The sequence below is a fragment of the Thalassobacterium maritimum genome, from assembly GCF_031127805.1.
Lineage (GTDB): Bacteria > Verrucomicrobiota > Verrucomicrobiia > Opitutales > Coraliomargaritaceae > Thalassobacterium > Thalassobacterium maritimum.
The window spans coordinates 1-103895 of the sequence record NZ_JARXHW010000013.1; the positions used below are offsets into that span (position 1 = coordinate 1).

A 103895-nucleotide genomic window follows, 5' to 3' on the forward strand; every position below is an offset into this window, starting at 1 on the left:
ACAGATACCAGCACAACGCTCATTTATCCAGCAACCACCCTCATCAGTGCTCTCTGTGTAATCTGTGGTTAAAAAAACTGAACCAAAGCAACCCATGCCCGAATCCCAAAACACCGAATACAAGCAAACTTGGCGCGACGAGTATCTGAAATGGGTCTGTGGCTTCGCCAATGCTGAAGGCGGCGTGTTGGTGATTGGGCGCGACGATGCGGGCAAAGTGGTCGGAGTGACGGGTGCCAAGAAACTGCTGGAAGACATCCCCAACAAAGTGCGGGACTTGCTGGGCATTTTGGTGGCGGTCAACCTACGCACTGAGGGCGCGTTGGAATTTCTTGAAATCGTGGTCGAGCCCTACCCCAACCCGATCAGCCACAAGGGGAAATACTACCTGCGCAGTGGCAGCACCTTGCAGGAACTCAAAGGCGCGGCCCTGGATCGTTTCATTCTGCGCGCGCAGGGCAAGACCTGGGACGGTGTGCCCGTGCCGTATGTCGGGGTGGCCGATCTCTCCAGCGCGGCCATCGCGAATTTTCGCAAACTGGCGACTGCCAGCGGACGTCTGGAGCGTAAGCTTTTGGACGAGCCAGACCCGATCTTGATTGAAAAGCTCAAACTCACGGAGGGTGACTATCTGAAACGTGCGGCGGTGTTACTGTTCCATGAAGACCCCGAACGCTTTGTCACTGGGGCCTATGTCAAAGTCGGCTTTTTCCGTTCGGAGTCGGATCTCGTCTACCATGACGAAATCCACGGTGATCTGTTCACGCAGACGGCTCAGACCGTTGACCTGATACGCACCAAATATTTGAAAGCAGCGATTCACTACGAAGGCCTGCAGCGCATCGAGACCTACCCGATTCCCTACGACGCACTGCGCGAGGCCGTGCTCAATGCGCTGATTCACCGTGATTATGCCATCACCGCCCCGATCCAGATCAAAGTCTTTGCGGATCGTCTAAAGCTGTGGAACCCCGTTGTGCTACCCGATGGATGGAACCTCAGCAAACTCCTCGGAGACCACGCCTCCCACCCCTTCAATCCAGACATCGCCAACGCCTTTTTTAGAGCTGGGGAAATCGAGTCCTGGGGGCGCGGCATCCAACGAATCTTCGAAGCCTGCCGCGCAGGCGGCACCCCTGAGCCAGAGCTCAGCCTCTCCGGGCACGACCTGTGGACAGAGTTCCCCTACTCGCCCGAATACTTGGCAGCGATCGGAGAAGGTTCGGAGAACAAGGGGGGTGAAAAGGGGGGTAAAAAGGGGGGTGAAAAACTAAGCCCGAATCGCAGCAAAATCGTCGAAGCGATGAGGCTAGAACCGAGCATCAGTCAAGTTGCGCTCTCCAAAATCGTGGGCATTGGCACGAACAAAATCGAAAACAACATCAAGTATCTAAAAGAAGCTGGCTGGATTCAGAGAATTGGCCCCGCTAAAGGCGGACATTGGGAGGTATTGAAATGAGCAACATCGGTAAACCAGAACGCGCTACACAAAACCGAGTCATCGCCCTCTTTCGGGATACACTCGACTACGACTACCTCGGCGACTGGGAGGAGCGTGAGGGCAACTCAAACATCGAAGAGGCCCTACTCTCGCAATGGCTCACCAAGCAAGGCTACACCGCTGCGCAGATCAGCCAGGCGATCAATTTGCTCCACCGGCGTGCCGACAAGGGCGGGCGCGATCTCTACTATAGCAACAAGGACGTCTACCACTATTTGCGCTACGGCGTGCCGGTCAAAGTCGAGGCTGGTGCAGTGACTGAAACTGTTAAGCTGATCGATTGGAAAACACCTAAGAACAATGACTTCGCGATTGCCGAAGAGGTGACTCTCAAAGGCGCGCATGAGCGCCGCCCCGATCTCGTGCTCTACGTGAACGGCATCGCGATCGGAGTGATCGAGCTGAAGAGCAGTCGCGTGACCATCGGCGATGGCATCCGTCAACTCATCTCCAACCAGCAGCCAGAGTTTAACGAATGGTTCTTCAGCACCGTGCAGCTGGTCTTTGCAGGCAGCGACAGCGAAGGCCTGCAATATGGAACGACGGGCACAGCTGAAAAGTATTTCCTAAAGTGGAAGGAAGACCCGGACGACAATGAAGGCTACAAGCTGGATAAGTATTTGGCCAAGATGTGCCGCAAGGAACGCATCCTCGAATTAATGCATGACTTCATTCTGTTCGATGGCGGCGTAAAGAAGGTGCCTCGCGTGCATCAGTATTTTGGAATTAAGGAATCTCAAGCACATGTGAAGCGTCATGAAGGCGGCATCATCTGGCACACTCAGGGCAGCGGTAAGAGCATCGTCATGGTGCTGCTGGCTAAATGGATTTTAGAGAATAACTCCAAGGCCCGCATCGTCATCGTGACCGACCGAGATGAATTGGATAAGCAAATCGAGGGCGTGCTTAAGCAATCTGATATCGTATCCGAAACGGACAAAGTGCGCGCGACTAGCGGTAAGGACTTGTTAAGAAAACTGAGTAAGCCAAACCCGCGCCTCGTCTGCACACTCGTGCATAAGTTTTGTCCACGCGGCCCCAAGGGTGAGCTCAAGTTTGACGATTTTATCAAAGAGCTGGAATCCAGCCCCAGCAAAACGGTGGGCGATGTATTTGTCTTTGTTGATGAGTGCCACCGCACACAGAGCGGCAACCTCAATAAGGCAATGAAAGCGGTCATGCCGAATGCTGTCTTCATTGGCTTCACCGGCACTCCCCTGCTTAAGAAGGACAAGCAGACCACGATGGAAGTCTTTGGCCGCTACATCCATCGCTACAAGTTCAGTGAAGCGGTGGAAGATGAGGTGGTGCTCGATTTGATTTACGAAGCACGCGACATCAATCAGAAGCTCGGATCCGAGGATAAGATTGACGCTTGGTTTGAGGCGAAAACCAAAGGCCTGAATGACTGGCAGAAGGACGAGCTTAAGAAGAAATGGGGCACCATGCAAAAAGTGCTCAGCTCGAAGTCGCGCATGTCTCAAGTCGTGACCGACATCGCCTTCGACTTCACCACCAAGCCGCGCCTCAGTAATCAACGTGGCAACGCGATCCTGGTGGCCAAGAGTATTTACGAAGCCTGCCGCTACTACACACTCTTTAACTCAAAGGAAGCAGGCTTCAAGGGAAAGTGCGCAGTCATCACCTCTTACAATCCGAATCAGAGTGACGTCTCTAAAGAGGAGACAGGCGCGGACACAGAAACCGCCAAGCAAGTCATCTTCGACACTTACACGGAATTACTCAAAGACGTCAGTCCCGCGCCGGGGCAATCAGCCACCAAGACCTACGAAGACGCGGCCAAACAGCAGTTCATCAAAGAACCGGCCAAAATGAAACTGCTGGTAGTGGTCGATAAACTGCTGACTGGCTTTGACGCGCCCCCGTGCACCTTTCTCTACATCGATAAGAAGATGCAAGACCACGGACTCTTTCAAGCGATCTGCCGTACCAATCGGCTGGACGGTGAAGACAAAGACTTCGGCTACATCGTCGATTACATGGATCTATTCACCTCCGTCGAAAATGCGATTGCCGTTTACTCAGCAGAACTCGATCACGGGGATGATACGAATGGCGACCGCTCTGATGTGCTACTCAAAGATCGCCTCAAGAAAGGCCGTGAACGCCTCGATACCGCCATCGAACAACTGGCACTGCTCTGCGATCCTGTTGAACCGCCCCAAGCGGAGATCGACTACATCCATTACTTCTGTGGCAACACCGAGATCGCAGGCGACTTAGAAGCAACTGAGCCACAACGTGCAGGGCTCTACAAGGGCACCGCAAGTCTCGTGAGAGCCTACGCTAACATCGCCGACGAAATGACTGCTGCGGGCTATTCAGATGCCGACTGCACACGCATCGAAGGACAGTTGCAGCACTACGTAAAGCTGCGCGACACCATTCGCAATGCCAGCGGTGAAGTGCTCGACGTAAAAGCCTACGAGGCCGACATGCGGCACTTGATCGACAATTACATTCATGCCGAAGGCCCGAAGAAGATTTCAAACTTCGAAGACGTGCCACTTGTCGATCTGATTGTGAAGACAGGGATTGCAGATGCGATTGCCGAAAAGCTAGGCAACATAAAGAGCAAAGAATCCGTAGCCGAGACGATTGAGAACAACGTCCGCAGTAAGATCATCAAAGAGAGCCTCACCAATCCAGCCTACTACGAAAAGATGTCTGAACTGCTCGACGAGATCATCGCCGACCGAAAACGCAAAGCCATCGAATACGAAGAATACTTAAAGCGCATTGAAGCCCTCGCCAAGAAAGTCCAGAGCGGCCACTCCGAAGATACGCCCGAAGTCTTAAAGCGAAGCAAAGCCCTGGCTGCCATCTACGAAAACTTGCAACCCTTCTCATCGCAACAGGTAGCCGAAGGCCAAGCCCCCTTCTCCAAGGATCAACTGCTAGAACTGGCGCAGCAGATCGACGCCAAGGTGCGTGAGGTCAAACAAGATGGATTTCGTGGACACGAGGGTAAGGAACGCATCATTATGGCCGCACTCTTGCCACTGCTGAATCACAATGCTGCTGAAGTGATACGCCTCTTCGACATTATCAAGCAGCAAGCCGAATACTAATGCGACTTCCGATACATTCATTTCAACGGATCATTCTCGTAGCGTGCAGCAAAACCTTTCTTTCTTAACGAACAGAATGCTTGATCAAATCAAACTCGGTGAACTCACCTGCGATGTGCTGCGCAAGGACATTAAGAATGTTCACCTCAGCGTGCATCCTCCTACAGGTCGCGTGACCGTCGCGGCACCAGAGCACATGAAGCTCGATACCATACGCGTCTATGTCATCTCAAAGCTCGGCTGGATCCAGGCACAGCAGCGCAAAATGGCTGAGCAAGACCGCGAGACGCCCCGCGAATACCTCGAAAGGGAAAGTCATTATCTTTGGGGCAAGCGCTACCTACTCTCGATCATCGAAGCAGAGCGTCCGCCCGAAATCACCCTCTCCCATCAGAAGCTCTTACTCCGCATTCGACCTGGGAGCTCGCAAGCCAAACGAGAGGCGATTCTCGAAGAGTGGTATCGCGAACAACTTAAGGCAGAGCTTCCTAAGCTCATAAAAAAGTGGGAGTCGCGTCTAGAAGTCGAAGTTAAGAAATTCTACGTGCGCCGAATGAAGACCAAATGGGGCAGCTGCACTCACCATCGAGGCACCATTCGACTTAACACCGAACTAACTAAGAAACCAAAGAGCTGTCTCGAATACTTGGTTGTGCATGAGATGGTACATCTACTAGAGCCCACCCACAACGAACGCTTTGTAGGGCTGATGGATCGACACCTCCCAAACTGGAGGCACACCCGCAATGTTCTCAACGATTTACCAGTCAGACACGAAGCTTGGCGGTATTAAGACACTTACTTAAATCGGAATTTAAACACGGTGGCGATGTATGAATGCTCGAAAGAATACGAGTAAGCCCAAGGCCAAGGCGAAGCTAGCAGGCTCGGGCACCATGTAGGCCTCAATCTCGCTTTTATACTCCGATAGATCGATGGCGATTGTGATTTGCCCGATGATGGCGCTGTCCGTGTTGTTCGGCTGATTATTGTAGGTGCCGACGGCTGCGATGCTGCCAGCTAATTTCCACTCGCCCCCCTCTTCTACAAAGAATCCACCACCGGAATCGTTTCTGACTGCTTGCGCCTCATAAGTGGTGCCACTGGACGAAAAGTTAGTCACTAAGGTATCGGCTCCTGCGTAGCTGCCAAAGCTTGAGATCTCATTGGTGCCCCAACGCACGGTGCGCGTGCTGGTAGTCTTGTAACCATCTAGCGTGCCTTCGGCACCTGCGAAAAAACTCTCACTCCAGGTCCAAGTCGCACCAGTTTCAACATACCAAGTGGTGGCGGAAGCTTCGGGAGAGCGACCTCCTGAAATCATCGTGACATCACTATTGAGCGCTGGCGTTGCATCTACGATGGATAGACTCGGCAAAAGTGGTAATGTGGCCAATTTAAAGAGTCTCAAGTCGGTGCCCCCGATTTGATAAGAGTCCACTCCATTATAACTGTATGTGCTTCCACCAACGGTGAAGGCCCCCGCATTAACGTGATTGGCCGTGAGCACCCAACCATCGCCAAGGTAAACTCCTGAGCCAGTGCTGGAGCTGCCAGCCACTTGCCCGACATTGCTAAAGCCGGGGTCGACTGGCTGCCCGTCTAAACCCGTGGGCGCGGTGTCGGCACCTGTGGGTAAGGTGAGATTAACCATGCCATAGCTGGCACTTAAACCGAGTATGAAAAAAAGCAGACTGAATCTAAATAAATACGTCATATGACAGGCTCAGGTTGTATAAGCTTATATTGTTAAGCTATTAAGCATACTTATTGGGGCAAAATAATCGAGCTAATTTCACCATTTGCTACGACACGAATCGGTTCCAAGTACAAAAGCTCGCTTGCCAATGAATCGGCGACGCGCTCAATTAGCAGCATGCCTAGCCCACACAAGACTTTACTCGCGCCCTCCATTCTCGCTGGCGACCATGCCAACCTTCGTAGCAGCCTAAAGGTGATCGAAGATGCGGGTCTGCAATGGGTGCACCTTGACATTATGGACGGCCACTTTGTGCCGAATCTGAGCTTTGGACCGCAGACCATCAAAGCGATGCGCCCAGACTCAAAGCTGTTCTTTGATGTGCACCTAATGTTGGACAATCCACACCTCTACATCGATGCCTTTCTGGACGCTGGCGCAGAGCAAATTACTATTCACGTGGAGCCAGACTACCCCGTAGCGGACACTTTGGCCTACATCAAGTCCAAGGGCTGCAAGTGTGGCGTGGTCTTGAATCCGGACACACCGGCGGAAGACGCCAAAGAGTTTTTGCCTGTCTGCGACATCGTACTGCTCATGACGGTGCAACCTGGCTTCGGTGGACAAAGCTTTCGCCATGATGTGCTGCCCAAGATCGAGCAATTTGACACTTGGCGCACGGAGCTGGGCCTGAACTATCGTCTGGAAATTGATGGCGGTGTGGACTTAGAGACCGCTCCACTCTGCACGCAACGCGGCGCGGACGCATTGGTCGCTGGCACCGCCTTTTTTAAAGCGGCCGATCAAGCGGCTTTCATCGATTCAGTCACCGCGTAGTACGCCGGCGAAGCGGCTGCGCGACAAAAATTTAGGGCCTCCGCGAAATCGGGGCCCTCTAACGCTGGTATTCGGACCTAATCCTCTGGCTGGCTCGCCTTCTTCTGGCGTGCTTTTGCCTTGGCGATGACTTCGACGTAGACGGTTTCACCGCCCTCGGTGAGTGCTTGACCGATGGCTTGCGAGAGTGCGCTCAGATGCACGACCTCAGCTGACTCGGCACTGATGCCCACCTTGCAATCAAAGTCCCAGAAATCTTTTCCCTCGGGCAGCTTTTTCTTACGCTCGCGTTTGAGGTATTTATTCACCTCCGCGCGGGTCGACTCGACTAAGCGTTCGGGTTTGATTCTGGGATGCGTGAGCGGAAAGGTTTTCTTCATAAGTGCGCAGAGCGTTTAGGGAATTGCCCTAAACGCAATCGCTATTTAATGAGAGAAATCAGCTACACTTTATTCGAAATCCAGACTGAGCTATACGGCTCCAGCACAATTTCACCTTCGAGGTCTGCGTAGCTCTCGCCGCTAATCAAGTCGCACCATGTTTCGGTGGCGATCAGGTTGAGCTCGACTAATGGGATGGTTTGCCGCTCCGCAGATACGTTGTTTAGAGCGAAGAGTGATTGATCGCGGTTCAGGCTCTCACGCCAGAAGGCGAACACTTGATCCGAGAAGTGCAAGGTGTATTGCGTGGCATTTGGGTGAAAGGCCGGCTGCTTGCGGCGGATCTCGATCAAACGCTTCATCTCTGCGAAAACTGCCTTATGGTGGCGTTCGTCGTCTTGCAGCGCGGCGTTGAGCTCATCTGCGGGCCACTGAAAGCGATTGATCGTGCGGGCACGACCGGTTCGTGCCATACCCTCGCGATTATTTTCAGTGCCCAGCAGGCTGTGAATATAGATCGCAGGCAGACCTTCCAGGGCGAGCATGATGGTATGAGCGCAGATGAAGCGTGCCATTTGCAGGCCATCCTCGCTGCCGCCAATTGTCTTCGCCATCGCACTGTAGAGCGAGATGTTGGCCTCGTAAGGCGTCAGGTCCCCCTCTGGTGTGCGACGCATGGAAATCTCGCCACCGCTATCGCGTAAATTCTCAACCAAGCCGTCCAATTCTTCACTGGACAACAAACCTTCAGCGGGACGCAGACCGATGCCATCGTGAGAGGCGATAAAGTTCAGATAAGCGCGGCCACGACGTGCTGGCGGCATCGACATCATCCATGTCTTCAAGTGCTGACAGTTGCCACTTAAAATCGAATTAAGCAGCAGTGGTGGCAGTGAGAAGTTATAGATTAGGTGCGCCTCGTTATCGTTGCCAAAGTAGCTCAAATTCTCGCGATTGGGCACATTGGTTTCGGTAATCAACACCGCCGATGGCTCCAAGTTCTCGATCACGATGCGCAGCAACTTGATCAGCTCATGCGTTTGCGGTAGATGCACGCAGGTCGTGCCTGACTGCTTCCACAGGAAGGCGATCGCATCCAAGCGAAAGTAGCGAATTCCTTGCTCTACGTAGTGGCGTATGATGCGCACGATTTCGTAGAGCACCTCTGGGTTCCTATAGTTTAGATCGATTTGATCTTCGCTAAAGGTGCACCATACGTGCTTTTCGCCGTCGACGGTTTGCACTTCTGTCAAGAGCGGCGTGCTGCGCGGCCGAACCACTGCAGATAGATCTTCGTAGTCAGTCCCTTCGATAAAGTAATCACGGCCAGGATCGCGGCCTTTGAGGAAATTCTTAAACCAGCGCGATTCGCTTGAGCAGTGATTGATCACTAAGTCCGCCATGATGTCGAAGTCCTCGCCGATGGACTGCAAGTCTTCCCAAGTGCCGAGCTTTGTATCGATTGCCTTGTAATCGATCACCGAGAAACCGTCGTCGGAACTGTAGGGATTGAAAGGCAAAACGTGCACCGCACTCAGCGTGTCTCGTAAATCACGCACTAAGAAGTTTTTAAGCTCCCGCAAGGGCTTGCGGGTCTCGCTAATGATGGAATCGCCATAGGTGATCATCATCACATCGGATTGATCCCACTTACTAGTGCCAAGCGCCACCGGGGCCACTTGCTCCGACATGTTGGCTGCTTCCAGCAAATGATCGGTAATGGCTTCTGCCTGGTCTGCGCCATAGATCTCGTTGACGTGCAGGGCCACACGTTGACGCACGCGCTGTGTCTTCGGGTGTAAGGCTGGGTTAACTACAATCTCGGAGCCGAACTCCTGACGATCGTCTTCAACGGCCTCTTTGAGCTGGTGCAAGATGTCCGGCACCGCCGCGATAACACGTTTCCAGCTGGGCATGAAGGGCACATCCATCGACTTGCTCGGGTCTAGGAATTCTTCGCCGGCATTTAAAATGTTCTCCGCAAAGACTTCGACCGCCGCGCCCTCGGTGTGGCGGTCAAATTTGAGACCATTGATCATGGCATCGTTGTGGTAGCTATCCACCATGTCCAAAGCGATGCGGAAGTATGCCGCTTTGATCGTGCGCACATGCTCGTGTGAAAACACCTGCCCCTGCGTCGCCATCTTGCGATAGAGGGATTTTGTGATGTCACAACTCATTTTTGAGAGTCCGCGACTGCGATCTTCCAGAGAGAGATCCTGATGCTTGTGATCGTAGGTATCGGCCACATCGACCTGACAAATTTGATTGGTCGAATAATTGCGCTGCATTTCAGAGAGCACGCCCATTTCCAAGCCCCAGTCCGACGGGATGCGAATGTCCTCGATCACATCGCGTTGCATTGAAAATTCGCCAGCCAAGGGATAGTGAAAACTGTCGAGGTAATCCAAATACTCATTGCCACCGCAGACTTTTTTCAAGGCACGGATCAAGGGCGTCACCAAGAGTCGGCAGACGCGCCCATTCATGGAATTGTTGGCCACACGCGCATAATAGCCCTTACAAAACTTATAGCTAAAGGACGGGTTAGCGACGGGATAGATCAAGCGTGCGAGCATGTCGCGCTTGTAAGTAGTGATATCGCAATCGTGCAGTGCGACCGCCTCGGCCTTGCCGGCCGCCAGCACATAGCCGAACATATACCAGACATTGCGCCCCTTGCCCATCTCCTTAGGAGCGAGCCCCTTTTCCTGTAGCAAGGCATCAATTTTGCGCAAACGAGGCCCATCGTTCCAAAGCACTTCAGGCTGTTGCGGCAAGCGGCTAAAAAACTCCAACGCGTGACGGTATTCCGCTTCGTTGGCGCGGTCCAGCCCGACCACAATTTGATCCAGATAAGGCACATCTGCCAGCTCATCGACAATGGATGAGAGTGCGGGCATCTGCAGCTCCGAATAGAGTGAAGGCAATACCAAGGCCATCGGTCGGCGCTTGCGAAATTGCATGAGCTCCGCTTCCAGCTTTTCCAGCGGGCGGTTATTAAGCTGATGCAGCGTAGTGATCAGTCCGTGTTGATGAAAATCTCCCATAGGTAATGTAGGTATTTAGCAGTATTCGTCTAGGATGGATAAGACCGCTGCGTTCCAACCCTTAGACGTTGGGAACGGAGCGTGCACCACGCGTGGCGCATAGGGTGTAATGTGTGGGCCGTCTGCATGCGGAATCACCACGGCGATATCCGCCGCTTCCAGCATGGCAGTGTCGTTGGCACTGTCGCCAAGGGCAACCAGCACCCACTCCACATCCGGCTCTCGGTCTTGATAAAATTTCAAAGCAGCTGCGGTGCCGTCCGCCTTGTCGGCGCTCCCCATCAAATGCCAGAAGCGGCCGCCGCGCAACATACGAATCCCGCGGGCCGAGAGCGCTTCGGCAAATGCCAAGCGGTGTACCTCGGTATCGTTCCAAGTGATCGGCTCCGTTGCCAGCCGCGAGCGCGAGCGCTGCGCCTGTGGGATCGAGAGTCCCGTGCGTTCAGAAAGCTCTTGATCCGACCAGTCATCAAAACCGGCAAACTTATAGCCTAAGCGACAACGCAACTCATGCGCGGCTTGTAAAATCTCACTGCGCGCGATGCCGTTAATCTGAACGGCATAGTCGCCCGGTCGTTCTTTGCGAATCGCCAACAGGCCGCCATTTTCCGCAACGATCGGCGAGTCTAGATCCAGCGACTTGGCCAAATCCTCCATCTCGGCCAGCGTCTTGCTTGAGTTTAACACCAGCGGTAGCCCCAGATTCCGCAAGCGCAGAATCGCTGGCGCTGCTTGCGCCCATGAATAACTGTGATCCAGGAAAGTGGCATCCAAGTCAGTGACGAAAAGAAGTTTTTGTGACTGCCCCATCCGACTCAGAACGCGCTGTCAATATTCCGCAGAACTTGCACCCGCGCAAAGGCCGGTCGCAATTCTTGTGCCTCCCGACGCATGCGCATGCGGGAGAGCCGTTGAACTAATATTCGCAGATAATGAGAAAACATAAATAGCGCTGAGCAATTCACATGCCAACTTGAAATTTAGCAATGGCGCGCCCGTGAATTTACTCTAACACTATAATGCGTTACTTAGGCTTCAACCAACCAGCTCACGCGTTGCCTGCAGGTAGATCGATTCACGATAAATACTGGAAACGGAATTTTCAGTGCTAACGCTACTAGAGCAATGCGGCATAAAGCGCAACAGATCCTGATAAACCTGTGTAGCACGCGCTAGATCGGGGCAATTCAACTGATCACCGCTAAAGCTGATAAAAGTGCCGCTGGCAGCCTTGCCGTAGCCCTTCGGGAATTCTTCCGAAAACGCATGCGACAGGGTCTTGGGGCTGCAGTTTAAATATTCGGAGCGCGACAGTATGTTGAGCATTTCGCTACGAGTATCACTGTTGTCACAATACTCACAGGCCTGCAACAGCACTTGTATCATCTTAATATACTCCTCGCCTCGATAGCTATAAAAACGCTCGGTCGTCGCGAGCACTTTCTCCGGATAACCACTCGAAATCTCAGAACTCGTGGCCACGCACCATCCGAGCTCCTCTTCAATCGCCAATGAGCTCCATGGCTCGCCCACGCAGAAGCCGTCAATATTATTAGCCGCCAGATTACGCACCATCTGATCGGGCGGTAGAACCGAAATAATGACGTCTTCTTGCGGCTTGATACCTTGGGCCTCGAGCCAGCGACACAGGGTAAAGTGATGCGACGATGCATGAGAAACAACCCCCAATACCAGTTTGCGAGGATGAAATCCACTTTTGATATAACGCCGTAAGCTTAGACCGTCATCCACGCCTTCCTCGTGGAGCTGCTTCGAAAGTGTAATTGCATTGCCATTACAATTGAGCACCATTCCGGTGATAACTTCGGTTTTGCTCACGTTGACGCCCATCTGCATCATAAACGGCATGGGACTCAGCGCTTGCGCGACATCCAGCTCGCCGAAGGCGAGTTTGTCACGTATTGTCGCCCAGCCGACCTCTCGCGATAGCTCTATATCGAGCCCAGCCTCGCGAAACATGCCAAGACTGTCCGCAATCACCAACGGCGCTGCATCGAGTAATCGAACATATCCTAATTGAATTGAAGCATTGCGGCGTGAGCGAATGGCAAAGTCTGAAGTAACGGTAAACATTTGCCCTCAGATAAGCATTGACCATACCTATTTAAAAAATAAATAAAAAGAATACATTCATACATTAAATGAATTTCTCTCATGCTTGAAACGATCGACAGCCGCCAACTTCTAGCCTTTTGTACTTTGGTTCAAACGGGAAGCTTTACAGAAACTGCGCGCATACTGAGCCTTACGCAGTCGGCCATCAGTCACTCGGTCAAAAATTTAGAGACAGACCTACGCTGCCAACTAGTCACTCGCACCGGGCGCAAGATCAACATCACTGATGATGGCGAAGAACTGTATAAAGATGCGCAAAATATTCTGAATCAAATGCAAGGGGCGCGCATGCGCATTCAGGACCGAGTCAACTGGGGGCGTGGAAGGCTACGTATCGGTGCCAGCACGACAGCTTGCCAACATATATTGCCTAATGTATTACGAGAGTTTAATGAGTGTTTCCCAGACTGCATACTGACCATCACACCTGCCGACACCCCGCAACTACTAGAAATGACGCGTCGCCATGAGATTGACTTGGCGATCATCGTGACTCCGTCAGACCTCAAAGAGATTGAAGCGAAGCCGTTATTTTCAGATGAATTAATATTGGTGACCTCCCCAATCCACGAATTTGCACAAAGTGGCCGCGCCCGAATGGCTAAAATTGCGCAGGAACGCATGGTCTTGTATAATAAAGGCAGCCATACCTTCGATTTGGTAGAACAAGCATTTCGCCAAAACAAACTGCTGATGCAAAACTACATCGAACTGGGCAGTATGGAAGCGATTAAGGAACTGGTAAAAATTAACTACGGAGTCAGCTTTCTCGCCTCATGGACAGTCGAGAACGAGATCAATGCGGGTAGTTTAATGCAAATATCCACCGGTCAACGAAAACTCATCCGCAATTGGGGCATCAGCTATGCGAAGGACAAGAAACTTTCAATTACTGAAGAAACTTTCCTAGGCATTAGCCAAGCAGTATGCAGCAAAATGCATTCAAGCAAACAAACTGGCTCCAGCAAGAGCACAAGCAAGAAGCCCCATTAATCACACCAAGGTGCCCCCTCTTACTTCAACGAGGCCCGCCCCCACCTAAGGAGTAAATTACAATTCAATACTATTTTAATAGCTCAGCAAGTTCGGTCGCTTGAAGCCAAGCACTACTTCACGCCACTGGCTAGCACAGTTTGAAAGTTGGGCTCTTCGCTTTCACGCGCCACGACGTTGACCTCGATCTTACGAAAGCCTGCGCTCTTTAGATACTGATACAGGGTGTTTTCGGAGAAGCCCATCCAGACATCAGCATAGAGCTCACGTGCTTTTTCAAATTGGTGTTCTAATAGGTCAATTATAATTAACTGGCCGCCGGGTTTTAAAATACGAAACGCCTCCTGCACTGCGGCTTCTGGGTGTTGCGCATGGTGGAGCGCTTGGCTGAGCAACGCGAGGTCCACACTTGTATCCTTCAGTGGCACCTGCTCGATGTCCCCCAGTTGATAGGTGAGGTTGGTGAAGCCGTTCTTCTTTGCTAAATCACGGCCAAACTCGACCATTTTTGGAGAATTATCAATACAGGTCACTTGCTCCGCACGTCGCGCCAAGAGTTGCGATAAAAGGCCTTCGCCTGCGCCTAGGTCTGCAATTTTGATTTTCGGGGTCAGGTGCAGTAAAAAATGTCCGATCGCCTCCCAGCTACGCCCAGGGCAATAGTTTTTACCTAAGCGCCCCGCCACGGAGTTAAAATACTGCTCCGACTGTTGTTTGCGCTTTTCTAGGATGCGCTTTAAGTTCGCACAGTCAGCAACGATTTGTTCAGTATCTTCCACTGCAAGCCGTGCAGCCTCCAGCAAGGCGAGGCCTTGTGTGTCGAAGCCTCGATTGATCGCATAAAAGGTCTTCTTCCCCTCGCGTCGATCGTGCACTAGCTCTCCTTGGCGGAGTAGCCCGAGGTGTGATGAGATGCGCGACTGCCCCATATCAAGCACTTCTTGTAACTCTGCCACCGACAGTTCCTCCCGCATCAAGAGCGAAAGGATCCGCACGCGCGTTGAATCCGCCAATAGTTTAAGAGTTTCCCAAGAATCTGCCATCCAAAGAGTTTCTGAGAAGAAGCGCCACCGAGGCAAGCAATCTTAGTTGAAGTTCTCGCTAGAAGAAAAAGCGCAAGATCAGGTGCAAGCTGACACATGCGGCCATTCCTGCGGCTAAGTCGTCGACGGCACAGCCCAATCCGCCTGGCAAATCCTGTAGCTTCGAGATTCCAAATGGCTTTAAAATATCGAAGACTCGGAACAGGGCAAAACCACCCAAAAGCACGGGCCAGCTGCCATGCTGCGCAATCAAGCCACTGTGGCCACCCATGCCAATGAAAACCAAGGGCACAGCCACCACTTCATCCAATACAATCATGCCCGGGTCGCGCATCTGCAGCCGTTTTTCCGCCGCATCACAAATGGCCACCGATATATATGCACTCAAAGCCGCTAGAAAAATAAAGCCGAGCGGGGAGGCATTATGAAAAAAGACTGCGTAAAAGGCCAAGCCGACCACACTGCCCCATGTGCCAGGCGCTTTCTTCATACGCCCCACAGGGCCGATAGTCGCGAGATTGACGACTAAGGGAGTGGACAAGGTACGTGTCCAAAATACGTAACGATCAATGGCACTCACGACTTTTCCTCGTTTTCACCCGTAAAGATGGACCAATATTTAATCATATATTGTGTGCCGGAAGAAACCGTCAGTAGCGTCGCAATCACAAAGAAAGCCAGCCCGCCCCAGTGCAGCACATCGCCCACAATTGCAGGGATCCATTCGGAAAAATCGACCCGCACGCTCACTGCTAAAAGCAATAAAATAGCCGCTACGATTTGCGAGACAGTCTTGTGCTTACCCGATTTTTCCGCCGCCAACACGATGCCAGAACTCGCCGCCACCAGGCGCAGGCCTGTGATCAAAAATTCGCGACTAAGGATTAAGAGTAACAAAGGTAAAGCCCAGGCGGGCAAGGTGCCATGCGCCAGTAGAGCAATAAAGAGGCCGACCATGAAGACCTTATCCGTCAAGGCGTCCATTAACTTCCCGAAGTTAGACACAATCCCCTGTTTACGAGCGACATAGCCATCGGCCCAATCGGTCAGAGCCCCAATTACAAACAGTACAAAGGCGATCGTGCTCGCCCCCGTGAACGGGGCATAGAGAAAGCCCACAATGCCGAAGAGGATTGGGATTCGAGAAAGCGTCAGTAAATTTGGAAGATTCACAGTGTTAAGATGCCGCAGATGCAAGCAGGCGGCTAGCCCAAAATTCGAGATTTTACGTGAGAAAAACTTGAATGCGAAAGTTGCAACCAAATGGAGACGAGACGTCCTGCCCAACTGGTACCACAAGAAGACCCGCACCCATCTCGCCGAACCGAAGCGATCAAACGCATATAAATGAACACGAATCATAAGCGTAAAATGAGCGGCTATAAGCGGTCCCCAGCTACGCTGGAAAAGCAGAGCATTAGTGCAGTTGAGCGATCTGGGCATCTGACGCATTCGAGTCCTGATCCAGAAAACACAGACAACCCATAACTGAGGAGACCGCCCTCTGTGCTCCTATGACGTAGTCCGGTTCAGCAAGCTGCCCGGTCTTGTCGGCGGACCTCCTGACTTGCACATCAGCTCGCCGGTTGGATCCACACTGCTTCCGCGCGGAATCTCGTGATTACGCACTTGTGCTTCTCTAGTAATTGATTTGTTGTTCAGGTCTTTCACGATGGACTTTAACCATATTAGTTTATCAACATGCCGAGCATACCAAGGCGACTGTGGGCGACTCCGTTCGTTCCTCACTCAGCGCCACATATCGACGATATGGGAGAAAAAATGAAAGTATCTTTCAGGCATAATGGTAAACTTTCCTATGAGCGATTCAGGCCGTTCTTCGAAGCTACAGTCAAAGTAAACGATGCTCTGACACTACATATTCGGGGGGATTTAGAGAAACAGTTTACAATATCCTGCGCTAAGACAAAACTCGTATTGGTCGAAGAAATCCACCCAGACACGCGTGAATGGGCGATTGAGTCGACACCTCATTCCGAAGAAATACTCAAAGTTAAGGCAGGAAGTTTACCCTACTCGGTTACAATGAGTCGTTTTGGAGCATTTCGTTGGGGCGAAGAGAAAAAGAAAATGGAATTATCATATATTCGAGGACTACGAAGTGCAGACTTTGGCGATTTCCAGATTGAGCATCGCGATTATCAAACTGGATTAACTTTAATATATTCTACCGCCCCCTCTCTTCTCGCCGCCATATGGTTTGGTTTTTGGTATTGTGGCAGATTCAATTTCCAACAGGACTAACAGTCAGAGCACTCAATGTCGACAACGCGCCATAAATGAGGAACCCGAGGAAGCCTGCATAGCCTCAACTAGTGACTATATCGAAAAAAACTGGAGGCCGAATTCTCTCGTCATTTCTCGACAGGCACTCACTTAGATTCCGATTCCGCCTCAGCTGCCTCGCGGGCGGCCTTGGTCATGCGCACGACATTGCGCACCGGATTCTTCGTCACGATATTACCGCCTGCGGATCGTCCGCGCACGGCGAGGTCCTTAAAGAAGAGTTCCTCCTCGGTCTTGCGCAAACGCGGCGCGGGCTTGAGGTTAATTTTCACGGCATCGGCTTCGCCCCCCTCGGTGGGATAGCAGGAAATATACAAGACGCGGGAACCGGGCGTGCCTTTGGTCAGATCGTATTCGCGATCTCGAGTCACTCCGCCAGTGGTGAAATGCTTGGCTAGCGTCGGGCCGGAACGACCGTCGCGATAGACCATGCAATAGGTGATCGAGTTGGGCTCAGCTCGGTTAAAGATGTCGATATGCAAAATATTCTTACCAAAGAAGGCCTTCTCGCTAACTTTGCTCACGATCAGCTTGCCCTCTTGATTGATGGCGATCACGTCGTCGAGGTTCGAGCACTTGCACACGGCCTCATCCTTCTTCATGCCGAAACCTGCGAAGCCTTCCTTCTTGTCGACGTAAAGCGTTTCGTTCGCAATCACCACTTCTTGCGCCACCACCTTCTTAAATGATGCAAGCTCGGTTTTGCGGCCGCGCCCCATTCCGTATTTCTTCTTCAGGTCCGAGAACCACTTGATGGTATACTTAGTCAAGTGATTGAGGTGCTTCTGGGTGGTCTCAATATCTTCTTCGAGCCCCTTAATCAGTTCATTTGCACGGAAAGAGTCGAATTTAGAGATGCGCTTAATCTTAATTTCCAACAGGCGCAGAATGTCGTCCTGAGTGATCGCACGCTTGAAGAGCTGCTTGTAGGGATCGAGCCCTACGTCCACGGTATGGATGACGGCTTCCCAAGTTTCTTCTTCTTCGATCCGGCGATAGATGCGCTTCTCAATAAAGATCTTCTCCAGCGAGCTGAAGTGCCACTTCTCTTCGAGCTCGCCGAGTTGTATCTCGAGCTCGAGTTTAAGTAGGCTTCGAGTCTTTTCAGTCGCCAGATAGAGTAGATCGGCCGCGGAAAAGAAGTGCGGCTTCTCGTTTTCGATCACGCAAATATTGGTGGAAACAGACAGCTCACAATCAGTAAATGCGTAGAGTGCTTGCTCCACCACAAAAGGGTCGGAACCGCTGGGCAGGTAGACCAAGATTTCCACCACATCGGCGGTGTTGTCTTCCACTCGCTGAATCTTAATCTTGCCCTTCTCGTTGGCTGAGATGATCGAATCAATCAAGCTGGTGGTGGTTTTGCCGAAAGGAAGCTCGGTAATGGCGAGCAGGTTCTTTTTGCGCGCTTCGATGCGCGCGCGCACTTTGACGCGCCCCCCACGCTTGCCGTTGTTGTATTCCGACACGTCGGCGATCCCGCCCGTCGGGAAGTCAGGCACCAGCTCGGGAGTCTCTTTGCGCAAGAGCGCGATACAACCATCCAAGAGTTCGTTGAAGTTGTGTGGCAAAATCTTACAAGACAGGCCAACTGCAATGCCCTCGGCCCCTTGCGCCAGCAATAGTGGGAATTTGACCGGTAGTGTCTCTGGCTCTTTGTTTCGACCATCATACGATGCCAGCCAATTTGTCGTCTTCGGATTGAAAACGACATCTAGTGCAAACTTAGACAGGCGGGCCTCAATGTAACGCGGCGCGGCGGCAGAATCGCCAGTCAGGGTGTTGCCCCAGTTGCCCTGCATGTCGATCAAGAGTTCCTTTTGCCCCAATTGCACCATGGCATCCCCGATCGAAGCGTCACCGTGTGGGTGATACTTCATGGTGTTGCCGATCACGTTGGCCACCTTGTTGTAGCGACCATCTTCTAGCTCACGCATCGAGTGTAATATGCGACGCTGCACCGGCTTCAGGCCATCATTCGCATGTGGAACCGCACGCTCTAAAATCACATAGCTGGCGTAGTCGAGAAACCAATCGCTAAACATCTGATCGACGTGCCCGGTATCCGTTTTGAGCGCGAAGATATCTTCCGTCGTCAACGGTTCGGCCTCGATGGACTCGGAAGGCTGATCGAATTCGAGGTCAAAATTTTCTGTCTTAGGCGTCTTTTTACGAGGCATATGTTTAGAGTCAGAAGTTTTCACAAGCGGGGTTCAAGTAGATTTCGCTTACGCGTGCAGAATCACCGCCCTGCGTCACTCAATTATTAGCCTGTATGCACAATTAGTCGATTTGCTCACAGCCAGTTTTGAAATGAATAAAATTCTGCCAATTGTGTTTTTTCCTTACCATTGGCTCGTTCAGTGCTAGGTTGAGATCATGTCTAATCCAACACCCTCCTTCACCTCACATAAAGCACTACTCAAATGGGTCGAAAAGATGGTCACACTCTGCGAACCGGAATCGGTTCATTGGTGTGATGGCTCGCAAGAAGAAGCCGATACGCTCTTCTCAATGATGGTCGAAAAGAACCTATGCATCAAACTCAACGAAGAGAAGCGCCCCAATAGTTATTTATTTCGCTCGGACCCACGCGATGTCGCGCGCGTCGAGTCGAAGACATTTATTTGCTCCCAAAATAAAGACGGCGCCGGCCCAACCAACAACTGGGAAGAGCCGCGCGAGATGCGCCGCAAGTTAAAAGGCCTCTTCAACGGATGCATGCACGGGCGCACGATGTATGTGATCCCTTTTAGCATGGGCCCTGTCGGCGGGCCGATCTCCAAGATCGGCGTGGAAATCACCGACTCCCCTTACGTGGTGGTCAATATGCGCATCATGACTCGCATCGGCACACCAGTGCTCGACGTATTAGGCGCGGATGGATTTTTTGTCCCTTGCCTACACTCGGTCGGATGCCCACTGGAAGAAGGCGATGTCGATGTCGCTTGGCCTTGCAATCCTGAAGACACCCATATCGTGCACTTCCCCGAGGAGCGCACCATCGTCTCCTATGGTTCAGGCTACGGCGGCAACGCCTTGCTGGGCAAAAAGTGCCTCGCGCTTCGCATTGCCTCCACACTAGCGCGCGACGAAGGCTGGATGGCCGAACACATGCTGATTCTAGGCGTTGAAGAGCCAGACGGCACTAAGACCTATGTGACGGCCGCATTCCCCAGCGCTTGCGGCAAAACGAATTTCGCCATGGTCATCCCTCCCAAAGAAATGGAAGGCTATAAGGTCACCTGCGTGGGCGACGACATCGCTTGGATTAAGCCAGGACCTGATGGTCGTCTTTATGCAATCAATCCCGAAGCCGGCTTCTTCGGCGTAGCACCGGGCACTTCGTTCGACACCAACCCGAGCGCAATGACCTCTTGCGCCAAGGATACAATTTTTACCAATGTGGCCCTCACCGACGACGGCGACGTTTGGTGGGAAGGCATGAGCAAAGAGCCGCCTGCGCACCTGATCGACTGGAAGGGCCAGGATTGGACCCCAGAAAGTGATACGCCAGCCGCTCATCCAAACAGCCGCTTCACCGCGCCAGCCGCCAACTGCCCTGTCATCGACCCTGACTGGGAAAAGCCCGAAGGCGTCCGCGTGCATGCCATGGTCTTTGGTGGTCGCCGCATGAGCGATGTACCACTTGTATCACAAGCCTTCAACTGGGGCCACGGCGTTTATCTGGGCGCCACCACAGGGTCGGAGATGACCGCCGCCGCAGAAGGCACCTTGGGCAAAGTCCGCCGCGATCCCATGGCCATGCTGCCCTTCTGCGGTTACCACATGGGCGACTATTTCCGCCACTGGATCAAAATGCAGCGCAATCTAGCCGAGACCCCACGCATCTTTAATGTCAACTGGTTCCGCAAAGACGAAGACGGCAAGTTCCTCTGGCCGGGCTTCAGCGATAACATGCGCCCACTACGCTGGATCGTAGAGCGTGCTACCGGACGCGCGGGTGCCAAGGAAACCCCCATCGGCTGGATGCCTCGCTATGATGACATCGATTGGCGCGGACTCGAAATGAGCGAAGAAGACTTTGATAAACTAATGGAGATTGATCGCGAGCGCTTGCGCATGCAGACGCTCACACACGAAGAGCTCTTCCTAAAGTTGCACGAGCACCTACCCAAAGAGATGATTTTCCAGCGCGAAATGCTAGTCTCGCGCTTATAGAGAGAATCGCTCTGACACACGATAGGCTTTAAGTGCCAATCAGCTAGAGCCTCAGCAACATTTTAGCTTGCTGAGGGCGATGCGGGTGCAAAATTGCCATAAATTAAAGTTGGAAAAGCTGCGCACGATGGTTGAGCATGCACTCAATTATGCCACGCATCTATCTATCTCCTCCCGACATTAGCCCGCGCGACCACGCGAGTGTGGATGCCGTGTTGACATCGAACTGGGTCGCCCCTGTCGGGCCGGCACTGGATGCATTTGAGGCGGCAGTCGCAGAGCGCGCCCAGCGCTCGCACGCCGTCGCGCTGAGCTCCGGCACCGCAGCGCTACACCTCGCACTTCAAATTCTAGGCGTCGGCCCGGGCGATGCCGTGCTGTGTCCCAGTCTGACTTTTGCCGCCAGTGCCAACCCGATCTGCTATCAGGGCGCCGAGCCCATCTTTATCGATAGCGAGCCGCGTACTTGGAACATGGACCCCGACCTGCTGCAGCAAGCGCTCCGCACGCATCCCAACATCAAAGCAGTGATCGTGGTTCATCTCTATGGTCAATGCGCTGAAATGGATCGAATTCTCGAAATCTGTGAGGCACATAAGTTGCCACTCATCGAAGATGCCGCTGAAGCACTCGGCGCGAGCTACCACGGCCGTGCCGCGGGCTCGATGGGCGCTTTTTCCTTCTTTTCCTTTAACGGCAACAAGATAATTACCACCTCCGGCGGAGGCATGCTACTCGCCGACGATGCAAAGCTGATTGAGCGCGCACGCTACTTAGCCACCCAAGCTCGCGAACCCGTCGCCCACTACGAACATCAAGCCATCGGCTACAACTACCGCATGAGCAATGTGCTCGCGGGCCTAGGCAATAGTCAATTGGCCGACCTAGATCGTCGCATTCAAACACGGCGCGCACACTTCGACGCCTATCACGCCGCCCTCGCCCACTTGCCTGGCATCGAATTCATGCCGATCGCTGAGCCAGATGCTGCCAACTATTGGCTAACTTGTCTTACCATCGATCCAGCTGTCAGCGGCAGCTCACGCGACCAGGCCCTGGCCGCATTAGCCGCCGCTGACATTGAAGCGCGCCCACTATGGAAGCCACTTCACCTGCAGCCAGTCTTCAAAAACAGCGCGTACCTAGGCGGAACTTTCGCCGCCCAGTTATTTGAGCGAGGCCTATGCCTCCCCAGCGGCTCCAACATGACCATAGCTGAGCGCCAACAAGTCATCGATACGCTTCTAGCTGCACTCACGGGAGCGCCCGCAAACTCATGAAAACGAATGCTATAGTTCGCTATTTTAATTTAAGGACCCTCGCGCTGGCCTTATTCTACGCACTCACCTCTATAGCGAGTTACTGGGCTGCCTACGAGCTGCGCTTCGACTTCAACGTGCCAGAGAACCACAGCCTGGATCGTGTTCATACCATCCATTGGGTGGTCGGCCTGCAGTTGATGCTCCTGATGGCTGCCGGACAATTTGATTCAATTCTCTCTTACTTTCGCTTGCCCGATGCGCTGCGCCTCTTTGGTGGCCTCTTTGCCAACGCACTCATTCTGCTTTCGATGTGGTATGTGTATAAAGGTCACAACGTCCCCCCACGCGCAGTCATCCTGACCTACTTCTTAATCAGCTTCCTCGCGATTGCATCCTTTCGCGTGATTATGCGCATACAATCCAGCCGCGGCCTAGAGGACTGGTTTGCGATGGAGAGCGCCGAAAATGTTCTGATCATCGGTGCGGGCGAGATTGGCGCTGGCCTCTGTTCGGACTTAATGAATAAGTCGCGCCTCGGCATGCGTCCTGTCGCCTTCCTGGATGACGACACCAATAAAGTCGGTCGCTATGTGCACGGTGTGTTAGTCGCCAATATAGTGGACGAAGTCGCTGCAGTTGCGAAGCGCTACAATGCCAGCAAAGTGGTGATCGCCTTTCCTTCGGCCTCAGTCAAACGCATGCGTCAAGTCGCCGAGCTTGCGCGCGATGCTGGGCTCGCCGTAGATACCGTGCCCGCGCTGACTGACCTCGTGAGCGGCCGCGCAGAACTCTCGCAACTACGCCCCATTGAGCTCGAAGATTTACTGGGCCGTGACACCGTAGACCTCAACTCCGACGACATCCGCAGCATGCTGGCAGGCAAACGCGTGCTCGTCACCGGCGCTGGCGGCAGTATCGGGAGCGAACTGGTGGCACAAATCCTCAGTTACGCGCCCTCCGAATTGCTCTGTGTCGATCAAGCTGAAATCGCGATTTTTAACCTGCGGCAAAATGTACTCAAAGCAACCGCCAGCGCACACACTCGAATCACCACCCGCGTGCTGGACATTCTCAACCAGCCACAACTCGACAAGCTCTTCGAAGAGCACCGCCCCGAAGTCATCTTTCACGCCGCCGCACACAAGCATGTCAATTTGATGGAAGACCAGCCCACCGAGGCGCTGCAAAATAATTTCCTAGCCAGCAAGCAACTGGCCCGCATCGCTAGCGCACACGCCGCCGAGCGACTGATTTTAATTTCCAGCGACAAGGCGATCAATCCCACCAGTGTCATGGGTGCCAGCAAGCGCCTGGCCGAGCTGGCACTGGGAGCCCAACAAAATGCCCCAGGAAACAACACGAAGTTCATGGCCGTTCGCTTCGGCAATGTACTCGGTTCCTCCGGCAGTGTCATTCCAATCTTCCGCAAGCAAATTGCCACCGGTGGCCCCATCACCGTGACAGATCCCGAAGTCACACGCTTCTTCATGACGGTCGAGGAAGCCGTCGGCCTAGTTCTACAATCCGCCACCCAAGGCTCCGGCGGAGAGATTTTCGTGCTCGACATGGGGGAGTCCGTCAAGATCGTCGACGTGGCACGCCAGATGATTGCTCTGAGTGGCCTGCGCGAGAATACCGACATCGACATCGAATTCATAGGCCTACAACCAGGCGAAAAGCTCTACGAAGAAGTCCAGCACCTAAGTGAAGAGTTGCAAGCCACCCGCCATGCACGAGTCATGCGCTTCGTCGCGCCTAAGGATGCGAATTTCGATATCGAGAAACTGAATGCCGACCTGCAAGCAGCGATCGCCGGCGGCCATGTGCGCGAAATCAAGCAGGCCATACAAAAGCACGTGCCCGAATACACGCCTTCGCTCTAAAGAGTCTCCGCGATGTAGCGACTACGCCCAGCGCGGCAAGCAGGATACTGCTTGTAGATACGCTCTAACTGTTGGTCCAAACAAGCCGGGTCAAATGCCTGCTCGCTAAAGGCCACGATCCGATTTTCGTATCCATCAATTCGATACTGAATCGTCTCCGAAAAGCGCGCGCGCAAAGCAGGCGACTTAAAGATCGGCAAGTGCCGTACCTTATCAGGCTCGATCATGTTAAAGATCAACATGCCCCCCGGACGCAATAGGCCTGCCAGCGCCTCACACCACTCCACGTCCATCGGCACACAGCGCACCGGCACGCCCTCTTGCTCTGCATATAGATCGTCAATAATTACATCGTAGCAGGCCTCGCCTTCCGCCTCATGCACCCACTCAACCGCGTCACCGGCAATTAACTCACAGCCCTCAGTGCAGTCAAAAAAGCCATCCGCGATCGAGAGGTGAATCGGGTCCAACTCCACCCCCACGATCCGTTCAGGCGCGACCAATTCACGAATCTGCCGCCCAACCGCGCCTGCGCCAAAGCCCAGCACCAGCACATCCTGCAAACTACCCGCCGTGCGATACAAGGTCGGCAAGGTAATTAAGTCCCAAATAGAGCCCGCTAGCGGCCGCTTGGGGTTCCACTGCGAGTGATTCACTCCATTCCGATACAAGCGCACTGAAGCCCCCGCAGAGCGAACCTCGTAGTGGTTGTCATCGATCACCTGTTGCCAAAGAATAGCCATATCAATCCAGCTAGCGCTTCAGTTTACGTTCCACCATGCCGTAGGCCTCTTCCGGCACCCAGTCACGCCAAGTCGCATCGTTCGACTCAATCTTCTTCAAAATCGTACGACCCGTATTGGCCAGCAGGCCTGGGTCCCCCACACCAATCGGCACGATGCGCTCATTCTGCATCAGGTGACGATAAAAATACTGCCAATTCTTAGGCGCTTTAAAGTTCTCAGCAGTCACCAACTCCATGCTGCGCGAATTATGCCATGGATACACAAATAACTGCACCCGGTTCTTAAAAAGGCGCCCAAACGACTCCAATACACCGCCGGCAAGGTTGGCAGCCCACTTTTCCTTAAACAACTCATTTAACAAACCGATGCTCAAGATGATCGCGATCGGCTCCGCCGTATAACGGCTCAGATAGGTCGCGATACGGTGAAATTCCGCACTGCGACTAATCAACACCGTCTTTCCCAATGCCTGCAAAGCATCCGCACGGTCCAAAAAGTCCTCATGATCCACCGCACCGCCATCGCGCAGCAAATTATTCATACTGATCTCGCAAATTTCCAAAGCCCGCGACTTCTCCTCTTCGTTCATCACCTTCGAAAAAGTCAGGCGCGACTGCTGGATCATATCCAAGTGCAATTTAAGCACCGGACTAAAACTACCACGCAACAACAAGATCGGCCGTTTATACAGCGTATCCGCCGCCGGCACAATCTCCCCCTTCTCATTAAACATCGCCGCATCGGTTAGACCACTTTGCACCAACTGCAAGGCACACAAGCGATTGTCCACATAGCGGAAGCCCTCGCCCGAGAAGCGTAACATGTCCACCTCCACACTATCTTTAGCCACACCATCTGCCAAAGACTCCACAAATTCACTCAAACTATCGCGGTGGTAAAAGGCCGCATGTATCAAATTCACCCCTACTTTGCCCAGCGCATCCATTTGGTCTGGATTCGTTTCGTCCAATAAGCGCACATGAATCACAATTTCACAAGGCTCAGTCCCCGGCTTCAACTGAAAGCGAACGCCCAGCCAACCATGACATTCCCCTTTATCCTTATAACCGCGCGCCCGCACCGTGTTACAAAAAGAGAAAAAAGTAGTGTCCTTACCACGATCCGCGCCCAGACGCTTCTCCAACAAATCATACTCATAAGTCAGCATCGAATGCAGACGCGACTGCGAGACATAACGCGAGGCCTTACCATAGAGCGCATCACTCATCGTCATATCATAGGCAGAGATCGTCTTAGCCACAGTGCCCGCGCTACCAGAAACGCGAAAAAACCAATTCGCCGTTTCCTGCCCCGCGCCAATTTCTGCAAAGACCCCATATTGTAAGGGATCCAGATTGATCGCCAATGCTTTCTCGTAAGTGCTCAACTGCTTTCTTTCCGCCATATAGAAGCATTCAGTAAAAGCCCGCATAAGTGATGGCAAACCGTATCTGAACACATTCCAAAAAAAACTTTCAAAAAAGGAAAGAAAAGCCTTTACACAGTCCGAGCTTCGACATTTAGTCCCGCCTTTCCTTCGTGATTCAACTGCTCCGAAACACGAAATTAACAATTTATTGCAGGGTGGAGCAGCCCGGTAGCTCGTCAGGCTCATAACCTGAAGGTCCTAGGTTCAAATCCTAGCCCTGCACCCATTTAAGGCCTCTAAGTCACTGACTTAGAGGCCTTTTTTCGAGCCAACATAGCAGATTAACGATAATCCATTGATGTAAACTTCACAGGAGATGGGACACTTGTCCCGATTCACGTTCGTTCAGCTTAGGCTCGGCTATGGACACAAGTGTCCATACTCCTTCTTTTCTCAATCAGTCATCACCCAGCCATCTTCAGCATGTCGAAGATCAGCTTCGCGAAGGTTTTGGCTTTCTTGGGGTCGCTTAGGAGTTGGAACATTTGGTTTTGATGGGCGTCGCTGCTGTCTAGAATGGCGTCGTCGATGGCTTTCGGGAAGTCGCCTAGCATGGCTTGCTCATCACTGTTGTTGGCGATTTGTCTCATGACGCCCTGATTCTCACGCACTTTGTCGCGAACGGTATAGGCGTAGTTGATCAAATCTTTCTCGGTCAGTTGGTCGGTCACGAAAAGTTCGTTGAGACGCTCGATGATACGTGAGAGTGCCTCTTCTTTTTTGTCCTTGGGCTTGGCGGTGCCTGCGGCTTCGCCGCCCTTGAGGCCGTAGGCTCCCTGCTCGCCTTCCATCACTAGATCTTGCTGGCGTTGCTTGGAGAGGCGGTAATGGCTCATCTCGACATTGCTGAGGTCGATGGGGTCATCGTCCTCAAAGCTCTCGCGTAGCATGGGCCGCAAATTGCGGGCGTAGAGGCTGAGCTTTTCGAGATCCTTGTCGTCGTAGTCCACGATCTGCGACATGAACTCATAAAAGCGCACAAAGGTGCCGAGATCTTTCTTAAAGATGTCGAGACTGTCCTTGGCTTGCTTGGCCTCCTTGAAGTTTTTCTCGGCGTTGGCAATCAACACGGCATCGCCGGTCTTCTTGGTGCGCTCAAAGACATCGCGCCCCAGCTTGTAGGCTTTCAAGGCTTCGCTGTAACGCACCTGCCAGCGTTCGACAGCGGGCTTGCAGATGTTGGCCAGCGCCGCCGGGCTCTTGCTCTTTTGAAAGAACGCATCCGCAAACTGCTCGACTTCCTTCCAAGTAAAAATACCCACCGTCCGCAGTTTCTCGAAGAGATCAAAGATCAGGTCGGGATCGGACACGTCTTCGAGTGACGCTGTTTTGTAATACGGCAAAAAGGCTGCGAGAATCTCTTCGGGCTCGTTGAAGAAGTCCAAGACAAAGGTGCCGGTTTCGGCTTTACCAGGAAAGGTGCGATTGAGGCGCGACAGGGTTTGCACACACTCAACGCCGCCGAGCTTTTTATCGACATACATGGCGCAGAGCTTGGGCTGATCGAAGCCGGTCTGAAACTTGTTGGCCACGATCATCACTTGGTAATCTTCCGAGTCGAAGGCCTTGCGCATATCCCGGCCTTTCAAGTTCGGGTTCATACTAGTCTCTGTAAATTTCTGCCCGAGCAGGCCTTCGGCATTCGGATCTTTGGCGTTGAACTCCACTTCTCCGGAAAAAGCGACCATACCGTAGAGCTTTTGATAGCCTTGCTCGACAATGTATTTGTCGATTCCGAGCTTATAGCGCACCGCTTCTTTGCGGGAACTGGTGACGACCATTGCCTTAGCGTGTCCACCGAGTAGCCCCATCACGTTATCACGAAAGTGTTCGACGATGACCTGCACCTTTTGCGCGATGTTGTAATCATGCAGGCGCACCCACTGGTTAAGCTTCACCTTGGCCTTCTTGCTCTCCACCTCAGTGTCGGCGGCCTGCACCTTGAGCGCTAAATTGTAGGCTACCTTGTAGTTGGTGTAGTTCTTCAGCACATCGAGGATAAAGCCCTCCTCAATCGCCTGACGCATACTGTAAACGTGAAAGGCTTCAGGCAGATTCTTCTTTGATGGCGCTTCGTTCGGATTCGGCAAGCGGCCAAACAGTTCCAGCGTCTTCGGCTTAGGCGTCGCGGTAAATGCGAAGTAGCTCAAATTCTTTGACTCACGACGTGAGGCCACCATGGCATCCAGAATTTCGTCAGGTGTCAGCTCTTCATCTTCATCGCGTGCTTCCACCATCAACACTTCCTTGAGTTGGCGAGCGGTGGCACCCGTTTGCGAAGAGTGGGCTTCGTCAGCGATGACGGCGTAATTGCGCTCCTTCAGGCTGACACTGTTCTCGATCGCTTTCAGCACAAAGGGAAAGGTCTGAATGGTGACGATGATGATCGGCGTGGATTCTTCCAGTGCCTTGGCCAGCTTCTCCGACTTCGAGCCTTCGCCCTCATCGCGTTTGATTTTGGCCACAATGCCATCGGTGTGCTCAAACTGGTAGATCGTATCTTGTAGCTGATCGTCCAAGACCGTGCGATCCGTCACCACGATCACGGAGTGAAACTGCTTTTCGCCCGCATCGTCATAGAGCGATGAAAGCTGGTGCGCAGTCCATGCGATGGAGTTCGATTTGCCCGAACCCGCGCTATGTTGCACCAGATACTTTGAGCCGGGGCCTTCTTCGCGTGCGGCATCTAGGAGTCGATTGACCACGTCCCACTGATGGTAACGCGGGAAGATCATCGTCTCCTTCTTGTATTTGCGCCCCTCCCAGTTCTCCTTTTCTTCGATTTGCAGGTGCACGAAGTTGCCTAGGATCTTGAGTAGGTTCTTGGGCAACAAGACCTCATTCCACAAATAGTCAGTCGCGTATTGATTTGCGTCCTTGGGCACATCATTGCCCGCGCCGCCCTCTTTCGTGCCTTTATTGAATGGCAGGAAGTAGGTATTGAGCCCTTCGAGTCGAGTGCTCATGTAGACTTCATATTGACTGACCGCAAAGTGAACCAATGCCCCGCGCTTAAAAGTGAGTAGAGGCTCTGGCTTCTTGCTGACGGGATCGACTGGCGGACGCGTCAGCTTATACTGTTTGACCGCACTTTGAGCCGTTTGCTTGAACTCCGACTTTAGCTCAAGAGTCGCCACGGGCAAGCCGTTGACAAACAGCACCAAGTCGATGCGCCAATTCTTCGCCTTCGCCCCCGTCGCAGAGAGTTCGGCCGCGGTCGCCCACGGGCTATACACCAACTCCGGCACCACCCGCAGACGGTTGTTTTGATACATGCGCAGCGTGTCAGGATTCAGATCATGCTCCGGCTCAAATTGGCACAGACTAAAGCGCGTGCCACGGTGTTTGATCGGATGACGCAACACCCCCAGCGTGCCAAAGGTGCGTAAGGTGCCATCGGCAGCGTTCGGATCAGCCTTGTTGAGCTGTGTCGCCAGTCGTTCTAAAAACTTCGCATCGGTGTTGCTCGGATAAAGCTGAGTAAACCTCTCCCACTGCTTCGGCTGCGTGTCTTTAATAAAGCCCAGCACGTCCTCCTCATACAGTGCCAATTCACGGTTGTAACCCTCAGGCGATCCGAGCAACCAGCCATTTGCCAGTAACTGGTCGATCATATCATTTTGAAAAGTGAGTTCGTTGGCTTTGTCGGACATGCGGGGAAGTTAGAAATGAGAAGGAGGAAGTTTGAAAATTGGAGTGCCTGCAAAATGATTAAAAATGCGGTCGTCTCCAACAAAATCGTTATTTTTGTATTAAAAATCATTAGAATTCGGCCCTTTCATGGCAAATTGATTAGAATTCGTAGCGCGGTGCTTTAGCCCGCGTGCTGAACCCAAGCAGCCGAGCCCACCGCACGGAACTGCGGCTAAAGCACCCAAAGGGCATGACACACGCAGCTACTCAAAAACAGCTCACAAGCACTCAACCAAATGCGGCACATTCAAATAATACCGAGTGCCTTTCAGCTGGCCCACCTTGACCATCAAGCCACGCGAAGCCAGCTCATTCAAATCACGCAATGCGGTGCGATCCCCGATCCCCGTCATCTTTTGATATTTGGCATTGTTCATACCGCCCTCAAACCCACCTCTCAGCTCATAATCGATCAAGCGGTTCAAAACCTTGAGCTGACGTTCATTCAGCTCCTCAGCGTGATCACTGACCTTTGTTCGATATGCCGTCAGTGCAAGGATGTGCCCTGTTGTGTTGACGGCATTGATGAACAAAGGGCTCATCCGCTGGATGATCGCGGTTAGATCCAAACACGCTTCAAATTGACGGTAGTAAGTTTCCAAGTCGGTATTGAATGAACGCGACAAAGCGAGCGGCGTGCTGCGCCCTAGATCACGACAAAGCCCCATCAAAATCAAATTACGGCCAATGCGCCCGTTACCATCGCAGAATGGATGCAAGGTCTCAAAGTGAACGTGCCCCTGAATGGCATTCAATAACGGCGTCTTCGGTGAACACTGGTTATACCACTCAATAAATTCCGTCATCTTTTCATGCACCAGCGCCTGACTCACCCCTTCGTGGATCACCTTATATTCTCGATCCATACGCGTGCCGCTGACGATCTTCATATTGCCGACATACGCACCAATCGATTCCGCAGGAAAACTGGTAGAGCCTTTGAGGATCTCTCGATGCATTTCAAAGAGTAACTCATGGCTGAGCGGCTCATTGGCATGCGCTAAGGCCAGGCGCGTGAGCGCGACCGCCCCCTGCTCCTTTTCACGAGCAGGCGCGATGTTCTGCACGAATGAGCTATGCACCGACTCACGGTCGAGTAAGACCCCTTCGATCTCAGAGTTCGCCACGATCTCTTCGGTTAAGACATCCTCAAAGCCCGCCGCTTGCTGCTTCATGATCACGTCCAGCTCCTGAACCGCCGCCTGAAAGGCCAGCTCCAACGGAGCCACAACCGCTGGATTGTGGTAAAAATGCGGAAAGTCCGCCCGTTGCCAGAGGTAAGTTTTTGCCATGTCGGATATTTAGGCCACTTATCAGCCATGTCGGATAAAATTAAATTTATCCGACATTTGTCGAGAACTGTCAAGAGTCGTCGTGGCGCAGCGTGAAGCGAACGTTCAGCGCATGAGGAGTTCGTTTGCTGCACGCTACGGCCGGTCACAGTGTTGAGATAGAAGGCGTCAATTGTATATCAACCTCCTTTAACCAACGAATAAAACTGCCATCCGCACCTAGTGGAGTTGTTTTTCGCTGAATCGTCATTTCCTCAACATTGCCTATAGAGTTCTCAAATCCAGTTTTTCCGATCTCTCCAAACAGAGCGACACAGGTATCCGCAGAACGATTGCCTAGATAAAGCAAGCCAGCTGCCGCAACAGGATGTGTCATTAACTCACGAGCCCATTGCTGAGAGATTCGATAGCCTTGAGCAGTTCCTTGCGTAAAGCATTCAACACGAGCCCCAATTTTGTCACATCCCGGCCCCGTCAAATCGATGACACGTGCCTTTCCCTTCTTCAATTTGAAGCTATGCAATTCAAGCTGTTCGAGCTCAGATTCGTAAATGCAAAGATTGTCGTTTGCATCATAGTGCAGTTTTGAATCTCTAATCGTTTCAGCAAATGCCGCCTCCTTGGTTCGTGCTAGATAAGTGACTCCGTATTTTGCAGATGGACTGCTAAATCGGGTGCTCTTACCTGATCCATAAAAAACCGGAGCATCGCTATATTCTTTTCGCGCGACCATATACCACACACCATCCAGTGTTGCGAGCGCCGGTTGCTTGGAGTGGATGTTCTTGGGAGGTTTAGGGGGAGACGGCATGTTGATCGTCCGATGATTATCTGTTTGAATACTAAACGCGGAAAGAAGACAATCCCTCTGCTGCCATCACCGCGTCCTCAACTCGACCCGCCAATAGACAATCTTTAATTGAAAGCCCCTCAAGAAAAGGCCTGCGATCATTTAGTCGAGCCGCCACTTCCAGTGAATTTCCCTCCGTAGAAAATAAATGTTTTAAAACAGCTGCCAGTCCCGAGATCACCTGCCCGTAGCGATCAAATTGCCACTTTGGATAAACAAAGCGATTGGCCACTCTCAATCCAAGGATGACTTGCGTAGAACGTTTTTTTTGCACCGCCTGACGAGTGATATGCAACAAGTGCGCGACTTCAATAGCCGAATAGGACGCTTCGATTTCTGCCCTCACAATCTCTTCACGCGACGGGCATTCCGCTACAGCTTTGCTTGCGTCGAGGCTTGAGATCTCAACATTTTTCAGCCGACTAAAGAGACTCTTAGCACCTGATCCTTTGGCACGGACAGTGTATTGCCCCCGTGGCAACTTCAGCGAGCGGACGATATTTTGTAGATTCCGAGAGACCGACTCCAAATCCGCTAGATTCACTCGATTCATTTTACTCTGAATCGAAGCCATATCAAGTTCCGCCTGAGGAATGCCACCGCGTTTGCGAGTCACATACACTCGAATACTACCGTTGTTGTATTCTGCACTCTCTTCCCCGACCAGTGGACTCACCGTAATTCCCTGTGAGAGGGGAAAAGAGCCTTGAGCGTAATTGCTCGAAATTCGTTTTTTGCTTTTCGATAAGGTTGCCATAGTTGACAAGGTTGTCAAAGTTGCACCATTTGTCAAGGGCAGTAAAAATGCATTCGATGAATGCCTTCCCAGGAAATTTAACCTTTCAAGCTTCAAAAGCAGTCCATTGCCCCAGGTTCCTGTCCATGAGCGCAGTGGATCGCAGTAGCAGCGGTATCCTGCTGCTGCTACGTGTAGCTGCTGGGTGTTTTAGCCGCAGTTTTGCTGAGGCTCCGTGCTGAGGCTCGGCACGCGGGCTAAAGCACCGCGCTACGTCTGACAGTAGCTGCGTGTGTCATGCCCTTTGGGTGCTTTAGCCGCAGTTTTGCTGAAGATCGGCACCCGGTGCTTCAGCACCAAGCAACGGAATATTACTTTGGCCAGCAACACACTCTTCTGCTCAGCGATTGATCGACAACCGCGGTTTGCGCCGCGGTTGTATCAAATTTCATCATCGGTCATCATGATATTGTAATAATTTGCCAATACCTAGCAGACTGAAAGCTACGAAGCTTCATAAGCGCGCTCCAACAGCGGCAAAGCTCGTTTCAAGTCCTCCTGACTTCGTAGCACGACTTCCAGATCGCCCGTGCCCCAGCGGCCGATGTTCCGCACGTAGCGGGTGAAGCCTTCCTCTAATGTGACCGTGTCTCTAATGTGACCGTGTCGGGGTTGACCTTGACGTATAGAAACAGCTTTCCGGCGTTTGCTGCTTATTTCATCCTCCCATCACTTCCAGCAAAATTTAGTACGGAATTTCGCCGCTGGCTCGGGGTATGTTAAATACCCTTCACGCAGCAAGCGGCCGCTGACGATGCCGGGGTGAATGCCTACGCTCTCAGCGAAGCGACAGACTACCTCAGGAGTGAAGCACGGCGTTTTAGCGACGAAGCGTTCAAACTCCGCCGACGGAATCAGTAACTCAGCCGCGAAGCGATTCGCCTCCTGCTCGCGTGCGGCATCCGCATGATCTGCCTGCTCGCCTTCGAGGAAGATGCTCTTCTTGCGCTGCTGTAATACGTGCTTGGCCTCATGAAAGAAGGTAAACCAAAAGTGATCGTTCGTTTTAAAGAGCAGTGACTGCTGGATCATCGGGCGCTTTTGGAACCAGCGCATGACACCTGAGACTCCTAAGCCCGGCAATTCGGGGACGAGTTGATAAATGACGCCTGCATTCGCACATAACTCCTGCATCTTGGGGTAGAAATCTGTCACCGATTCGGTGGTGAACGTGCGCATCTCGACCAGCGCCGCTTGAAAGCGCTTGGCATCGAACTCGGCGGTCTCCGCTTGATTGGCCAGCAACTCCCCCTGACGCAACCAACTGGAAATACCAGCCAACTTCTCAGTCACATGTGGCGACTTGCGGTACGACAGCTCCAAGTGCATCTCAGCATAGCAGCTCTGCCACTGCTGCGGCGTCGCCACGCCAAAGTAGCGCAGCAAATGCATGGCTTTTTCTTCGGCCTTAGTGGCTGCTGCGATGAAGTTATTTTTGACCATCGCTGGATACGGGAAGGTGCGCGCCCAGTTGGCATATTCAGCCAATCGCTTGGCCTCTTCTTGACGTGCCAAGTGCTCACGATAATTCGCCTCCAGATTCAACCAAAAGTGCGCAGGCACCCGCAGCACCTTCTCTAGAGCGAGTGCCGTCTTATGAGTGATCGGCTCAGTGCCCTTGATAATCAGATTGATCGTCTTTTTATCCAGGCCAGTTCGAGTCGCGAGATCCACCTGCGACATACCCAAGGCTTCGATGCTATCCAACAGCGTCTCACCCGGAGCGGTCGCGAAGTCTTCGATCTGTGTGTTAGTTGCCATGATAATCGGTGGTTTCGATGATTTCTACAATAGTGATGGCACTCCAGTTCCAGCCGCCATCGGCCTTGCGTGGTTCGGGATCATTCTTAGGAATGAAGATCAACCGATGATTGCCACTCAGATTGGCAGCAAACTGCCCTTTTCGATTGCCTGTGAGTTCATGAATGCCGGATTGAGGAAGATAACGAAGGTCTTCGAGGCAAGTAGCCGCTAAGAGTTCGGAGATACGCTTTTCAAAATTCTTTGCTCGAACACTGCCCAGCTCCTTCTGACGCGTCGCAGCTTTGCTCGCGATCTTCTGAAGCTTCTTCGTTCGATATGTGATTTTCATTTAAACTTATTTTCGTTTACCAAAAATGTAAACATTTTTCTCAATATTTATCTTGTAAGACCATTTACGTAAGATTGTGTTTGCCGTGGCGTGCTCGCTCGCGAGCGCCCAAAACTTTTGTAGAGCCGAGCAAACACTGAAAGCTACGAAGCTTCATAGGCACGTTCCAATAGCGGCAACGCACGCTTCAAGTCGTCCTGATTCCGTAGCACGATTTCCAAGTCACCGGTGCCCCAGTGCCCGATGTTCCGAACGTCGCGCGTGAAGTCTTGCTCTAATGTGACAGTGTCGGGATTGACCTTAACGTATAGAAAAAGCTTTCCAGCGCTCGCCCGAACTTCCACAGTAACAAAATTCTTCAAACGTTTGAACGCTGCATAAAGCTTTAGCATCTTGAATTGCACATCGTCACCGAAACCGAGACAGGTTGCCTTCACCGCCTCAAAGAGATCGAGTAGAGCTTCGTCCGCCAGTGCGAGTTGTTCCTCGACAGTTTTATCGACCTGCTTCGGCTTTCCCGTCGTCGCTGAACCTGTCTTTTCGTCCTCCCATCCGGAACTAGCCTGAACCGCATTCACAAGTTCTAAGAGGAGAAACTCGTCGTCAAAACGCAGATAGCGGAGCAACTCGATATTACGATTGATCTGCTTCACCGCGTGGCCGTCGTATTTGGTAAAGTCTCCCGCAAGACAAAGCAGACGCGGGCTCGACCACTCGATGGAATCCGCAGCGGCTTGTCCCAAGGTTTTCAAGACCAACAGCTCAAACTCCCCACAGTGATCGAGCAACCAATCCAAGTAAAACAAGCCTTGGTTGATCACGTTTTCATTACTCGCCCGCTTATACTCAATAATACAAGGACAGCCATTCTCATCGATGCCCAGCGTGTCGATCCGCCCACCGTGCGTCTTACCCGTAGAATACTCACTTGCGAGAAAACGGATACCTAGAAAGGTGTCCAAGTTCTGCTCGATGAGCGATTGCAGTGACTTCTCCAAGGCCACCGATTTGCCTTCCAGGAGGCTCACATCATTCCCATTGGTGCGAAATAGTTTAATGTCACTCATGGTTATTCAATATTGTAAATAGTTCTACAGCCAACGGCTTCAACACATTCTCGGCTTCGGCACTCGACTCATAGCTTGCGCTGGTCGTCCAGCATTGCCAACGCCCATTCGCTTCTGCCCAGTAGTCCATGCCTCGACTGTCTTCAAAGAGCTTACGTGCGACTTCCAGTTGCCTGCCAACAGGCGACTCAATGTAGACCGTCAATCTCAGACGATTGTCATTTTGAGGATCACGCGCCCACGCAATGTTGCTCGCCCCCCACTTAGAATGATGTAAACGAATGCACCAGCTATCGACTTTAGCGTATGCTCCTTTCATCGGGCACGCAGCATCAATGACAGCAGGCAAGTGATCAAGCAAATGCACCCTATAACGCTCTTGCAACTTGGCGGCTTCGACCAGCGCTTGATGGTTCTTTTCGACAAATTTGATTTCGTCTTTAGTCATGGCTTTGGAATATAGTTCTTGGTCGAGGTGAACGACAAAGTCTTGGGCGAAGTGCCACCATTTAGATGTCTTTGTATTACCATCACATGTATCGAGTCGGACTTTTAGAGCATCAATCAACTGACGGTAGCTCAGCCCCTGCCAACCTTCTTGGCTACTGTCTCCGCCGGGACTTAGGATAACATAATGCTCCTGATCGTCGGGCTTCATACGCTGCTTCGCCAACGCTTCGTAGTCCTCGAACGGGTTGATTTGATCGTGCCAAATCTTATTCTCGATCAGTAGAATCCAGCCCGGCGCTTTCAGTAGAAGGTCGATACGATTGCCGTTTTCCGTGTGCACTTCCCTCTGCACGGTCAGCGCCTTCAACGATTCTGCTGGCACGGTGATGCCAGTGACTTCAAGCAGCGCATCAACAAACAGCGAGCCGAGGCCATGAGCGTTGCTCGGAGCCAGAAAGAACTGCAACAGATCGGATGCTGGATTCTCGTAGTAGCCACGCCCACCAATGCTGAGCAACGTCGCCTCCGGCTTGGATTGCTCAAGCTGCTTTAGCTCCTCAAATAACGTTGTGAGACAGTCTGTATTCATAATCATGTTCAACTATTTGAGCTTTCCTTACCCATGTCATACACAGCAAGCAACTTGACCACATCAGCCAACGCCTTCTCTAGCAAAGGTTCTGTCGATGTTGCTAATGCAATTTGGTTACGTTCCATCGACTCGCCAATTTCACTAAAGACCAAGCCTGATAAGTCCAAAAACCACTGAGCGGACCTCGCTAATGCATCTAACTCAACATCCGAGATGTCGAGACTCACGCCGACCTTCGGATGCGTGATTCGGTTACGAACTTTCACTGCTCGTTGTAATTGATCCCACTCCTTACGAATACTCCCATAATTAGGAGAACACGTCATTTTGAAAACTCGATCCACCATCTGAAAAGTAAACTTAAAGTTAGTCTTAAAATCGAGAAATACAGGCTTTGAGCGTATCTCCCCATTGGAAGCTACCGCGACCTGCTTATCTAATAAAAGCTGCGCCTCACTCAGAGGAACCACATCCTGAAAAAAAGGCACATCTAACTGAATGGCATATAAGTCCAACATGTTTTTAAATGTATGTAAGACGGATTGATTAAATTGATAGGTCGATAGCTTGAGGTAGCTAATCACACCTTCAATCAAGGTTAGGTTCGTGCGACAATACACTCGGCGTAGGCATTGGTTCTCGAAGTCACCTTTTATCAACTCAGCGCAATAGCTTTGGTCAGAAAGCAATGCATCTACGTGCTCCCGACTCGGCAGCTCGAAATTTAGCTTCTCTAACAAAGCTGGATTGATCACACAAATACCTCACTTCCTTTGCCAGCTTCAACTGGCTCCCAGTCGCGCACGTCGATCTTGCCTGTCACGGCGGCAGAGATCAGGGCGGTGCGGCGTTCTTGCAGGAGGCTGATTGCCGCTTCGGCCTTCAAACCCAACTCATCGAGTTTTTCGGTTTCATCATCAAGAAATTCAGCTATTTGGGTCTGTTCCTCAAAGGAAGGAAAAGCCGCTCGATAAGGAGCGATTTGCTGTGTAGAAAGTTGGCCGATTGCGGAACTCTCAACTCTAAAATCTATCACTTCGTTAATGATATATGAAAAGAACTTCCCGTTACTTCCCCCTGTTGGATTTAACACTAGTAGTCGAATTATCGCATCATATGCATGGTCTCTGTAAACAGCAAAGCCCACCTCGCCTCGACCACTTACAGTTATCGTATTCGCAGGATAGTTGCACCGGCTGGTATAACCGTAAATAGACTTAGCGTCGTTTGCATTTGTGTATATTGGATAAGGATGCTTTGCGTCCTGCTCTTCGGAAAAGCACCTAGCGTTAACATCACCGCCAGCTTTGATGTTAAACAGTTTTGACAAGCTGGCGACCTTCCAATGTTCCGGCACCTGCCCGAGCCACTCGACGCCGGAGTCCTTCATTTTGGCATTGGGGTTGAGGCCTTTGGTCACGGCATGGCTAATCACGGCCTGCCGCTTTTCTTTGAGCAGGGCAATCAATGCCTGCTGCTTCGCAATCAACAAGTCGATCTTCGCCGTTTCGTGGTCGAGGAAATGTGCGATTTGCTCAATTTCAGCTTCTCCTGGAAATGGCATTGAGATTCTCCCCAACTCTTCAAAATACAATCGAAGTCGCATTTCCATAATACCACGCGACCATCTCTTAAACTCTTGTTGAGCGATGGCATTACGAAATAGGTAATGGTAGAACTTTGGATTAAATGCCTTCGTTTTACGTAAAATATCGTATGCTGGACTAGTAACTCCGTCGTATGAGGAGTAACCCACTGCCCCCATCCATGCGAGCAGCTTGTTAACAACAATATCGCCCTTTTTCACCAACCAATACCCGTCAGTTGTCGAAGCTTTATTTCCCTTTTGCTCTAACTCTTTACGAGGCTTAACGCCTATTTCCGTATAGACAGAAAGTAATTCATGCTGATTATTTGGCTCCGCTGCCTCAGTAACGAGTCGGAAAAGTCTTTTTGCAGGCAACACGTCCCAATGCGTCGGGACATTCCCCAACCATTTCTGCCCCGAGTCCTTATACTCCGGATACGCTTTATATCGACCACTCATGATAGAAGTTTGGAGGGTGAAACCGTAGCGTGCAGCTTTAGCAAACGTGCATCGTGCTGGCTGCGGTGCGTAGGTTCTGAACGTTTGCTAAAGCACCCTAAAGGGCATACACTGCACGCTACGGCATGAGTTTGAATTTGACCGCTCATGAGTGCACCTCCTGTAAGAGTTTCATGATTTCAGAACTCACCGCATCCAAATCCTTATCGATCTCTTCCAGATCCCGCGGCGGCTGGTATTGATAGAAGTGGCGGTTGAATGGGATCTCGTAGCCGACGATGCCGATCTCTTTGTCGAGTGCGTCCACTTTGCTGGCGTCGATCCAGGCGTCGGGGACATGCGGTAAAACTTCCTTTTTAAAGTAGGCTTCCGCCTGCGCCGAGGCTACGGCGGACAGGTCGTTTTCGCGATAGTTCAACGGAACGTTTTCGTTGTCGCGCAGGTCGCCGTCGGGCTTGTATTCGATGATTTTTCCGTCCACGGCGAAGCGTCCATAGAAGGGATCGGCTTTGCCGCTTTTGTGAATCTTCTTGATGACCTTCGCGGCTTCAGGATTTTTCCATGAGACGGCGGCGGTGATCTGCTTCTTTTCTTTCGCTTCGAGTTTAATACCCGCTGCTTTGAGCGCGGCTTCGTAGCCGTTCATGTCGTCGTGCTGCTCGCTGCCAAGTTTGGCTTGCAACTTGCGGGCGGTGAGCAGGATCTGCTTTTGTGCCTGCCAGGTCTTGGGATCGAGCAAGTCTTTGATCTGCTTTTCCTTAAGTTCGGCAAAGTCGGCTTTGAGCGCGGCGCGGATCTCGGCCTCGTGTTCTGCGAGCACGCCGTAGCGTTCGCAGTCTGCGGCGTCGGTCCAGTCGGCTCCGTAGTTCTCATAGATCCACTGCATGGCGGCGGTGAGCGGCTTGGCCGCAAAGCGCAGGGTGTTGATGCGGTCGTCGCTGAATTGATAGGATTCGCGCAAGGGGCGCTCGATGGTGATGCGGCGGTAGCCGAACTCGTGGGTCTTGAAAATCTTGGCCGCGAAAGTCTTGGGCGGCTCGTTCTTCTTGCTCGCGGACTGACGTCCACGGTTGCTCTTGGCCTCTTCGGGCTTGTCGAGCGGACGGGCGTCGATCACCTCGAACTCGCCAAAGGCTTTGGTGATGGTTTTGATGTCGTCGGCGCTCATTTCGTTGCGCTTCGAGCCGAGGGATTTGCGCATCTTACCGCAGAGGTGCACGGCATTGATCAGTTGCACCTTCCCCTTACGTTCGCTGGCCTTTTTGTTGGACAGCAGCCAGACGTAGGTGGCGATGCCGGTGTTGTAAAACATATCGGTGGGCAGCGCGACGATGGCTTCGAGCAAGTCGGCCTCCAATATGTAGCGGCGGATCTCGGACTCGCCCGAACCTGCGCCGCCGGTGAAGAGCGGCGAGCCATTGAGAATGATGCCGATCCTCGCCCCACCCTCGGCTGTATCGCGGAGTTTGCTGATTAGGTGCAGCAGGAAGAGCAGCGAGCCGTCGGAGACGCGGGGTAAACCGGGGCCAAAGCGTCCCTCGAAGCCTTTTTCTCGATTCTCTGTCTTAATGTCCTCTTCGATCCTTCTCCAGTCCACGCCGAAGGGCGGATTGCTCAGCATGTAGTCGAACTTGTCGGCATATAGTTGATCGTTGGAAAGTGTGTTGCCCAGCTTGATGTTGGAGACCTCTTGGCCCTTGACCAACATGTCGGCCTTACAGATGGCGTAGCTCTCGGGGTTGAGCTCTTGGCCAAAGGCACGCATGACGGCCTGCGGGTTGAGCTCATGCACATATTCCATGCCCGATGAGAGAAATCCGCCCGTGCCCGCAGTGGGATCGTAGATGGTGCGGATAATGCCCGGCTTGGTCAGGGCGTCGTCGTCCTCCATAAAGACCAGGGAGGTAGTCAGGCGCACGATGTCACGCGGGGTGAAGTGCTCCCCTGCGGTTTCGTTGGAGCTTTCCGCGAACTTGCGAATCAACTCCTCAAAGACGAGGCCCATGTCGTGATTCGAGACCGCAGCTGGACTCAGGTCAGCCGTGCGCACCTTCTGCACGATCTTGTAGAGCAGGTTGGCGTCCGCCAGTTGGCCAATGAACTCGGAAAACTTGAAATGCTCGAAGATTTCGCGGGCGTCCTTGGAGAAAGCTTGCACATAGGATTCAAGATTGGCCGCGATGCCCGACTCGCCCAGCTTACCGAGATCCATTTTCGAGGTGTTGAAGAAAGAGAGCCCCGCCGCGCGCAGCAGCAGCTTTTCTTCCGCCTCTTCGGGCAGGCCCATGGTTGCGACCTTGTCGGCCTCTGCCAAAACATCGGCCTTAGTCGCTTCCAGCACGCACTCGAGACGGCGCAGTAGCGTGAAGGGCAGGATGACGCGCCCGTATTGGCTTTGTTTAAAGTCACCCCGCAGCAGATCCGCGAGCGACCAGATGTAGGTGGCGAGGTTATTAGGAGTTTCTGACATAATGCTGCAAATTGTGAGCCACAGCAGAATGCAAAACTAACAAAAACAGAAGCAACTAAATAGACTGCAGAATCTGAATTTAATGTAAACGAACAGTCTTAATTCACAATAGTAATAGGCCCTACCCTGCAGCACTCGATGACTTAATGCACGGCATTCAAAGGCCCAGTCCTTTAAGGAACAAGGCTTTACACGTATAGTTGGTAGTTGTGCCCGCGAAGAGCGGATTTTCTTCTGAACGATGGGAGTCATGGTGCAAAGCGCTAATCGCACACGGGCAACACGGTGAAATGTTTCGCTCCATTCCTTCGGAATATGGTGTAAAACACAAAATCGAGGGATCATTGCTCTGTGCAAATGGACGTTCCCCACTCGTTCCAAGCTTCTGGCAAATTGATAATGATGGACTTGCACCTGGCCTAATCAGTAGCTCCCGATGCATTTCAAAGAGAAACTCATGGCCTTCGCGCATAGGCATGCGCGAAGGCCAGGCGCGTGGGCGCGACCACCCCCTGCTCCTTTACACGTCGTTGTCAGAGCTAAGTCTTCGCCATGTCGGATAAAACCGAATTTATCCGACATGTGTGAAGGGCTGGCATGGGATCGTGACAAAATGCCAATGTCCCTCGACCTGCCAGTGCACCTGCTGTTAGAGTTTCAGAACTAGCTGCCTCCAAACGCTTGTCGATTTCTTTCAACCCCCACTGCAGTTGGTATTGATAAAATTGGCGCTTGAAGCGAATCTCGTTACCAACGATGTCGAGCTCACCATCAATCGCACCCTGCTAGAGTCGAGGGCTCAAAATAATGGATTTGCAGATTAAGCGCGGCGACGACGCAGCATCGCAAATGTCAGACCGGACAGGCCAGCGAGCAGCGCGTAGGTGCCTGGCTCAGGGACTGTCGTGACAGTCAAATTATCTAGAACTACGCTCGCCCCAATATTAGCGTTTGGCGTAATGTTAGGGTTTCTGTTAGCGAAAACCAAACCACTCGCCAATCGAGACACTAGGTGTAGCACCACCAATTGCAATAGCGCCGTTATCAGTAAAATACGATTCCGAATTAAAATCAGTAGAATAGACCACGGACTGCGCTTGAGCGGCAAAAGCTGAGGCACTCATTGCACCAAGAGATAATAGTATTTTTTTCATATACATAACGGATTAACTTAGGGTTTAGGTAACTTTGCCCATTCAGGACAATCGAACAATCAGCAGCGTTCCAGCTGATTGATATTATTAACACAAACCGCTCTCTAATCATAAAGTTAATACTATCATATTATTTATTTTGCGTTTACGACTCCTGACCAGCTAGTCGAAAAGCCCTAAACGAAAGGCTTTTGTGACGGCAGCAGGCGCATTCTTGACGTCCAATTTTTCATAAATATGGCGAACGTGGGTATCCACTGTGGCATAGCCGATGCCAAGTCGGTCACAAATCTCTTTCTTCATCAGCCCTTCGCTAATCAGCACTAGCACTTCTTGTTCACGTCCGCTAAGCGCCGCATTCAATTCTTCAGTCGGCAATTTTGCCTGCAGAGTTTTGAGCACAAACTTCGCCACAGAGGGATCAAGGCTTGCTCCACCGTTCACCACCAAACGTATGCCGTCTTTAATCTCAGTAATGGTGGATGATTTTAACAAATATCCAGACGCACCCAAGGAAATCGCTTTAAGCACATCCTCCTCACTGTCCGATTGCGTCAAAATGATTACTTTGGCTCTGGGCATCGCCTGTGTAAAATACGGCAAGACCTCTAAGCCGCTCATTCCCGGCAGACGCAAATCTAACAACACCACATCAGGCAGTTTCGGCGCATTCCCCTGCACGCTGCGCAATGCGATTTCCGCAGTGACAAATTCAGACACTAGTTCCAGGTCTTCTTCACGAGACATCGCCAGATCAATCACGTCACGATACTCACGATTGTCTTCGACCAACATAATTTTAATCGGTTCTTTCATTATAGGACTCCAAATCTGCGTTTTTTGACGACTAAGTAGACACGGGTACCGCTGCCATCTTCGGGGGTATCAATGTTTAAATCAGCACGAAGCAGGCGTGCCCGACGAGCAAGTGCTTTCGGCACAGCATCCAAGATGCCATGACCATTGTCGATCACCATCAGTCGTATGACTTTTGCATCGGCAATCAGTGTAGTGCTCACCTCAGTTGCCCCAGAGTGACGAATAATATTTGTCAGTGCTTCTTTATAAAATAAATACAAATCTAAACGTGTGCGTCGCTGGATCTGCTGGAGAAAGTTCTCTCCTTCTACAACGAACTGATGCTCTAAATCAGCCAATAGATGATCCATGTCCTGCTTCATCTCAAACAGCAAGTCATCGCAGAAGCCTTGTGCCTCCAACAGATTGGCACAATTCCTCGCAGCCTTGCCAGTGCGCACAGTCAAGGCACGCATGCGGTCAAGCGTATCCACCAATTCCTCTTTACGATCGACCGCATCTTTTGCCAAGTCCCCAAAAAGTCCAATTGCATGTAAATTTGCTCCAAGCTCATCATGCAAATTGGCGGCAATTCGCTCTCGTATCGAAGCCTCTCTACGCTGCCGCGCCATACGCGCGTAGAAAGTCGCCAATACAACCAATACGAGAAGAAACGCAATCAACCAGGCCAATAGACGAAATCTCTTCTTCTGCACGGCATAGTATTCGGAAATTTGAGCTAAGACCAATGGTCGCTCCGCCTCCAAAGCGCTGCGCTTAGCCAATTGCTCCATCCACTCTCGAATCGGCAAAATCTGACCGCTCAAATTATGACCATCCGTTAACGCACCACGTGTCACCAAATCCGAACTCAGTCGAAAGTCGGGCGTCACCATTTTGTCTAACGCCACATTCGCTCCCTCAGCCAGCAACTCTAATTCGGCAAAACCAATTCGCGTCCCAGATACCCGCTCAGAGCGATACATATAAGGTTTAGTCGCGACCAAGCGCACATATTGGCAGTCGTGTTCGGGAAAAGCCCACTCCATGATGGGCCCCATTTCGAAAATATCATTGAAGCGGACTTCAAGCAAACGAACTGCATCCGAAAAATCCGGCTGATTGGCACCTTCTAAAATAAATGCCTGAGGAATCCCAAAATCTCCCTGAAAGGCGCGCGGCATAGTATCACCTTGATCCACCGCGTGTAACCGCAGGCGGGAAAGCGGATAGTTCGCTTCCAAATCAATCGAAATAGTTGCCGTCTCTCCCACATTAACGCGACTGATCATAGGCAAACTTTTTTCGCCATAGGCCGCATTCATCGCGTAAGGCAAGATACCGTCCACCAGGCAAGCAGCTCCCCACGCGTTGGAAGGGTAAATCTTCCGGGAGATCGCAACCGGCTGATGTAAGGCTTGATTATATGGCCCTTCGAAAGCCATGATTTCGGCCAACTGAAAAATGTATTTATGATCTCGCGCTCGCTTTGACAAGCGCGTTGCTTCCAGACGAATCCAATCCGCCTCCACGGATTCAATGGGAATGACCAAAGGGGCGACACTCTCCAGTGGCACATCGCCGAAGTCATAGTCAGCGACGACACGCCCATAAGAATCGTCATTGCGGCCCACTCGCAAGTGGAATGCCACAGGAAACCCATCCGCCACAAAACCCTTTGCCATATCTCGCCAGACCGTAGGCACTAATACTATTTGGTCGATTCGACGAGTCTGCTCCAAATTGATCTGCACCCATTCGAAGTGATCGGGGGCATCATAAGCCATCGAGCGATATCCAATCGGCCCCACTCCCGAGTTTAGGCTGAAATATGCTAAAGACTCCAAGCCTTGCTCTATTTCCACCAAGCGCTCCTCTAAATGAGCCAACGACAATTGTCGTATGGATGTCACATCCACGCCAAACAGCACAGCTCCCGTGCAGGTCAGCACGGTAATCAAGGACAACAATTTCTTAGCAGAACACATAAAAAGGCAAAGCCTACACCTGACAGTGGACATCCGACAAGTCGAACTAAACTAGGCACATTTTGATCTTCCTGTGAATGAGCCGACGCGCGCAGAGCACTCGAATTACTTGAGTAGCTATGCGCTAACACCGTAGTAATGCGGACCATCGACCAAATTCGCCCACTAAGCCTCGATATCCTGCCTGGCTTGCAAAGTGAGCGCCACAAAGGCCTCGACTGCCGGTTGAGGCGCCTCTGCCCGGTAGTGTAGTTCAGTCGCGATGGACAAGTTTTGCGGACGCAGCGGGATAAAAACACAGCCTGCGGTAAACAGGCGTCGCACACAGCTTGGCACGATCGAGACACCAAGCCCGGCAGCCACCTCAGTCACCAGCATCTGCATGCTCTCTGGCTCACTGACAATGCGCGGAGCAAGCCCCTCGCGCTCACAGGCACTGATGATTTGATCAAACAGCCCCATCGCCTGACTGCGCTGAAATAAAACAAAAGGCTCCTCAATCAGACGGCCCAACGCCAGCTCAGTTTCTCCCGCCAGTCGATGTTCTGCGGGCAATACTGCCATGAGTGTATCCACATATACTTGCTCCACGGCAAACCCTTGCCGGGCCGCTTGCGGCAAAGGTCGTGAAAAGCCGATATCTATCAAATCAGCATTAAACGCATCCAGCTGCTGCTGCACTGTCATCTCGACCAAACTCACCTGCACTTCTGGAAAAGCTTTGGTATAGGCTCTCACCAGTTGAGGTATAAAATGCGCACAGGCGGAGCCCATGTAAGCAATTCGCAAACGCCCCACTTCGCCCCTGGCTGCGCGCTGTACCAATGCTTTGGCTCGCTGCTCATGCGCCAGTAACGCGACGGCTTCGCCCCAAAGCATCTCTCCGGCCGCCGTGACCTTAACCTCCCGGGTGCTGCGCCAAAATAGACTGACACCGAGCTCATCTTCTAAATCCGCAATCTGACGACTCACCGCGGGCTGCACGGTATTGAGCACACGCGCGGCTGCAGAAAAGTTTTTCAACTCTGCCACTGCCACAAAGGTTCGAAGTAATCGTAGTTCCATAATCCTTATTTATAACAAATATGCATTAATGCGATCACTTATCAACATTTCCCTTATAGCAAACTAAATGCTACATTCATGGCATTCACGAACTCTAATCGCAAAAAAACGTCATGCCACTTTCTGAAAAATCTCAAGCAATCCATGCACCACTCGGCTTACAAGCGATCTGCGTACTGTCCTTGTTATCTGCGGTCGCGCCGATCGCCACCGACATGTATCTGCCCGGATTCCCTCAAATATCCGAAACACTGGGTGCAGGGGCCTCCGCAACACAACTCACCCTCACGAGTTTCTTAATTGGGCTGGCACTGGGGCAACTGGTGATTGGTCCCCTGTCAGACAACTATGGCCGCTGCAAGCCCTTGCTATACGGAACCGCACTCACGATACTCTCAGGGCTGCTGTGCGTCATTGTCCCTAATATCGAAAGCTTAATCGTGCTACGCGGCTTGCAGGGCTTTGGTGGTGCCGCCGGCGTAGTGCTGGCCCGCGCGATCATCGCCGACCGCGCACCCGATTCGGCGACAGTTGCTCGGCAGACCCAAATCATGACTATGATAGGCGGCGTAGCGCCCATTCTGGCGCCCATCACCGGGACTTTAATCGTCACCACCGCGGGCTGGCGAGCTGTGTTTCTGGTCACCGCCCTACTCTCGGTGATCGCCTTTATCGGGGTGCTTCGTTATATCACAGAAAGCTTGCCTGTGGCGCAACGCGTCCATGCATCACGACAAGCGCTCCGGCACAATATCCTCCGCTTAGTCACCCACCGCGCATACCTGGGCTACACGCTGGTCACGAGTTTCGCCTTCATGGCACTCTTTGGCTATATCGCCGCCTCTCCATTTGTCTTTCAAAATGTGCTCGGCCTGAGCGCGACGCAGTATTCCATCGCCTTTGGCGTCAACGCGCTGGGCATCATTCTATTCGGTGCCATCTCTGCCCGACTTGTGATGCGAGTGGCCCCCCGCACACTCGTCAGTATCAGCCTTGCAGTGCAACTGATAGCGGCTGCGGCAGTGCTCATTTTCACCAGCATCGGAGCCGGTGCCATCTTTATAATGCCTGCCATCTTCTTCACAGTCGCCAGTGTGGGCCCTATTATTGGCAATGCCAGCGCTCTGGCTATCCGCCAAGTGCCGGAAGCGGCCGGAACGGCCTCCGCAGTATTAGGTGCCACGCAGTTTGGCTTAGGCGCCATCGCGTCGCCTTTAGTGGGCTTGATGGGCGAAAATAATCCACTCCCAATGGCATGCTTAATCGCCTGCGCGAGTCTAAGTGCAGTCATCTGTTTTATCACTCTGACGCAGCAAAAATCCAAGGCCGAAGTGAGCGATATCTCGATCGCGGAAGCGTCATAGTTCTCGAGTTCAACGCTCAACGCCTCTCGCAATGCCTCCCGCTCCGCCCACAAAGCCAGCCACGCAAGCTACCATTGGACGCGGCTTGCTGTGGCTCATGGCCACTGCAGCCTCCGCCTCTACAGCCACGATTTTTTACAATCAACCACTGCTGCCGAATATCAATGCGAGCTTTGGCCTCGCGGAAGGTCGCATCGGCTTCATTCCCGCGGCATCTCAGTTAGGCTATTCCGCAGCGATTCTGCTGATCTCCCCGCTCGGCGATGTAATGGATCGACGCGCACTGATTCGCAATCTGTCCGGGCTACTGACACTGGCGCTGATAGTCGCCTGTCTGGCCCCGAACTTCATCACCCTAGTGTTCGCCTGCTTTGTCATGGGGCTGGGGTCGAACATAACCCAGCAATTGATTCCCTTTGCTGCCTCGCTATCAACGCAGGAATCACGGGGAAAGGTAGTCGCCACTCTCATGACTGGCGTCACCGTTGGCATTCTGCTCTCGCGAACCATCAGTGGTAGTATGGCCGAATACTTCGGCTGGCGCAGTGTATTTCTCTCGGCAGCCATCATCGCAGCCGTGATGGGCATCTTGCTCAAAGTTTACCTACCAGCCAGCACGCCCACTGCCCAAATGAGGTATCCGCAACTGATCGGATCCATGTTTAGCTTATTTAAGCAGCATCGCTCCTTGCGGGATTCTGCCATCACAGGCGCGCTTTGGTTTGCCGCATTCAATGCCATGTGGGCGACGCTGGCGATTCACGTCATGGACGCACCGATGTCTTACACCGTGCAACAAGCAGGCTTGTTTGGCCTAGTTGGCCTAGCTGGTATCTTCGGCGCAAAATTGTCGGGTCGCTTCGTACACACACTAGGCTCGCGCAAGTTAATCACCAGCGGCCTAGTCCTCGTCCTATTCGCCTTCGCCGTGCTAGTGCTCTGGGGAAATACCTTAACCGGGCTCATCGTCGGCATCGTATTCGTCGACCTAGGCGTGTTTGGGGCCCAGATCGCCAACCAAGTGCGCGTGCTCTCCATCGATCCCGCCGCTCAAAGCCGCATGAATGCCGTCTATATGCTGTGCTACTTCCTAGGTGCCGCCCTAGGGTCCGCGTTGGGGGTGCAAGTGATGAGTCTCGCAGGCTGGCAAGGCATGGCACTCTTTGGCAGCGCCCTAATCGTCGCGGCTTTAGTGCAACATTTGCTCAGCCGTAAACACCATGGCCGCTCGTAACAGCTAAGTGCTACGTGCAGCAGAGGTTTCTCCTGCATAACCGCTACGCGAATCATACCCATTCGAAAAAATTTAGTCCTAATAGATATGTCTTTTGTAACCTCGGTTCTCGGAACCGGCGCGATGCCGAGCGCACCGACGGTGCTACGGACGTTGAAAACATTGGCTCATCCGAAATCGCAGTCAAAAAGCTGACACGATCTTCTCACGCAGTCGCCGGTAACTCAGCAGCCCAGGTTTCGGAATCTGGTAATCATTCGCAGTGATGGCAGCAATGCCGCAGCTATTTTTTCCGCCTTTGCTTTTTCGGCTTCTGGCTGGCGCAATCCTTAGCATCAAGCGAAAGTTCGGGATCATACAGCACTCCATAACGTTCATAATCGTTATATGGAACCGCATCTGATTGCCACATGGCCACTCGATCCGCGTATGCCTTCTGCATCTTCTTAAACACTTGCGCATACTCAGGGTTTTTAGCCAAATTCACTTTTTCGGACGGGTCTTTTTCGAGATCAAAAAACTCCTCAAATGGTTCCATGCCATCGCCCCCCTGCCACCAGTAATTGTATTTGTAGCGAGGCGTGACCACACTCAGGCTAGCCGACCCCCATGTGTTCACTAATGTGATTTGTTCATGCCCGCCTTGGTCAGGATTCTCCAGAATCGGCAACAAGCTGTGTCCGTCCATATTATCTGGAATCGGCAATCCTGCTAGTGATAAAATCGTTGGAGCAAAATCTATATTGCAGGTCAACTGACGCGTGCGTCGCTGTCGGGGCAAGGCGGTACTGCGTGGGTCGTAGATCATAAGAGGAACGCGAGAGGATTCCTCCAGTGGTAATACCTTTGAACCATAGCCATGAGAGCCACAAAGAAATCCGTTATCACTGGTATAGATAATAACCGTATTGTCGGCCACTCCTTGCCTTTCCAACTCTTCACGAATCATGCCTAAGGCCACATCAATGGCATACACCTGCTGGTGGTAGATTTGCATGACACCGTCATAGTCACTATCATAATCCCATTCTGAAAAACGCGCCCATTGACGATCTAGTTTACTCTGAGGCGCAAGATGATCCGAAAATTCGCGTCCAAAATTATCAGGCTTAGTAAAAGACTTTCCAGCATAGATGGCATCAAAGCGTGGATCTGGAGTCGCTGGCTTATGCGGTGCTTTAAAGCTGATCGACAAGCAGAATGGTTTCCCCAACTTCACCGACTCTTTGATGACATCCTGTCCAAACGCACCGTAAGAAAGCGTGGAATGTGGGTAATCGGCTGCATACTTTGCCATCGTTTCGTTCAGTGCTGTCTCATAATGAGTCTGACCTGGCGACCCACCCCAAAAATCAAAATCCTCTGCGCAGAGCCCTTTGCCCTCGACTTCGAACCCGAATTTACCCGCAAATGCAGTGAGGTAGCCAGCCCCACGTAACAGGACTGGATAAGACTTTTCCCAGACTTCAGCTTGCATGTTACCGTGGTAAAAGTTGGTGCCCGTTTTGTATTCATACATTCCGGTAAAAATGGTGGCACGACTCGCCATACAAATGGCAGTGCTAACGTAATGCTTATCGAAGATTAGGCCCTCGGCTCCGAGTCGATCCATTTGCGGCGTCTGCACATCGCTATTCCCATAGCATCCGACCGAATAGGTACTCTGATCATCCGAGAGTAAGAAGACGATATTGGGCTGTTTAGATTGAGCACTCAGCAACAAAGAAGTCCCCAGTAGCAAAGCATTTACAGTCAGTGTCTTAAAAATTATATTCATCTCTACCTTGTCATTCAAAATGGCTATAATCAGGCAAACTAATGAAACTGATCAATGCACTCAGACAAGTATACAGAACTGCGTATCAAATAAACATTACGCATTCACATAATTCTTACGACCCAGCAACTGAAGCCTAACTGGCGACTCGAATTATCGTAGTCGCAATTACCGCGGCACTACATCCGGCAATCACAACTACAGCCATTCATCTGACGGAAATATCCCCATCTGATAGGCTGTCCGGACCGCTGCGGGAGCGTTCCGAACATTCAGTTTCTCGTAGATATGGCGCACATGTGCGTCCACGGTCGAATAGCTGATAAAGAGCTTATCGCTAATCTCTTTTTTCATATCACCATCAGCTAACAGCTCCAATACTTGCAGCTCGCGTTTTGACAGCAGCTTTTTAACGGCCGATTTCGATGACTTCTCCCTCAGGTTTTTCAGTAGATACTTAGCGAGTGAGGGATCGATGCTGGCATCACCATTCACGACATTACGAATAGCTTCCTTAATCTGTTGAGAAGTGGAAGACTTTAAAAGGTACCCCGAAACGCCTAAAGTAATGGCACGCATGACGTCTGCTTGGGCATCCGACTGGCTGAGCACAATGATCTTCACTCCGTCGGCCTCATCCTGAATCAAGGGAATCGCATCGAGTCCACTCATACCAGGCAGGCACAAATCGAGTAAAACAATGTCTGGACGGGCTGAGGCACTCCCTTCCGCAAGGCTCGCGATCGCCTTTTCAGCGGTGCCGAATTGACTCAGCATCTCCATATCCGTCTCTCGACCAATCGCGAGGTTCATCACGTCACGGTATTCCGCATTATCTTCGACTAATAATATTTGGATAGGCTTTTTCATGGGATATATTCTTACACTTTGAGTTTTAAATAAATGACTGTTCCTCCGGCATCAGGATGTTCGACGGAAGCCCTCGCTCGCATCAAGCGTGCACGCCTCCGTAAAGAACGAGGCAAATCACCAGTAAAACCACAGCCATTATCGGCAACCATTAAAGTAACCTCCTTCTTATTTCCACTAAAACGAATTTGAACTGATGTCGCCTTCGCATGCCGGACGACATTAACCAAGGACTCTTTAAAAAACAAGTAGAGATCAATGCGCTTCCTTCGTTTTAAGTCATTCAATATCTGCTCATTCTCAATCGTTAGCTCATATGGAATGTCTACCAAGAGACGACGCGCCTCTCGCTTGATATCATCAACCAGATCATCACAAATCCCCTTCGCCCCAAGCATATTGGAGCAATAACGCGCGGCCGCTCCGGTGCGCTCGGTCAAACCACGGATTTTCTGAAGTATGTCGTCCAATGGCTCTGGAGTCGCAATCGACTCCCGGGCAAGGTCACTGAGTATTCCAATAGAATGCAAATTGGCTCCTAATTCGTCATGCAGGTTCGCAGCGATACGCTCACGTATAATGGCTTCTTTTCGAATGGCTTGCAAACGACTATAAAGGATGACAAAGCCCGATCCGACCAGTGCCAACACCACGATCCATCGCATCCAACTCAAAATGACTTTTTGACGCATGTATTTTAGGTTCAGCGCTGCCTCCAAGTGCTTAAGCTCAAGCTCCAAATCATTTCGCAAGGCCAACTCTTCCATCCATCTTCGTGTCGGAAGTATCGATCCGTATGCGTTTAAACCATCCGTGAGCTGCTCAGGTGAGCGATAGGCTTCAAGCGAAGAGTCCACCCAGGTCTTTTTACCCAGGGCGGCATTCTGTCCCGATGAGATTAGCTCGATTTCAGAAAAACCAATTCTCGACAAGCGTTCGGACACCCCGAACGAGACATTTTTTTCAACAGTTACTAAGCGAACAAAACGACAATTCGTCTCAGGCAAATTCCACATCATGATCGGCCCCGTATCGGAGATCCTCTTCACGCGGTAATCCAATAATACCATCGCATCCGAAAAATCAGCTTGATTGGCTCCTTCAATTCGCATGTGCCGCGGAATACCTAGATCACCAAAATACGCTTGAGGTACATGATTACTCTGATGCACCGCATGTAGTCGGATTTCCGAAATCGGGTAAGACGCCCCCAAATCAATGTAAATATCGGGGCTTTCACCAAATCCGCTCAAATACCCTAAACTCTGATGCCCGGACGCTGTATCCATTAAATAGGGAACGCTTCCATCGACCAAGAAGCGACTCGCCCAAGCGCCCGAAGGATCCCGAGGCCTCTGAAACGAAAATTTAACCGGGCGACGCAAAGCAACATTTTGTAATCCGCTAAAAACCATGATTTCCGCAAGTTGAAATACATATCGTTCGTCATGCACTCGCTTCGACATACGGGTGACTTCAAGCCTGACCCACGAAGCCTTGGTAGCTTCTATCGGAAGTACTAATGGATAGATCGACTTCAGGGTATCCTCCGCTTCATATTCGGCCACGACCACACCTTCTTGGTCTTCAAGCGTCCCAGCCCGTACGCGAAACGCAACGGGGAACGCATTCGCCCGAAAGCCTGCCTCCATATCGCGCCAAAGCACAGGGACTAACGCGATCTCGTCAATCAATCGCCCTTGGCCCAAATCGATCTCTATCCAAAGAGGTTCGTCATCCTGCAGAAACGGGCGCGAATGAAAGCCGATCGCCCCCACGCCTCCGCGCAAGCTCGGATACGCGAGTCCGCTAAGCTCTAAATTGATCGCCTCTTTCCGAGCCTCCAAGTCCGAAATAGATCGCTCGTCCGCTTGAGCAGGCGCACTCAGACAGCAGTAAACAAAGGTTATGCAGAATAGAACGCGAATCATGAAATATAAAACTAAACAGCAATTTCGAATAGAGCAAACAAGTATCCCTAGTCCGACGAAAAGAACCTAGTGATCATCCACGCTCCAAGAGAAAATCCGGCTTTTTTATGCGTACACGTAATAGACTGAGTTGGCGCAAATTGTTATAGTATAAATGGATCAGTTTAGCGCGATTATAGCGAAACAACAGCTGCTCAATTCTTGTTAACCAACCCAATAGAAAATACGATTATGAAAAAATATACAACGCCCCTAGTGACTTCACTGCTTATGGTGGGTGCTGCACAAGCAGACACCACCTTGAGCTTTACAAACCTATCAACAGCATTTGACTCAACGAACAGCCTTACAGTCGGCGGCTTCACAACTGCCGATGCTGAATTGTCTGTCACCGGGGTTGCCGACGGTAACAATTTCAAATATACCGTCACTTATACTGGATCTAGTTTCGACGGTGATCTGATTAACGACACGCTAAGCTTTGATGTCTTGGTTCAGGGGTGGACCGGCAGTTCCGCCAGCACAAGCTTTACCGATACAGATGAAGATGTGAATGCGAATAGTGGCGTTGTCACTACCATCGGCAACACGGATGCGGCAGTCGACATTACGGATGAGCGTTGGACGGCGGTTGATGGCTTGTTTGATGCGGGCGAAACGTTGGAGTTCACTCTACAAAATTTCACTTTAACCACGAATCTGGCTTACGACGGTTCCCCCTCAGGTAGCTTTACAGGCACAAGTTATCAAGAAACTGGTAGAGGTTATGGCCACTTAGTTGTGATTGGCGATGTGGGCAGCGACTTATTTGAAACGAGATTCAATGCAACGGATTACAGTATTGCTGCTGGCAGTTTAGATGAAGGAGAGCAAATGTATCTCACTGCCGCGGATCCGGTTCTGGACGGTTTGACTTATTCAAACGTTCAGCGTTTTGGAGTTAACGGCGTCGACTTCACAATTACCATCCCCGAACCCAGCAGCTACGTACTGCTCGCTGGCCTCCTCGGCTTGAGCTATGCAATGGTTCGCCGTCGTAAGTAATTATCCATTACACTAGTTAAGGCCACCTGCACTAATTGTAGGTGGCCTTTTTTTTGACCCTCCTTGGAGTCGAAGCGAAACGGGCACCCAATAAAACCATGCGTACACGTAATAGACAGAATTGGATAATATCGTTAGAATAACGCTACTTAATAAATAGTAGGTGGTTTTGTCCTACAATCATTTCAAATTCACCTCACAAACCAGAACCCAACACAATACACACTTCAAATTAATACTAATAAAATGAAGACAACACTGACCACCCTCACCGCATCCCTGCTACTGGCAACCGCCGGACATGCAGCCACAATCATTTACTCCGACACCTTCGACAACGACGGCCTCGCCACGAACTCAGGCACCGGTGGTGGACTGGTAAACAATTCAATCGGTGGCACTAAATCCTGGGCCGATGATGGGGGCCTGCAATACGTCACTGGCGTCGGCACGAATTACAAGGAGAGAGCATTAATCTATTCTTCGAATAGTTTCCAGTCAACGGAAGGTTTTGAGCTGACCGTTAATTATAGCCAGTCAAGTTATGGAGGAGCCAGTGAGATGGCGTTTGGACTCTTGAGTGATGATACTAATTTCTCTAGCTATAATAAATACAATCCCTTCCTAGATGATAACGGTGGCAGTGCGCAAACTCCCAACGATAGCAACACATATGGCTTTGGCGTGACTAACTCGACTGGAAACCTCACACTCACAGACGGCACAAACCAATCGAACTTGTCGACTGGAAGCGCATTGACCTTGGGCACACACACAGTCGTCATAAGCCTTGAAAATGATGGCTCCGGCGGAGCCGATTGGTCATGGACCTTCGATGGATCGATCCGAGACTCCGGTAATATAGCCACATTTGACTTCAGCAAAGATTTCTATTTTGTAGCATACGGGCAAGATGACCAAGGTACTAAAGCTATCAATTCGGTGTCGCTCTCTGCCGTTCCAGAGCCCAGCAGTTACGCAATGCTAGCCGGCCTCCTCGGCTTGAGCTATGCAATGGTTCGCCGCCGCAAGTAATTTTTTCAACAGGGTTATATAGGGTAAGGTCGCCTGCACTGGTTGCAGGCGACCTTTTTTGGGGAGAGAGTCATCATTTTATTGGGAAGCGATACTTGAACCGCTTAACGATCAAAAACAGCAAAGTGTACTGGGAGCATCCTGCTCCCGTGCATAGTGCCCTTGGAGCTAGAAGCTCCGGCTACCTGCTGCACCCAATAGACTCCTCAACAGCATAGAGACTTTAGTCGTTTTATATCAGATACGATCCAATCCTTATTTCTTCAGCTTCGCTGTGGCTTTGGCTCGCGCACTGGATAAGGCCTTGCTGGACGGTCCAGTCGGCAAGCTAGCCTTCCAGTTATCTAGTTTCTCGCTCAAAGCTTGGACGACCTCTGGAAACGTAGCCGATACGTCCTGCGTTTCTGCCCAGTCTGCTTCCAAATTATAGAGCTCACGTCTCCCCTGCTCCTGATTGACAAGCAGCTTCCATTTACCATCACGCACGGCCAGTGAAGGCCATGTATAGGCCTGATTATCTCCGCCTCTCCATTCCCAGAAAATTGGTTTCGTTCTGCTAAAGCCTTCGCCCTTAAATGCAGACAGCACATTTTCCCCGTCTGGCTGATAGTCTTCCGGCAGCGGCACACCTGCGGCAGCCAAGAAAGTCGGGAGCAGATCCACCGCGGTAAGCACCGAAGTCTCGTCGACGACTCCTGCGGGAGTCACACTAGGCCAGCGTACGATAAAAGGCACACGAATACCACCGGAAAACAACGAACGTTTCTTGCCTTTTAAACCACCCGTTTCACCGACTGAATAGTATTTACCCAAACCATCTGATTCTTTGTGATTTTTATCATCGGTTGTTATTTCTGGGCCATTATCGGTCGAAAAAACTAGCAGTGTGTTGTCATCGATATCCAATTCTCGAAGCAGTTTCATAATCCGGCCAACCGCTTCATCCCCTTCAGCGATCACCGAGGCATAAACCTGCTGGCGTTCGTTCAATGCATTGAATTGCTCTAAGTAATGCGGCTGCGGGTAATGCGCCGTATGCACTTCATGCAGCCACAGATTCACAAAGAACGGCTGCTGATGAAACTCACGAATAAAGCTTTCCGCGTGATCCACGGACGCGAGGCCCCCCTTCTTAATCTCATTCACCTTCGAACCATTGAAAGTTGCAAAACGATCATAGCCATAAAGGTCTTCCGTCGGAGAGTCGCCCGAGCTACCGAGGTGCCATTTGCCGAAGTGCCCCGTCATGTAGCCAGCCTCTTGCAACATACGCGGCAAGCTGGGCGCCTCGACATCCAGCCAATCCGGCATGCCTCGTTTAATATGCGCTTTAACTCCCTGGAAATGCTGATGAATCGAATGTCGAGCGGGAAACTGCCCCGTCATCACAGCGACCCGACTCGGGGAGCACACGGGGCTGTTCACGGTAAAATTGGCAAAATCCATTCCCTCCTTTGCCATACGATCCAAATTCGGCGTTTCACAATAGCTGCTGCCGTGAATACCCACATCGCCGTAACCCCAATCATCGGCAAAGATGAAAATTATGTTGGGACGACTCTCAATGGCTTCAGCTTGGCATTGAATGCCTAAGAGGAAGCAAGCCACCAGGGCCAATGCAAATTTGGGTGAGTTCAGTAATGTCATAGCAAGCTATAATAACATTAAAAGAGGCCGAGAGCCGACAATATGGCTAGAAGTGCTTGCTTCATCGTATTTTCAAACAGACTACAAACTGAGTTCGAGTTCCATGGCTTGCTGATCACGAATCACTGTAAGTTGAATCGTGCCTTCTGCCTCAGCAGTCGCACGTTTGAATTGTCGCATATTCGCGGTCTTACGACCATTCACTGCTTGGATTAGGTCACCGTCTTGCAAACCGACTTTCGCGGCTTGCGTCCGCTGACCCACTTTTGAAAGCGCAAGACCTCCATCGTCTTGACTGACGCCATAGGCGGAGAATTCCACGCCAGAAAGCTCCGTCAAGCTTGCACCTAACCATTCCCGACTACGAGCTGCGGACTTCTTGCCTGACTCTTGATACACCTTCAACTCAGGCATTTCTGGTGTGCGGGCAATCGCTTTGAGCGAAGGCTTCTTCACTCCGAACTGATCCATGGGAAAGTTCTTAAAACCGGCCTTTAACGCAGCCGAGTCTGACTTCACTCGAAAGTCTCCCTTAGCTGGATCCATGAACATCGGTTCCCCATACACGGAGTTCTGATCCCAACCGAGTTTTTGCGAGACCTTCATAACGGTCGCTGCAGCAACGGCATAGAAATTACCATCTACACGCACATCGTCACCGGTCACAATCGCACCCGCTGGCTTGTGAGGTGCCATGAAGATATTCGAATAAACCTGATCTTGACTGCCCTTATACCACACATGGGGATGCAGTCCATTGTTCACGGTAATGTTATTCCAGACATGGCGACGGAAACCTTCGCGCAGTTTCAAGCCATTGTTCAGCATCAAGTTATTATAGATGTCGTAGTTGGTTGAACCGTCATCGAGATCAATATCCCAACCATGATCACAGCGCCAGCGGCTGTCGCGAATGGTGGTCGTCTTCATCGCATCTAAGAATGGGAGTTTCGGGTCTTTATCGATCTCCCTTTGCGATTCCTTACGGTTACTGTGCCAGAAGCGATCGCGCCCCCAAGAATTGAAGGAACCGTGGTCGTGCGTTTCCAAAACCGTATCGAATACATCACAGCGCTCGATCAAGTGACCGCCCCAAGTGCCTTCGCTGATATTGATGCCCGCACGCGCGCAATCGTAGATCGAGAGATCGCGCGCGGTAATGCCCATGGCCATCGAAATTTGCACCCCGGCGGGCTGACGCTCGACGCGACCGATGCCGTGAATCAAGCAGTCTTCGACAGTCGAGTCTGCAGGATAATTATTGGTCTTAGGCCCTGGCGTGCGGTCGATTTTTGACAAGTCATTCGTCTCCTGATATTCAAACAAAGGATCGCGCACGGCATTCGGATCCCCGACGAAGCACACACCACTCGCACCAGCATCATGTATGTGGCAGCCTTTAACAAGGACATGACGATTGTAGTTATTGACAAAGACCGCATTACCGCCGACCTGATCAAACTCAGTATCCAAAATTTTAATATGTTCAGTGCCGGTTAGAAAATATGCACCGCCACGATAAATCGCCCAATCTGAGCGCAGCAATGGCTCCTTGGAGTCCATAAAAGTGCGAGCCGCGTGGCGCACGACGAAACCTTGTAAAGTAATGTATTTCACCGGCGCGGCTTCGCTGCCGTCAAACTCAACCAGATGGCGCAAGCGCACCACTTCGACCTTGGCGGAATGGATGTCCATTCCAGCAACAGGCTTATAGTAGAGCGTGTTGGTCTTAGCATTGTGATACCACTCCCCCTCGTCATCGAGCTCTTCGAAAATGTTCTCCACCATGCGATAGGCTTTATGCATGCCCAATTGACGATTATTCTGCCAACCACCTTTATAGCTCACCTCGCCCTCGGCATCTTTACCGGTAATCAGGTAATGATAACCACCCCATCGCTTGCTATGCATCGCATGGATGTAAGCACCCGTAGGATCGGACCAACCTGCGGCCCGCTCCTTCGAGAAGGCATCGGCGGCATAGCCCTGATACGGTTCCGCTTTCTTTGCGGGATCGTAGTTGGGATAGCGCGCCATGCGCTGATTGCGTCCATCGATAAAGACCTGATCGATCATTAAACCATTAGGAGTTTGTGCTTTGTAAATACCATCACGATACGGCGCCCACTCTAAGGCCAGTTCGGCACCACCACTGAGCACGGCACCACCCTCGTTGGTGGAGCGATATACCACAGGATATTTCTCAGATCCAGAGTCCTCCGGTGTAAAGACCACGGTCTCTGGAAGATAGTAGGTGCCATCTGCGAAATGCACAGTGACGGCTTCACTCCCGGCATAGGCGCGCGCTTTCTGCTGGGCTGAAGCAAATGTCGCCACTGGTTCCCCGGGGAGGCCACTATTCATATCCGATCCCTGTGGACTCACGTAAAGATCCACCGCGTGCGCGGAGCTGAGTATCGCGCTGAATAAAAGGTAATAGATTTTTGAGCTATGTTTCTTCATGGTTGTAATGGGTCTATAAAAATTAATTTCGTTTGAACGACACGGTGGTAGAGCCTACTGGCAAAAGCGGCACACTATGCAGCTCCATGGGTGCTGGCTTGCGTTTGCAACGCCACAACTTCGCGATCCACCATTTCCTGAGTAATAAATACACTGGCTCGTTCAGAATTTTAGAAATTTGGAATCGGCACCGAATACAATTTCACCATTCGAGGTGGCGGCATCGGCGATACGAAAGTGAGCACTCTTACATCAGGGTGATACTGACATTTCTGCTGAACAAGAGGACGATGTTTGTTAGGATTGTCTTTAAAAGTAGCGAGCTTAAGCAGATAAGAGCCCCTTTCTTTGATCGGCTTTGTAACCATCTCCAACGAATGCGGCTGACTAATCAGCTCCTTTTCCCCCACCATCCCAAAAACTGTCATTTCAGAAAAATTCACAAAGTAGACTCCTCCGGGAGCGAAAACATCATCATTCGCATTAATCGCTTTAAGACGAATGGGCATCGTCGGATTATTTTGATCTTGAAAGGCAAGTATCAAAACTTTGCTCCAATCCTCAGGCACATACACCGAAGGAGCCGACTCAGGCATAGGGGCATCCTCAGCTAATAAACTAGGTAAAAAATACAAACGGATAGATCCTTCAGCCAAATCAAATGATTCAGAAAAATTGTGCCGATCCAAGCTTACCTTCTGAGGCTCTTGATTGACTTGATTGACGAATGCGTATTCTGGCCGCCCAGCAGGGGCCCCGTAATACAATACGCGCGCAACCCGATCCCCGTATGCAGCGACAGCAAAACAGGTAATCAGTATTGAGAGAATAGACTTCTTCATAAATCAGTATACAGCAAAAGATTAAACTTCATCGGGAGATAACCAACGGAAGGATACGATCATATAACGACGCCCAAAGCGCTTATTAATTTCGGAACTTAGTGTAGAGTCGCTGGGCAGAATTTCTGAACTGTCTGCGACAGAATCCACATAATCTGCACGGCGCTGCACGACCGCCTCACACCATGCTTCAGATCGATTTTCACCTGTCACAGGATCTTTGCTCCCTCCATAGGCGCGAATAAGGAAGGTATCGTCACGAACCGATAGCACTGGGGCCAGTGGCCTCAAGATATCCGCTTGTCGCACCCAACCAGGAAAGCCATAGGCTCGATGACCTTCCGCAGCGGCAGGAAACGCATTCGACACTCCAGATGGAATGGACACAAGGCCTGGCCCACCATTATCATTTCTGAAAGTAGCCTGTATATCCGAGAAAGGATTTTCCGATGCGCTTCGAGTCGACAACTCAATTAAAGCAGCCTCCACCGCACCTGCCAATGCGAGGTCTTCTTTTGAACTGGCAGCCGTCAACATTCGATTCATAAACTCTGAAAGAGACAGAAAGGGCCCACGAGCCTTTACCTGATTCACAATTTCTACGGCAAGCGCTTCGATTTGCGAGTCCGTCAGTCGCGCATGTTCACCAATCGCACTACTATACTCAGTTGGACCTGCATCAGGATCCCCCGATACTGTTGTCCGGCTCACAGGGTGCCCAGAATCAGGAGTCGATCGAAGGCTCCATCCAGTTGAGCCTGGATCATTAGAGACATAGGGCGCGCCGCCATCTTTAAGGTGCTTGAGTTGCGCAGTCCAGGCCTCCACTGAAGTGGAATTTACATTAAACATTCCTTCCACCTCAATTTTCGAAGCCACATCATACCACGCTGTGTCATCAGCAATTAATGAATTCGCAGCAGCAGCGGCTGCACTGAGATCTAAACTATCCGCTGGCAAATAGGCAGCATTCGGCAACGACTCCGCCGTAGAAAGAAAATCTCGGTATACTTCTTGGGTACTGCGAATCTCACTGCTCGAATAACCGCTGGTCTCAGGCGCAATGGATGAAACAAACCAATCATCAAAAAACAAGTGGTTCCCGACATAACTATGGTCATAAGAAACACGTTTGGATTCACTCATACCATCACCAGTGATAAAAACTGCACCTGGCTCGATCATATGGCTCGCATTACTATTACCAATAGGATTGGCGATAAAAGGTGCGACGGGATTATTCGCGTTCAAATCGAAATACTGAAGCTCCCCCAGAGATCTCAACGGTCTCGTTGGTATTTCAGCGACTATCAGACTCTTCAAACCATCATCGATTCTAAAACTGGTCCCAATAAAACTGTAAGGATCGCTATCAGTCGCACCGCTAACAGGAAGGCCATCTGAAACCCCAGAATTGCCGTTCGGATAGAACAAGGTGACATCAAATGGAAAAGCATCCAAACTCTTGCTCAAATTCGCCCCAGAACTGATGTTACTAATAAGATTCAGAATAGGCTTCCGATGAGAATAACCTCTCGATTGAACGGAAGACTCAGCAATATTCTGCAGTTGGAATAATTCGATCATGAATGGCGAAGGATCCCCTTCGGATAAGGTCTCCATCGTTTGGCTTGTATTCTTAACTTCAGGAGTTCCCCAATAAAGTTCCGCGTCAGCGTAGTTTAATTCATACTTAATCTTCAAAGCTTGCTCCGTCCCTCGGCTTCCTCTCCATTCATACGCATCAAATACAAGCGAGGTTACATCAATGGCAGAAAGCGTCACCGTAAACGATTCATCAGCATCCCCGCTAATTCCAAGCTTTCGACTGAATCCATTTGAGCCTTCATACCCTCTTTTCATTAAATATCGATTCGCGCCCTCTTTATTCGCAACGCTGTACACTCTAGCTTCACCAGGCTGCCAGTCCTCCGAGTCACTTGGAATCGCAAGTGTAAAGTTTTTACTACCAGTAAAATCTGAAAGTTCAGCGCTAGCAGTTTGCTCATCACCGACGAAAAATTGCAGCTTATAGGGCAGCGTAGTTTCAACTTGTAACCAAAAATCCGACGCGCCCGAGATTGAAACATTATAAGGGTTCCAATAGGTGACCACAGGATCGATATTCAGGTAGGCGTCATATAACCCAGCATTTTGAATCGAACTAAAGGACAGCACCCAATGAATTCTAGCAAGGACCGGAAGTCGGTTCAATTCTTCGCGGGCATTCTCGAGCAGTGATTGGTCAAATGTAATATTGCCCGACGAATCTCCAGAAATAATCTCCTCATACTGCGTTGCAAAGTCAACTAAGGCTCCCCACCCGACAGACGCGCCTCCCTCTCTCGAGAAGACAGACTCTTCAGCCCATGGATAAATCAAGCCCCCGACCGCTCCTGAATTCTTTAGAGCTTGCGTTTCCACACCCGGGCTCAAGGTGTAGAATGGAAATCCAGTAGTACTCGAATGGGGACTCTTCAGAGTGGCCCACTGCTCAGTCATCAGCGATAGATCACGCCGCCACCCGCCATTCGCGGTATTGGTCAGCAGGCCACGCGCATACGCAGTCAAATCGTGGAAATAAGCCTGCGAAACCGAGTGACTCGCGGCAAGAGAGTTCGGCAGTAAGTTGAAACTCTCGCGACTCGAAACGTGGCTCAAATCAGCCGTATCCATGATGTCAAAGCTTTCCTCATCGGGCCCTGCAGAGCTCGACAAGCGCTCGCTCCAATCCTGTGCCGTTACAGCTGCCTCTTTCTGTTTAAGTAATGCCTTTGTGTTTTCTCCGGATATCCACCAGGCAATTTCAAACTCCCCCTCATCAATCAAAGTCGGTTGCACATGAACTTCATTTTCTAGCGCATACGCCGCATTCGTCCCAACACCCACACTTCCCTTGCCAACAAGTGGTGCGGTAGTTCCAACAAGCTCGGCAAGTGTCGGTGGACTAGTTGCATCTACCGAGGTGGTAATGCTGGGATCGAAGGCAGAAGACACCAACCACCCCAAGAAACGGCCCGCTCCATAAGGCGCAGCCTCGATATCGAGATCTCCAGCGTCCAGCTTCGAGTCGTAATTAGGAGCAATCGGTAGCCCATTACTCTCATGATCACTCCCCTCCCACGAACGCCAGACACCTGTGACCGGCTGAACTTCATTAACTGTGGCGAGCGCCTCAGCCGGAGCCGTCACTCGTTGATCTAATCCTGCCGTCTCCTGCAGCTTACCAATCGCCATATTCAAGGAAAGCAAGGCAGCCTGCTCAGCCTCTAATTTCGCCACTACATTATCTGTGTTGGCGACTTCAATCTGAATCAACGAGGTGATCGACAAAAGTAACAGCAGCACAAAAGCCATCAGGCCTAAAGCAATCACCAATGCAAAGCCTCTGGAGCTGCCACGATACGGGCACCCAGATCTCACGAGGGATTTCGTAGACTGACATTTTTTCTTATATGGGGGGCAAATCAATTTCTAATCCTTTTAAAATTCAAGCGATGCATGAACCTCTAGATTGCTCTATTATTTCGCAATAAAGGGGGCAAATTACCAGAACTCTAGTAAGGATGAATATAGCATTAAAAATTAGTCGTGGCTATTACGCATACACCTATATTCAGCATTAGTGCGTTTAAACCATCGCCCATACGACACTGAATCTGAGCGTCACTGCCAGACCAACTCTGCTCGCTGATTTTCAATATCTAACCAGACCCGCAAATGCTCGAATTGACGGATGTAGATATAGCCTCGATTTTGTGCTGGTCCCAAAGGTCTTCCCAGACGCCGAGAATATTCAGGGATGTCCTGCATCCATAGCTTACTACCGCCCGGATTTACACTGTAACCATCGCTTGCCATGAAATAGCTATACTCTTCAGCACAAATCAAAAAAATCGCCAACGCGTATGTAAAACGGTCTTGAATCGAAGCGATGTCATCAATCGCCGCACGGGTCTCATCAATTCCCATTTCACTCTCTTGCTCCTCGCCCATTCCCATAGTGAAAGCTATGATTTTACCGGAGCGGGCGGCAGTCTGCATCGCGGCAATTCCTTTCGCCACATAATCTTCACGGCTAATTTTCCCCACCGGGTGCTCAAAACCTTCAAGATAGGACCCATCGAAATATTCCAATTCGGTCAAACCGGAGTTCTCCAAACGAGCACGAATGATATTGGATAATATTAAACTGTCCCGACCGATCAAATCGGGCAAAGCTCGCATCATTCTATGATAAGCCGACTGCACAGCTGCCTTTTTCTCTGCTCCGATTTCACGGCGTAAGTACCCATCGGCAATCACCTTGATATTTCCATCAATAAAAAGACCATCAATCACAGGTGAGGCGCAGGCTTGCTTGGCGTGATTCATCCACCAAGATTCAACTTCAGGGTTCGATAAATCATAGGCGCGCACTTTCCCACGCACCAAGTCCTCGCCTCCATCATCGTTGGCTAAAAAGGCATTCGGAATCGCCTCCAACTGCTCATTAGCGACATAGCCCCCATAGTGGACAATGATATTGCGGTAATACAATATCTTGGAGCGTGGGTTGATTGCTTTAACTGCCGTCGCTGCCTTCACCGAGCCGACTTCCGTGCCACCGAAATCTTTATGTCCCGTGCTTTTCTCAAATGTGATCAGTGGAAAGGTCGCCAAATATTTAATTTCCTCATCTGTGAATGCGGTCGCCTTACGCACGTGCATATAGCGCGGCACGGTATCCCACGAAAACTCGGGCATGCGGTCAGCAAAAATCACCTGCAGAGTGAAGCAGCAGAGCCCCCCACTCCAAATGAGCTTTTGTATATAAAAAAACATAAGGTATTTAATATTAAGCGTGCTGACCAGAAAACCGCATACTCCCAGCTCTCCCAGAGGTATCCTCAGCACGAATTTCCCAAATTCCAATTGTAATGACGCCAAAAACGACGCCAATAGAGAATATCACTTCAAATAGGTTCACTAAATTAGGCGGCGCAGTTCTCGCCGAAACCCAGTTCAGAGAAAACGCGCAGCTCAAAGCGAACACGGAAGCGATCAGAATGTTTGTAGACATATGCAGGGGAAGGAGCATTCGAGACTAGCCAATTGCTTGCCTAAAAAGGAAAGCAGTCAGAATAGCAAATATTAGCCGCAAGCGATATCCCTTATATAAGGGATTCTAAGAGATGACAGCCTACATTCGGCAAGGTGGATTTCTAGCCCCTAAGCCACATCGCCGCCCGCATAGACGCTGCTCCCGCGCTCGGGATACTTCTCCAAGATATGTTGAAACAAGGCGCCCGCCTTTTGCTCAAAGAGGTCGACGGTGTAGGCTTCCGGAAGCCCGGAATCTAACATCTTCTCGATCTCGACTCGCACGGCCGCACGGCTGGTTCGTTTCTTTCTCCAATTCAGCACGAGTAACTCGGTCTTCAGTTTTGCCAACATATCGCGGCAGACCTTTTTGATCGCATCAATCTCCTTCTGATTCAGCTCAGGGCCAGGACGCGTGAGAATATCAAAGGCGGCGAGCTCTTCTTCGCTAAGTTGTTCACGTAGATGACGTGCCTCTTCTTCATTCAGCTCTTTCGAGAACTTCACCAGATGCTCAAAAAACTCCTCAATCGCGACGGAGCCTTTGTTATATTCCTCCACCATCTTTTCGAAACGCTCCAAATAGTCATAGCGACTCGCATTAAAACGAATCAGGTTCTTCAACTTTTGTTCGATCAGCGCGCGGAGTTTGACTGCCTCGCTATTTTTGGTGTCTGACTTCGAGAACTTCTTCTCCAATGCGTCAAAGTCGACCTTGCTCAAATCGATCGTCGTCGCGCGCTCACCTGGTGCTAAGCTCGCTTCAGCTGCGATCGAATCGTCCAACTTCGCTTCGATCGCATCGAGCACCGCCGTCACATCCACGGGCTCCTTCAATGCCCGCAACGCCTTCGCCAACTCCTGCACCACCTGACAACGGGGTGCGAGCTCTGGAATAATTGGATCTGGCATGATCGCCTTATACAGACGGCCAATGTCATTCGCCTGCCCGAGATAGTTGTCCTTGATGACATCGGTCTTCGCCAAGCGATTCACTGCGAGATAAAAATGCTTCACGGGGTCCGCCTGCACATCGGCCAGCGAGACGTCATTCTTACCACAGAAGGTCTCCAGTTGACTGAGTGCAATTCGCAGCGCTTCGATCAGCTCCGCTTTATCCTTCACTGGCATGCCACCGCCCTTCCCTCCAGCATAGATCGCCAAGGCCTTTTCCAGCTCCAAAAACACATTGGCGTAGTCCACGATCAGACCGCTGACCTTATCGCCATGCACACGATTCGCACGCGCAATGGTCTGCATCAGTGTGTGCCCTCGCATCGGCTTATCGAGATAGATCGTCGAACAGCTCGGCGCATCAAAGCCCGTCAACCACATGGCACAGACAAATACCAACCCCAGCGGTTCACCGGGGGCCTTGAATTGCGTCTCCAAGTCCTCTTTCACCATACGCTCACGGTGCGGCCGAATATCGAGCCCCTTCTTCGCCATCTGCGAAATTTCATTCTGCCCAGAGGAGACAATGACCGCCTTATCTGTGTCGATCAGAATCCGAAGTTTACGATCCGCCTCTGCATATTCTGGCGAACTGGGATTCAGTTGATCTAACAGCCCGCGAAGCCGCAAACGCTCGGCCTGCCACTCTACTTCGACTTTATCATACATCTTGATCGCCGTGGCCTTATCGATCGAGACGACCATCGCCTTGCCCTGATGGCCACGGTTGATGAAGTGATGCACGATGTCTTTCGCTACTGTCTCCAAGCGATCATCACGAGTGATCAGGTGATAGCGCTGTCCGAGCAGTCGCTCGATCTTCTCTTCACCATCTTCATCTAGATCCGCCTCATCGATGATATCATAAATCTCGTCGTTCAAATTCGGATTCGTGACATCCAGCTCTGGCGTGCGATTCTCGTAGAACAGTGGCACAGTCGCGCCATCTTCGATCGATTGTCGAAAGTTGTAAATGCTCACGTAGTCGCCAAAGACTTCGCGAGTGCGTTCCTCTCCAGTGATCAGCGGCGTGCCAGTAAACGCCACAAACTTCGCATTCGGCAGTGCCGTGCGCATATTCATCGCTAGCGTATCATACTGACTGCGGTGCGCTTCATCCGTCAGCACGATGATGTCATCACGCTCAGAAAGCACCTCGTGCAAAGTTCCAGGGTCCGTCCTGAACTTATGAATCAGCGTGAACACATAGCGGTGATCCCCCTTGAGGAGTTCCCGTAAATGCTCCGCACTCTCGGCCTGACAATGCCCTTCAGTGGCAGCGTCACAGCTCGCGAAGGTGCGATAAATCTGTTTATCCAGCTCCTTGCGATCAGTGATCACCACAAAGGTCCAATTGCCCGCGACCTTGCGAAAGACCTTCTCCGCAAAGAACACCATGGAGTAACTCTTGCCCGAGCCCTGCGTGTGCCAAAACACACCGATACGGCCGTCCTCCGATTGCTGCAGCGCTGCGACAGCTTGGTTCACGCCCAGATACTGATGATTGCGGGCCACGATTTTACCCAAGCCACCGCTATCCTCTGAAAAGCGTGTGAAGTTCTCCGTCAAATCCAGCAAACGTCCCTTCTCGCAGCAGCCCTTCAATAAAGTCTCCAGCGACAGTTCCGACACTTCTTCCTCCGAGGCCACTTTGCGCCAATCACAGAAGTGCCCCCATTTCGCCGAAACACTGCCCAGCTTACTCTGTGTGCCATTCGACACCAGAATCAGCGAGTTGAAGTGAAAGAGCTGTGGGATCGTCTCCTTGTAATCACAAATGTTCTTATCGAAGCCTTCACGCACATTCACGCCGGGCTTCTTAAATTCAATCAACACCAACGGTAGACCATTCACAAAACCTATCACATCCGGCCGCCGCGTATAGAGTTCACCGCTGATCCACAGTTGTGAACTGACAAAGAAGTCATTCGCCTCTGGCGCCTCCCAATCAATGACTTTCACCGCCTTCGTCTCTTGTCCGCCCTCACGCGGGTTTTGCACCTGCACCTTCACGCCATTGCGGAGCAGCTGATAAATCTCACGATTCGCCGCGACCAAACTCAAGGCCGAGCGATCCCGCGACAATTCCTCGATCGCCGCGTCAATCGCCTCATGCGGTAAGGACGGATTCAATCGCTCCAACGCAGGCCGCAACCGCTCAACCAAGACCACATCACGCTTGGCCTCACGCCCGAGCGAACTCGCCCCCGCAGACCACTCGTCATAACAATTCAGATACTCCCACTGCAAGGCATCGCGCAGCAGCTCAATCGCAGGCTGCTCGACTAGGTGATCTTCTGTGTAAGCGGAGGACATTTAATTTTCAGTGATAGCTTAATACCGACATCAACAAAACGACCCTTCGGCAAGGTAGATTTCAGAATATGAACAATTTCAATAATTGCTGAAATAGGCAAAATACTGAAACGGGACACAAGCGTGCCTACAGAATCCTGAATGTTCACGCTCATCCACCATGTTGTGGCATGAGTTACCAAGTCGCCAGATCATAGCGGCTTTGGATTTTTAAGTTAAATGAGCATTGATCAAAATTCACTCTGATGCATTTATATCTTCAACACGGCCTCCGCCTCTTCCTTTGTGAACGCGGGGGTTCTTTTTTGCCCGGATGTTTAGCTTCACAAATGTGACTATCCCGACGGCGGCGCATGCTTGAAAAGTTGTTTATACTCCTGCTTCCACCTAGCATACGGCGTATCCCCATCATACTGCCACTGAGCCACGATTTGCTTGATCTTATCGAGGTCAATATGCCCCTCGTCCAACATCAACTTCATCAGCTCCAGGGTAGACACCTGGTGCACGCCATATTCTTCGGCGAGTTCGATCATATCTTGATCATCAGTCACCACCCGAATTTCTAACACCGCTGCGGTCGCAACAATGATCGTATCCGTCATCGACGGGCCTTTACCGCGTTTCTGATGAAATTCATCTTTAACATAAGCCCAGAGGTATTCGATGGTGTCCTCGATCTCTGCCTTCTGAGCCTTGCTCAGCGAAAGGGAACGCTTTCGATTCTCTCGAAACTCGGGATCTGCTGCCCAACTAAAACTGGCTTGTAAACGCGGGCTATCGCGAAACTCAGCATTGAGTTCGGCATGCATGTAGAGCGTGTAATCCTTAGAACCAAATGCCTGACAAAGGAGCGGATGGATATTCTGAGCCAGCCGAAAATAGCTGTTCGTATCCACGATGATCTTTGTTTGCGCCATTCAATTCTAATTTACTGCGATAACGCATCATGGTAAGCACGCGCATCCATGGGATTCACACAAAGAATACTCGCGATGTTACTCGAGCTCGGTTGCTTGTCTCTCAAATACTCACTGAATGCTTTGAAAAACTCAGTTCCAAATTTCTCTTGGGCCACTCGGATGAATTGGTTCGCGCTCGGCTGCTCACCATCAAAGAACTGCTCTGCCAGAGAGTTAAACTGCTGATTAAACTGAGTGGCCGTCTGATATACGCGTGGTCCATCAATCTCGTGAAAGCTCAAACCGTGTGCTTTGGCATAGTGCTCCATCTCTTTGTAAACAGATACGGGGGAAATCGTATGCGCCTCCGCCCACTCGCAAAGTAAGTCCAAGCGACGACTATCCGATCGCAAACGACGATATGCCTGAAACGCTTCTTTAGCTGCAGGCTCTGGAAAGACGAAGGCACCAGCAAACGCATCCGAGAAATCTTCCGCTTCCTCGATCCGGCCAGCTTCCAATAGGTCGATCGTCAAAACGTGCCCCAATTCGTGCACCATCCAAAACTTAAAATCGTGCACTTCCACATCGAGGTTTAAATAGATCCATGTAGTTTGAGAATCTGGCAGGTGTATGTGCAACGCATTTTCATGCTTCGACTTTTTGCCCCAAAGCGTAGGGACAATCACTGCCTGATAGTTCTCAAAGATTTCGATCAGTTTTGAAAATTCGACTGGGGCATCTTCACCCACATCAATCTCCCGCCGCAATTTAGCCACCAGCTCCTGTAGGTAACGGTAGTCAGTCGATGGATTCTTTAATGAGGGTGGCCCCACGAAAGCATCAAAATCCAGATAAGGAACAATCGGGCGCAATAAGTGCCCCATGTCTTGCGCACGACGAATATGCCGATCCGTTGTTTTACAGCCCTGACGCTTGCGGAAGGCAACCAAAGGTTCTTCCACCAAGCCAGTCTCTTGAACGAGATCACTGTGACGTAAGCCCAACAAACGGCCGAGCTTGAGCAATTCAGCTGGCCGAGGAAAGGACTTGCCGCTGAACCACTTGGAAACCGCAGTGCGAGACAAGTCCAACTGTTTTGCAATTGCAGCTTGGTTCAGACCTTTTTCCTCACAGCGAGTATTGAGTGCCTGATGATTAAGTTGTTTTTCCATAAGCGAAGCTGGGGACAAGAACCGACTGTCAACTTTTGTCAACTAAAATGAATCGAATGTCCGAGCAGGTCAAGGCTGAGATGTGGGCCCAGCTGCTCACACAACGCATATTTTCTCACACGGAGGCACGGAGACACGGAGGCTCATGCACCGTAGAAACTAGGCTCCGCGTGGCACCCTTCATCCTGAAGTCCCTTACCAGGCATGAAATCAAGTATCTGAGAGAATTGACATCCATTAAACGAATCAGCAGCTTCGGATCTATCTCATCCACCATGTTGTGAAATGAGTTACGAAGTCGCTGGAATCACGGCGGCTTCAGCTTTTTGAGCTAAAAGAACATTGATCAAAAAACTCCTCCGCCAGACAGCGTGGCATTTTTTCACATATCCACTTGCGTTTATTTCGACTGTTTTGTTTATTTCGATTACTATGAGTAAGGGAACAATGGAAGAAACCGTGCAAATCTCGGAACAGGACCGGCAATTACTGGAAAAGCTGAATGAGGTGATCAATGGCAATGAGCGCCCCGTTCTATTAGGGCGTGAAGGTGCCCACATACATTTCCCGGAACCTGTCTTTCATCATTTGACGCATATCGTGCGAGCCATGCTTCAAGGGCAGTCGGTCTCAGTGTTGGCTGAAAATGAAGAGTTTACAACGCAAGCAGCTGCCAATTTCCTCGGGGTATCTCGACCGCACTTGGTTAAGGTGCTGGAGGCTGGGACGATTCCGTTTCATCGCGTCGGGAGTCACCGCAGGGTGAGCCTGAGTGATCTACGGCAGTATCAGAAACTGCGTGATGGCGAGCGTCGTCAGTCACTGGATGCCTTGACAAAACGGGTTGAGACTGCCGGATACTACGACTCCGACTATACAGGTGATTAAACAATGTCCTTAAGAGCCGATTTCCGCGTCTGCATAGATGCAAATGTCTTAGCCAATCAAGCGGTATGTGATTTGTTGCTGAGGCTGGCGGAGCATCCTCGGCTTTATTCACCTGTGTTCTCTGCAACGATTCTAGATGAAGTCTATCGTGTGCATACCGAGCGCTTAAAACGTCTATGGCCGACTGATCTGGCGAATTACTGGCAATCGGAAATACGAAAGAACTTTCCCGAGGCAATGGTGGATCAATTTGAGGCGCTGATTCCTGCTTTAGCTCTGCCAGATGTCGATGATCGGCATGTGTTGGCCGCTGCGATCAAGGGGCAGGCACAGCATATTTGCACCTTCAACTTAAAGGATTTTCCCCGTTCGGTTCTAGCGGATTGGGACATCGAGGCCGTGCATCCGCAGGCCTACCTGCTGACGCTTTACGAACTCGGCCCAGAATTGGTGACTTCACGGATTCATGAGATTGCGGAAGTGCGTGATAAGTCGCCTCAATTCGTTCTCGCTGGGCTGGCTCGAACACTTCCACGATTTGCAGAAGTGGTCGCCGAAAAGTTAGGCTGGGAACTCGATAGCTAGTTACAGCAATGGATGACTCAAGACGTTTTCTTTTCTGACGGACGTATTTTGTGAAAAATACACGATATGCCTTCCACGCAGCGAAACCAGTTACAGCAATTTTTAAAATCAGTCCGAGGAGTCCTGATGAGATTATTTCCCTTTGCCTGTTTCCGCGATGCACACCCTCTGTTGGATGACAGAGCCAGAGCACTGATCGCAATCAGGATCGAATCCAGACTTTAAGCTCCGTGTCTTCGTGGCTCCGTGTGACACCACTCAGCATGATGGCACTTCTCTCCACGCAACTCACACGACGTATTTTTCTCACACGGAGTCACGGAGACACGGAGGCTCACACACCGCAGAAACTAAGCTCCGTGCCTTCGTGACTCCGTGTGACACCTTTTAGCCTGATAGGTTATCCTTGCCTGAGCTGCTGCCTTGCGAATTCGATATGTGGCCGCATCGCGTGTTCTAGCTTCGTCATATGCTCTGCGAGCCATTCGATCATTTCGGGCCAGTTCTCTCGACTGAAGCTGTCGGGCACTTTGCCAGCCACTCCTGCAAATGCTCGCGCTTCTTAAAGCCCAAGTCGGCAAAGCGCTTGGTGCGCAGTTCAATTAGTTCGTTGGTGGTCGGATTGATTTGATACATGGCTTTATCATTTAAATTTTCCGCGATGCATTCGCGTTCTTCCAAACGAACGGCCGCTGGATGTCCGGCAAGCCGATCTGGCCCATCTCGATATTGTCCATCAAATTGGACAGGGAGTAGCCGACTTCTTTGAGTAAGGTAGTGCTCATGATCAGAATGGGATTGAGACCTTCTCTCCGCTCGGCAGCATAGCAAAAAGCTCCGGTAAGTTTCGACTGATTTTCTCAGGATAAACCTCTGCCGCAACGGGATCAAGTGAGCGGACGTAAGCCTTTGGACCAATAAGTTTCTCAGTTGAAACAGACGTCTCCCCCGTTTCGAGGAAATATTGGTCTGCGGCTGAGGCGAGTTGTCGCAGGTTGTTCATAATCGACTTTCTTTGAGAAGTTTCTCGAACCTTATTGAAGGCAGAGATCGCCGGAACAGCGAAAACAACAAAAAACATCAGCCCCGGAATCACGAGCAAATTGACCCACGGCTCAAAGAGGTTGGGTATAAGCATATTGATCGCTCCAAAGAACGCCCCAGTTCCAGCCATAGCAATAATGCCTGGCCAGGCACCTTTTTTCTTTTTGAAAACAAGGAACAGGAAGGGAATGATTCCGAAAAACCAAACGCCCCCTCCAGCTAGAAACTTAGCTAGTGATGTTGGTTGTGATGAGTCCTGCAGATTAATTGGAGGTGCAGGTGCAGCAGCCTCTTCCGCCACTAGTAAACGTCTCAGCTGGTCGACTGTGCTCACATAACTAAGCTGTAATTCTTCCGAGAGTGACGCACCCGCTTCAATTTCCTGAAGCTGGTGAAGTATTAACGTAGCTTTCTCTAGGCGCGCCAAGCGCCAGGTGCCAGTATAGGCCTCAAAAACAAAGAGGCCACCGATGAAAAGCATAATGAATAACATTCCAGCTAAAGCCTTTTTCCAAGTAAGGCCGCTTTCGGCAATTTTGAGAATCTGTTCAAGCAGTCCTAACATAAGCAATAGCCCAATTAAATCCCGTAGCGATGCTCGCGCTGCTTGAATGCATCATGACCACCTTCAAGGGCGAGTAAACGCTGGCGATGCTGAAGGTTCTCAATGGTTGTGCTATCGGCCGCAGTAGTTCCGTCACCCGAGTCTCTAAGTATGTGAACCAGTTCAGCATCTCCATTAATGACAAAATTCGCATTATGCGTGGCGAAAATGATCTGGCGCTCTTGTTTCTTCTGCTTAACCAAATCGACCAAATATCTTGCGATAAGAGAGCTATCCAAATGAGCCTCAGGTTCGTCAATAATGATGGGGGTATTTCCCACGAGAAGAAGCACAACTATTGCTGCGGTGCATCGTTGGCCAAAGGACGTAGATTCAATCGGCTTGCCGTCGTAATAGACATAGATGCGCTGGTAATCTTCCACTCTCAGGTGCTCGATTCGGATCATCTGAAGCATGTCATAGAAATTTTTCTCGTTTGAAAGATAATCGTATACTGCTTTGCTGGTCTTGTTATCTGGTTGGATCGCTTGCAGGAACTTCTCGTGAGATTCGATTTCGATAAGGTTGATGTGCTCTAGAATATTCCTCAGATAATCGACTCGTATGGTTGTCCCAGCCTCGTCGCTGATTATTTTCGCGATATAGGCTATTGCAGCTTCGTCCGCGCTTTTTGAGTCGAAAGTATACTCTAACTTTATGGGTTTTACCTGAGATCCTAGCTCAGCCAAGACTGCATTGATAGGGTTGAGATGTTTCAGGACAGATGCCTTGTAGTCCTCGGTAGGCTTCAGGGTGAACTCAAATTGTCCGATCTGCTCTTTTGTTTGAGTGATCGTTTTGCGCATGGTTTCGATCAATTCTTCAAGCTCTGCTATTTGTTTAGTTGCTTTCCCTACATCTTGTAGGTTCTCCTGCGATAAGCCTCGGTCATCCAAGAAACGGTCAATCCTAGCTCTCAGCTCACCCTCGGCCTCTTCAAGTGCTTCGATTTTTTTATCTCCCTCTAGCTTTTTAGGGGAGGTTCTCATTGCCTCGTTTGCTTCCTTAATGCAGTCAACTGCACGCTGTGTAGCTTCGTCATAGATAGTATCCTTTTCCTTCAGTTCGTCTTCCGTCTTTTCCAATATTGCCTGTATACCAATATAGAAGCGAGACATTCGACTTTTGCCTGATTTCAATACTTGGATCTGTTTTACCATGTCGCCCAACTCTTTTTGAATCGCCTTAAACTCTTCGTTCTCGAACGATTCGATCAGCTTCCTATTGGTGACGAGTTCCTTTTCAGCCTCCACCAGGTCTGACAGTAAATCATAATATTCATTGAGCAGCCTTTGCTGTATTCCATTGCTTTGTATCGCTGATATGACCTTCTCGCGGTCAGCCTTTAACTCATCCTCTGTGTCCAACTTTCGCAGCCTTTGGAAGATGGCATTTGTGAAACGTTCTGGGTGATGAGCGAGCTGCTCAATTTCATTTTGTTGAATAAATTCGACTCCACCATAAGAAGCGTCTGCATCATCCATATTGATGCATTCGTTTACCTTTTTGCCCTGTGTGTTGATTACCCGATTGGTCTTAAAGAAATGGTTTTTTCCGGGCCGAACTTTTTCATGAATTAGGTTAAGTAATGTGCTTTTGCCTGACCCACGACCTCCGATTATGCAGGTCAGGTATGGGGAGAAAAAGAATTCATGCTTACCACGAAAGCAGAATAAAGAGGTTGAGTCATTACTTCTTAGTTCTGCATGGGAGGGGAAATCAAAAGCTACTTTCCCGATTTTAAGCAGCGGTTCTAGCGGCCTATGTTCTGAAATGCATAGACGTGACCCTGGTTCGAAACGTGCCTGACGAAGTGTTTCAAAACAGAGGTCACCTTTCACCCAAGTAGAACATTTCCCCAGTCTATCTTTGTCATCGGAGTCCGCGTATCTGTGAGCGTCGCTACAATCCAGAAGTAAGTCATTAACCCCAGCGCTGCTGAGTGAGTCTTTCGCATTTCTCCATGCTTCAACAGATTCAGCCGAAATGAAAACAAAGTCGGCTCCATTGATGATGTGCTTTTTCTCTGCAATTGATTGACCGTTCCATTTAATGTCGGCCCATTCTGTTTTGCCAACAGCAGTGAGAAATCTGCCCTTAAAATATGGCGATTCTAGAGCTTTTTCGATATCATCTAGGCTACAACACAAGTTGTTGAATCCTTCTTCGATCGGAGAAGCATAATACTTTTTTTCGTCAGCGGGGACGGTCTCGATGATCGCCTCGCCTAAGTCGTGCAGGCTCTGTTTCGTCGGAACCCCGGTCCACTTTCCTGACTTCGCCAGAGCATTAATAGTTGGCGTAAGAATGTAATCTGACCGGAGCGTTGCCAAAAACTGGCTTTCAATTGTTTCAGTAGAAATCTCATCTGAGAATATCACGTGATAGTTTACGCGACTAAGCGAGTTTTTACTCCCACCAAACTTATTTAGTCGCAATTCAATAACAGGGAGAAGGAGTTCAATATTTGGGAGTCTACCTTCTTCTTTTGCTGCCAATACCTTTTTATATCCGTCCAGAAATATATAATCATTAATTCCCAGAACCTTAAACTCAGGGGGCAACTTACTCAGTTCATCAATATAACGACCCCACGCATCTGGCCCCGAATATCCATGAACTATAGAGTCGGGCGTATGAACATGTAAGTCCCATTTATTCCAAGAAGAGCCACTAAGGTTAGAGTGCATAAATTGTATTGAGTTTTACGATAAAAGCTTAGACAACAGCAGGTCACGGGTCTTGCGAAGGTTCTGATTTTTCTGATCGAGAATCTGACATTGATCGAAGAGATTTTTTCTGATCTTCGAAAAGGCCTGAAGGACTGTTTCAGAGGGCATCACGATCTCTAGGTTTTCGATCGTCGTCTTTGTGAGAGCTTCGCGTGTGGCACCACCTTGAGCTAGAGATAGAATCTGCCGTTTCCTTTCCTCGCTGTTGATTGTGTCCAGGATATAGAAAGGATCACTTTCGGGGCTTGCTCGTATGATCGCTACGTGCTGATTCACGCGAGCTGGCAAGACTGCGGGAGGCACCATAGAGCAACGAGCGACTGACGCTCCCGTGATGTTCAGTAGAACGTCATTAACCTCAACGATGACATTGCTCAGTTTTGCAGCCTGTTTCTCGTCAATGCGTGCGAGATTCTCGTGCTTAAACTGATAGTCGAATATATTCAGGCTTCGAATCAGGCTGATGCCTTCAGATTTGTAAGCATCTTTTCCGCCTTTGGGAGTTGCTCCACTTCCGATTTTGGAAGTTACGTCTATGAGCTTCTTCACCTCCCAGCCTGCGGGGATTTTGCCGAGTTCGGAATCGACGAGTTTCAGTTCTGCGGGGAGGCCCGCCTGGGCCAAGACTTCGGACGGGATTCTAAAGTGGACGAACCATTCGCGGTAGAGGGATTGCGCCATCTCCTCCAGAATCGCAATGCGCCGCAGGTTGTTTTCGATCAGGTCGTCGTAGGCCGAGAGGATGCCAGCGATCTTCTTTTGAGTGGGGAGATCGGGGACATCGATTTCAATTTTAGCAAGCTTTTCGCCTGGCAAATGCTTAATCGTTGCACCCGTGGAATACTGGTCAAAATAATTTCGCTGCCCAGCATGCAAGAACCAATACAACAAATAGTTTCCATCTAAAGATTTGTGAGGTCGAACTCGATGAAGTGCTTTCTGAATTTTCATCCCAGGAACTTGCCCCTTCCACAATGCACAACGGCCAGGCTCCCCACCTTCGCAAACTACTAAATCCCCGGATTTCAAGCCATAACGGTCATGCTCATGTTTTTCGAACCTCATCTCAGGTAGGTCCTCAAGATTAAAGCGCCCCCATCTAACATGAATGTTTCCAAGGTAGGGATGTAGCTCTCCCTTATTCTTCTTTTTGTCTAGCATTTTACCCAAGCAAAGGTCAGCCACCTCGCTAAGTTTATGCTTCCGCCATTTCCGTGTTTTCATGACTGCTCCAAAATCTCCGCTGCGTTTTTCGCAATCAACTCTTCCAGTTCACGCGCTTCCGCATTCAGCACGACCAGTTCCTCGTTGAGCGCTTCGAACTGCGCCTTAAAATCTGCATCACTGAGCTCTTCGCCTTTGGCGACACCGACGTAGCGGCCGGGATTGAGGGACCAGCCTTGGGCTTCGATTTCGGCACGGCTGGCAACTTTACATAAGCCGGGAATATCACTGTAGGTGATACTCGCAGGCTTACCCTCACCCCCGCCTCTCCCAGAGGGAGAGGAGCTGGAGGCGTTGTAGCTGCTGGCGTCTTCGGCGGCTTTGAGCTCTGATGGCGGCAACGACGGAGCGTTGCCCTCCAGTTTAGTTCCGAAAACCTCCTGGAGCTTGGCTTGCGAGCCTTGTGTCAATTCGGGTGCCTGGCCGCGGTAGAGGCGGACGATATTGGCGATGAACTCCATCTGCGCGGGCGTGAAATCGCGGTGGGCGCGGTCGATCTGCCTAAAGATATGACGGGCATCGATGAAGAGCACTTGGTCTTCACGGTCGGTGCCGATTTTGCCTTTATCTAAAAACCAGAGCGCGCAGGGCAGCGTCACCGTGTAGAAGAAATTCGGCCCGATGGCGATCATCACATCGACTGCGCCCGACTCGATCAATTGTTGACGAATCTCCTGCTCCGAGGAGCGGGCATCGGAGGCCGAGTTGGCCATAACGAAACCAGCGCGCCCACCCGCATTGAGCGCCGCGTAAAACTGCTGAATCCAAAGGTAGTTGGCATTGTCCGTTTTCGGCAGACCGAAGGGATAGCGAGGATCGTCGACCAGTCGCTCCTTGTCCACCTTACTCACATTGAAGGGTGGATTCGCGAGCACGAAGTCGAATTTACCAGGGCAGTTGTGGAGATCCTCATAGAATGTGTTGCCCTGACGAATTTCCCCAGTGAGCCCGTGCACTGCCAGATTGAGGCGAGCGAGGCGGCTGGTCTCGGTCACGCGTTCCTGTCCATAAACGGAGATCTCCGCGGTCGGGTTCTTGTGGTGCTCTTCCACGAAGCGAGCCGATTGCACAAACATCCCACCCGAACCGCAGGCCGGGTCGAGGATGCGGCCATGATACGGCTCCAGCACTTCCACGATCAATTTGACCAATGAGGTGGGCGTGTAGAACTCGCCGCCTTTTTGCCCCTCGGACATGGCGAATTTACCCAGAAAATATTCATAGATCAGCCCAAAGGTGTCACCGCCCCGATCCATCGGGATCGCCTTCATATCCTTGAGCAACTGCGTGAGCGTGGTGTTCTCCAGAATGTGGTAGGTTTTCGGCAGCACGTCAGCGAGATCGGTATTTTCCTTCTCGATCGCCCGCATCGCCGCATTGATCGCTTCACCAATCGCAGCGCCCTCCGGGAGGTTGATCAGCGTATCAAAGCGCGCCGACTCCGGCAAATAGAGGACGCCCGCCGCGTGATAGTCCGCAGGCCCGATCTTACGGCGTGAGCCCTTCGCTGGTTTCAGCTCGGCATGCACTGTAGCAAAGCGCACATCCGCAAAGCGCAGGAAGATGAGCCCCAAAACGACTGGCGAGTATTCCGAAGGCTTGAGCGCCGCATTAGCCCATAGGTTATTGGCGGAGTCCCAGAGCTTGGCTTCCAATTGAGAGTTGGACGCTTGAGCGTCCGCAGGTTCGTTCCAGATCATGTAAAAAGTCGTGTGATTGAGCGTAAAGCTCGCAGCAAAACGACTTCACCCAGCCGATGCGAGCGGAAATCTGAATTCCCTCACTGTTTTTGGAAATGACTAACTGTTCCTCAAAAGCGATGAGCTTTTAAGCGGGCCCGACGTAAGTAAGCAGAATCATTGCTGAAGTAACAAGACCATCGTCTCAGAGGAATGATTTTGCCCCTAATGATTCTGCCTATTACTGTGTTTGAGGTGCGTCCGACAAGCGGACACGCCACCAATAGATGCAAAAATGATCGAGCCAGGCAGTCGCCTGCCCTTCCCCTAATAATTAAGCTTCGCGCCTTTGCCGGGCTTGTTGCGCTCACCCTCCCACCATTCGTTGGGGCCTTCGGCGTTGATGTCATTCCATGTCTTGACCAGCAGGCGCTTCATCTCGTCAAGCTTCTCGGGCATGCTGGAGGCTAGGTCCTTTTTCTCCTGACTGTCTTCTTGCACGTTGAAGAGCATGAATTTTGTAAGCGTGTCGTTGCCCACGATCTTCCAATCGCCGAGGCGCATGGCAACGCGATCTTCTGGTGAAGACACGTGTGTGCGCCAAAACATCGGAATCTCGCGCTTCGCTTCTTTGCCTGCAAAGACGGGCAGCATGCTGGCGCCGTCGATGGTGCGGTCCTGCGGTGCTGGAACATCGACTATGTCCAAGACAGTCGAAAAAATGTCGGTGCCGATGACGGGTGTGTCGCTCACAGTGCCGGGCTCAATGTGCCCAGGCCAGCGGACGAGGAAAGGCACGCGGATGCCGCCTTCGAAGTCGTTGCGCTTATTGCCACGTAAGCCTCCGGAATCACCACCGGATGAGGGGACGGGGCCATTGTCGGAGGTGAAGATCAACAGGGTATTGTCGGTCAATCCATTGGCGTCGAGCGCTTTCATGACCTCGCCGAGGGCATAGTCCAGCTGTGTGATATTTCCATAGTAAGTGGCGTCCCGTTCGGATTCGTTGGGATAGAGCGAAGAAAACTTGATGTCAGTAGCGATGGGCTTGTGTGGCTCGTGAAACCATACGGACATGACGAAGGGTTTCTCGGGGTCCCGCAGTTCGTTGATCCAGTGAATGGCTTCATCGGCGACGAGCGGTGCGGAGTAGCCTTCCAGTTCACCGACGTGCTCGCCGTTGCGAATGAAGTTATTAGGATTCTTATGACTGGGGTCGGCGTTGTTATGAGTCGCAAACCAGTAATCGAAACCGCCCTGCTCCCCCACTTGTGGATAGTCAGGGTTATCGAACTGTTGTCTGGAAAGCAGGTGCCATTTGCCGACGTGACAGGTCTGGTAGCCAGCTTCGCGCAAGAGCTCCGGATACGTGATCTCGCTGGCGCGTAGATGCGCTTGATGCACGCCAGACAAGTGACGCCAGACGCCATTACGATAAGGAGTGCGTCCTGTGAGTATGGCGGAACGTGAAGGCGAGCAAACCCCGGCTGCGGAATAGCCTTGGGTAAACTTAACCCCTTGCGCAGCCAAGGCATCCAGATTCGGTGATTGAATGACGGGATGCCCGTAAGTGCCCGAATCGCCCCAGCCCATGTCGTCCGCCATGACCACGACGATATTTGGTTTCGACAAGCTCACCACAGGTGGTTGTTTCGGCTCTTCTTTCGCCTGAGCGAAAAGCGGCAAAGCTGCGAGGCACAATCCCAGAAAGGAACGTGCGAGTGATCGATCGGTGATTTTCATAGTATAATTATAATATAGTTTTATAGTAAAATAGTCTCACCGCTTGATAATGCACTTCTAGATAATCCAGCCATGTTCGACTGTAGATGGCCCGCCAAATCCCGCTGACCAAAGGCAGCAGTCGCATCCCCTCATCCACCATGTGATCGATACGCGGCGTCTTAATCTTCGGCGCACCGAAACAGCCCAAATCCTGGTGCCCATATCATCACAGAAAATCACCACGAAATTAGGCGGCGCAGTTCTCGCCGAAACCAAATTCAGAGAAAACGCACAGCTTAAAGCGAACACAGAAGCGATTAATGTGTGTGTAGACATGTGCAGGGGAAGGAGCATTCGAGACAAAGCAGTGGTTTGCCCCAAAGGAAAGCAGTCAGAATATCAAATCTTAGCCCAAAGCGATATCCCTTATATAAGGGATACTAAGAGATTACAGCCTACATTCGACAAGGTCGATTCCAGTATTTGAGGGATTACACAATTCCTCAAATGAGCAATTACACTGAAACAGGACACCAACGGCCCGCGATGCCGTGAACAACAAACTGCATCCAATAGCTAACCCCATGGCACTTCTCTAATCATCTTTTTTAGGATAAAGTAAATCCAGAGTTTCATAGTTCTAATTTTCAAATATCTACACACAAAAAAACCTGACAGATCGAATCCGTCAGGCTTTTGAAAAATAGATAGGCGAGCGACTATTTAAGCTCTGCGACGGCGAAGCATCACAGAAGTCAGTGCAAACACACCTCCGAGCAGAGCCAGACAATCACCATAAATGCCTGAATCGGCATTACCACCTTGCCCAGATCCATCTGCAAAAGCAGTAGTGTTGGCAGGAGCCTCAGCTGATCCCTCATTCGTTCCTGCGACGGTCAAATTCACACCCGTCTACTTCGCTACTTTTTCACAAATTCAAACGTTCAGGAAAACTAACAAATCAATCAATCCCAACAGAGGCAGAGATACTGGCCTTTTCGAAATTCAGTATCGTTGCAACGATCCGACGGCATAATACCACTTCTAAGAATATATGATCTATAAGCTTGGGCTTTGCGTAGCCTCGAAACTTTGTTTTCGTGCGTCGCCTTCGGCTATCCAGGACACAGTCGGGGGGATCGGCATCACCCCGGTTCTGAGAACCGAGGTTACAAAAGACATATCGGCATCACCCCGGTTCTGAGAACCGAGGTTACAAAAGACATATCGGCATCGCCCCGGTTCCGAGAACCGAGGTTACAAAAGACATATCTATTAGGACCAAACTTTTTTCGATTGGGTATAATCTAGCTATTTGAGTCGCCATCGATCTGCTGGCAGAAAAATGCATCCCTCAGTTACTCTAATTCCAGACAGACCACGGTGCTGATGGGGTCCAATGCCTGTTCTGGCAGATCAATCGTCAGGACTCCCCCCGCCTGCTTCAGCTCGATATTCTGACGATTCGAATCTGCCAGAAAATAAGCTTTAGTGACCTTTTCGTCGTCAAATCCATCCAGCACCAATGGATCACTGGGCCACTTGAATAAATGCAGATAGAGCTTTCCGGCACGTCCGGTCGCAAGCCATGCATAATCCTTTTGTCGATGTCCCTTTTTCGCTTTACCCGCGCCCGTCGCCAAGGCCTCTTTTTCCAAGGCCTCTCGATCAGCGGCAGAAATCGTGATAAAATCTCCCTGTCCCTCAAAATTCGTGCCGCGCGCACCATAGATGGACTCAGCATTCACCTGCAACCAGGCCCCGGCTTCTTTCAGAGTCTGGACGGCGGGTTCCGGAATCACTCCATCTGCAGTCGGCCCAACATTCAGCAGAAAAGTCCCCCCTTTGCTGACGACTTCTGTAAGCTGCATAATCACCTGCTGCGGAGTTTTCCAATTATTGTCTTCGGCATTGTAGCCCCAGGCACCATTCAAAGTCATGCAGGTTTCCCAATATTCCCACGGACTTTTAGGCGGAATGGTTCGATCGCGATAAGAGAGAAAATCGACGCCGATATCTACCAGCTCATCCAACTGCTCCTGCCGCAAACCTTCAACCTGATTACCATGGTAGAGGACACGACTGTTTATAATTGTATCCGGACTGATTGATCGCACAAGCTGCTCAAATTCACGCGCTAAAGCTGCGTCGGTTGCATGCGGAGTATCAAACCAAATAATTGCAGGATCATACTTAGTTAAAATTTCTTTCAACTGAGGCAGGCTTTTCGTATCGATATAGTTCCGAAAATCTCCCTTTTGCGAGGGATCCCACTTTCTGCCCGCGCCGTCGGGAAATTCCCAGTCCTGCGTCTGAGAGTAATACAAGCCCAATGAATGAACATGCCATATTTAGCCTCATCCAACCAGGCCGCTCGGCCCGTACTTTGATCCGCACCTTTCGTCGCCTGTGCAGCAGCGATTAGAGGTAAAGCCAATGCGACTAGCAGGCTCCGTAGAGAGAATTTCACAGTTTGATTAATCATGTTCAGTCAATTGTTCAGTGCCTACAAATGGGATCATTCGAGTGATTATTGGCCGCTCTTCCATAGCTGGATTTCTGCCGTGTCATTCGCCTGATCATGGCCCGCAGTGCTGCGCCCTCGCGCCACATCTGTCTCCAGTTGCTGTAGTAAACGCTCAACGATTTCGGACTGCGAACTGTATAGGTTCACCGTTTCGCCGGGGTCTTGCTCCAGATCATATAGTTGAGCGATGGGAGCATCCGCTTGGCTGGACATCATCTTCTCCGTCGGTGCTGTCCACCCACCAGAGCCCTTCGCGAGCAGTAATTTCCACTTCCCCTGACGGTAGGCAAAGTGACCACTCACACTGTGATGAATAATCCCCTTACGAGAAAATTCAGGCGTCTCTCCGGTGAAAGCCGGTAGAATGCTCTCACTATCTTCCCCCGCGTTCGCAGGCAGTTGCACACCGATCAACTCGGCACAAGTGGCGAGTAAATCAGTCTGGCAGGTCAGCACATCCGAAACACTCCCGGCTGCGATCACCTTGGGCCATTTCACCAGAAAGGGCACACGATGCCCACCATCCCACAAGTCTGCCTTAGAACCCCGCATATGCGCACTCGGAAAGTGACCTTGCTTCTGTAGATTAGGAATATTCGCAGCCTTGGAGCAGCCATTATCACTGGTCACAATCAGTAGTGTATTCTCTGTCATTCCCCGATCTTCAAGGGCTCGAAGCACTTGCCCAATCAGGTCATCCGTCTGCATCACAAAATCACCATACTTGCCGATACCACTTTTTCCCTGCCAAGATTTGGTTGGAACGATGGGCGTATGTGGAGAAGGCAAAGCGAGATAAAGGAAGAATGGTTTTGCGCTCTGATATTCGGAGATGAATTGCACCGATTCTGCTGCCAATGTATCCAAGACATCGATGGCCTCAAAGTCCTCAGTGGCTGGCCCGGGCCGTCTAAATGCTTTGACATAAGTCCCCGCCCCTTGCCAATGACGGTCACGTATCCAAACATAGGGAGGGAAATCGAGCGAAGCTGTAATTCCAAACCAAGAGTCGAAGCCGAGATCAACTGGCCCGCCTTGGATCGTCCCAGTCCAATCAATATTCGAAAGCTTTGCCGGGTCCAATGGCCCCTCACCATTTAGTTGCTTGATCTGCCGACTCGGTTTTGCGGGTTTTCCATCGATGGTAGCGATTTCCAAACCCAGGTGCCATTTACCGATCATCGCGGTCCTGTAGCCGTTTGCTTGCAGTAACGCGGGAACAGTCAGACGATCCGTGGGAATCAACGGACGATCATAGCCATCCAGGACATGTTCCTGCTTCCAAGTGCGCCAGTTATAGCGCCCTGTCATAATTCCGTAGCGAGTCGGAGTGCAGACCGAGGATGTCGTGTGTGCATCTGTAAAAATCATCCCCGATTGCGCCACTGCATCCATGTGCGGGGTCTGAATTTGACATCGCTCCGGATTTAAAGAATGCACATCTCCGTAGCCCAGATCATCGGCCAAGATATAAACAATATTAGGTTTTTGAGAGGCACTGGCGAGACATGCGACGCCCAGAAGCCCCCCAAAAATCAACCCCTGCATTCTTTTAAACTGTTTGATTCCTTTCATATGCGAATTCTCAATTTTATTTGTGATGACGACATCGTCAGCTATTTCTGACGAATCAATACCTTAAGTTCTTTCAAAAGTGCGACAGATTCAGGCGAAACGGATCCATCTTCATACATTTCGAACGTGGCCCTCAAAGTTCTACAGCACCTGCGCCAAGCCACTCGACTTCGGTAAAATAGGCACCGCCCATCTTCCCCGCTTGATTGTAAAGATAGGTAAGCAACTCAGTCGACCCAGCTGGCAGATCCAAATCGATCACGACGCCCGTGCTACCGGGCTCAACCGAGACTTCCTTGGTTTGACCGGCGATTTCTAATTTGGCGCGCACTGCCACCACTGGTTTACCCGCCGCTTCCGGCCACTGTCGCAAGGTAAAACGATAGCGTCCTGCCTGCTTCACATGCACCATCCATGGAGCCGTCACTTTCGGCAGTTTTTTGATCTGCTTAAAACTGTAAGGCGGATACCCTTTTTCCATGACCCAATCCTGAGCACAGAGCTCGGTTGGGTTCTGGTCTGGATTCCCTAAGTCAACACGCGCTAGCCGATTCAGAAAAACCGGAGAAACCTCTTCCCAAAACGGCTGATAGAGCTCCTTCAAGCGTTCCACTACTTCGGGATGTTCTTGAGAAACATCTTTCTCCTGTGCGAAATCATTCTCGATATCGTAGAGCTTAAAACTATGACGCGGCGTTTCGCGCCATGAATTGACCAAGCGCCATTTTTCGGTCAACACAACCGTATCCGCAAAGGGTTCATTCAGCGGCGAAGTATACCCTCTACCTCCGTGATGCTGGATCACGAGATGCTCCCGTGGCCAGGCATCCTTCTCCCCTTTAAGGAGCGGCACCAGTGACAGTCCGTCGACATCATACGCTTCCGGCAAGTCGATCCCGCACAATTCAGCAAGGGTGGGCATCACATCCAGATGAGCTGCAAGCGTTTCAACATCTTTGCCTCCAGTCAGCTCGCCCTCTGGCCAATAAATGAAAAAAGGAACCCGCTGCCCACCTTCATATATTGATGATTTTCGGCCTCGCATCCCAGCGTTATAACCGGCCATAGGCGGGGAATCTTGGTATCTACTAAATTTTCCTCCCCCGGCCGTTCCGTTGTCGGTCATGAAAATAAAAATGGTATTTTTCGCCAGCCCCAACTCATCGAGCTGTTTACGGAAAAGTCCCATGTTCCAGTCAATATTTGCGATCATACCGTAAAACGCAGAATTCACGACAGCCTTGTTGTCTTTATATGGCTGCTCCCATTCCGGTGCCACGTAGTAAGGCCCGTGCGGCGCATTCAACGCCAGATAAAGAAAAAACGGTTTCTCTTTGTTCTGCTCCACAAAACGGGATGCTTCACGGAAAAACACATCAGTGCAGTAACCTTCGAACTTCTCAAATGAGCCGATCCGACTGCCCGGAGTCACCCGCTCAAAGGTGTCGTCAAAGTAATCGTTGCCCCAATAATCGGAGCCTTGACCAATCCCACCGCAACGGTGCCAGACCACATCCTGAAAACCCTTATCCTGCGGGCGCTGAGGTGCATTGTCCCCAAGGTGCCATTTGCCGAACATTCCCGTCGCATAGCCATTGTCCGCGAAGAGGTTCGCGATTGTCTTCTTTTCGCGGTAAAGGATCGAAAGACCGCCGGTGGTGCGATACGCTCCCGTTCGGCCCGCGTGCTGTCCAGTCATCAACGAGGCCCGCGTCGGCGTGCAAAATGGGCTCACATGAAAGTCCGTAAAACGAATCGATTCTGCATGCAGCTTATCGAGCTCCGGAGTTTTCAAGATCGGGTTGCCATGGCAACTGAGGTCGCCGTAGCCCTGATCGTCCGTCATCACCAAAATCACATTTGGCCGGTCGGCCGCTGAAACAAGGACAGCCATTGACCAAAATACAAGGGCAGCCCTAGCTACCAGCCGATTGAACGATCTTATTTTCATTTTTTCTTCCTTGGCTTTGATGTTTCTGGAGCTTCCCGAATAGAACAGCTCTTACTTTAATACGGGGGCTTTCCAGTCGGGAATTCCGCGACTCTTTTCTTGTGCATAATAGTCGACATGGAACGGCTTCTCTTTTGCCAGCGGCACACCATCATTGATCATACAAGGGCGGACACTATCCCAGAAGGCTTCGTATCCCTTTAACATTTCTGCGACGACCTCAGGATACTCACTGGAGACATCGTTGTTCTGTTCTGGATCTTTTAACATGTCGTAGAGTGCGACTTGCACTGTTTCAACACCTTCAGCATCCAGTTCTTTTTTGCCCTTTTTGGAGTTAGAATTTTCTACAAGACGAAAACGCTGGTTACGGACAGAGAATTTCTTCCACTTAAAGTCGTCAGGGTTTACACCTTGATCCCATCTGGTGACGTGTTGGAAGAGGTAGCGGTCTGACCACTCCGGGTTTTCTTGAGTCAGAAAAGGAGTGAGGCTTCGGCCCTCAAATAGGTGCCCCTCGGGTAGCTCTGCGCCCGCGATGTCAGCAAGGGTCGGGAGAATATCGAGGTAGCTCGCGACCGTTTCCACTGTGCGTCCCTCCTGGATGGTTTTATTCCATTGGACGAAGAAAGGAACACGCACTCCGCCTTCATCCACGGTGCCCTTTAAGCCTTTCATGCCTGCATTGTAGGACATCATGGGTTCACCACTTTTACTTTTACCAAGTTTGACTTGTGGACGCCCCCCAAAGCCTTTGAGACCACAGCCGATTCGAGTCATCCCATTATCTGAGGTGAATATTACGATGGTGTTGTCCATCATTCCCCACTCTTCCAATTTCTTGAAGAGAATCCCCATGTTATAATCAATGTGCTCGACCATACCATAGAAGCCCGCAACTTTGCTATTAAAGCCTAGCTCCTCAAATTTTTTCTGATATTCGGGAGGCGCAATGAAAGGGCTATGTGGGGCATTCGTAGAGAGCAGTGCGAAGAAAGGTTGATCCTTCTCATTCATCTCTTGCACCCAAGCAAGAGTGGCTTGGAAAAGGATATCGGTGCAATAGCCCTTCGTTTTTACAAAGCTGCCGTTTTCTTTGAACACCGGATCAAAGTATTTATTATTAGGAACATCGGCACAGGATCCTGCATAGGCTTGTCCGATTCCTCCAGCTCCATGGATGAAGGTTTCATCAAACCCTCGGTTTTCCGGTTGGTATGGTTCCTCATCCCCGAGATGCCACTTTCCGAAATATCCTGAGGAGTAACCTGCGGGCTTAAGCACCTCTGCTATGGTAGTCGCCTTTAGGTTCAAGCGTTCGCGCTCGTAGATGGTGTGAGTGACACCATTTCTGATGGAGTGACTCCCGGTCATGATACCTGCTCGGCTGGGGGCACAGGTAGACCCCATCATAAAGCGGTCAAAACGCACGGAGTTCTCATACATCTTATCGAGAACGGGAGTTTCAATCCATGGATGACCGTGAGCCCCCACGACCGGGTAGCCCTGATCATCCGTCATGACTAAGATTATATTGGGTTTCTCCTCGCCGAAGAGTGTAAGGACTCCTGACCAGGAAGCTAATCCAGTTACGAATGCGAGGATGATAAAATATTTTTTCATGAATTATAATGGTGGATTGCTGCCCGGCGGGCAGAAACAGGATCGATGTCTACTTCTTCCGACGCTTCTCCGAGCCTTTCTGCTTATCTGACCAATGAATCGGTTCTTTACCGTGGATGAGGCGGTCGAGCTTCTTTTCATGCCAGGGAACGGAGCGGTCGAATATACCTGTGTATTGCGCATAATGGTTATAGGAAACGCCCTCGTCCTCCCAATGACCGAGCTGCCGGTCATACTTCGCACGCATTGCTTCCAGCATCTGACTGGCTTCTGGATTTGACGCTAGGTTGGTCATCTCGCCAGGGTCCTTCGACAGGTGAAACAACTCTTCCACCGGTTGCATCGATTTGTCGCCATACCACCAGTAGGTGTATTTCCAGTCCTTGGTGACCATCGTCAGACTCTGGGTCGGCTGGTCTCCGAACAGATTCATCAGCGCCAGACTCTCGCGCACGTCGCCTCCGGGCTCATTGAGCAGTGGGAGCAAACTCACGCCATCCATGTTTTCCGGCACCGGTAATCCCGCAAGTTCCAGAATCGTCGGGGCGAAGTCGATATTGCCCGTCAATGCACCGCTGCGTTTCCCGTGCCCGGATCCACTACGGGGATCATAGATCATCAGTGGCGCGCGTGACGATTCCTCCAGCGGCAGGACTTTTGAGCCATAGCCATGCGCCCCACAAAGGAAGCCGTTGTCACTGGTGTAGATGATCACCGTATTATCGGAGAGACCCTGCCTTTCTAGCTCCTCGCGAATCATCCCCAGCGCCACATCAATCGCATAGATCTGTTGGTAATAGATGGCCATAACTTTGTCGTAGTTATCTGCATAGCCCCAATCCTTGAACCGCGGATACTGCCGGCCTTGCTTACTCTGTTCAGAAAGGTGCTCTCCGTTCTCACGCCCAAAGTTCGCTGGCTTGGTGAAAGTCTTCCCTGCATACACATCGTTGAACTGCGGATCCGGTTGCTCTGGTTTGTGCGGGGCTTTGAAACTAATCGACAGACAGAACGGCTTGCCATGGTCCGCCGCGGCCTTGATGACATCCTGACCAAAAGCTCCGTAAGACAGGGTGGAATGCGGATACTCCTTGGCATACTTGGCCATCGACTTGTTCGCCGCCGTCTTGTAACTCGTTTGCCCCCGGCCGCCTCCCCAGACATCGAAAAACTCAGCGCAGTCATAACCGTAGCCCTCCACCTCGAAACCAAACTTCCCGGCAAAAGCCGTCAAATAGCCCGCTTCCCGCAGTAGCACCGGATACGACTTCGCCCAGATTTCGGGCGTCATATCTCCATGCTCGAAATTGGTGCCGGTTTTGTATTCATACATGCCAGTCATCACATTGGCGCGACTCGCCATGCAGATAGAGGTCGTGTTATAATGCCGATCAAAAACCACACCGTCACGCCCCAGCTTATCCATTTGAGGCGTCTGCACCTCCGCATTACCATAAATGCCGATCGACCCGAAATTCTGATCGTCCGCCATCAGATAGATGATATTCGGCTTATTCGCTGCTGCGGTAGAACCCCAAGCACTCACACAAATCGCAGTGATCAATAGACGCAAAATACATGTTTTCATAGTTTTCATTTGCTTGTGCAGCTCAGAGTAGAGTTATCTTCGAATATTTACTTAGCTCGAACATTGCCCTCGAGATCGACCTTCTTCGTGCCCTTCAACGCGCGATCTGCATCACGCACGATCACGTTTGGCGTATGTTGCTCGGCAGTCGTTTGAATCTCAAAGGTCCAAGCATACTGGCTCGCGCCCAAGTCAGACGGTGACGCAATGCGTATGCCCTCCGGAGTCATCTGCCAATCAATCTGAGCGGTGGAACCGAGCAATCGAACTCCTTGAATCTGATCTGTCGTCCAGCCAGCCGTTCCTGTAATGGTGAATGCCTCCGTGGGTTTATCTAGTTTGATCGCGTAGAGCTTAGTTCCGTTTGTGGTAAAGGCCAAATGCGCATCCTTCTGCTCGCTCACTTTCCAGTAACGGCTGCCATAAATAGCGGCACCATTAATTCGGAGCCAGTCGCCCATCGCTTGTAGACGATCAACTTGCGGCTGGGGAATGGTGCCATCGGCTTTCGGTCCGATGTTGATTAGGAAATTACCGTTGCGGCTGATCACCTCGATCATCTCGTGGATCACCCCCTGAACCGTCTTGTATTTATCACCTTCAAGATAACCAAAGGAGGTGCCAAAAGTCGTGCAGCTCTGCCACTTGGGACCGATGACCTTGAGCTTAAGGTTATCTTTTTCCAGACAGCCGACACCGTCAGGCCAGTTGCGGTTACCTCCCTTATTGTTCACATAAACTGGCTGCCCACGAGACGCTGCGTCATTCATGAAATCGGTAATCATTAGACGGACCTGATCATCGAAGTATTTGACCTCCGGACGTGCGATCCCCTGACGAACATTGTTGCCATCGCGTGTGTAAATCGGGAAGTCATCCATCCACAACATATCAGGCTGGTATTTCTCCTGAATTTCCTTCCAACGAGCCACATAGCTGTCGACAAACTCCTTGCTTGTTCCAAACGGTCCATAGAGCAATGCAGCTTCCGGCACGCGCTTGATTTCTTCAGCGATCGCGTCCTGGGGCACTGCGTCGACGACATACTGCTTCTTGGCGAAAAAGCTCTGGTGGCGCTCGCGGTGATAGGACGGCGCATATTTGAGCCCCTGCTTCTTGAGCGCCTTTCCTAGGTCACCTACCAAATCACGCTTAGGCCCCATATCGACTGCGTTCCATGGCGTTAAATCCGAGTCCCAGTTAGCCCAACCGTCGTGGTGCTCCGCAGTCATCACTACATAATGCGCACCCACTTCCTTAAACAGTTTGGCCCAAGCATCGGGATCCCAATTCTCTGCTTTAAACTCAGGTATGATGTCTTTGTAACCAAACTCCGGCGGAGTCGCCCCCCAGCGTTCCTTCATATAGGGGCGGTAATGCTTCGGGTCAGCATAAAACAACTTCGGAACATGCTCTGCATAGCCGCGCCCACCCTTGCGATAGCCGATGGCACTGTATGGCCCCCAGTGGATGAAGATACCGATCTTGCCGTCATCAAACCAGGCCGGCACTGGCATCTGTTGCAACGACTCCCATGAACCGTCGTAGGCTTGGCTCGTGGTATCCGCGTTTACATTGACTTGCGCGAACAACGTGAGCGTCACGAGCGAGAGTATGACCTTAGGTAATTTCATTTTAAATTCCCTTCCTTAAATTCAGTTAGCAAACGACAGCATCACTTTATCCAGGACTGGCTTTGACTGGTTGGCCGTTGTATCGGCCATTTTTACTTCGAACTGAAATCCGTAGCCTTTAGGTAATCCGGATAGATCCATACTTGCGGATGTTTTTTGCACCTGCTTGGCGAAGCCGGGCGTGTAGTCGTAGCTTTCCTTGACGGTTTGCCAATCGGTCCACTGGTCGACCTTAGCATCGTTGTCGGTATCCACACCGACGCGCACTTCGACCGTCTCCACCCATGGACCGGGGCTGACAAAATCAGAGTTCTGCTGAGTCGCTAAGTAAAAACGCCCCTCGGCAAAACACACATCGGGATCTGGATGCCCTCTGCCCACATGATTGAAAAAAGTAAAGGGCTCGTCCAAGCTAGACGATGTAAACATAGCCACGCTCATTGAGGTGCTGCCATGCTCGCCTGCAGGATCGTAGTCAGCGAAAAGATAATATTGCCCACCCACACTGATCGAGGCCCAATCCCCGTAAGCATTTTGTTCCGGAGTGTGAACCTCGTATTCAGCCGTGCTGGTCTTATAGTTCTCTGGGTCTTCTTTTTTCCAATGTGGATGCGTATAAGTCTTCATGACTCCAGTCGGCGTGGTGCGCTCATCCACCGCGGGTGCCAAGATCTGAAAGTCATTGAGCCCATCTGGACTCACAGCGTGCCCCGCCAATGGCGAATCCCATGCGTGGGTTCGAGCATTGATCGGATCCCAGTTTTCATAAATGATATGAAACTTGCCCTCCAGATCACGAATTATGGCACAGTCCGAACCATGTGACGGATCCTTAAAAGCCATTCCCATATTCTTACCCGGCACACCATCCGTTAAATCCTCGTCAATGTAGAGATGAGGATCTTGGTCATTCGGAAAGTCATAATAGAAATAGGCTTTTCCATCGACAAACTCTGCCGTGGTCATCCACCGCGAAAAGTTCTCAGTAATGGGTCCGTGGTGTACCCAATTGACCATATCGCGACTTTGCCAAGCATGATAGCCACCCAAACTTTTTTTGAGCCCGCCCGGTGCAGTAAATTCATTCGAGTTTCGCGTAGTCAACAATTCGACATCGAAGCCTTCCAGTGTCACCGACTCCGCTTCGAAGGGGGGCAATGGCGCTGCCGGAATCTCCTTATCACCTTCCTGCCCCTGCTGTTTTCCCTTCTTCACCGCGCTGCTCGAGCCTGACGCACGATATCTCGCAAACATCCAGTAATCATCCGGCCCGAGGCTCAAAAGCACTGGTGCATCCGCCATACTCGCAGTGCCGATATTCTCAGTCGGCTCCCAGTTCAACCAAGCGGGTGATTGCTCAAAGGTAATCGACTCAGCCGAGCGCTTCTGGTTGAAACGTTTAAGAGCGCTTTGAAAAGTCGCGGTTTCCGCCGTTGGCGAGGCCATACCATCTTTCAACTCAAGCTGATTGTGTGAAGCAATCGCCTGCTCCCAGTCCGCTTGTGTATCAATGGTCCATGCCTCGCCCGCAAGAGCTGAAGCGGAGCTCAGAAGTATCAGGGGTATCATTAGGGTATTTTTCATAATATATTACGATTCGGCTATGCACTTGAATCGTTCTGCTATCATACAGCCAAAATGGACTTCGCACCATCCCGAGTTCACGTGACGAGCGGTATTTAGGATAGCTCTAAATTCGATATATTAGTCGGACAACTAGGAGAGCATATCAAAAACATTGAGGTGTGAGTTTTGATAGACGTTGTCATAGGTCGGGGCGCGACTTGTTTATTATGGCCTTGGGTGCACGCCCGCCGATCCACAGCAGCTATCATGACGCGGGCTGAAGCCCCGCTCGCTCACGAAATCCGCATAAATGCCTTTGTTGGTAGAGCCCTTAAAGTCCTGACTCGGCAGAATGAGTGAATGCGCGATCTGGTGTACCATATAGATGAAAAACGGCTGTTCCTTCGACTGCCGTTCGATGAAATTAACGACTTCCCGGTTGTAGCTCTGCGTAAGCTCTTGAAACGAGACCTCCTTCTCGATCTCCCGATCACGAACCAGTGCCTGACCTGTGGCCTGGGATTGGTCGCCATAATTGTGAGGGCATCCATAATATGAATCGAATCCCTGATCCATCGGATGCGCCCCCTCCACATTGAATCCCAGATGCCATTTGCCGACGGCAAAGGTGCGGTACCCCGCCGGCTTGAGTAGCTCCGCGAAGGTAATCTCATCGGGATGCAGTGCATAACGCCCTCCGCTTTTAGAGTGATAATCGTTTCATTGTATTCAATTTATTGGGGGTGTTTGCTGAGCATTTCACAGACACCCGCAGGGCCACAAAAATTACCATCAATCTGAAACGGAGGATGGAAATCAAAGAGATTTGGGTAGGCTCTCGCGACATTTAGAAAACGATAAAACCAGAGCGCTTTGTCACCAGTGCCGCATCGCAAGCTCGAAGTAGAAGAATATCGCAAAAAAAATGTAAAAAATAAGCGTTCTCGCTAATATGACCACGAAAGTGATCCCCCATCTAACTCGGCTCGCTGTTCACTGGAATAAGTTAATGGCGCTATTAGCCTTGTCCTACTAGTCAGTTCAAACTTTCATAATCACTCACTTATGGCTACGCAACCCTCTCTCCCGATTAATGTTTGCATCATCGAAGACCATGCCGACTTCCGAAATACGCTACGCACGGCAATCGACCGAACACCAACACTCAGTTGTTTTTCCGCATTCTCTAATGCAGAAGATGCCTTTGAACATTTAAGTCAATCGTCGTCTCCTGACATTATTGTGCTCGACCTCGGCTTACCAGGAATCGATGGCATCGAGGCGATCCCCAGACTCAAAGAGCTGGCACCTGAGGCAAAAGTGCTGATTCTGACTGTATTCGAAAATAAAACGCGGGTATTCCAAGCACTGGGAGCCGGTGCGTCCGGCTATCTAATGAAAGCTTCGGGCATAAAGTCGATCATACAGGGCATCGAAGATGCTCACAATGGCATCGCTCCCCTCAGCGCCGACATCGCCCAAATGGTTTTTGCAACCTTTAGTGCGTTCAAACCACAAACGAACGAGGCCGAAATTTCCGAGCGTGAAGTCGAAGTGCTCCGCAAACTCGCCGATGGATCGACTCGGATCGAAATAGCGGATCAATTAAATATCAGCCGTCACACCATCGACAGTCATGTTCGCAACATTTATCGGAAACTACATGTGCACAATGTATCCGGCGCAATCACCAAAGCCGCTGCGATGCACATCATCTAGGCCATCAGCCAGCTCACAAGAAGCGAGTAGTATTTTTTACGAATCAACACTTGCCCAGCTCCTCGAATCCTATGCTTCGGCACACGCTTAACTACTTAGTATTGATGTTATCAGTACTAACGTCACTCCGGCTCGTCGCTGTCGACGAGATTAATATAGCAACGGAGGCGCATTGGAGCGATTCGTCGGTAAAGAATCCGGAATCGTTCGACGCCACAGCGAAGCAACTTGCTTGGGAACGCGAAATCGCAAATCGACTCCTAAAATCTTACCGCGAGAATGAAAACCGTCTGCGAGAAATCGAAGCAGAGCTCGACACTCTTCCCATTCCTTATGGTGGTGAACCCACGGGAAGCGGTGGCTACCTGACAGCATGGCAAAAATCCGCCTTAAAAAAAACGCAACTAAACTTCACTTGGGACAAAACGGCTACAATCGATGCGATCGCGCTCGTCCCCTTACGACTCTACCTCGGCGATGAGGCTGGCTTAACCGAAAATGCCTATTGGCCAGGCTCTATCAAAATACGAGCAAAAGTTAACGGAGCATGGAAAATTCTGGCAGAACTGAACGACTCACAACAGGAGATTCAAAACTCATTGCCAGAATTCGTCAGCTTTGATCCCATTCAGACCCAAGAATGCAATATTGTATTTAGCAATTTACCCAAGCGAATGGGAAACAATCAATATGCGGGCGGCTTCTCTGAAATATTCATATTCTCTACGAATGCCAATATTGCCCCACGGGCTAAAATTACTGTCAATAGCAGCCGTGAAGGCTACCGCGTCTTTTCACGAGATTACCTAACGGATGAACAAACACCACTAGGCCTGCCGGAAATCGGCCCTCGAACTGCTGGCGGCTTGGGCTTAACCATCGTCACCAAAGATCGCATCCATAGCCCTGCCAGAAGTTTTACGATCAAGTACCCTGAAGATCAGAAAATTGATGGTGTGCGCATCGACCCTGCAGTCATTTATAAGCCAGGCCAAGCGTTTCCGATTCGTTTCACGGTCCAACTATTGGATGCGGCACAAAATATTTTGCAAAGTAACGAGCGCTATCTGGACACTCCTTTCAGAAATCCAGGCTTAAACCCACACATTGTTCATTTTCCACCCACCACAGCACGTAGCGTGCGTTTAAACTTCATTGAATCCTCACAACCCACAGAGCGCTCCAGGCCCTGGATTCAAATTAGCGAAGTCACTCCCCTTTACCGAGGTGTTCCACTCCCTCGAACGGCCAAAATTACTGCAACCCAAGAGAACAAGCCCAGAATCGCGCAAGGCCTAAGCGATCCATTCGGCATTCAACTCTTCTGGTCCAATCAAGCTGCCTATGATGGAATGACCCAATCGGGCAAAATCCTCACTCACCGGGAGTGGCTCAAAGGGCTTAACTTACGCCTGCGCTTACTAGAGGAAAAGAGTCTTCTAACGGCCACACAAACAACTCTACTGCACAAAGTCAGAAATTACTCCTTAATGAGTACGATCGGTCTGACTTTACTAATTATCTTTTGTGCACTCTATCTGACGATCCATCACCGCATGAAAGTCAAACGTGAGATACGCGACACACGCGAACGCATCGCCAGTGATCTCCACGACGACGTGGGAAGTAACCTCGGCACAATCAACCTACACACCGAGTTCTTAATGGATCAAATTGAGGAAGCAGAGCTCACAGATCGACTCAAAGCGATCTTCAAACTCACTAAAGAAAGCGCTTTTGGACTAAGGGAAGTGCTGCACACAACAGCCCCACGTATCGGCCGAGCACAGAACATAGTTCCACACATCGAAGAACTCACCCAACTATCACTCTTTGATATCGAATATTCACTACAACTCGACCCTACAATTAATAAGACACTAACCTCTCCCCTCCTTCGGAAAGGCTTGTTACTCTACTACAAAGAGGCACTTTACAATATTCAACACCATGCCCAATGCACACAGGTCACCATCTCATTAAAGGAGCATCTTGGCAGAATAGAACTGAAGATCTCGGACAATGGAATTGGTATGAGCAAAGATCAACTAGCCGCTCCAAGCACGCTACGCACACTTAAACTACGTGCAAAAGACCTAAACGGCGCATTAAAAATACAATCGCAACCGAATCAAGGAATGACGCTTCGGCTTACAATTAGCCCTCGATAAGCTCTTATTCCTCGACTTTTGTAACATAATCCTGCCCCAAATCACTTTGCTCACAGGACTCACGCCACTGCGCCAAACTCTGGGCCATCTGTTGCACCAACACGGGATACGAAGCGACTAGTGATCTTCTACCTTGTTTTCTTCTTTTTCGGGTAGTTTGCCTTTGAGAGTGACTCCATCGGATCTCCGAGGCTGTCCATGCGATCCTCGAGTGATTGAATCATCATCTGCAGTCGTTCCGCGTATTCAGGATTCTGAGACAAATCATGCATCTCCTGCGGATCTTTCTCTAGATTGAAAAGTTTGACCTTCTTCAACTTAGGATAGGCAATCAGCTTCCAGCTATCCTGCAGCAGCATGCGCTGGGTATCAATGTAAGCACCGTAGATCGAATCGTGAATTTGCTCGCTGCTGCCATTCAACAAGGGAAGCACACTCTTGAAATCGATACCTTCGGGCACCTCTCCGCCGATGTCTAAGGCAGTCGCCATCGCATCCTGAATGTAAATGGGGGTGTCCAATTTTTGACCGGATTTCACCCCCGGCCCCCACACGATAAACGGTGCGGCCATGGCATCCTCATACATGTTCTGCTTCCCCACTAGGCCATGATGGCCCAGCGACAGTCCATGGTCTGATGTAAAGATAATCCAGGTATTATCCGCCTTACCGGACGCATCCAGCGCAGCAAGAATTCGCCCGATCTGCTCATCCATATGCGTAATCAGCGCATAATACTCCTGACGATTCACTTTCACCGCATACTCCGTCCGCGGAAAGGGCATCAATTTCTCATCGCGAATGATCGGCACTCCCTTATTACCCTGGTCCGCATATTGAGGCACAAAGTTCTCAGGCACTTGGATCCGTTCCAATGGATAACGCTCGATATATTCCTTGGGTGCTTGGCGCGGGTCATGCGGCGCATTAAAGGCCAAATACATGAAGAACGGACGCTCTTTCTTGGCTGCCATTTCGATGAAACCGACGCCTTCATCCGCCAAGACCTCGCTCCAGTGCTTGCCCCCCAGCCAATAGCCTCCCTTGCTGGTGTCCCAAGGCTTCCAGCCCTGCTCATAATCCGCGGCATTCCTAGGGCGGTTATAACCGCTGGGCGTTTGCTTCGGCATGCCAGCTCGCACAGTGCCTGTGTGATCAAAGACCTTCGGCACACTCACCTCCGGCACATGCCACTTGCCCGACATGTAGGTTTCGTAGCCTCGTTCAGCCATCAGCTGAGACCAGCTTTGAAGCGCTCCCTTCCCAATGGCTTGGCTGGCCGCTTCAGCCTGCCAAATAAATCGACCTGAATTCATGGAGGAGCGACTGGCGCGACAGATGGCGCCCGTCCAGGCACCCATATTGTAGGCCTTGCTAAAGCTCGTGCCCTCATTTGCCAGGCGATCCAGATTCGGCGTATCGATATCAATCAGACCATAGGCTCCGATCGCCTCATACACTTGATCGTCAGAAAAAATAAACAGGACGTTTGGCTTCGTCTCCTCAGCCTGAGCAACGAGCAAAAGGGATACAAAGGACAGAGTCCGAACTATTGTGGATTTTATGTTCATCAATTTACAAAGTAGAATAACTATTTAACTGCCACGGTTGGACTGTAGTGCAAATAGCCATTCACATCGATGACCATAAAGCAGTAAGCATTGATATCCTCAGGAATACTTGCACGCACGCTATAGCCATCGGCGCTAATGCTGGCAGGTTCACGCATGCCCGGAAGCTCAATATCACTGGGCTTGCTTTCGAAATTCCGATCCCGATGCTTCTGTCCCGGATTTTCCGGACGATAAATCACATAGGCTTTTTCAATGGCTGGGCCGGAAGGCTTGGTTGAGAGCGTCGCCTGACGACTGCCACGATCAAATTTGGAATCCCCTAAGTCCGCAGACGGTGTCTTTTTATCTGTGTAATTCGGATTCAAATAAGGGCCCTCCGCGTGATTGGCTACGAGCTCAGCTTCCAAGATGGCACTCAGGCGCTCGACGACTGCGCTGTACTCCGGATTCTGCGCCAGATCGTTCATCTCTTCGTAGTCGTTGCGCTGGCCATTCTTTTCCAATTGATACAGCTCGTAGTCGTTGGTGAAATAACGCTTATACAGTTTAAAATCACCGCTGCGGATCGCGGATTTCATGCTCTGCATGCTATTGTGCGGGAAGTGCCAGAACAAATAATCGCGCGCCTTCCCCGATGCATCGAGCACCTGCTTGGATTTGCCTTGCAGGACCGACGTAATATCGAGCCCGCTGAGTTCTTTCGCGTCCTTCGCTGCGATTTTTGCATCCGTCAAATTCAGGATGGTGGGGAAATAATCGAGTTGATTGATGAGGCCGTCAAATTGACTGCCTTGTGGAATCCCTGGCCCGGCAATCACCATGGGCACCCGCACGCCGCCCTCTTCGGAATGCTTTTTACCATATTTCAAGGGCGCGTTATCAGAAATGATTTCTTTGCCGTGCGTTTCCACGCCACCATTATCGGACGAGAAAAAGATATATGTCGTCTCGATCAACTTCTTCCCTGGATTGCGAGGATCGTCAGTCTTTTCCAGGTAGTCCACGATACGCCCGAGACTCCAGTCGACTGTGGTCACCATGGCGGCGAAATAAGGGTTCTGCTGCCCTGGCAAGGTCATGTCACCGGGTTTAGGCGGAAAGGGCTGACCAAATTTGTCGCAGTAATATTCGAGCAGCTCACCGTTGCGGGTTAAGACCGGCCAGTGAACCATCCAATGGCAGAGATTCAGGAAGAATGGTTGCTCGCCGCTCTCGTCGATGAATTTTAAGGCCGACTCGGTTACTTCATCGTAGGGATAGGAAATGCCCTCGGGCTTCTTCTCGCTGAACGGGGGATACTTCTCCTTACTGAGTGGATACTGCTTATCCTTGGCCGTCGCAAAACCTTTGGTGCGATCCCCCATGCCGCGATGGGGACCACGGTCCTGATTGACCACATCAAAGCCGTAGCTGGCAGCGTTTAGTCCGACGTGCCATTTGCCGGAGTGCCCGGTGCGATAGCCGTTGGCCTTCAACGCGTCCGCCAAAGTTAAAATATTGAGGTCCAAATGCCCCTGCAGATAAGGCTCCAGCAAGGGATCGCTCTTTTTACCGCTGGTCAATGCGCCCAAGCTGACATGCGTCAGACCAATCTTAGCGGGATGCTGCCCGGTAATAATCCCCGCACGCGAGGGTGAACAAGTCGGTGCGGGCGAATAGCCCTGGGTGATATTCATGCCAGATTCAGCTAGCTTCACGATGTTCGGCGTCTCAAACGCGCAAGGGTCGTCCACATCGTTGAGCTGCACATCTTGCCAGCCCAGGTCATCCACATAAAAAATGATGATATTAGGCCGCGGCGCAGCAGTTAGCGTTGTCGTCAAGAGCGCGAGCCAAAGGCCGCACAAACATAGAATCAAATGCTTGGATTTCATAACTTTATGCGTTTAAGACGCCAGCACACGGATGTGCAGGTGTCTATTGAGGAATTAGGGTGCCGGATTAACAGCTTATTGTTAATGCAAAGCAGAGCCCTAATATAGCAGATCGAAATCACATTGTGTATCCATAGTATACGTGAGGTGACGTAAAAGTGTTGATATACCTTAGTAGTAATTTAATCCTCCAAATAGACGTGTTTTTGCTTCATCTCACCGATCGCGAATGCCTCCACGTACCCATCCACAAAAGCCGCATTCCCACGATCACCATGCCTGGTGCTAAAGCCAATATAGGCTGAATCAGGCAACAAATCCTCTGCAGTGCTCGGGTTATAAACCCCTGCTCCAACCGATATAAAATAATCATTCCCCCTGCCCTTTCTGGTCTCTGGTTGCGTCGTCTCTGCCAGCAAAATCGTCTCACTTGGACGCTGAACATTGATTAATTTAGTCGGCGGAGCGATATTCCCCTCAAAGATTCGCTTTTGATCTTCCGCTCCGACATAAGACGCGATCTGATAGATCCAAACAATCTCGCCAGCCACATCAGAATAAAGACTAGCTTAGGGATCACTACACGCACTCGCGCAGGCTTATTTCCAATCGATGCTCGCGGACCAGGTTTCCAAGTCGACAAAGACCGAAGCGTGCGCGAAGTCACGTGTATATTTCCAGCCATTGCGTTGCGCATCCCCCAGCGGAGGGCCCAAGGGTTTATCAAATTCCGGATAGGTGACAAAGGTGCCGGTATCATTCCCCTGATAGCTCCAAGTATAACAGAAATATGAATATGCTTCCGCGACCAGTAGATAGCAGGCCAACGGGAATGTAATAGCTTCGCGCGCCATTTGTATGCGTTCCTCGCGCGATATCTGCATAATTTCCTTATCCCGCCAATCAAAGCCCGGCCACGCTTTGATCACTAACAGCTTACCAGACTTGGCGATGGCCTGCAGCACCTCAATATCTTCGGCCAGTGCCTCTTTCTTGCCAGGTTTAGCGCTGACAAAATGCTCTTTCATCGCGCCATCCGTCACCTGCAGGAGTCTGGCACCGACATTCTCAGGGTCCATTGAAACACCATTCTGAATGAGAATGCTAGATGAGCCGACTTGGCGACGCGTCTCCTCGACCATCGCGCAGAGCCCATTATTCAATGCTTCAATCTTTTCGGGCGTCAGCACCTTGCGCCGGCGATGATTACTAAACTTGCCGATGGCATCGATAAACACACCGTCAGCCCCCAACTCGTGCACGGCTCTGCTGGCTGTGTCCGACCACCAACGCTGAACCTCCGGCTGTGACAGATCACTGAACGTACTGCTGAAAATACGCAGAAGTTCCCCGTCCTTACTGAGCAGTTCGCCGTCCTGCGGAAAATCATCGATCGCATCATATCCGCCGATCTTTATGCTGGAATTCCAGTAGAACAGCACCTTCGCCTCCGGGTTGCGCTTTTTGATTTCATCCACGGCAAGCGCGAATCCCTTCTCTGTGCTGCCGTGCTTCCGCTTAGCGTGACCTTTCTCAATCGTGATTAAATCGAAATTTTCAGCGAGAAAATCCAGTTGTTCTGGAGTAAAATCATCCGACATATTTGCCAAATGTGCATAGACAGGAACGGTATCCCAATCAAACGGGACATTCTGCGCAGCACTCACGAGCACAGAAGACGGCAAAAGCAAGGCTAAGGAGATCTTCAACAATTTCTTCATAAATCAACTTTCTATGGGGTGTTTGTTCCTAGATTCACTTCGATCTGATCATTAAAAGCGAGCACATCCTACCCTTTATGCGATCGCCACTCTCTAACATTCATCATTGGACGTTGGACGTTCGATGTTCAACGTTCCCATGCCCACCGCTGGCTTGCTTCTTAAAAATCGGTGTTGCGATGAAAAGCATTTAGCTAAACTACGTCAATGGCGCAGCCCGTCACAAACTAAGTCAATGACGCACCACAAAGGTAATGACATGACCCGAATGGCACGGACTTAAGCGGTTCGGGCGGTCAGAACGTAGGGGCGCGACTTGTCACGCCCGCATCAGCCCAGTCGCTCGGAGGCTAGATTCCAT

General features: G+C 50.9%; 77 protein-coding genes and 1 tRNA gene. 19 read left to right on the forward strand and 59 right to left on the reverse strand.

Annotated features, from left to right (window positions below; translation table 11 throughout):
* The first annotated feature begins 94 nt into the window (after positions 1-94).
* From QEH52_RS07395 to QEH52_RS07405, 3 genes are all read left to right on the forward strand, one after another.
* A complete protein-coding gene (locus QEH52_RS07395; RefSeq protein WP_308949461.1) occupies positions 95-1459 on the forward strand; it encodes an ATP-binding protein in 1365 nt (454 codons plus the stop codon).
* Positions 1456-4593, forward strand: coding sequence for a type I restriction endonuclease subunit R (locus QEH52_RS07400; RefSeq protein WP_308949462.1), 3138 nt, complete (start codon positions 1456-1458; stop codon positions 4591-4593). The genes QEH52_RS07395 and QEH52_RS07400 overlap by 4 nt, the downstream gene beginning before the upstream one ends.
* Before the next feature lie 76 nt (positions 4594-4669).
* Positions 4670-5386: a M48 family metallopeptidase gene (locus QEH52_RS07405; RefSeq protein WP_308949463.1), complete on the forward strand. Its 717-nt coding sequence runs from the start codon at positions 4670-4672 to the stop codon at positions 5384-5386.
* Positions 5387-5407: 21 nt separating this feature from the next.
* Here QEH52_RS07405 and QEH52_RS07410 read toward each other — a convergent pair whose 3' ends face one another.
* Positions 5408-6247, reverse strand: coding sequence for a hypothetical protein (locus tag QEH52_RS07410; protein WP_308949464.1), 840 nt, complete (start codon positions 6245-6247; stop codon positions 5408-5410).
* A 222-nt stretch (positions 6248-6469) separates the two neighbouring features.
* On the opposite strand from QEH52_RS07410, the gene rpe reads away from it, so the two are divergent.
* Positions 6470-7129: a ribulose-phosphate 3-epimerase gene (rpe, locus tag QEH52_RS07415; RefSeq protein WP_308949465.1), complete on the forward strand. Its 660-nt coding sequence runs from the start codon at positions 6470-6472 to the stop codon at positions 7127-7129.
* Positions 7130-7206: 77 nt separating this feature from the next.
* Here the strand turns inward: rpe and QEH52_RS07420 are convergent, their stop codons facing one another.
* The 4 genes from QEH52_RS07420 to QEH52_RS07435 form a co-directional block, all read right to left on the reverse strand.
* On the reverse strand, positions 7207-7509 hold the full coding sequence (locus QEH52_RS07420; RefSeq protein WP_308949466.1) for a DUF6172 family protein: 303 nt from the start codon (positions 7507-7509) through the stop codon (positions 7207-7209).
* A 62-nt stretch (positions 7510-7571) separates the two neighbouring features.
* Complete coding sequence (locus tag QEH52_RS07425; RefSeq protein WP_308949467.1) at positions 7572-10559, reverse strand: alpha-amylase family glycosyl hydrolase; 2988 nt, start codon at positions 10557-10559, stop codon at positions 7572-7574.
* Positions 10560-10574: 15 nt separating this feature from the next.
* Complete coding sequence (locus QEH52_RS07430) at positions 10575-11369, reverse strand: HAD-IIB family hydrolase (RefSeq protein WP_308949468.1); 795 nt, start codon at positions 11367-11369, stop codon at positions 10575-10577.
* A 225-nt stretch (positions 11370-11594) separates the two neighbouring features.
* Positions 11595-12653: a CmpA/NrtA family ABC transporter substrate-binding protein gene (locus QEH52_RS07435; RefSeq protein ID WP_308949469.1), complete on the reverse strand. Its 1059-nt coding sequence runs from the start codon at positions 12651-12653 to the stop codon at positions 11595-11597.
* Positions 12654-12734: 81 nt separating this feature from the next.
* On the opposite strand from QEH52_RS07435, the gene QEH52_RS07440 reads away from it, so the two are divergent.
* A complete protein-coding gene (locus tag QEH52_RS07440; RefSeq protein WP_308949470.1) occupies positions 12735-13688 on the forward strand; it encodes a LysR family transcriptional regulator in 954 nt (317 codons plus the stop codon).
* Positions 13689-13801: 113 nt separating this feature from the next.
* Here the strand turns inward: QEH52_RS07440 and QEH52_RS07445 are convergent, their stop codons facing one another.
* The 3 genes from QEH52_RS07445 to pgsA are packed head-to-tail and all read right to left on the reverse strand — an operon-like array spanning position 13802 to position 15904.
* Entirely contained in the window at positions 13802-14731 is a 930-nt protein-coding gene (locus tag QEH52_RS07445; protein WP_308949471.1) for an ArsR/SmtB family transcription factor, read from the reverse strand.
* Positions 14732-14789: 58 nt separating this feature from the next.
* A complete protein-coding gene (locus tag QEH52_RS07450; protein WP_308949472.1) occupies positions 14790-15311 on the reverse strand; it encodes a phosphatidylglycerophosphatase A family protein in 522 nt (173 codons plus the stop codon).
* On the reverse strand, positions 15308-15904 hold the full coding sequence (pgsA, locus tag QEH52_RS07455) for a CDP-diacylglycerol--glycerol-3-phosphate 3-phosphatidyltransferase (RefSeq protein WP_308949473.1): 597 nt from the start codon (positions 15902-15904) through the stop codon (positions 15308-15310). Before pgsA ends, QEH52_RS07450 begins: the two co-directional genes overlap by 4 nt.
* Before the next feature lie 609 nt (positions 15905-16513).
* Here pgsA and QEH52_RS07460 point away from each other — a divergent pair.
* Positions 16514-16996: a hypothetical protein gene (locus tag QEH52_RS07460; protein WP_308949474.1), complete on the forward strand. Its 483-nt coding sequence runs from the start codon at positions 16514-16516 to the stop codon at positions 16994-16996.
* Between the two features lie 128 nt (positions 16997-17124).
* On the opposite strand, the gene QEH52_RS07465 is transcribed toward QEH52_RS07460, so the two are convergent.
* A complete protein-coding gene (locus QEH52_RS07465) occupies positions 17125-19218 on the reverse strand; it encodes a DNA gyrase/topoisomerase IV subunit A (protein ID WP_308949476.1) in 2094 nt (697 codons plus the stop codon).
* 199 nt (positions 19219-19417) lie between these two features.
* Here QEH52_RS07465 and QEH52_RS07470 point away from each other — a divergent pair, with 199 nt between their 5' ends.
* From QEH52_RS07470 to QEH52_RS07480, 3 genes are all read left to right on the forward strand, one after another.
* On the forward strand, positions 19418-21220 hold the full coding sequence (locus QEH52_RS07470; protein WP_308949477.1) for a phosphoenolpyruvate carboxykinase (GTP): 1803 nt from the start codon (positions 19418-19420) through the stop codon (positions 21218-21220).
* Positions 21221-21369: 149 nt separating this feature from the next.
* Positions 21370-22500: a DegT/DnrJ/EryC1/StrS family aminotransferase gene (locus QEH52_RS07475; RefSeq protein WP_308949478.1), complete on the forward strand. Its 1131-nt coding sequence runs from the start codon at positions 21370-21372 to the stop codon at positions 22498-22500.
* Positions 22497-24365 (forward strand): nucleoside-diphosphate sugar epimerase/dehydratase, encoded by a 1869-nt coding sequence (locus QEH52_RS07480; RefSeq protein ID WP_308949479.1) that lies wholly within the window; start codon positions 22497-22499, stop codon positions 24363-24365. Before QEH52_RS07475 ends, QEH52_RS07480 begins: the two co-directional genes overlap by 4 nt.
* On the opposite strand, the gene QEH52_RS07485 is transcribed toward QEH52_RS07480, so the two are convergent.
* Both QEH52_RS07485 and QEH52_RS07490 read right to left on the reverse strand, forming a co-directional pair.
* Positions 24362-25108 (reverse strand): spermidine synthase, encoded by a 747-nt coding sequence (locus QEH52_RS07485; protein ID WP_308949480.1) that lies wholly within the window; start codon positions 25106-25108, stop codon positions 24362-24364. The two genes, QEH52_RS07480 and QEH52_RS07485, sit on opposite strands and share 4 nt — an antisense overlap.
* Positions 25109-25118: 10 nt before the next feature.
* Complete coding sequence (locus QEH52_RS07490; RefSeq protein WP_308949481.1) at positions 25119-26516, reverse strand: TonB-dependent receptor; 1398 nt, start codon at positions 26514-26516, stop codon at positions 25119-25121.
* A gap of 173 nt (positions 26517-26689) precedes the next feature.
* Here QEH52_RS07490 and QEH52_RS07495 point away from each other — a divergent pair.
* Positions 26690-26766: transfer RNA gene (locus tag QEH52_RS07495), tRNA-Met, on the forward strand.
* A 178-nt stretch (positions 26767-26944) separates the two neighbouring features.
* Here QEH52_RS07495 and QEH52_RS07500 read toward each other — a convergent pair.
* From QEH52_RS07500 to QEH52_RS07550, 11 genes are all read right to left on the reverse strand, one after another.
* The gene (locus QEH52_RS07500) at positions 26945-30193 is read right to left on the reverse strand and encodes a type I restriction endonuclease subunit R (RefSeq protein WP_308949482.1); all 3249 of its coding nucleotides are present in this window, start codon (positions 30191-30193) and stop codon (positions 26945-26947) included.
* 258 nt (positions 30194-30451) lie between these two features.
* Positions 30452-31525 carry a Fic family protein gene (locus tag QEH52_RS07505; protein WP_308949483.1) on the reverse strand — a complete coding sequence of 358 codons (1074 nt, stop codon included), beginning with the start codon at positions 31523-31525 and terminating at the stop codon, positions 30452-30454.
* Between the two features lie 145 nt (positions 31526-31670).
* Positions 31671-32258 (reverse strand): RES family NAD+ phosphorylase, encoded by a 588-nt coding sequence (locus tag QEH52_RS07510; protein ID WP_308949484.1) that lies wholly within the window; start codon positions 32256-32258, stop codon positions 31671-31673.
* Between the two features lie 109 nt (positions 32259-32367).
* Positions 32368-33228, reverse strand: coding sequence for a hypothetical protein (locus QEH52_RS07515; protein WP_308949486.1), 861 nt, complete (start codon positions 33226-33228; stop codon positions 32368-32370).
* Positions 33229-33840: 612 nt separating this feature from the next.
* Positions 33841-34932 (reverse strand): HigA family addiction module antitoxin, encoded by a 1092-nt coding sequence (locus tag QEH52_RS07520; protein WP_308949487.1) that lies wholly within the window; start codon positions 34930-34932, stop codon positions 33841-33843.
* A complete protein-coding gene (locus QEH52_RS07525; RefSeq protein WP_308949488.1) occupies positions 34922-35263 on the reverse strand; it encodes a type II toxin-antitoxin system RelE/ParE family toxin in 342 nt (113 codons plus the stop codon). The genes QEH52_RS07520 and QEH52_RS07525 overlap by 11 nt, the downstream gene beginning before the upstream one ends.
* Positions 35264-35406: 143 nt before the next feature.
* Entirely contained in the window at positions 35407-36330 is a 924-nt protein-coding gene (locus QEH52_RS07530; RefSeq protein WP_308949489.1) for a DUF5655 domain-containing protein, read from the reverse strand.
* Positions 36323-37369 carry a PD-(D/E)XK nuclease family protein gene (locus QEH52_RS07535; protein WP_308949490.1) on the reverse strand — a complete coding sequence of 349 codons (1047 nt, stop codon included), beginning with the start codon at positions 37367-37369 and terminating at the stop codon, positions 36323-36325. Before QEH52_RS07535 ends, QEH52_RS07530 begins: the two co-directional genes overlap by 8 nt.
* A gap of 8 nt (positions 37370-37377) precedes the next feature.
* Positions 37378-38127: a hypothetical protein gene (locus QEH52_RS07540; RefSeq protein ID WP_308949491.1), complete on the reverse strand. Its 750-nt coding sequence runs from the start codon at positions 38125-38127 to the stop codon at positions 37378-37380.
* A complete protein-coding gene (locus QEH52_RS07545; RefSeq protein WP_308949492.1) occupies positions 38124-39419 on the reverse strand; it encodes a restriction endonuclease subunit S in 1296 nt (431 codons plus the stop codon). Before QEH52_RS07545 ends, QEH52_RS07540 begins: the two co-directional genes overlap by 4 nt.
* A gap of 145 nt (positions 39420-39564) precedes the next feature.
* Positions 39565-41889: a type I restriction-modification system subunit M gene (locus QEH52_RS07550; protein WP_308949493.1), complete on the reverse strand. Its 2325-nt coding sequence runs from the start codon at positions 41887-41889 to the stop codon at positions 39565-39567.
* Between the two features lie 209 nt (positions 41890-42098).
* On the opposite strand from QEH52_RS07550, the gene QEH52_RS20700 reads away from it, so the two are divergent.
* On the forward strand, positions 42099-42452 hold the full coding sequence (locus QEH52_RS20700; RefSeq protein WP_425609281.1) for a DUF6883 domain-containing protein: 354 nt from the start codon (positions 42099-42101) through the stop codon (positions 42450-42452).
* Between the two features lie 257 nt (positions 42453-42709).
* On the opposite strand, the gene QEH52_RS20530 is transcribed toward QEH52_RS20700, so the two are convergent.
* The 5 genes from QEH52_RS20530 to QEH52_RS07570 all read right to left on the reverse strand — a co-directional run bounded on the left by QEH52_RS20530 (position 42710) and on the right by QEH52_RS07570 (position 46894).
* Entirely contained in the window at positions 42710-42913 is a 204-nt protein-coding gene (locus tag QEH52_RS20530; protein WP_345785454.1) for a PEP-CTERM sorting domain-containing protein, read from the reverse strand.
* Positions 42864-43043, reverse strand: a complete 180-nt coding sequence (locus QEH52_RS07555; protein ID WP_308949494.1) for a hypothetical protein — start codon at positions 43041-43043, stop codon at positions 42864-42866. Before QEH52_RS07555 ends, QEH52_RS20530 begins: the two co-directional genes overlap by 50 nt.
* Before the next feature lie 162 nt (positions 43044-43205).
* Complete coding sequence (locus tag QEH52_RS07560; RefSeq protein WP_308949495.1) at positions 43206-43859, reverse strand: response regulator; 654 nt, start codon at positions 43857-43859, stop codon at positions 43206-43208.
* Positions 43859-45811, reverse strand: coding sequence for a histidine kinase (locus QEH52_RS07565; protein ID WP_308949496.1), 1953 nt, complete (start codon positions 45809-45811; stop codon positions 43859-43861). The genes QEH52_RS07560 and QEH52_RS07565 overlap by 1 nt, the downstream gene beginning before the upstream one ends.
* A 183-nt stretch (positions 45812-45994) precedes the next feature.
* The gene (locus tag QEH52_RS07570; protein ID WP_308949497.1) at positions 45995-46894 is read right to left on the reverse strand and encodes a LysR family transcriptional regulator; all 900 of its coding nucleotides are present in this window, start codon (positions 46892-46894) and stop codon (positions 45995-45997) included.
* Between the two features lie 113 nt (positions 46895-47007).
* Here QEH52_RS07570 and QEH52_RS07575 point away from each other — a divergent pair, with 113 nt between their 5' ends.
* The gene (locus QEH52_RS07575; RefSeq protein WP_308949498.1) at positions 47008-48258 is read left to right on the forward strand and encodes a multidrug effflux MFS transporter; all 1251 of its coding nucleotides are present in this window, start codon (positions 47008-47010) and stop codon (positions 48256-48258) included.
* Between the two features lie 31 nt (positions 48259-48289).
* Positions 48290-49492, forward strand: a complete 1203-nt coding sequence (locus QEH52_RS07580) for an MFS transporter (protein WP_308949499.1) — start codon at positions 48290-48292, stop codon at positions 49490-49492.
* A gap of 283 nt (positions 49493-49775) precedes the next feature.
* Here QEH52_RS07580 and QEH52_RS07585 read toward each other — a convergent pair whose 3' ends face one another.
* The 3 genes from QEH52_RS07585 to QEH52_RS07595 all read right to left on the reverse strand — a co-directional run bounded on the left by QEH52_RS07585 (position 49776) and on the right by QEH52_RS07595 (position 54070).
* Positions 49776-51269 (reverse strand): sulfatase family protein, encoded by a 1494-nt coding sequence (locus QEH52_RS07585; protein ID WP_308949500.1) that lies wholly within the window; start codon positions 51267-51269, stop codon positions 49776-49778.
* Between the two features lie 198 nt (positions 51270-51467).
* A complete protein-coding gene (locus tag QEH52_RS07590) occupies positions 51468-52139 on the reverse strand; it encodes a response regulator (protein WP_308949501.1) in 672 nt (223 codons plus the stop codon).
* An 11-nt stretch (positions 52140-52150) separates the two neighbouring features.
* Positions 52151-54070 (reverse strand): sensor histidine kinase, encoded by a 1920-nt coding sequence (locus QEH52_RS07595; protein ID WP_308949502.1) that lies wholly within the window; start codon positions 54068-54070, stop codon positions 52151-52153.
* Between the two features lie 231 nt (positions 54071-54301).
* Between QEH52_RS07595 and QEH52_RS07600 the strand changes: the two genes are divergently transcribed.
* Positions 54302-55114 (forward strand): PEP-CTERM sorting domain-containing protein, encoded by an 813-nt coding sequence (locus QEH52_RS07600; protein WP_308949503.1) that lies wholly within the window; start codon positions 54302-54304, stop codon positions 55112-55114.
* Between the two features lie 246 nt (positions 55115-55360).
* Positions 55361-56149 (forward strand): PEP-CTERM sorting domain-containing protein, encoded by a 789-nt coding sequence (locus tag QEH52_RS07605; RefSeq protein WP_308949504.1) that lies wholly within the window; start codon positions 55361-55363, stop codon positions 56147-56149.
* Positions 56150-56404: 255 nt separating this feature from the next.
* Here QEH52_RS07605 and QEH52_RS07610 read toward each other — a convergent pair whose 3' ends face one another.
* From QEH52_RS07610 to QEH52_RS07645, 8 genes are all read right to left on the reverse strand, one after another.
* The gene (locus QEH52_RS07610; RefSeq protein WP_308949505.1) at positions 56405-57796 is read right to left on the reverse strand and encodes a sulfatase-like hydrolase/transferase; all 1392 of its coding nucleotides are present in this window, start codon (positions 57794-57796) and stop codon (positions 56405-56407) included.
* Positions 57797-57877: 81 nt separating this feature from the next.
* Complete coding sequence (locus QEH52_RS07615) at positions 57878-60259, reverse strand: right-handed parallel beta-helix repeat-containing protein (protein WP_308949506.1); 2382 nt, start codon at positions 60257-60259, stop codon at positions 57878-57880.
* Between the two features lie 170 nt (positions 60260-60429).
* A complete protein-coding gene (locus QEH52_RS07620) occupies positions 60430-61101 on the reverse strand; it encodes a hypothetical protein (RefSeq protein WP_308949507.1) in 672 nt (223 codons plus the stop codon).
* A gap of 21 nt (positions 61102-61122) precedes the next feature.
* Positions 61123-64098 (reverse strand): hypothetical protein, encoded by a 2976-nt coding sequence (locus QEH52_RS07625; protein ID WP_308949508.1) that lies wholly within the window; start codon positions 64096-64098, stop codon positions 61123-61125.
* A gap of 669 nt (positions 64099-64767) precedes the next feature.
* A complete protein-coding gene (locus QEH52_RS07630; protein WP_425609283.1) occupies positions 64768-65811 on the reverse strand; it encodes a putative glycoside hydrolase in 1044 nt (347 codons plus the stop codon).
* Positions 65812-66312: 501 nt separating this feature from the next.
* Positions 66313-69453, reverse strand: coding sequence for a type I restriction endonuclease subunit R (locus QEH52_RS07635; protein ID WP_308949510.1), 3141 nt, complete (start codon positions 69451-69453; stop codon positions 66313-66315).
* A gap of 335 nt (positions 69454-69788) precedes the next feature.
* Complete coding sequence (locus tag QEH52_RS07640; protein ID WP_308949511.1) at positions 69789-70373, reverse strand: PIN domain-containing protein; 585 nt, start codon at positions 70371-70373, stop codon at positions 69789-69791.
* An 11-nt stretch (positions 70374-70384) separates the two neighbouring features.
* Positions 70385-71530 carry an ImmA/IrrE family metallo-endopeptidase gene (locus QEH52_RS07645; RefSeq protein ID WP_308949512.1) on the reverse strand — a complete coding sequence of 382 codons (1146 nt, stop codon included), beginning with the start codon at positions 71528-71530 and terminating at the stop codon, positions 70385-70387.
* Between the two features lie 432 nt (positions 71531-71962).
* Between QEH52_RS07645 and QEH52_RS07650 the strand changes: the two genes are divergently transcribed.
* Positions 71963-72418, forward strand: a complete 456-nt coding sequence (locus QEH52_RS07650; RefSeq protein ID WP_308949513.1) for an excisionase family DNA-binding protein — start codon at positions 71963-71965, stop codon at positions 72416-72418.
* Positions 72419-72421: 3 nt separating this feature from the next.
* Positions 72422-73003, forward strand: coding sequence for a PIN domain-containing protein (locus tag QEH52_RS07655; protein ID WP_308949514.1), 582 nt, complete (start codon positions 72422-72424; stop codon positions 73001-73003).
* A 489-nt stretch (positions 73004-73492) separates the two neighbouring features.
* Here QEH52_RS07655 and QEH52_RS07660 read toward each other — a convergent pair whose 3' ends face one another.
* The 17 genes from QEH52_RS07660 to QEH52_RS20705 all read right to left on the reverse strand — a co-directional run bounded on the left by QEH52_RS07660 (position 73493) and on the right by QEH52_RS20705 (position 95395).
* A complete protein-coding gene (locus QEH52_RS07660; protein ID WP_308949515.1) occupies positions 73493-73639 on the reverse strand; it encodes a hypothetical protein in 147 nt (48 codons plus the stop codon).
* 11 nt (positions 73640-73650) lie between these two features.
* A complete protein-coding gene (locus QEH52_RS07665) occupies positions 73651-73788 on the reverse strand; it encodes a hypothetical protein (RefSeq protein ID WP_308949516.1) in 138 nt (45 codons plus the stop codon).
* A 2-nt stretch (positions 73789-73790) separates the two neighbouring features.
* Complete coding sequence (locus tag QEH52_RS07670) at positions 73791-74612, reverse strand: hypothetical protein (RefSeq protein ID WP_308949517.1); 822 nt, start codon at positions 74610-74612, stop codon at positions 73791-73793.
* A 14-nt stretch (positions 74613-74626) separates the two neighbouring features.
* Complete coding sequence (locus tag QEH52_RS07675; protein ID WP_308949518.1) at positions 74627-77341, reverse strand: TrlF family AAA-like ATPase; 2715 nt, start codon at positions 77339-77341, stop codon at positions 74627-74629.
* A 15-nt stretch (positions 77342-77356) separates the two neighbouring features.
* Positions 77357-78607 (reverse strand): restriction endonuclease subunit S, encoded by a 1251-nt coding sequence (locus tag QEH52_RS07680; protein WP_308949519.1) that lies wholly within the window; start codon positions 78605-78607, stop codon positions 77357-77359.
* The gene (locus tag QEH52_RS07685) at positions 78604-80307 is read right to left on the reverse strand and encodes a type I restriction-modification system subunit M (RefSeq protein WP_308949520.1); all 1704 of its coding nucleotides are present in this window, start codon (positions 80305-80307) and stop codon (positions 78604-78606) included. Before QEH52_RS07685 ends, QEH52_RS07680 begins: the two co-directional genes overlap by 4 nt.
* 306 nt (positions 80308-80613) lie before the next feature.
* Positions 80614-82029 (reverse strand): sulfatase family protein, encoded by a 1416-nt coding sequence (locus tag QEH52_RS07690; protein ID WP_308949521.1) that lies wholly within the window; start codon positions 82027-82029, stop codon positions 80614-80616.
* A 705-nt stretch (positions 82030-82734) separates the two neighbouring features.
* Complete coding sequence (locus tag QEH52_RS07695; RefSeq protein WP_308949522.1) at positions 82735-82917, reverse strand: hypothetical protein; 183 nt, start codon at positions 82915-82917, stop codon at positions 82735-82737.
* A 452-nt stretch (positions 82918-83369) separates the two neighbouring features.
* The gene (locus QEH52_RS07700; protein ID WP_308949523.1) at positions 83370-84338 is read right to left on the reverse strand and encodes an alpha-L-fucosidase; all 969 of its coding nucleotides are present in this window, start codon (positions 84336-84338) and stop codon (positions 83370-83372) included.
* A 203-nt stretch (positions 84339-84541) separates the two neighbouring features.
* Positions 84542-86113, reverse strand: coding sequence for a sulfatase family protein (locus QEH52_RS07705; protein WP_308949524.1), 1572 nt, complete (start codon positions 86111-86113; stop codon positions 84542-84544).
* A 133-nt stretch (positions 86114-86246) separates the two neighbouring features.
* Entirely contained in the window at positions 86247-88007 is a 1761-nt protein-coding gene (locus QEH52_RS07710; protein WP_308949525.1) for an arylsulfatase, read from the reverse strand.
* A 108-nt stretch (positions 88008-88115) separates the two neighbouring features.
* Positions 88116-89687 carry an arylsulfatase gene (locus QEH52_RS07715; RefSeq protein ID WP_308949526.1) on the reverse strand — a complete coding sequence of 524 codons (1572 nt, stop codon included), beginning with the start codon at positions 89685-89687 and terminating at the stop codon, positions 88116-88118.
* 49 nt (positions 89688-89736) lie between these two features.
* Complete coding sequence (locus QEH52_RS07720) at positions 89737-91275, reverse strand: sulfatase family protein (RefSeq protein WP_308949527.1); 1539 nt, start codon at positions 91273-91275, stop codon at positions 89737-89739.
* 47 nt (positions 91276-91322) lie between these two features.
* A complete protein-coding gene (locus QEH52_RS07725; RefSeq protein WP_308949528.1) occupies positions 91323-92909 on the reverse strand; it encodes an alpha-L-fucosidase in 1587 nt (528 codons plus the stop codon).
* Between the two features lie 21 nt (positions 92910-92930).
* Positions 92931-94493 (reverse strand): hypothetical protein, encoded by a 1563-nt coding sequence (locus tag QEH52_RS07730; RefSeq protein ID WP_308949529.1) that lies wholly within the window; start codon positions 94491-94493, stop codon positions 92931-92933.
* Positions 94494-94700: 207 nt separating this feature from the next.
* Positions 94701-95159: a sulfatase-like hydrolase/transferase gene (locus tag QEH52_RS07735; RefSeq protein WP_308949536.1), complete on the reverse strand. Its 459-nt coding sequence runs from the start codon at positions 95157-95159 to the stop codon at positions 94701-94703.
* Positions 95160-95209: 50 nt separating this feature from the next.
* The gene (locus QEH52_RS20705) at positions 95210-95395 is read right to left on the reverse strand and encodes a glycosyl hydrolase family 95 catalytic domain-containing protein (RefSeq protein WP_425609282.1); all 186 of its coding nucleotides are present in this window, start codon (positions 95393-95395) and stop codon (positions 95210-95212) included.
* A gap of 145 nt (positions 95396-95540) precedes the next feature.
* Here QEH52_RS20705 and QEH52_RS07740 point away from each other — a divergent pair, with 145 nt between their 5' ends.
* Both QEH52_RS07740 and QEH52_RS07745 read left to right on the forward strand, forming a co-directional pair.
* A complete protein-coding gene (locus tag QEH52_RS07740; RefSeq protein ID WP_308949530.1) occupies positions 95541-96194 on the forward strand; it encodes a response regulator transcription factor in 654 nt (217 codons plus the stop codon).
* Between the two features lie 104 nt (positions 96195-96298).
* Positions 96299-98365, forward strand: a complete 2067-nt coding sequence (locus QEH52_RS07745) for a sensor histidine kinase (RefSeq protein WP_308949531.1) — start codon at positions 96299-96301, stop codon at positions 98363-98365.
* A 128-nt stretch (positions 98366-98493) separates the two neighbouring features.
* On the opposite strand, the gene QEH52_RS07750 is transcribed toward QEH52_RS07745, so the two are convergent.
* The 4 genes from QEH52_RS07750 to QEH52_RS07765 all read right to left on the reverse strand — a co-directional run bounded on the left by QEH52_RS07750 (position 98494) and on the right by QEH52_RS07765 (position 103534).
* The gene (locus tag QEH52_RS07750; protein ID WP_308949532.1) at positions 98494-99936 is read right to left on the reverse strand and encodes a sulfatase family protein; all 1443 of its coding nucleotides are present in this window, start codon (positions 99934-99936) and stop codon (positions 98494-98496) included.
* A gap of 20 nt (positions 99937-99956) precedes the next feature.
* The gene (locus tag QEH52_RS07755) at positions 99957-101813 is read right to left on the reverse strand and encodes a sulfatase (RefSeq protein ID WP_308949533.1); all 1857 of its coding nucleotides are present in this window, start codon (positions 101811-101813) and stop codon (positions 99957-99959) included.
* Between the two features lie 182 nt (positions 101814-101995).
* Positions 101996-102364 carry a hypothetical protein gene (locus tag QEH52_RS07760; protein ID WP_308949534.1) on the reverse strand — a complete coding sequence of 123 codons (369 nt, stop codon included), beginning with the start codon at positions 102362-102364 and terminating at the stop codon, positions 101996-101998.
* A gap of 48 nt (positions 102365-102412) precedes the next feature.
* Positions 102413-103534, reverse strand: coding sequence for a putative glycoside hydrolase (locus QEH52_RS07765; RefSeq protein ID WP_308949535.1), 1122 nt, complete (start codon positions 103532-103534; stop codon positions 102413-102415).
* Positions 103535-103895 lie beyond the last annotated feature (361 nt).

Coding starts and splice junctions, on each gene's coding strand:
- QEH52_RS07395 (WP_308949461.1), top strand. CDS start 95: ATGCCCGAATCCCAAAACACCGAATACAAGCAAACTTGGCGCGACGAG.
- QEH52_RS07400 (WP_308949462.1), top strand. CDS start 1,456: ATGAGCAACATCGGTAAACCAGAACGCGCTACACAAAACCGAGTCATC.
- QEH52_RS07405 (WP_308949463.1), top strand. CDS start 4,670: ATGCTTGATCAAATCAAACTCGGTGAACTCACCTGCGATGTGCTGCGC.
- QEH52_RS07410 (WP_308949464.1), bottom strand. CDS start 6,247: ATGGTTAATCTCACCTTACCCACAGGTGCCGACACCGCGCCCACGGGT.
- rpe (WP_308949465.1), top strand. CDS start 6,470: ATGCCTAGCCCACACAAGACTTTACTCGCGCCCTCCATTCTCGCTGGC.
- QEH52_RS07420 (WP_308949466.1), bottom strand. CDS start 7,509: ATGAAGAAAACCTTTCCGCTCACGCATCCCAGAATCAAACCCGAACGC.
- QEH52_RS07425 (WP_308949467.1), bottom strand. CDS start 10,559: ATGGGAGATTTTCATCAACACGGACTGATCACTACGCTGCATCAGCTT.
- QEH52_RS07430 (WP_308949468.1), bottom strand. CDS start 11,369: ATGGGGCAGTCACAAAAACTTCTTTTCGTCACTGACTTGGATGCCACT.
- QEH52_RS07435 (WP_308949469.1), bottom strand. CDS start 12,653: ATGTTTACCGTTACTTCAGACTTTGCCATTCGCTCACGCCGCAATGCT.
- QEH52_RS07440 (WP_308949470.1), top strand. CDS start 12,735: ATGCTTGAAACGATCGACAGCCGCCAACTTCTAGCCTTTTGTACTTTG.
- QEH52_RS07445 (WP_308949471.1), bottom strand. CDS start 14,731: ATGGCAGATTCTTGGGAAACTCTTAAACTATTGGCGGATTCAACGCGC.
- QEH52_RS07460 (WP_308949474.1), top strand. CDS start 16,514: ATGAAAGTATCTTTCAGGCATAATGGTAAACTTTCCTATGAGCGATTC.
- QEH52_RS07465 (WP_308949476.1), bottom strand. CDS start 19,218: ATGCCTCGTAAAAAGACGCCTAAGACAGAAAATTTTGACCTCGAATTC.
- QEH52_RS07470 (WP_308949477.1), top strand. CDS start 19,418: ATGTCTAATCCAACACCCTCCTTCACCTCACATAAAGCACTACTCAAA.
- QEH52_RS07475 (WP_308949478.1), top strand. CDS start 21,370: ATGCCACGCATCTATCTATCTCCTCCCGACATTAGCCCGCGCGACCAC.
- QEH52_RS07480 (WP_308949479.1), top strand. CDS start 22,497: ATGAAAACGAATGCTATAGTTCGCTATTTTAATTTAAGGACCCTCGCG.
- QEH52_RS07485 (WP_308949480.1), bottom strand. CDS start 25,108: ATGGCTATTCTTTGGCAACAGGTGATCGATGACAACCACTACGAGGTT.
- QEH52_RS07490 (WP_308949481.1), bottom strand. CDS start 26,516: ATGGCGGAAAGAAAGCAGTTGAGCACTTACGAGAAAGCATTGGCGATC.
- QEH52_RS07500 (WP_308949482.1), bottom strand. CDS start 30,193: ATGTCCGACAAAGCCAACGAACTCACTTTTCAAAATGATATGATCGAC.
- QEH52_RS07505 (WP_308949483.1), bottom strand. CDS start 31,525: ATGGCAAAAACTTACCTCTGGCAACGGGCGGACTTTCCGCATTTTTAC.
- QEH52_RS07510 (WP_308949484.1), bottom strand. CDS start 32,258: ATGGTCGCGCGAAAAGAATATAGCGATGCTCCGGTTTTTTATGGATCA.
- QEH52_RS07520 (WP_308949487.1), bottom strand. CDS start 34,932: ATGGCAACTAACACACAGATCGAAGACTTCGCGACCGCTCCGGGTGAG.
- QEH52_RS07525 (WP_308949488.1), bottom strand. CDS start 35,263: ATGAAAATCACATATCGAACGAAGAAGCTTCAGAAGATCGCGAGCAAA.
- QEH52_RS07530 (WP_308949489.1), bottom strand. CDS start 36,330: ATGAGTGACATTAAACTATTTCGCACCAATGGGAATGATGTGAGCCTC.
- QEH52_RS07535 (WP_308949490.1), bottom strand. CDS start 37,369: ATGAATACAGACTGTCTCACAACGTTATTTGAGGAGCTAAAGCAGCTT.
- QEH52_RS07545 (WP_308949492.1), bottom strand. CDS start 39,419: ATGAGTGGTCGATATAAAGCGTATCCGGAGTATAAGGACTCGGGGCAG.
- QEH52_RS07550 (WP_308949493.1), bottom strand. CDS start 41,889: ATGTCAGAAACTCCTAATAACCTCGCCACCTACATCTGGTCGCTCGCG.
- QEH52_RS07555 (WP_308949494.1), bottom strand. CDS start 43,043: ATGAAAAAAATACTATTATCTCTTGGTGCAATGAGTGCCTCAGCTTTT.
- QEH52_RS07560 (WP_308949495.1), bottom strand. CDS start 43,859: ATGAAAGAACCGATTAAAATTATGTTGGTCGAAGACAATCGTGAGTAT.
- QEH52_RS07570 (WP_308949497.1), bottom strand. CDS start 46,894: ATGGAACTACGATTACTTCGAACCTTTGTGGCAGTGGCAGAGTTGAAA.
- QEH52_RS07575 (WP_308949498.1), top strand. CDS start 47,008: ATGCCACTTTCTGAAAAATCTCAAGCAATCCATGCACCACTCGGCTTA.
- QEH52_RS07580 (WP_308949499.1), top strand. CDS start 48,290: ATGCCTCCCGCTCCGCCCACAAAGCCAGCCACGCAAGCTACCATTGGA.
- QEH52_RS07585 (WP_308949500.1), bottom strand. CDS start 51,269: ATGAATATAATTTTTAAGACACTGACTGTAAATGCTTTGCTACTGGGG.
- QEH52_RS07590 (WP_308949501.1), bottom strand. CDS start 52,139: ATGAAAAAGCCTATCCAAATATTATTAGTCGAAGATAATGCGGAATAC.
- QEH52_RS07595 (WP_308949502.1), bottom strand. CDS start 54,070: ATGATTCGCGTTCTATTCTGCATAACCTTTGTTTACTGCTGTCTGAGT.
- QEH52_RS07600 (WP_308949503.1), top strand. CDS start 54,302: ATGAAAAAATATACAACGCCCCTAGTGACTTCACTGCTTATGGTGGGT.
- QEH52_RS07605 (WP_308949504.1), top strand. CDS start 55,361: ATGAAGACAACACTGACCACCCTCACCGCATCCCTGCTACTGGCAACC.
- QEH52_RS07610 (WP_308949505.1), bottom strand. CDS start 57,796: ATGACATTACTGAACTCACCCAAATTTGCATTGGCCCTGGTGGCTTGC.
- QEH52_RS07615 (WP_308949506.1), bottom strand. CDS start 60,259: ATGAAGAAACATAGCTCAAAAATCTATTACCTTTTATTCAGCGCGATA.
- QEH52_RS07620 (WP_308949507.1), bottom strand. CDS start 61,101: ATGAAGAAGTCTATTCTCTCAATACTGATTACCTGTTTTGCTGTCGCT.
- QEH52_RS07630 (WP_425609283.1), bottom strand. CDS start 65,811: ATGCACGTGCGTAAGGCGACCGCATTCACAGATGAGGAAATTAAATAT.
- QEH52_RS07635 (WP_308949510.1), bottom strand. CDS start 69,453: ATGTCCTCCGCTTACACAGAAGATCACCTAGTCGAGCAGCCTGCGATT.
- QEH52_RS07640 (WP_308949511.1), bottom strand. CDS start 70,373: ATGGCGCAAACAAAGATCATCGTGGATACGAACAGCTATTTTCGGCTG.
- QEH52_RS07645 (WP_308949512.1), bottom strand. CDS start 71,530: ATGGAAAAACAACTTAATCATCAGGCACTCAATACTCGCTGTGAGGAA.
- QEH52_RS07650 (WP_308949513.1), top strand. CDS start 71,963: ATGAGTAAGGGAACAATGGAAGAAACCGTGCAAATCTCGGAACAGGAC.
- QEH52_RS07655 (WP_308949514.1), top strand. CDS start 72,422: ATGTCCTTAAGAGCCGATTTCCGCGTCTGCATAGATGCAAATGTCTTA.
- QEH52_RS07660 (WP_308949515.1), bottom strand. CDS start 73,639: ATGTATCAAATCAATCCGACCACCAACGAACTAATTGAACTGCGCACC.
- QEH52_RS07665 (WP_308949516.1), bottom strand. CDS start 73,788: ATGAGCACTACCTTACTCAAAGAAGTCGGCTACTCCCTGTCCAATTTG.
- QEH52_RS07670 (WP_308949517.1), bottom strand. CDS start 74,612: ATGTTAGGACTGCTTGAACAGATTCTCAAAATTGCCGAAAGCGGCCTT.
- QEH52_RS07675 (WP_308949518.1), bottom strand. CDS start 77,341: ATGCACTCTAACCTTAGTGGCTCTTCTTGGAATAAATGGGACTTACAT.
- QEH52_RS07680 (WP_308949519.1), bottom strand. CDS start 78,607: ATGAAAACACGGAAATGGCGGAAGCATAAACTTAGCGAGGTGGCTGAC.
- QEH52_RS07685 (WP_308949520.1), bottom strand. CDS start 80,307: ATGATCTGGAACGAACCTGCGGACGCTCAAGCGTCCAACTCTCAATTG.
- QEH52_RS07690 (WP_308949521.1), bottom strand. CDS start 82,029: ATGAAAATCACCGATCGATCACTCGCACGTTCCTTTCTGGGATTGTGC.
- QEH52_RS07705 (WP_308949524.1), bottom strand. CDS start 86,113: ATGAAAGGAATCAAACAGTTTAAAAGAATGCAGGGGTTGATTTTTGGG.
- QEH52_RS07710 (WP_308949525.1), bottom strand. CDS start 88,007: ATGGCTGTCCTTGTTTCAGCGGCCGACCGGCCAAATGTGATTTTGGTG.
- QEH52_RS07715 (WP_308949526.1), bottom strand. CDS start 89,687: ATGAAAAAATATTTTATCATCCTCGCATTCGTAACTGGATTAGCTTCC.
- QEH52_RS07720 (WP_308949527.1), bottom strand. CDS start 91,275: ATGAAAACATGTATTTTGCGTCTATTGATCACTGCGATTTGTGTGAGT.
- QEH52_RS07725 (WP_308949528.1), bottom strand. CDS start 92,909: ATGAAATTACCTAAGGTCATACTCTCGCTCGTGACGCTCACGTTGTTC.
- QEH52_RS07730 (WP_308949529.1), bottom strand. CDS start 94,493: ATGAAAAATACCCTAATGATACCCCTGATACTTCTGAGCTCCGCTTCA.
- QEH52_RS07740 (WP_308949530.1), top strand. CDS start 95,541: ATGGCTACGCAACCCTCTCTCCCGATTAATGTTTGCATCATCGAAGAC.
- QEH52_RS07745 (WP_308949531.1), top strand. CDS start 96,299: ATGTTATCAGTACTAACGTCACTCCGGCTCGTCGCTGTCGACGAGATT.
- QEH52_RS07750 (WP_308949532.1), bottom strand. CDS start 99,936: ATGAACATAAAATCCACAATAGTTCGGACTCTGTCCTTTGTATCCCTT.
- QEH52_RS07755 (WP_308949533.1), bottom strand. CDS start 101,813: ATGAAATCCAAGCATTTGATTCTATGTTTGTGCGGCCTTTGGCTCGCG.
- QEH52_RS07765 (WP_308949535.1), bottom strand. CDS start 103,534: ATGAAGAAATTGTTGAAGATCTCCTTAGCCTTGCTTTTGCCGTCTTCT.